The organism is Saccharopolyspora dendranthemae (assembly GCF_007829955.1).
Lineage (GTDB): Bacteria > Actinomycetota > Actinomycetes > Mycobacteriales > Pseudonocardiaceae > Saccharopolyspora > Saccharopolyspora dendranthemae.
In genome coordinates, this window is record NZ_VIWX01000001.1 from 113,196 (window position 1) to 227,384 (window position 114,189).

Annotated in this window: 102 protein-coding genes, 1 tRNA gene and 11 pseudogenes (2 of these 114 running past the window's edge); 68 read left to right on the plus strand and 46 right to left on the minus strand. The window is 68.5% G+C overall.

Annotation, left to right across the window (positions count from 1 at the left end):
- The 3 genes and pseudogenes from FHU35_RS00515 to FHU35_RS00525 all read left to right on the plus strand — a co-directional run.
- On the plus strand, positions 1-1,501 hold the 3' portion of the coding sequence (locus tag FHU35_RS00515) for an ATP-dependent Clp protease ATP-binding subunit (protein WP_145735617.1). It extends 989 nt beyond the left edge of the window; only the last 1,501 of its 2,490 coding nucleotides appear in the window; its start codon lies beyond the left edge, outside the window; it ends in the stop codon at positions 1,499-1,501.
- 198 nt (positions 1,502-1,699) lie between these two features.
- Positions 1,700-1,966: a DUF3040 domain-containing protein gene (locus FHU35_RS00520; RefSeq protein WP_145735619.1), complete on the plus strand. Its 267-nt coding sequence runs from the start codon at positions 1,700-1,702 to the stop codon at positions 1,964-1,966.
- Positions 1,967-2,128: 162 nt separating this feature from the next.
- Positions 2,129-2,998, plus strand: a pseudogene (locus FHU35_RS00525) (NAD(P)-dependent oxidoreductase); the annotation flags it as partial.
- A gap of 1 nt (position 2,999) precedes the next feature.
- On the opposite strand, the gene FHU35_RS00530 reads toward FHU35_RS00525, so the two are convergent.
- The 3 genes from FHU35_RS00530 to FHU35_RS00540 form a co-directional block, all read right to left on the minus strand.
- Positions 3,000-5,189, minus strand: coding sequence for a beta-glucosidase family protein (locus FHU35_RS00530; protein WP_145735623.1), 2,190 nt, complete (start codon positions 5,187-5,189; stop codon positions 3,000-3,002).
- 70 nt (positions 5,190-5,259) lie between these two features.
- Positions 5,260-7,083, minus strand: coding sequence for a bifunctional sugar phosphate isomerase/epimerase/4-hydroxyphenylpyruvate dioxygenase family protein (locus tag FHU35_RS00535; RefSeq protein ID WP_145735625.1), 1,824 nt, complete (start codon positions 7,081-7,083; stop codon positions 5,260-5,262).
- On the minus strand, positions 7,076-7,918 hold the full coding sequence (locus FHU35_RS00540; protein WP_145735627.1) for a shikimate dehydrogenase: 843 nt from the start codon (positions 7,916-7,918) through the stop codon (positions 7,076-7,078). Before FHU35_RS00540 ends, FHU35_RS00535 begins: the two co-directional genes overlap by 8 nt.
- 117 nt (positions 7,919-8,035) lie before the next feature.
- Here FHU35_RS00540 and FHU35_RS00545 point away from each other — a divergent pair, with 117 nt between their 5' ends.
- From FHU35_RS00545 to FHU35_RS00565, 5 genes and pseudogenes are all read left to right on the plus strand, one after another.
- On the plus strand, positions 8,036-8,686 hold the full coding sequence (locus FHU35_RS00545; protein WP_145735629.1) for a TetR/AcrR family transcriptional regulator: 651 nt from the start codon (positions 8,036-8,038) through the stop codon (positions 8,684-8,686).
- Between the two features lie 104 nt (positions 8,687-8,790).
- The gene (locus FHU35_RS00550) at positions 8,791-10,107 is read left to right on the plus strand and encodes an MFS transporter (protein ID WP_145735631.1); all 1,317 of its coding nucleotides are present in this window, start codon (positions 8,791-8,793) and stop codon (positions 10,105-10,107) included.
- 225 nt (positions 10,108-10,332) lie between these two features.
- Positions 10,333-11,549, plus strand: a pseudogene (locus FHU35_RS00555) (IS3 family transposase).
- A 409-nt stretch (positions 11,550-11,958) separates the two neighbouring features.
- Positions 11,959-12,972, plus strand: coding sequence for an ABC transporter substrate-binding protein (locus tag FHU35_RS00560; protein ID WP_246109984.1), 1,014 nt, complete (start codon positions 11,959-11,961; stop codon positions 12,970-12,972).
- Between the two features lie 11 nt (positions 12,973-12,983).
- Positions 12,984-14,132 carry an LLM class flavin-dependent oxidoreductase gene (locus FHU35_RS00565; protein ID WP_145735633.1) on the plus strand — a complete coding sequence of 383 codons (1,149 nt, stop codon included), beginning with the start codon at positions 12,984-12,986 and terminating at the stop codon, positions 14,130-14,132.
- 54 nt (positions 14,133-14,186) lie between these two features.
- Here FHU35_RS00565 and FHU35_RS30100 read toward each other — a convergent pair whose 3' ends face one another.
- Complete coding sequence (locus FHU35_RS30100) at positions 14,187-14,915, minus strand: hypothetical protein (protein WP_145735635.1); 729 nt, start codon at positions 14,913-14,915, stop codon at positions 14,187-14,189.
- A gap of 617 nt (positions 14,916-15,532) precedes the next feature.
- Between FHU35_RS30100 and FHU35_RS00575 the strand changes: the two genes are divergently transcribed.
- Entirely contained in the window at positions 15,533-16,609 is a 1,077-nt protein-coding gene (locus tag FHU35_RS00575) for a tryptophan dimethylallyltransferase family protein (protein ID WP_145735637.1), read from the plus strand.
- Between the two features lie 101 nt (positions 16,610-16,710).
- On the plus strand, positions 16,711-18,087 hold the full coding sequence (locus FHU35_RS00580) for a tryptophanase (protein WP_145735639.1): 1,377 nt from the start codon (positions 16,711-16,713) through the stop codon (positions 18,085-18,087).
- 46 nt (positions 18,088-18,133) lie between these two features.
- On the opposite strand, the gene FHU35_RS00585 is transcribed toward FHU35_RS00580, so the two are convergent.
- Genes FHU35_RS00585 through FHU35_RS00600 form a run of 4 tightly spaced genes read right to left on the minus strand, consistent with a single transcriptional unit; the run spans position 18,134 to position 21,935 of the window.
- Positions 18,134-18,730, minus strand: coding sequence for a GTP-binding protein (locus tag FHU35_RS00585; protein WP_145737862.1), 597 nt, complete (start codon positions 18,728-18,730; stop codon positions 18,134-18,136).
- Positions 18,731-18,770: 40 nt separating this feature from the next.
- Positions 18,771-19,133, minus strand: a complete 363-nt coding sequence (locus tag FHU35_RS00590) for a DUF742 domain-containing protein (protein ID WP_246109985.1) — start codon at positions 19,131-19,133, stop codon at positions 18,771-18,773.
- A 2-nt stretch (positions 19,134-19,135) separates the two neighbouring features.
- On the minus strand, positions 19,136-19,552 hold the full coding sequence (locus FHU35_RS00595; RefSeq protein ID WP_145735641.1) for a roadblock/LC7 domain-containing protein: 417 nt from the start codon (positions 19,550-19,552) through the stop codon (positions 19,136-19,138).
- A gap of 37 nt (positions 19,553-19,589) precedes the next feature.
- A complete protein-coding gene (locus FHU35_RS00600) occupies positions 19,590-21,935 on the minus strand; it encodes a sensor histidine kinase (RefSeq protein WP_145735643.1) in 2,346 nt (781 codons plus the stop codon).
- A gap of 880 nt (positions 21,936-22,815) precedes the next feature.
- Here FHU35_RS00600 and FHU35_RS00605 point away from each other — a divergent pair.
- Positions 22,816-24,297, plus strand: coding sequence for a catalase (locus FHU35_RS00605; protein ID WP_145735645.1), 1,482 nt, complete (start codon positions 22,816-22,818; stop codon positions 24,295-24,297).
- Between the two features lie 150 nt (positions 24,298-24,447).
- Here FHU35_RS00605 and FHU35_RS00610 read toward each other — a convergent pair whose 3' ends face one another.
- The 4 genes from FHU35_RS00610 to FHU35_RS00625 form a co-directional block, all read right to left on the minus strand.
- Positions 24,448-24,912 carry a LapA family protein gene (locus tag FHU35_RS00610; protein ID WP_145735647.1) on the minus strand — a complete coding sequence of 155 codons (465 nt, stop codon included), beginning with the start codon at positions 24,910-24,912 and terminating at the stop codon, positions 24,448-24,450.
- Positions 24,913-25,025: 113 nt separating this feature from the next.
- Positions 25,026-25,805, minus strand: a complete 780-nt coding sequence (locus tag FHU35_RS00615; RefSeq protein ID WP_145735649.1) for a sugar phosphate isomerase/epimerase family protein — start codon at positions 25,803-25,805, stop codon at positions 25,026-25,028.
- A gap of 25 nt (positions 25,806-25,830) precedes the next feature.
- Positions 25,831-26,751 carry a sugar phosphate isomerase/epimerase family protein gene (locus FHU35_RS00620; RefSeq protein ID WP_145735651.1) on the minus strand — a complete coding sequence of 307 codons (921 nt, stop codon included), beginning with the start codon at positions 26,749-26,751 and terminating at the stop codon, positions 25,831-25,833.
- Positions 26,752-26,753: 2 nt separating this feature from the next.
- Positions 26,754-27,884, minus strand: a complete 1,131-nt coding sequence (locus tag FHU35_RS00625; protein WP_246109986.1) for a Gfo/Idh/MocA family protein — start codon at positions 27,882-27,884, stop codon at positions 26,754-26,756.
- 161 nt (positions 27,885-28,045) lie between these two features.
- On the opposite strand from FHU35_RS00625, the gene FHU35_RS00630 reads away from it, so the two are divergent.
- From FHU35_RS00630 to FHU35_RS00655, 6 genes are all read left to right on the plus strand, one after another.
- Entirely contained in the window at positions 28,046-29,269 is a 1,224-nt protein-coding gene (locus FHU35_RS00630; RefSeq protein ID WP_145735653.1) for an ROK family transcriptional regulator, read from the plus strand.
- A gap of 107 nt (positions 29,270-29,376) precedes the next feature.
- Entirely contained in the window at positions 29,377-30,654 is a 1,278-nt protein-coding gene (locus FHU35_RS00635) for an ABC transporter substrate-binding protein (protein ID WP_145735654.1), read from the plus strand.
- On the plus strand, positions 30,654-31,556 hold the full coding sequence (locus FHU35_RS00640) for a carbohydrate ABC transporter permease (protein WP_145735656.1): 903 nt from the start codon (positions 30,654-30,656) through the stop codon (positions 31,554-31,556). The genes FHU35_RS00635 and FHU35_RS00640 overlap by 1 nt, the downstream gene beginning before the upstream one ends.
- Complete coding sequence (locus tag FHU35_RS00645) at positions 31,553-32,380, plus strand: carbohydrate ABC transporter permease (RefSeq protein ID WP_246109987.1); 828 nt, start codon at positions 31,553-31,555, stop codon at positions 32,378-32,380. Before FHU35_RS00640 ends, FHU35_RS00645 begins: the two co-directional genes overlap by 4 nt.
- Before the next feature lie 29 nt (positions 32,381-32,409).
- The gene (locus FHU35_RS00650) at positions 32,410-33,492 is read left to right on the plus strand and encodes a Gfo/Idh/MocA family protein (RefSeq protein ID WP_145735658.1); all 1,083 of its coding nucleotides are present in this window, start codon (positions 32,410-32,412) and stop codon (positions 33,490-33,492) included.
- Complete coding sequence (locus FHU35_RS00655) at positions 33,489-34,223, plus strand: ThuA domain-containing protein (protein ID WP_145735660.1); 735 nt, start codon at positions 33,489-33,491, stop codon at positions 34,221-34,223. The genes FHU35_RS00650 and FHU35_RS00655 overlap by 4 nt, the downstream gene beginning before the upstream one ends.
- Positions 34,224-34,238: 15 nt before the next feature.
- Here the strand turns inward: FHU35_RS00655 and FHU35_RS00660 are convergent, their stop codons facing one another.
- Positions 34,239-35,159, minus strand: coding sequence for an oxygenase MpaB family protein (locus tag FHU35_RS00660; RefSeq protein ID WP_246109988.1), 921 nt, complete (start codon positions 35,157-35,159; stop codon positions 34,239-34,241).
- 134 nt (positions 35,160-35,293) lie between these two features.
- On the opposite strand from FHU35_RS00660, the gene FHU35_RS00665 reads away from it, so the two are divergent.
- The 6 genes from FHU35_RS00665 to FHU35_RS00690 all read left to right on the plus strand — a co-directional run bounded on the left by FHU35_RS00665 (position 35,294) and on the right by FHU35_RS00690 (position 39,218).
- Positions 35,294-35,518 carry a hypothetical protein gene (locus FHU35_RS00665; protein ID WP_145735664.1) on the plus strand — a complete coding sequence of 75 codons (225 nt, stop codon included), beginning with the start codon at positions 35,294-35,296 and terminating at the stop codon, positions 35,516-35,518.
- 66 nt (positions 35,519-35,584) lie between these two features.
- A complete protein-coding gene (locus FHU35_RS00670; RefSeq protein WP_145735666.1) occupies positions 35,585-35,866 on the plus strand; it encodes a metal-sensitive transcriptional regulator in 282 nt (93 codons plus the stop codon).
- A gap of 11 nt (positions 35,867-35,877) precedes the next feature.
- A complete protein-coding gene (locus FHU35_RS00675) occupies positions 35,878-36,222 on the plus strand; it encodes a hypothetical protein (RefSeq protein ID WP_145735669.1) in 345 nt (114 codons plus the stop codon).
- 66 nt (positions 36,223-36,288) lie between these two features.
- Positions 36,289-36,867 carry a DUF305 domain-containing protein gene (locus FHU35_RS00680; RefSeq protein ID WP_145735672.1) on the plus strand — a complete coding sequence of 193 codons (579 nt, stop codon included), beginning with the start codon at positions 36,289-36,291 and terminating at the stop codon, positions 36,865-36,867.
- 215 nt (positions 36,868-37,082) lie between these two features.
- A complete protein-coding gene (locus tag FHU35_RS00685; RefSeq protein WP_145735673.1) occupies positions 37,083-38,348 on the plus strand; it encodes a Bcr/CflA family efflux MFS transporter in 1,266 nt (421 codons plus the stop codon).
- Positions 38,349-38,420: 72 nt separating this feature from the next.
- A complete protein-coding gene (locus FHU35_RS00690; protein WP_145735675.1) occupies positions 38,421-39,218 on the plus strand; it encodes an SAM-dependent methyltransferase in 798 nt (265 codons plus the stop codon).
- Here FHU35_RS00690 and FHU35_RS00695 read toward each other — a convergent pair.
- From FHU35_RS00695 to FHU35_RS00705, 3 genes are all read right to left on the minus strand, one after another.
- Positions 39,213-39,485 carry a GlsB/YeaQ/YmgE family stress response membrane protein gene (locus tag FHU35_RS00695; RefSeq protein WP_145735677.1) on the minus strand — a complete coding sequence of 91 codons (273 nt, stop codon included), beginning with the start codon at positions 39,483-39,485 and terminating at the stop codon, positions 39,213-39,215. The two genes, FHU35_RS00690 and FHU35_RS00695, sit on opposite strands and share 6 nt — an antisense overlap.
- A gap of 80 nt (positions 39,486-39,565) precedes the next feature.
- Positions 39,566-40,450: an SAM-dependent methyltransferase gene (locus FHU35_RS00700; RefSeq protein ID WP_246109989.1), complete on the minus strand. Its 885-nt coding sequence runs from the start codon at positions 40,448-40,450 to the stop codon at positions 39,566-39,568.
- A 91-nt stretch (positions 40,451-40,541) separates the two neighbouring features.
- Positions 40,542-41,429: a class I SAM-dependent methyltransferase gene (locus tag FHU35_RS00705; RefSeq protein ID WP_246109990.1), complete on the minus strand. Its 888-nt coding sequence runs from the start codon at positions 41,427-41,429 to the stop codon at positions 40,542-40,544.
- Positions 41,430-41,813: 384 nt separating this feature from the next.
- Between FHU35_RS00705 and FHU35_RS00710 the strand changes: the two genes are divergently transcribed.
- On the plus strand, positions 41,814-42,116 hold the full coding sequence (locus tag FHU35_RS00710) for a hypothetical protein (protein WP_145735681.1): 303 nt from the start codon (positions 41,814-41,816) through the stop codon (positions 42,114-42,116).
- A gap of 110 nt (positions 42,117-42,226) precedes the next feature.
- Positions 42,227-43,660 (plus strand): DUF4153 domain-containing protein, encoded by a 1,434-nt coding sequence (locus FHU35_RS00715; RefSeq protein WP_246109991.1) that lies wholly within the window; start codon positions 42,227-42,229, stop codon positions 43,658-43,660.
- Between the two features lie 70 nt (positions 43,661-43,730).
- Here the strand turns inward: FHU35_RS00715 and FHU35_RS29755 are convergent, their stop codons facing one another.
- The gene (locus tag FHU35_RS29755) at positions 43,731-43,985 is read right to left on the minus strand and encodes an SHOCT domain-containing protein (RefSeq protein ID WP_246109992.1); all 255 of its coding nucleotides are present in this window, start codon (positions 43,983-43,985) and stop codon (positions 43,731-43,733) included.
- Between the two features lie 287 nt (positions 43,986-44,272).
- Between FHU35_RS29755 and FHU35_RS00725 the strand changes: the two genes are divergently transcribed.
- Entirely contained in the window at positions 44,273-45,169 is an 897-nt protein-coding gene (locus FHU35_RS00725; protein ID WP_145737869.1) for an acyl-CoA desaturase, read from the plus strand.
- A gap of 48 nt (positions 45,170-45,217) precedes the next feature.
- Here the strand turns inward: FHU35_RS00725 and FHU35_RS00730 are convergent, their stop codons facing one another.
- The 5 genes from FHU35_RS00730 to FHU35_RS00750 form a co-directional block, all read right to left on the minus strand.
- A complete protein-coding gene (locus tag FHU35_RS00730; protein WP_145735683.1) occupies positions 45,218-45,568 on the minus strand; it encodes a TraR/DksA family transcriptional regulator in 351 nt (116 codons plus the stop codon).
- 26 nt (positions 45,569-45,594) lie between these two features.
- A complete protein-coding gene (locus FHU35_RS00735) occupies positions 45,595-46,596 on the minus strand; it encodes a TerC family protein (RefSeq protein WP_145735685.1) in 1,002 nt (333 codons plus the stop codon).
- 275 nt (positions 46,597-46,871) lie between these two features.
- Positions 46,872-47,216, minus strand: coding sequence for a hypothetical protein (locus tag FHU35_RS29760; protein ID WP_246109993.1), 345 nt, complete (start codon positions 47,214-47,216; stop codon positions 46,872-46,874).
- 262 nt (positions 47,217-47,478) lie between these two features.
- Positions 47,479-48,135 (minus strand): TIGR04282 family arsenosugar biosynthesis glycosyltransferase, encoded by a 657-nt coding sequence (locus FHU35_RS00745; protein WP_145735687.1) that lies wholly within the window; start codon positions 48,133-48,135, stop codon positions 47,479-47,481.
- Positions 48,132-48,791: a glycosyltransferase family 2 protein gene (locus FHU35_RS00750; RefSeq protein WP_145735689.1), complete on the minus strand. Its 660-nt coding sequence runs from the start codon at positions 48,789-48,791 to the stop codon at positions 48,132-48,134. The genes FHU35_RS00745 and FHU35_RS00750 overlap by 4 nt, the downstream gene beginning before the upstream one ends.
- Before the next feature lie 134 nt (positions 48,792-48,925).
- Between FHU35_RS00750 and FHU35_RS00755 the strand changes: the two genes are divergently transcribed.
- Genes FHU35_RS00755 through FHU35_RS00765 form a run of 3 tightly spaced genes read left to right on the plus strand, consistent with a single transcriptional unit; the run spans position 48,926 to position 51,983 of the window.
- Complete coding sequence (locus tag FHU35_RS00755) at positions 48,926-50,251, plus strand: hypothetical protein (RefSeq protein WP_145735692.1); 1,326 nt, start codon at positions 48,926-48,928, stop codon at positions 50,249-50,251.
- A 5-nt stretch (positions 50,252-50,256) separates the two neighbouring features.
- On the plus strand, positions 50,257-50,955 hold the full coding sequence (locus FHU35_RS00760; protein WP_145735694.1) for a response regulator transcription factor: 699 nt from the start codon (positions 50,257-50,259) through the stop codon (positions 50,953-50,955).
- The gene (locus FHU35_RS00765) at positions 50,955-51,983 is read left to right on the plus strand and encodes a sensor histidine kinase (protein WP_145735696.1); all 1,029 of its coding nucleotides are present in this window, start codon (positions 50,955-50,957) and stop codon (positions 51,981-51,983) included. Before FHU35_RS00760 ends, FHU35_RS00765 begins: the two co-directional genes overlap by 1 nt.
- On the opposite strand, the gene FHU35_RS00770 is transcribed toward FHU35_RS00765, so the two are convergent.
- On the minus strand, positions 51,957-53,009 hold the full coding sequence (locus FHU35_RS00770; RefSeq protein WP_145735698.1) for an NAD-dependent epimerase/dehydratase family protein: 1,053 nt from the start codon (positions 53,007-53,009) through the stop codon (positions 51,957-51,959). The two genes, FHU35_RS00765 and FHU35_RS00770, sit on opposite strands and share 27 nt — an antisense overlap.
- 136 nt (positions 53,010-53,145) lie before the next feature.
- Here FHU35_RS00770 and FHU35_RS00775 point away from each other — a divergent pair, with 136 nt between their 5' ends.
- From FHU35_RS00775 to FHU35_RS00785, 3 genes are all read left to right on the plus strand, one after another.
- Positions 53,146-54,654: a molybdopterin-dependent oxidoreductase gene (locus FHU35_RS00775; RefSeq protein ID WP_145735700.1), complete on the plus strand. Its 1,509-nt coding sequence runs from the start codon at positions 53,146-53,148 to the stop codon at positions 54,652-54,654.
- A gap of 78 nt (positions 54,655-54,732) precedes the next feature.
- Complete coding sequence (locus tag FHU35_RS00780) at positions 54,733-55,605, plus strand: AAA family ATPase (RefSeq protein ID WP_145735702.1); 873 nt, start codon at positions 54,733-54,735, stop codon at positions 55,603-55,605.
- Positions 55,602-56,948 carry a vWA domain-containing protein gene (locus FHU35_RS00785; RefSeq protein ID WP_145735704.1) on the plus strand — a complete coding sequence of 449 codons (1,347 nt, stop codon included), beginning with the start codon at positions 55,602-55,604 and terminating at the stop codon, positions 56,946-56,948. The genes FHU35_RS00780 and FHU35_RS00785 overlap by 4 nt, the downstream gene beginning before the upstream one ends.
- On the opposite strand, the gene FHU35_RS00790 is transcribed toward FHU35_RS00785, so the two are convergent.
- Positions 56,949-57,728: an alpha/beta fold hydrolase gene (locus tag FHU35_RS00790; protein ID WP_145735706.1), complete on the minus strand. Its 780-nt coding sequence runs from the start codon at positions 57,726-57,728 to the stop codon at positions 56,949-56,951.
- A 335-nt stretch (positions 57,729-58,063) separates the two neighbouring features.
- On the opposite strand from FHU35_RS00790, the gene lnt reads away from it, so the two are divergent.
- Both lnt and FHU35_RS00800 read left to right on the plus strand, forming a co-directional pair.
- Positions 58,064-59,620 carry an apolipoprotein N-acyltransferase gene (gene lnt / locus FHU35_RS00795; protein ID WP_246109994.1) on the plus strand — a complete coding sequence of 519 codons (1,557 nt, stop codon included), beginning with the start codon at positions 58,064-58,066 and terminating at the stop codon, positions 59,618-59,620.
- 51 nt (positions 59,621-59,671) lie between these two features.
- Positions 59,672-60,445, plus strand: coding sequence for a polyprenol monophosphomannose synthase (locus tag FHU35_RS00800; protein ID WP_246109995.1), 774 nt, complete (start codon positions 59,672-59,674; stop codon positions 60,443-60,445).
- Positions 60,446-60,597: 152 nt separating this feature from the next.
- Here the strand turns inward: FHU35_RS00800 and FHU35_RS00805 are convergent, their stop codons facing one another.
- The 3 genes from FHU35_RS00805 to FHU35_RS00815 form a co-directional block, all read right to left on the minus strand.
- Complete coding sequence (locus FHU35_RS00805; RefSeq protein ID WP_145735711.1) at positions 60,598-60,936, minus strand: RNA polymerase-binding protein RbpA; 339 nt, start codon at positions 60,934-60,936, stop codon at positions 60,598-60,600.
- Between the two features lie 477 nt (positions 60,937-61,413).
- Positions 61,414-62,820, minus strand: coding sequence for an MFS transporter (locus FHU35_RS00810; protein WP_145735713.1), 1,407 nt, complete (start codon positions 62,818-62,820; stop codon positions 61,414-61,416).
- 105 nt (positions 62,821-62,925) lie between these two features.
- Positions 62,926-63,741, minus strand: a complete 816-nt coding sequence (locus tag FHU35_RS00815) for a glycerophosphodiester phosphodiesterase family protein (protein ID WP_246110146.1) — start codon at positions 63,739-63,741, stop codon at positions 62,926-62,928.
- 101 nt (positions 63,742-63,842) lie between these two features.
- Between FHU35_RS00815 and FHU35_RS00820 the strand changes: the two genes are divergently transcribed.
- Entirely contained in the window at positions 63,843-64,196 is a 354-nt protein-coding gene (locus FHU35_RS00820) for a hypothetical protein (protein ID WP_246109996.1), read from the plus strand.
- A gap of 119 nt (positions 64,197-64,315) precedes the next feature.
- On the plus strand, positions 64,316-64,948 hold the full coding sequence (locus FHU35_RS00825; protein ID WP_246109997.1) for a VOC family protein: 633 nt from the start codon (positions 64,316-64,318) through the stop codon (positions 64,946-64,948).
- A 211-nt stretch (positions 64,949-65,159) separates the two neighbouring features.
- Here the strand turns inward: FHU35_RS00825 and FHU35_RS00830 are convergent, their stop codons facing one another.
- A complete protein-coding gene (locus FHU35_RS00830) occupies positions 65,160-66,119 on the minus strand; it encodes a tyrosine-type recombinase/integrase (RefSeq protein WP_145735718.1) in 960 nt (319 codons plus the stop codon).
- 58 nt (positions 66,120-66,177) lie between these two features.
- Positions 66,178-67,530: a M20/M25/M40 family metallo-hydrolase gene (locus FHU35_RS00835; protein WP_145735720.1), complete on the minus strand. Its 1,353-nt coding sequence runs from the start codon at positions 67,528-67,530 to the stop codon at positions 66,178-66,180.
- Positions 67,531-67,650: 120 nt separating this feature from the next.
- Here FHU35_RS00835 and FHU35_RS00840 point away from each other — a divergent pair.
- Positions 67,651-67,736: transfer RNA gene (locus tag FHU35_RS00840), tRNA-Leu, on the plus strand.
- Here FHU35_RS00840 and FHU35_RS00845 read toward each other — a convergent pair.
- The 6 genes from FHU35_RS00845 to FHU35_RS00870 form a co-directional block, all read right to left on the minus strand.
- Complete coding sequence (locus FHU35_RS00845; RefSeq protein ID WP_145735722.1) at positions 67,718-69,484, minus strand: recombinase family protein; 1,767 nt, start codon at positions 69,482-69,484, stop codon at positions 67,718-67,720. The genes FHU35_RS00840 and FHU35_RS00845 overlap by 19 nt on opposite strands.
- A 151-nt stretch (positions 69,485-69,635) precedes the next feature.
- Entirely contained in the window at positions 69,636-71,774 is a 2,139-nt protein-coding gene (locus FHU35_RS00850; protein ID WP_145737873.1) for an FtsK/SpoIIIE domain-containing protein, read from the minus strand.
- 11 nt (positions 71,775-71,785) lie between these two features.
- A complete protein-coding gene (locus FHU35_RS00855; RefSeq protein WP_145735724.1) occupies positions 71,786-72,475 on the minus strand; it encodes a hypothetical protein in 690 nt (229 codons plus the stop codon).
- On the minus strand, positions 72,472-72,804 hold the full coding sequence (locus FHU35_RS00860; RefSeq protein WP_145735726.1) for a hypothetical protein: 333 nt from the start codon (positions 72,802-72,804) through the stop codon (positions 72,472-72,474). Before FHU35_RS00860 ends, FHU35_RS00855 begins: the two co-directional genes overlap by 4 nt.
- Positions 72,801-73,151, minus strand: coding sequence for a WhiB family transcriptional regulator (locus FHU35_RS00865; RefSeq protein ID WP_145735728.1), 351 nt, complete (start codon positions 73,149-73,151; stop codon positions 72,801-72,803). The genes FHU35_RS00860 and FHU35_RS00865 overlap by 4 nt, the downstream gene beginning before the upstream one ends.
- Complete coding sequence (locus FHU35_RS00870) at positions 73,151-73,354, minus strand: helix-turn-helix domain-containing protein (RefSeq protein WP_246109998.1); 204 nt, start codon at positions 73,352-73,354, stop codon at positions 73,151-73,153. Before FHU35_RS00870 ends, FHU35_RS00865 begins: the two co-directional genes overlap by 1 nt.
- A 181-nt stretch (positions 73,355-73,535) precedes the next feature.
- Between FHU35_RS00870 and FHU35_RS00875 the strand changes: the two genes are divergently transcribed.
- From FHU35_RS00875 to FHU35_RS00885, 3 genes are read left to right on the plus strand one after another with little or no spacing between them, the layout of a single operon-like run.
- Entirely contained in the window at positions 73,536-73,919 is a 384-nt protein-coding gene (locus tag FHU35_RS00875; RefSeq protein ID WP_145735732.1) for a helix-turn-helix domain-containing protein, read from the plus strand.
- Between the two features lie 6 nt (positions 73,920-73,925).
- Positions 73,926-75,653, plus strand: coding sequence for a helix-turn-helix domain-containing protein (locus FHU35_RS00880; RefSeq protein ID WP_425474086.1), 1,728 nt, complete (start codon positions 73,926-73,928; stop codon positions 75,651-75,653).
- On the plus strand, positions 75,650-76,006 hold the full coding sequence (locus FHU35_RS00885; RefSeq protein ID WP_246109999.1) for a signal peptidase I: 357 nt from the start codon (positions 75,650-75,652) through the stop codon (positions 76,004-76,006). The genes FHU35_RS00880 and FHU35_RS00885 overlap by 4 nt, the downstream gene beginning before the upstream one ends.
- A gap of 584 nt (positions 76,007-76,590) precedes the next feature.
- Here FHU35_RS00885 and FHU35_RS00890 read toward each other — a convergent pair.
- Positions 76,591-77,421, minus strand: coding sequence for a hypothetical protein (locus tag FHU35_RS00890; RefSeq protein WP_145735736.1), 831 nt, complete (start codon positions 77,419-77,421; stop codon positions 76,591-76,593).
- 303 nt (positions 77,422-77,724) lie between these two features.
- On the opposite strand from FHU35_RS00890, the gene FHU35_RS00895 reads away from it, so the two are divergent.
- The 3 genes and pseudogenes from FHU35_RS00895 to FHU35_RS00905 all read left to right on the plus strand — a co-directional run bounded on the left by FHU35_RS00895 (position 77,725) and on the right by FHU35_RS00905 (position 80,844).
- Positions 77,725-77,991, plus strand: coding sequence for a PadR family transcriptional regulator (locus tag FHU35_RS00895; protein WP_222429249.1), 267 nt, complete (start codon positions 77,725-77,727; stop codon positions 77,989-77,991).
- Entirely contained in the window at positions 77,988-78,485 is a 498-nt protein-coding gene (locus FHU35_RS00900) for a hypothetical protein (protein ID WP_145735738.1), read from the plus strand. The genes FHU35_RS00895 and FHU35_RS00900 overlap by 4 nt, the downstream gene beginning before the upstream one ends.
- A gap of 567 nt (positions 78,486-79,052) precedes the next feature.
- Positions 79,053-80,844: pseudogene (locus tag FHU35_RS00905) on the plus strand (IS481 family transposase).
- 478 nt (positions 80,845-81,322) lie between these two features.
- On the opposite strand, the gene FHU35_RS00910 reads toward FHU35_RS00905, so the two are convergent.
- Together FHU35_RS00910 and FHU35_RS29110 are read right to left on the minus strand one after the other, a co-directional pair.
- Complete coding sequence (locus FHU35_RS00910) at positions 81,323-84,130, minus strand: hypothetical protein (protein ID WP_186459199.1); 2,808 nt, start codon at positions 84,128-84,130, stop codon at positions 81,323-81,325.
- A 4-nt stretch (positions 84,131-84,134) separates the two neighbouring features.
- Positions 84,135-84,578 (minus strand): hypothetical protein, encoded by a 444-nt coding sequence (locus tag FHU35_RS29110; protein ID WP_186459200.1) that lies wholly within the window; start codon positions 84,576-84,578, stop codon positions 84,135-84,137.
- Positions 84,579-85,084: 506 nt separating this feature from the next.
- On the opposite strand from FHU35_RS29110, the pseudogene FHU35_RS00915 reads away from it, so the two are divergent.
- The 3 genes and pseudogenes from FHU35_RS00915 to FHU35_RS00925 all read left to right on the plus strand — a co-directional run bounded on the left by FHU35_RS00915 (position 85,085) and on the right by FHU35_RS00925 (position 87,882).
- Positions 85,085-86,410, plus strand: a pseudogene (locus FHU35_RS00915) (ISL3-like element ISPfr2 family transposase).
- Between the two features lie 53 nt (positions 86,411-86,463).
- Complete coding sequence (locus tag FHU35_RS00920; protein ID WP_186459201.1) at positions 86,464-87,492, plus strand: toll/interleukin-1 receptor domain-containing protein; 1,029 nt, start codon at positions 86,464-86,466, stop codon at positions 87,490-87,492.
- Between the two features lie 186 nt (positions 87,493-87,678).
- Positions 87,679-87,882, plus strand: coding sequence for a DUF2637 domain-containing protein (locus tag FHU35_RS00925; protein WP_145735745.1), 204 nt, complete (start codon positions 87,679-87,681; stop codon positions 87,880-87,882).
- An 18-nt stretch (positions 87,883-87,900) separates the two neighbouring features.
- On the opposite strand, the gene FHU35_RS00930 is transcribed toward FHU35_RS00925, so the two are convergent.
- The 3 genes from FHU35_RS00930 to FHU35_RS30345 all read right to left on the minus strand — a co-directional run bounded on the left by FHU35_RS00930 (position 87,901) and on the right by FHU35_RS30345 (position 92,869).
- Entirely contained in the window at positions 87,901-89,478 is a 1,578-nt protein-coding gene (locus tag FHU35_RS00930; RefSeq protein WP_145735747.1) for a transcriptional regulator, read from the minus strand.
- A gap of 1,238 nt (positions 89,479-90,716) precedes the next feature.
- Positions 90,717-91,790 carry a tetratricopeptide repeat protein gene (locus FHU35_RS00935; protein ID WP_145735749.1) on the minus strand — a complete coding sequence of 358 codons (1,074 nt, stop codon included), beginning with the start codon at positions 91,788-91,790 and terminating at the stop codon, positions 90,717-90,719.
- Positions 91,791-91,831: 41 nt separating this feature from the next.
- A complete protein-coding gene (locus tag FHU35_RS30345; RefSeq protein ID WP_145735752.1) occupies positions 91,832-92,869 on the minus strand; it encodes an NB-ARC domain-containing protein in 1,038 nt (345 codons plus the stop codon).
- A 235-nt stretch (positions 92,870-93,104) separates the two neighbouring features.
- Here FHU35_RS30345 and FHU35_RS00945 point away from each other — a divergent pair, with 235 nt between their 5' ends.
- Genes FHU35_RS00945 through FHU35_RS00950 form a run of 4 tightly spaced genes read left to right on the plus strand, consistent with a single transcriptional unit; the run spans position 93,105 to position 94,638 of the window.
- Entirely contained in the window at positions 93,105-93,395 is a 291-nt protein-coding gene (locus tag FHU35_RS00945) for a transposase (RefSeq protein ID WP_145735754.1), read from the plus strand.
- Entirely contained in the window at positions 93,392-93,568 is a 177-nt protein-coding gene (locus FHU35_RS29115; protein ID WP_186459202.1) for a hypothetical protein, read from the plus strand. The genes FHU35_RS00945 and FHU35_RS29115 overlap by 4 nt, the downstream gene beginning before the upstream one ends.
- Positions 93,569-93,580: 12 nt before the next feature.
- Positions 93,581-93,970, plus strand: a complete 390-nt coding sequence (locus FHU35_RS30350; RefSeq protein ID WP_425474087.1) for a hypothetical protein — start codon at positions 93,581-93,583, stop codon at positions 93,968-93,970.
- The gene (locus FHU35_RS00950; RefSeq protein WP_145735756.1) at positions 93,871-94,638 is read left to right on the plus strand and encodes a YqjF family protein; all 768 of its coding nucleotides are present in this window, start codon (positions 93,871-93,873) and stop codon (positions 94,636-94,638) included. The genes FHU35_RS30350 and FHU35_RS00950 overlap by 100 nt, the downstream gene beginning before the upstream one ends.
- A gap of 106 nt (positions 94,639-94,744) precedes the next feature.
- Here the strand turns inward: FHU35_RS00950 and FHU35_RS00955 are convergent.
- Positions 94,745-95,511 (minus strand): annotated as a pseudogene (locus FHU35_RS00955) (aldehyde dehydrogenase family protein).
- A 118-nt stretch (positions 95,512-95,629) separates the two neighbouring features.
- Between FHU35_RS00955 and FHU35_RS00960 the strand changes: the two are divergent.
- The 7 genes and pseudogenes from FHU35_RS00960 (at position 95,630) to FHU35_RS00995 (ending at position 102,416) form a co-directional block, all read left to right on the plus strand.
- On the plus strand, positions 95,630-96,193 hold the full coding sequence (locus tag FHU35_RS00960) for a (2Fe-2S)-binding protein (RefSeq protein WP_281290196.1): 564 nt from the start codon (positions 95,630-95,632) through the stop codon (positions 96,191-96,193).
- Positions 96,190-97,188, plus strand: a complete 999-nt coding sequence (locus tag FHU35_RS00965) for an FAD binding domain-containing protein (protein WP_145735760.1) — start codon at positions 96,190-96,192, stop codon at positions 97,186-97,188. Before FHU35_RS00960 ends, FHU35_RS00965 begins: the two co-directional genes overlap by 4 nt.
- Positions 97,185-99,317 (plus strand): xanthine dehydrogenase family protein molybdopterin-binding subunit, encoded by a 2,133-nt coding sequence (locus FHU35_RS00970; protein ID WP_145735762.1) that lies wholly within the window; start codon positions 97,185-97,187, stop codon positions 99,315-99,317. The genes FHU35_RS00965 and FHU35_RS00970 overlap by 4 nt, the downstream gene beginning before the upstream one ends.
- A gap of 51 nt (positions 99,318-99,368) precedes the next feature.
- Positions 99,369-99,524, plus strand: a complete 156-nt coding sequence (locus tag FHU35_RS29120) for a hypothetical protein (protein WP_186459203.1) — start codon at positions 99,369-99,371, stop codon at positions 99,522-99,524.
- Positions 99,525-100,118: 594 nt separating this feature from the next.
- A pseudogene (locus FHU35_RS29765) lies at positions 100,119-100,807 on the plus strand (transposase); the annotation flags it as partial.
- A gap of 46 nt (positions 100,808-100,853) precedes the next feature.
- Positions 100,854-100,997 (plus strand): annotated as a pseudogene (locus tag FHU35_RS30355) (transposase); the annotation flags it as partial.
- Positions 100,998-102,416: pseudogene (locus tag FHU35_RS00995) on the plus strand (IS30 family transposase).
- Positions 102,417-102,832: 416 nt separating this feature from the next.
- On the opposite strand, the gene FHU35_RS01000 reads toward FHU35_RS00995, so the two are convergent.
- Positions 102,833-103,594, minus strand: coding sequence for an SDR family NAD(P)-dependent oxidoreductase (locus FHU35_RS01000; protein ID WP_145735774.1), 762 nt, complete (start codon positions 103,592-103,594; stop codon positions 102,833-102,835).
- Between the two features lie 158 nt (positions 103,595-103,752).
- On the opposite strand from FHU35_RS01000, the gene FHU35_RS01005 reads away from it, so the two are divergent.
- From FHU35_RS01005 to FHU35_RS01020, 5 genes are all read left to right on the plus strand, one after another.
- Entirely contained in the window at positions 103,753-104,649 is an 897-nt protein-coding gene (locus tag FHU35_RS01005; RefSeq protein ID WP_145735776.1) for a helix-turn-helix transcriptional regulator, read from the plus strand.
- Positions 104,650-104,840: 191 nt separating this feature from the next.
- On the plus strand, positions 104,841-105,002 hold the full coding sequence (locus FHU35_RS30105; RefSeq protein WP_281290222.1) for a Rossmann-fold NAD(P)-binding domain-containing protein: 162 nt from the start codon (positions 104,841-104,843) through the stop codon (positions 105,000-105,002).
- The gene (locus tag FHU35_RS29515; RefSeq protein ID WP_222429253.1) at positions 104,999-105,292 is read left to right on the plus strand and encodes an NAD(P)H-binding protein; all 294 of its coding nucleotides are present in this window, start codon (positions 104,999-105,001) and stop codon (positions 105,290-105,292) included. The genes FHU35_RS30105 and FHU35_RS29515 overlap by 4 nt, the downstream gene beginning before the upstream one ends.
- A gap of 318 nt (positions 105,293-105,610) precedes the next feature.
- Entirely contained in the window at positions 105,611-106,372 is a 762-nt protein-coding gene (locus tag FHU35_RS01015; protein ID WP_145735779.1) for an SDR family NAD(P)-dependent oxidoreductase, read from the plus strand.
- A 125-nt stretch (positions 106,373-106,497) separates the two neighbouring features.
- Positions 106,498-107,331, plus strand: coding sequence for a helix-turn-helix transcriptional regulator (locus FHU35_RS01020; protein ID WP_145735780.1), 834 nt, complete (start codon positions 106,498-106,500; stop codon positions 107,329-107,331).
- Positions 107,332-107,426: 95 nt separating this feature from the next.
- On the opposite strand, the pseudogene FHU35_RS01025 reads toward FHU35_RS01020, so the two are convergent.
- Both FHU35_RS01025 and FHU35_RS01030 read right to left on the minus strand, forming a co-directional pair.
- Positions 107,427-107,711 (minus strand): annotated as a pseudogene (locus tag FHU35_RS01025) (integrase core domain-containing protein); the annotation flags it as partial.
- A gap of 7 nt (positions 107,712-107,718) precedes the next feature.
- Positions 107,719-108,588 (minus strand): annotated as a pseudogene (locus FHU35_RS01030) (IS30 family transposase); the annotation flags it as partial.
- Positions 108,589-108,632: 44 nt separating this feature from the next.
- Here FHU35_RS01030 and FHU35_RS30495 point away from each other — a divergent pair.
- Both FHU35_RS30495 and FHU35_RS30110 read left to right on the plus strand, forming a co-directional pair.
- Positions 108,633-108,845: pseudogene (locus FHU35_RS30495) on the plus strand (TSCPD domain-containing protein); the annotation flags it as partial.
- A gap of 37 nt (positions 108,846-108,882) precedes the next feature.
- Complete coding sequence (locus FHU35_RS30110; RefSeq protein WP_281290197.1) at positions 108,883-109,014, plus strand: hypothetical protein; 132 nt, start codon at positions 108,883-108,885, stop codon at positions 109,012-109,014.
- Between the two features lie 559 nt (positions 109,015-109,573).
- Here FHU35_RS30110 and FHU35_RS01035 read toward each other — a convergent pair.
- Positions 109,574-110,461, minus strand: coding sequence for a helix-turn-helix transcriptional regulator (locus FHU35_RS01035; protein ID WP_186459205.1), 888 nt, complete (start codon positions 110,459-110,461; stop codon positions 109,574-109,576).
- 151 nt (positions 110,462-110,612) lie between these two features.
- On the opposite strand from FHU35_RS01035, the gene FHU35_RS01040 reads away from it, so the two are divergent.
- The 4 genes in view from FHU35_RS01040 to FHU35_RS01055 are tightly spaced (at most 26 nt apart) and all read left to right on the plus strand, a layout consistent with a single transcriptional unit that may run on beyond the window.
- Positions 110,613-111,371: an SDR family NAD(P)-dependent oxidoreductase gene (locus tag FHU35_RS01040; protein WP_145735782.1), complete on the plus strand. Its 759-nt coding sequence runs from the start codon at positions 110,613-110,615 to the stop codon at positions 111,369-111,371.
- Between the two features lie 26 nt (positions 111,372-111,397).
- A complete protein-coding gene (locus FHU35_RS01045) occupies positions 111,398-112,501 on the plus strand; it encodes an NAD(P)-dependent alcohol dehydrogenase (RefSeq protein WP_186459206.1) in 1,104 nt (367 codons plus the stop codon).
- An 11-nt stretch (positions 112,502-112,512) separates the two neighbouring features.
- The gene (locus FHU35_RS01050; protein WP_145735785.1) at positions 112,513-113,562 is read left to right on the plus strand and encodes an NAD(P)-dependent alcohol dehydrogenase; all 1,050 of its coding nucleotides are present in this window, start codon (positions 112,513-112,515) and stop codon (positions 113,560-113,562) included.
- A 12-nt stretch (positions 113,563-113,574) separates the two neighbouring features.
- Positions 113,575-114,189, plus strand: partial view of an SAM-dependent methyltransferase gene (locus FHU35_RS01055; protein WP_145735786.1) — the 5' portion only. Its footprint extends 264 nt past the window's final position; only the first 615 of its 879 coding nucleotides appear in the window; its start codon is at positions 113,575-113,577; the stop codon falls past the right edge of the window.

Below are 114,189 nucleotides of genomic sequence, written 5' to 3' on the forward strand. Positions count from 1 at the left end.
CAAGCCGCGGCTGGCTCGCGGCGAGCTGCACGTCGTGGGTGCCACCACGCTCGACGAGTACCGCAAGAACATCGAGAAGGACCCGGCCCTGGAACGCCGCTTCCAGCCGGTCCAGGTTCCCGAGCCGAGCGTGGCGGACACGATCACGATCCTGCAGGGCTTGCAGGAGCAGTACGAGCAGCACCACAAGGTGTCCTACACCGATGAGGCGGTGCAGGCGGCCGCGAAGCTGTCCGACCAGTACATCAACGACCGGTTCCTGCCCGACAAGGCGATCGACCTGATCGACCAGGCGGGTGCGCGCAAGCGCCTGAACTCCGGGATCTCCGACGACACCGAGTTGCGGGAGCGGGTCGAACGGCTGGAGCAGCAGAAGAACGAGGCGGTCGCCGCCGAGGACTACGAGCGCGCCTCAGCGCTGCGCGACGAGATCACCGCCGCGCAGGGACGTCTGGAACAGGGCGTGTCGGGCGTCGTCGAGGTCGGTCCCGCCGACATCGCCGAGGTCGTCTCGCGGGCGACCGGGGTGCCGGTGTCCCGGCTGACCGCCGAGGAGAAGGTCCGGCTGCAGAGCTTGGAGTCGGAGCTGCACCAACGGGTCGTCGGCCAGGACGACGCCGTGCGGGCGCTGTCCCGCGCGGTCCGGCGCTCCCGCAGCGGTCTGGGCGACCCGAACCGCCCGGTGGGCAGCTTCCTGTTCCTGGGCCCGACCGGCGTCGGCAAGACCGAGCTCGCCAAGGCCCTGGCGGAGTCCCTGTTCGGCGACGAGCAGCGGATGATCCGGTTGGACATGAGCGAGTTCCAGGAGCGCCACACGGCCAGCAGGCTGGTCGGCGCCCCGCCCGGGTACGTCGGGCACGGCGAGGCCGGCGAGCTGACCGAGTCGGTCCGCAGGAACCCCTACTCGGTGGTGCTGCTCGACGAGATCGAGAAGGCGCACCCGGACGTGTTCAACACGTTGCTGCAGGTCCTCGACGACGGACGGCTGACCGACGGTCAGGGCCGCACGGTGGACTTCAGCAACACCGTGCTGATCATGACCAGCAACCTGGCTTCGGAGGTCGTCTCCAGCGCGGGCGGCAAGATCGGCTTCACCGCCGGCAGCCCGACCCAGGACCTGGAGGAGCGGGTCATGCCGAAGCTCAAGGACGCCTTCCGCCCGGAATTCCTCAACCGCATCAACGAGATCGTGGTGTTCAAGCGCCTCGACGGCGAACAGCTGCACACCATCACGCGGGCGCTGCTGTCGACCACCACGAAGCGGCTGGCCGGGCTGGGCATCGACGTCGTCTTCGACGACGACGCGGTGGCCTGGGTGTCCGACCGCGGCTACAAGCCCGAGTTCGGGGCGCGGCCGCTGCGCCGGGCCATCGAGCGCGAGGTCGACGACCGGATCAGCGACCTGCTCCTGGACGGTCAGCTGACCGAGGGCACCCGGCTGCGGGTCGGCACCCGCGACGGTGGTCTGGACTTCCAGGTGGAGTCCCCGGTCGCCGCGTGAGCTGACGAGTCACCAGGAGGCGGGCACCTGCGGGTGCTCGCCTCCTCTCGTGCGCGGACGACCCGACGCGGATTCGCGTTTCACCTGGTCATGGCATTGCGGGTTGCTGGGGTCGTCCCCCGGATTGACCCTTCACAGCACGTTCCCACGTTGCGATACTTGTTCAACCAGGCGGGATTGACCCGGTGGAGGTGAGCGATGCTCCCCAGGGACGAGCAGCGCCGCCTGCGAGAGATCGAGCGACAGCTCGTCGACGACGATCCCAGGCTCGCGCGCAGGCTGAGCCAGACCAGCATGTTCGGCTACGTGCGCGCGAACGTCTCCGCACGGTTGGCGATGGTCGCCTGCGCCGGAGTGCTGTCGATCATGTGCGTGTTCCTCAACGAGGGCGCGGCGGCCCTGACCGCTGCGACGCTGGCCGGGATCCTGCTGATCTCCCGCAACTGGCGGCTCGGCCTCGACTGATCGTCCACTGTGGCCGGAGGATTCCGCGCGGCCCCGCGGATGCGCTGCGCCCGAACGCCTCGCGGCTTCCCGCTTCCCCACACGCCGAGGTGTGTCGGTTTGGTGCGTGCGCGCGCCCACGAGGAGAATCGGTTGCCGGACTGATTCTTCCGCGGTTGGGAGCTCGTGATGACCACTGTCGCCTTCCTGGGCACCGGCACGATGGGTGCGCCGATGGCGCGGAACCTGGTGGCCGCCGGGTTCGACCTGCGGGTGTGGAACCGCACGCGCAGCCGGGCCGATCCGCTGGCCGAGTCCGGCGCCGTCGTCGTCGACTCCCCGGCCGAGGCCGCACGAGGCGCGGACGTGCTGGTGACGATGCTGCTCGACGCGGAGGCCACGCTCGCCGCGGGCCGTGAAGCGGCCGCCGCCCTCGATCCCGGCGCCGTGTGGGTGCAGATGGGCACCATCGGACTACCGGGCATCGAGTCGGTGTGCCGGGCCGCGGCCGACACCGGTGGCGTCGCCGTCGTGGACGCCCCGGTGCTGGGCACGAAGGTCCCGGCGGAGAAGGGCGAGCTGGTGGTGCTGGCGGCCGGTGCTCCGGAGCTGCGAGACCGCGTGCAGCCGGTGTTCGACGCGGTCGGTTCCCGCACCCAGTGGGTCGGCGAGGACCCGGCCCTGGCCGGCGGGTCCAGGCTGAAGCTGGTCGCCAACAACTGGGTCCTCACCCTCACCAACGCCGTGGGCGAATCCATCGCGCTCGCCGAGGACCTTGACGTGGACCCGTCCCAGTTCCTCGCCGCCATCAAGGACACCGCGGTTGATTCCGCCTACGCGCACATGAAGGGCGCCGCGATCATCAGCGGTGAGTACCCACCCGCGTTCACCCTCTCGGCCGCCGCCAAGGACGCCGGGCTCGTGGCCCAGGCGGCCAGCGACGCGGTGCGGCTGGACCTCGCCGAAGCGGTCAGGGCCCGGTTCGCCCGAGCCCTGACCGCCGGACACGCCGACGAGGACATGGCTGCGGTGTACTACGCGTCGAAGCGGTGAATCACCGCGCTCGCCGCGGCGCGTCGACGGTGAACGCACCGCGCAGCCGGACGTCGCGGGACGATTCGCCGACGTGGACCCGGTACTCGCCGGGCGCGACGGACCAGTCCCGCGTCAGCTCGTCCCAGTAGGCCAGGGCGCGGTCGGTGAGGGTGAACTCCACCGACGCCGCGCGTCCCGGTTCGAGGGTGAGCTTCGCGAAGCCCTTGAGCTGCTGCGGAGGCTGCGGCACGTCCTCGCGCGGGGAGGGCAGGCCGAGGTACAGCTGCGGCACCGCGTGGCCCGCGCGCGAGCCGGTGTTGGTGACCACGACGCTCACCCGGTCGCCGCTGATCCGCAGGTCGGAGTAGGCGAAGGAGGTGTAGGACAGGCCGTGGCCGAACGGGAAGGCCGGTTCGATCTCCTGCGCGTCGTAGTGCCGGTACCCGACGAACACGCCTTCGGTGAAGTGCACGTCCAGGCCCTCGCCCGGGTAGCGAGCGGCATCGCCGGCGGTCGGGGTGTCGTCGTCGCTGTCCGGGAAGGTCAGCGGGAGCCGGCCGCCGGGGTCGACGTCGCCGAACAGCACCCTGGCGATCGCGGTTCCCGCGTTGGCGCCCGGGTACCAGGCCTCCAGCAGCGCCCGCGTCCGGTACCGCCACGGGGTGCGCACCGGCCCACCGGTCTCCAGCACCACGACGGTGTTGGCGTTGGCCTCCAGCGCCGCGTCGATGATCGCGTCCTGGTTCGCCAGCGGGTTGCCGAGCGCGGGCGGTGGGAACTGCGCGATGCCCGAGTCCAGGTCGAGGTTCGGCTTGTCCAGGAACTCCGACATCATGTCCGAGGCGATCACCACGACGACGTCGGCGTTGCGAGCCGCTTCCGCCGCGGCCGCCGGGGTCTTGCCCGGTTCGTGGACGACGGTGATGCCTGCCTCCGCGCCGCGCTGCGCGATGCCCTGCAGCGGTGAGATGTAGCTGTAGGGGGTGGTCGAGGACGAACCACCGCCCTGCACGAACTCGTCGGCGGCCTCTCCGATCACCGCGATGGTCTTGCCGCGCAGCGCGCTCGGGTCCAGCGGCAGCAGCCCGTCGTTGCGCAGCAGGGTCATGCCCTGCTCGGCGACGTGCCCGGCGGTCTCGAGGTGAGCCGCCTTGTCGATCTGGCTGTCGTCGTCCGGGTACTCGGCCCGGTCGAAGATGCCGTGCGAGAACATGGTTCGCAGGATGCGGCGGACATGTTCGTCCACATCGGACGTCGCGGCCTGTCCCGAGGCCAGCGTGGCGCGGATCGCGGCGGGCGAGTAGACCAAGGCGGGCCAGGGCTCGAAATCCATGCCGTTGGCCAGCGAGTTGCCGGTCGAGTGCATCGCGGCGTAGTCGGCGATGGTGTAGCCGGTGAAGCCCCACTCGTGCTTGAGCAGGTCGTTGAGCAGCCACTGGTGCTCGCAGGCGTACTGACCGCCGACCCGGTTGTAGGAGCCCATCACCGCCCCGACGCCCGCTTCGCGGACGGCTGCCTCGAACGGCGGGAGGTAGATCTCGCGCAGCGTCCGCTCGTCGAGGACGGCGTTGTAGAGCATCCGCGACCCGACGACGCCCAGCTGCCCTTCCTGGGTGTAGGCGGCGAAGTGCTTGACGCAGACCATGACGCCTTCGGAGTGCGCTCCGGCGGCCCAGCCGACTCCGATGCGCGCGGACAGCAGCGGGTCCTCGCCGAACCCCTCGAAAGCGCGGCCGGACGTGGGAATCCGCAGCACGTCGACGGTCGGGCCGAACACCACGTCATTGCCCTTGCAGCGCACCTCGTTGGCCACCGTGGCGCCGTAGGTCTTGGCCAGCTCGGGATCGAACGAGGCCGCCAACGACGCGCCGGAGGGCATCGAGGTACCGCTGCCCTGCCGGGATCCCACGGGACCGTCGCCGTAGTACACCGGCGGAATCCCGAGCCGATCGACGCCGTGGCCGGTGCCGGTGTGCCCGAATCCGGCGGCACCGGCCAGATCGTCGCCGCCGAGCAGCGAGATCTTCTCGTCCAGGGTCAGCTCGCGCAGCACCATCGCCGCACGCTGGTCGGGCGAGAGCGCGGGATCGCACCACGCGTGGTCTCCGCAGCGCCCCGGCACGGCTGCTGCCGTCCCGGTGGGCAGAGCGGTGGCCAATCCGGCCAGTCCGGCAGCGGTCATGAGCGTCCGGCGGTTCACTGGGTGCATCTGGCGCAGGGCCCCTCTCACTCCGTACGTCGTACGATTTGACCCAGTTTCCGCCAGAACTCGCTGTGGATCATCGTCCAGATGCAGTAGTGATCCGCTGCCTCCGGTGCGCGGCCATCCGCACCGGCGCGTTGACGACTCCGTAACCGGCGTAGTCGCCGACCCGCTGGACGAGTTCGAGGAACACCCGCGAGCCGAAGAGCTCCGTGAACAGGTGCAGGAACTCCCCTCCCGCGTCGCGGTCGTAGAGCACCGCGCATCGCCGCAGCGACGCCAGCAGCTCGGGTTCGAGCCCGAAGCGGGCATCGAGGTCGTCGTAGTAGTTGTCGGGGATGGCCAGCACCGGAGCGCCCGAGGCGCGCAGCTGCTCGGCGGCCGCGAGCACGTCGGTGCAGGAGAAGGCGATGTGCTGCGGGTCGCGGACGGCCGGTGCCCACTCCCCGCGCCGCACCAGGGTTCCGTTGAGCGCGATGCGGACCGAGCGGCCGGAGTCCACCATCCCGCGGTTGCGGACCATGCCGAACGGGGCCGCGTACTCGGTGATCTCCTCCGGTTCCAGGCCGAGCACCGACCGGCAGAACAGCGCGGCCTCGTCGAAGTGGTCGAACGGCTGGGTCAGCGACACGTGGTCGATGCCGGTGATTCCCAGACCTCCACCCGGTGCCCGGGTGTCGCGGAAGTCGGAGAGCCACCCCTCGGGTGCGGAGGTGTCGCAGAAGAACACCCCGGTGCCGTCCGGTGCGGCGACCGATGCCAGGCCCGCCTCCTGCGGGTCGTGCTCGCGCGGCAGGATCGGCGAGCTCATCGCCACGGCCCGGCGGGCGGAGCGCTGCGGATCGGAGCTCTCGACCGCCAGCGCACCGATCTCGGCGGTGTCCGCGGTCGAGGAAGTCGTGTTGATCAGCACTCGCGCGCCGCCCTGCTCCCAGCGTCGGACGGATTTGCTGCGGTGCTCGCCGGTCTCGGTGAACCCGAGCGCGTCCAGCGCCGCCGCCAGCCCCGTGGCATTCGCGGGGTCGGCCACGAGCTCGGCGAACGCGTACCCGTCGAGCTCCGGAGCGGGTTCGGCGACCGGGACGCCGAGCTGCTCCTCCAGCAGTCGCAGCGAGCGCATCGCGTCCACCGCAGCGGGTTTCGGATCGGCCTGCCGGAACACGTCGTTGAACACCTCCAGCGACAGCGGCCCGGTGTAGCCGGCGTCGAGGACGTTGCCGGCGAAGGCCTTCAGGTCGAACGAGCCCTGTCCCGGGAACAGCCGGTGGTGCCTGCTCCACTGCAGCACGTCCATGTCGAGCTTCGGCGCGTCGGCAAGCTGCAGGTAGAACAGCTTGTCGCCGGGAATGGTGCGGATCAGCGCAGGGTCTCCGCCGCGGGAGAGCACGTGGAAGGAGTCCAGGCACAGCCCCAGCGCCGGGTGGTCGGCGCGGCGCACGATCCGCCACGAGTGCTCGTAGGTGTTGACGAAACGACCCCAGGCCAACGCCTCGTAGGCCACTCGCACGCCCCGGTCCTGCGCGCGCTCGGCCAGCGTCCGCAGCTGCTCGGCGGCCAGCTCGTCGTCGTCGACGGCGTCCGGTGACACCGTCGAGCACACCAGGACCATGTCCGCGCCCAGCTGCTCCATGACGTCGAACTTGCGCTCGGCGCGGCGCAGGTTGTCGCGCAACCGCGCGGGCGGGACGGCCTCGAAGTCCCGGAACGGCTGGTACAGCTCGACCGACAGCCCCAGATCCCGGCAGCGAGCACCGATGGCGGAGGGCGAGGCCGCCGAGGCGATCAGGTCGTTCTCGAAGATCTCCACACCGTCGAAACCGGCTGCGGCAGCGGCGGCGAGCTTGTCCTCCAGGGTCCCCGACAGGCAGACCGTGGCGATGGACCGTCGTGGCTCAGACATGCGCTCCCTCCAGTTCGGCGAAGTGCCGCACCATGCGTTCGGCGTTCGGTTCCAGCCCGGTGAACAGGCGCAACGATCCGGCCGCCTGGAACACCGCCATGCCACCGCCGTCGAGCACCCGGCAGCCGCGTTCGCGCGCGGCGAGGACGAGCCCCGTCTCCAGCGGGCGGTAGACGACGTCGGCGACCCACAACTCGGCCCGCAGCTGGTCGGCGGGCACCGGGAGTCCGGGATGCGCGGCCATCCCGGTCGGCGTCGCGTGCACCAGACCGTGCGCCTTCGCCAGCTCGTCGGCCAGCCCGCCTCCGACGACCGCGTGCGACGGCAGGGAGTCGGCGAGCGCGGCAGCCCGCTCGGCGTCCCTGTCGAGGATGCGCACCTCCCCGGCGCCCAGCCCCAGCAGCGCGTGCGCCACCGCAGCTCCGGCACCGCCCGCCCCGAGCAGCAGCACCCGCTCAAGCGAGGCGTCGGGCAGGCCGCGCCGGAAGCTGCGGGCGAACCCGGAGTGGTCGGTGTTGTGACCGATCGCGCGATGCCCGTCGAAGACCACCGTGTTCACCGCGCCGAGCGCGGCCGCGTCCTCGTCGACCTCGTCGAGCCGTTCCAACACGAGCTGCTTGCAGGGGTGGGTGATGTTCAGGCCCCGGTATCCCTCGGCGCGGGCTCGGGCCAGCACCTCGCCGACGGCCGCCGGCGGCTCGCCCAGCTCGTCCAGATCCCACCGCAGGTAGCGGTAGTCGAGGCCGAGTTCGGCGGCCTCCCGCTCGTGCAGCGCCGGGCTCAGGGACGGGCCGATGCCCGCGCCGATGAGGCCCACCAGGTAGCCGTCGTGCACTCCGCACTCCCCAATAAGTAACGAACTAGCTAGTTAATAGTACGCACACGACCTCCCCGACCGGAAGGCTTCGTCGACTAGAGTGGCGCTGAAGTGCAACAACCGCAGGGGAGCATCGTGGCCGCACCGACGTCCGACACCGGAGCGATCAAGCAGCGCGACGCCGACCGGACGCGCGCCGAGATCCTGCGAGTGGCCACCGAGGAGTTCGCCGACAAGGGCTACGCCGGAGCCCGGGTGGACGAGATCGCCGCGCGCACCAGCACCACCAAGCGGATGATCTACTACTACTTCTCCAGCAAGGACAAGCTCTACCTCGCGGCGCTGGAGAACGCCTACTCGGTGATCCGCGGCCTGGAGAACGAGGTCGACGTCGATCAGCTCGAACCTGCGGAGGCGATCCGCAGGCTGGCCGAGCTGACCTTCGACCACCACGAGTCGCACCCGGACTTCCTGCGACTGGTCAGCATCGAGAACATCCACCGCGCCGAGCACCTGGCCAAGTCCGAGCTGCTGCCCGGACTGGCCGGACCCGCGGTGGAGGTGCTCGACGGAGTGCTGCGACGCGGACGCGAGAGCGGCCGGTTCCGCGACGACGTCGACGCGCTGGACGTGCACATGATGATCAGCTCGTTCTGCGTCTTCCGCACCGCCAACCGCTACACGTTCCAGGCGATCTTCGAGCGCGACCTGCTCGACCCGGAACGCCGCGACCACTACCGGCGGATGCTCGGCGACATGGTGCTCGACTTCTTGTCACGCAGGTGAAATCGGGCCTTGACACACGTTCACGGGCGCTTCACAGTCTTTGGAACTAACTAGATGGTTCATAAGTCACCGCGCAACGGTGCACGGACTCGCTGGAGCTGAAAGTGACCGACGGCCCGAGAGCCACCCGGGGCAAACCGCGCAAGGCGGCCATCGCCGCGTGGATCGGAAGCGCGCTCGAATACTACGACTTCTTCATCTACGGCACCGCCGCCGCGCTGGTGTTCAAGAAGATCTTCTTCCCGACCTCCGACCCCACGACCGGCACGCTGCTCGCGCTGGCGTCCTTCGGCGTCGGCTACCTGGCGCGGCCGATCGGCGCGTTCGTCCTCGGCCACATCGGTGACGCCTTCGGCCGCAAGCGGGTCCTGGTCTCCACCGTCCTGCTGATGGGGATCTCCACGGTCCTGGTCGGCTGCCTGCCCACCTACGACCAGATCGGCGTGGCCGCACCCGCCCTGCTGGTGGCGTTGCGCCTTCTGCAAGGCTTCTCGGCAGCCGGCGAGCAGGCCGGCGCCAACTCGATGTCGCTGGAACACGCCCCCGAGCACCGGCGCGCCTACTACACGAGCTTCACGCTCAGCGGCACCCAGGCCGGCCAGATCCTGGCCACCGCGGTGTTCCTCCCGGTGGCCGCGCTCCCGGAGGAGCACCTGCTCAGCTGGGGCTGGCGAGTGCCGTTCTGGCTCAGCGCGGTCGTCGTGATCGTGGGGCTGGTCATCCGCAGCAAGCTCGACGAGACACCGGTGTTCGTCGACGAGGTCGCCCACGCCGAGCAGGAGAGGACTCCCCTCGTCCCGCTGTTCCGCGAGCAGTGGGCGGACGTCCTCCGCGTCGTCGTGGCCTCGGTGATCTCCGCGGTGAGCACCCTGTTCACCGTCTACGCGCTGAGCTACGCGGTGAACACCGCGGGCTTGGCGGAAACCCCGATCCTGTGGGTGGGCGTGCTGGCCAACGTCGTTGCGCTGGCGGCGATCCCGCTGTGGGCCGCGCTGTCGGACCGGATCGGCCGCAAACCCGTGTTCATCGGGGGCTCGGCGGGGTGCGCGGTGTTGATGTTCGGTTACCTGTGGTCGCTGTCGATCGGCAGCTGGGCGCTGATCTTCACCTTCGGAATCCTGCTCTTCGGCGTCGTCTACAGCGCCACGAACGGGATCTGGCCGGCGTTCTACGGCGAGATGTTCCCGGCGAAGGTGCGGTTGTCGGGCATGGCCGTGGGAACCCAGATCGGTTTCGCGCTGGCCGGCTTCTCCCCCAGCATCGCCGCGGCGATCGGCGGCGGGCGGGAAGGCTGGATCTACGTCGCCCTGTTCACCGCGGGTCTCTGCGCTCTCAACATCATCGCGGTCGCCTCCGCTCGCGAAACCCACACCACCGCAACGCCGAACCTGGGCCTGCCCAGAACTCCGGCCGCGGCCTGAGGAACGGCTCCAGGGGCTGATGCGCGCGGCGGTGCGCTGAGTTCCACACCAGAGGCAACGACCACCGCGCGCATGAAGAACGACCCCCGGAACACCTCATCGGGTGAAAGTTGCAGGAGTGAGCCAGTTTTAGTCCAAACCGAGCCATGATCATGTCCTGGGGTTCCCCCGTGGGTCTGGACACCCTGATTCTGGGCCTGCGGGTCTGGGGAGGAGTGTCTTTTGGTGACGCGGAGGAAGTCGAAGTTTCGGGAGGAGTTCAAGCGGGACGCGGTGGCGTTGGTGGCTGATTCGGGGCGCAGTGTGAATCACGTGGCCCGGGAGCTGGGACTCAACGCCGAGACGTTGCGGGTGTGGGTTAGAAAGGCCCGCATGGACACCGAGGAGCCCGATACGGGCCAGGAGCCGGGCGTGGTGCAACCCAGCGAGGCAGCGAAGGATGTGGAGCTCGCTGAGCTGCGGAAACGGGTGGCCGAGCTGGAAGAGGAACGCGAGATTCTGCGCACGGCAGCCGCGTATTTCGCCAAGGAGATGGGTCGATGACCCTCCGCTACCGGTTCATCTCCGCCCATTCCGGCCGGTGGGCCATCCAGCGGATCTGCACTGTCCTGGGACTCTGGCGGTCGGGCTATTATGCCTGGTTGAAGGCTGAATCGGCCCGGCAATCCAAGGTCGGTGAGGATGAGGCCTTGGTGGCGGAGATCCGCGAGATCCACCACCAACACCACGGCGCTTACGGGGCGCCGAGGATCACGATGGAACTGCGCTCGCGGGGCCGGCTGGTCAACCACAAACGGGTGGAACGGTTGATGGCCGAGCACGGCATCGTGGGCCGTCACCAGCGGAAATACCAGCGCACCACCCGGCCCGACGCTCAAGCGGCCCCGGCACCGGATTTGGTGGGCCGGGAATTCACCGCCACCCGGCTGGATGAGAAGTGGTGCGGCGACATCACTTACCTGCCGTTGGGGCGCGGGTATCTGTATTTGGCCACGGTGATCGACATGTCCTCGCGCAGGCTCGTGGGCTGGTCACTGGCCGATCACATGACCGCCGGGCTGGTCTGCGACGCACTCGAATCCGCCATCGCTACCCGAGGTGGGCGGGTCGACGGGGTGGTGTTCCACAGCGACCGCGGCCGGCAATACACCAGCGCCGAATTCGGACATCTCTGCGACCAACACGGCATCCAACGGTCGATGGGCAGGGTCGGATCCAGCTACGACAACGCCCTGGCCGAATCGTTCTTCGCGACCCTCAAACGCGAACTACTCGCCCCCGGCCGATCGTTCTGGCGCACCGAAACCCAAGCACGACAAGACATATTCCGGTGGATCGCCTACTACAACCACCACCGCAGACACTCCGCCCTCGGCCACCACAGCCCCATCCACCACGAACAACACACCACGACCACTACAGTCGATCTACACGCCGCATAAAAACCCGGTGTCCACCCCCACGGGGGAACCCCAGTCCGAAATGTCGGCTCAGTTTGGACTAAAACTGGGTTTCGGCCCTGCCTCGGGCGGCGGCAGGTCGATCCCGGCTGGTGGGACCGCGACCGGTTTCGTTGACCTGCCGGGTGGGGGCTGCGAGCATCCCTCTCGTGTTCACCCGGAACGCCTCCTCCTGGCGCCTGCACGTCGATCTGCGACGGCAGGCCAGCTCCATCTGTCCGGCTCAGTAGAGCCCTTGAGGCCCCCTGCGCGCTTCCCGCTGAGAAGCGCGCGAGATCAGCCCCTCCCCCGCCTGGTCAGCTCCGCATTGGACTGACCGGCTCCTCGCGCACGCCCGGTGACGTCGTCTCCCGGGCCGATGCGTCATGCCTCGCAGATGGAGTGAAACACCTTGCGCCGTCGTGATTTCCTGTCCTTGGCCGCTGCCGGTTCGGCAGTCGGCCTGCTCACCGCGTGCTCCGGAGGCCGTGCTGGTGACGCGGAGTCGGCACCCGTGCCGCCACCCGTCGCACCCGAGCAGCTCTCCGGGGTGACGCTGCGCGTCGGCGACCAGAAGGGAGCGTCCCAGTCGCTGCTGCGCTCCGCCGGGCTGGACGACTTCCCCTACGAGGTCGAGTGGGCGACCTTCACCTCCGGCCCGCCGCTGCTGGAAGCGCTGTCGGCCGACGCCATCGACATCGGCGGCACGGGCAACACTCCCCCGCTGTTCGCCGCAGCGGCCGGTGCCGACATCAAGATCGTGGCCGCCTCGCAGGGCAACGTGGAGAGCGACGCCCTGGTCGTGCTACCGAATTCCCCGCTCCAGTCGCGAGAGCAGCTCCGCGGGCGCAAGATCGCCGTCTCCAAGGGCAGCTCCGCGCACGGCCAGATCCTGCAGACCCTGGCCGCGGTCGGCCTCACGCCCGACGACGTCGAGCTCGTCTTCCTGCAGCCCGCCGACGCGCTCGGCGCGTTCAAGCAGGGCGCGGTCGACGCGTGGGCGATCTGGGACCCCTACTTCGCTCAGATCCAGCTCGAATCCGGTGCGCGCCCGATCGCCGACGGGCGCGGTGGCGGCGCCAACGGCTACAGCTTCCAGGTCGCAGGTACGGCTGCGCTGGCCGACGCGAAGCGCAACAGCGCGATCGCGGACTACCTCACCCGGCTGGCCAGGGCCAACCGGTTCGCCGACACCAACCGCGAGAAGCGCGCCCAAGCCTGGTCGCAGGACACCGGGCTGCGCATCGAGGTCACCCGCAAGGCCACCGACCTGGGACCGGACGTGCCGGTCGCGCTCGACGAGAAGGTGATCCGCTCGGAGCAGGAGCTCGCCGACGCCTTCGTCGCGGCGAAGGAGATCCCTCGCCGGTTCGGCTTCGCCGAATTCGTCGACAACCGGTTCGCGACCCAGCTCGCCACCGCCTAGGGGAAGACCTCATGTCCAACATCACCACCCACTGGTTCCTGCCCACCCACGGCGACGGCCGGTCCGTCGTGGACCGTCCGCACACCACGCCGACCGGAGCCGACACACCGCGCAGACCCGACATCGACTACCTCGCCCAGGTCGCGCAGGCCGTGGAGCACCTCGGGTTCACCGGCATGCTCACGCCCACGGGAAGCTGGTGCCAGGACGCCTGGATCACCACGGCAGCCCTGCTGGCGCGCACCAGCCGGGTCAAGTTCCTGGTCGCGTTCCGGCCAGGCTCGCTGTCGCCGACCCTGGCCGCGCAGCTCGCGAGCACCTACCAGAAGGTCTCCGGGGGACGACTGCTGCTCAACATCGTCACCGGGGGTGAGTCGACCGAGCAGCAGCGCTACGGCGACTGGCTCGACCACGACGAGCGCTACGCGCGCACCGACGAGTTCCTGGCGGTGCTGCGCGGGATCTTCGCCGGCGAGCCGTTCGACTTCGACGGCGAGCACTACAGCGTGCGAGGGGCGACGTCGTTCGAAGCGCCTGAGCCCGCGCCGCCGCTGTACTTCGGCGGCTCGTCGGACGCCGCGCTGCCGGTGGCCGCCCGGCGAGCCGACGTGCACCTGACCTGGGGCGAACCGCCCGAGGCCGTGGGCCGGAAGGTGCGACGGCTGCGAGAGCTGGCGGCCGAGGAGGGACGACAGCTCCGCTTCGGCCTGCGCGCCCACGTCATCACCCGCGACACCAGCGCGGAGGCCTGGGGCACCGCGCAGCGCTTCCTGGAGCAGATGGATCCGGCCGACGTCGCGGCCTCGCAGGCCAAGATCACCAAGACCGAAGCCGTCGGCCAGCAGAAGATGGCCGCCCTGCACGGCGGGGTCCTCCCCTCGCGCGCACGCGACCTGGAGGTCCACCCCGGGCTGTGGGCCGGTGTCGGGTTGCTGCGCGGCGGGGCCGGAACGGCGTTGGTGGGCAGCCACTCCGAGGTCGCCGACCTGATCGAGGAGTACCACGCGGTGGGCATCGACGAGTTCGTGCTCTCGGGCTACCCGCACCTGGAGGAGGCGTACTGGTTCGGCGAGGGCGTGCACCCCGAGCTCGCCCGCCGGGGCCTGCGCGAGACCACCGCCCCGGGTGCCGCTCGCGACCTGGAGCCCGCACCGCACTGACCGCGCACGCGAACCGGCCCCCGGTGGAGTCCACCGGGGGCCGGTTCGCGTGCGTCAGTAGCGGTTGCCGCCAGGGGCCGGGCGCTGCGGTGGGCGACCACCGGGAGCGCCGGGGCGACCCGGACCCGGGGGCTGGGCTCCCGGGCGGCCCGCACCGGGTGGCGGCCCGGGAGGCGGGTTGCCCTGCGGAGGGCGTCCCTGGTTGGGGGCGCCGGGACGGCCCTGGCCGGGCGCTGCCGGACGGCCGCCCTGGTTCGGCGGGTTGCCCTGCGGAGGGCGTCCCTGGTTCGGGGCGCCGGGACGGCCACCTCCGGGCGGCGGACCGGCGGGGCGACCCTGCCCCGGAGGACGTCCCTGGGCGGGGCCACCGGGACGGGCCTGGTTGGTTCCGGCAGGCCGTGCCCCGGGACGACCGGCGGGCGGCTGAGCGCCGCGCTCCGGTCGAGAAGTCTCGGACCGGGAAAGCCCCCGGTCGAAGTCGCCGTCGAAGTCCCGATCCACGTCGAAGTCGCGGTCGAAGTCGTCCTCGTCCCGCCGCCTGCGGCGCGGCATCCGCATCGGCGCCCGGGCCGATCCGCTGCGACTGTTGATCCACAGGTCGAAGCCGAAGATCGCCAGGGCCGCGATCAGGAACATCAGCCCGAGCAGCGGCACCCGCAGGACCAGCGCCGTCACGAGCGCGAGTACCAGCATCACGATGATCGGTACCCACGCGAACGGGTCGATCCGGTTCAGGATCGCTGAGACCCCGCCGGAATCGTCGCGGTCCGCGTCACGTGCCATCGAGACTCTCCAACTTCACTCTGCGCCCGGCCGCGGAAGTGTACCGGAGAACGACCTCCGGACCCGCGCCCGTCACCCGCCTCTGCGGGCCTGATCACGCCTGTTGTACGCCATCACCGACCGGCCAGGCGGACCTGGACGCTTCAGCGCCCCCTCGACCGGACGCGGCTTCCGGCGCTTCCGACGCCCCTCGCCAACGCCGACCGGGCGGGCCTTCTCAAGATCATACTCGCGCGGCCGTTTCCCTTTGTTCACACCGGGTCCTCCTCGGCACGGCAATGCGAAGGTCGGCGACCGAACGGGCGCTGCGCTCCACGTTCGGCGGCAGCCACGGATCCGAGGAGTTGCGGTGGGCAGAATTACACAGTCCACAGTGAATTCTTTGCCAGAGTTCCGGCCTGGTGGGAACAGTGTGTTGATCACTGTTCGGCATCGGTTCCACCGGGACGTGTTCGCGCAGTTCACATCCCCTGCAAGGGGTTTCAGCCCGCGGCGGTCGTGACCTCGGAGCGCTTCGCGGCGCTGGTTGCTCAAGATCGCGCATACTATTGTGTCCGCTCGTAACTTTCCGGCGAAAGCACGAGCCGGAGTCCCCAGTAACATTGATCGGGGCTGCGATGAGCACTGCCGACACGACCCTCGGCGAGCTGACGAGAAAGCAGTTGCAGAACCTCTGCCGAGTCGTGGGAATGGACCAGGCCGAACCCGTCCGATTGCTCGGCGAGGTGATGGGAGCGGTGCACGACCGGCCGTTGGCGCAGCCACCGCTGTGGCCCTCGAACATCGCCGACGACGCCACCCCGGTCGAGTTCTCCGTGCAGGTCACCGGCTCGGGACGCCCGAGCCTGCGGATCCTCGCCGAGACGCTGCCCGCCGACCCGGGCCCCGTCGCCAACCTGCGCGCGGCCAAGGACCTGGTGGCACGTCTGGCCGAGCGCTACGACCTGCCGCTGGACCGATTGCGCGCCGTCGAGGACCTGTTCAGCCCGCAGGACCCGCAGGGCAGGTTCTCCTGGTGGTTCTCGTTCATCTTCGACGCCACAGGTCGTCCCGCGTTCAAGGTGTACTTCAACCCGGACGTGCGCGGCGCTGATCGCGCTCCGCAGGTCGTCGAGGAGGCGTTTCGCAGGCTCGGGCTCGATCACGCCTACGAAGGCGTCCGCGAGCACGCGCTGTGCCGTGAAGCCGACCGGATGACGTTCTTCGCCCTGGACCTGGACCACAGCCCGCAGTCGCGGGTCAAGCTCTACATATCCCAGCACGACGCCGGCATCGACGCCGTCGAGCGGGCCGCCTCCGCGGTGCCCGGCATCGACCGCTACCAGGTCGGCGACTTCTGCCGGCTGCTCGCACCCGGAACCGAGCGCTTCCCCGGCCGACCGCTGGTGTCCAGCTACTCCTTCGTCGAGGGGGATCGCGAGAAGCCCAGCAACTACAGCATCTACCTGCCGCTGCGCGACTACGTCCCGGACGACTCGGTGGCCCGCGACAGGGTTCGCGACCACCTGCGGGACCGGCTGATCGATCCGGCGCTGCTCGACGAGGTCATCGACGCGATCACCGACCGGGACCTCGCCGCTCGCCCCGGACTGCTCGCGCACGTCTCGCTGCGGATGAGCCCGGATGAGACGGGCACCACCCTCTACGTCTCCTCGGAGGCCTACGGCGGCAACCCACCCCGCACCGCGGTCTGAGCCCTCCGGCGACCGAAAGCCGCGTTGCGGCGCGGATCGCCTGCGCTCGCCGCGCGCGACCGCTCCGGAACCACCTGGACAACCTCGAAAGGCACCATCCCATGCCGCACCTGCGTCCCTACGTCTCCGCCGTCGTGCGCCCGATCCCGATCACCACCCGCGAGCAGCGGGTCGAGGCGCTGGACGCGGCAGGCCACAACCCGTTCAACCTGCCCGCCGACCAGGTGAGCATCGACCTGCTGTCGGATTCCGGCACCGGCGCGGTCTCCGTCCAGCAGCAGGCGTGGGCGCAGCTCGGCGACGAGCGCTACGCCGGTGCCGAGTCGTACTACCGCTACCGGGAGGCGTTGCAGGAAGTCGTCCCGTACCGGCACCTGCTGCCCGTGCACCAGGGCCGGGCCGCCGAACGGGTCCTGTTCTCCGCGCTGCTCGACCGGGGCCGGATCAGCCTGAGCAACACGCACTTCGACACCACCCGAGCCAACGTGGAGCGGCTGGGCGCCGAAGCGCGCGACCTGCCCGCCCAGGAGCTCTTCGACCTCGATAGCGATCACCCGTTCAAGGGCAACATCGACGTCGCCGCGGTCCGCGAGGTCCTGGACGGGCCGGACGGTCCGCGCGTCGGGCAGATCCTGGTCACCATCACCAACAACGGCGGCGGCGGGCAACCGGTGTCGATGGCCAACCTCCACGAGATCAGCGCGCTCGCGCACGAGCGCGGCGTCCCGCTGATCCTCGACGCCGCGCGGTTCGCCGAGAACGCGTGGCTGGTCATCCGCCGAGAACCCGGTTACCGCACCAGCACTCCCCTGGAGGTCGCGCGGGAAGCGTTCGCGCTCGCCGACGGTGCCGTGGCCAGCCTGAAGAAGGACGGCCTGGCACCGGAGGGTGCGTTCATCGGGGTCAACGACGACGAGCTGGCCGACCGGTGCGAGCTCGACGTGATCGCGACCGAGGGATTCCGCACCTACGGCGGGCTCACCGGCTCGACGCTGGAACAGCTCGCGCAGGGCCTGCGCGAAGTCGTCACGCCCGAATACCTCGCCGATCGCGAGCACGAGGCCGCCTACCTGGCCGAACGTGCGCACCAGGCGGGTGTGGACACGATCCGCCCGTCCGGGCTGCACGGCGTCTACCTCAACGCCGGGCGACTGCTCCCGCACCTCACCCCGGCGCAGTTCCCGGGGCACGCGCTGGCCTGCGCGCTCTACCGCGAGGGCGGGATCCGCTGCGCCGAACTGGGGTCGCTGTACCTGGGCACGCTCGACGAGGACGGGGCGCTCACCTCACCCGCGCCGTTCGAGCTGGTTCGGCTCGCCCTGCCGCGGCGGGTTTACGACCACAGCCACCTGGAATACGTCGGCGAGGTGCTCGCCGGGATCGCGAAGGCACCGGAAGCGGTGCCCGGCTACCGGATGACGGAGAACCCGCCGATCCTGCGGCACTTCCGCTGCCGGACCGCACCGCTGACCAGCTGAACCGGCTCTCGCCGGGTGCCCACGCCCGGGCACCCGGCGAGAACGCTCAGGTCAGTTCCGACGGCGTCCGGTCGATGGCATGGCGGGCGAGCGTGACCAGCGCGTTCTTGCACAGCGCACGGTCACGTGCGTCGCAGATGACGATGGGGACCTCGGGCGGGATCACCAGCGCGTCGCGCACTTCCTCCGGCTCGTACTGGTAGCCGTCGTCGAAGATGTTGACCGCCACCACGAACGGGATCCCGCGCCGCTCGAAGAAGTCCACCGAGGCGAACGCCTCCTGGAGCTTGCGCGTGTCCACCAGCACCACGGCGCCGACCGCGCCGAGGGCGAGGTCGTTCCACAACGGCCAGAACCGGTTCTGGCCGGGCGCGCCGAACAGGTACAGCACCACCTCGTCGGAGATGGTGATGCGCCCGAAGTCCAGCGCGACCGTCGTGGTCTCCTTGCGGTCGACACCGCTGAGGTCGTCGACCCCCTCGCTGGCGACGGTCATCTCCTCTTCGGTCGTCAGCGGCGGGATCTCGCTCACCGCACCGACCAGCGTCGTCTTGCCGACGCCGAAACCGCCTGCCACGACGAGTTTCACGGGTATCGGCGCGGGATTGTCGCCGTCTTCCCCGTCGCCCCGGCCGGACTGCACCGGAACGGACTGATCGGACCGGGCTTTCGCCTCAGCCACCCTAGAGTCTGCAAAGCCCACGGTACACCTGCTCCAAGATATCTCGGCTGACTTCAGAACGAGGCGTCCGCACGAAGACGGCACCGTGATCGAGCAGGTCACCGCACAGGACCCGGACGACGCCCATCGGCTGCTCCAGCGCTACCGCGAGCTCCGCGAGCGACACCGGGCGGTGGCACGCCTCGAGGATCGCGCGGTGCTCGGGCGTGAGTTCCAGCCTCGGTGTCTCCGGCCTCGGCGCGACGGTGACCACCTGGGTCGCCGTGTCGAGCCGCTGCTTGTGCTTGCCAGGTGTCCGGCCGCGCGTGATCGTGTACGGCCGGACCATCGGACCGGCTTCATCGTCGTACCACGCCTCGTCCACCGTCAGGTCCTCTCTGCCGCCACACCGCGCAGCTCGCGCGGCGCCGCCGACAGGAACGACCCGACCCGTGTGATCAATCGGCCCATCTCGTAGGCCACCAGCTCGATGTCGGTGTCCGCGGCCGACAGCACCGCCAGGCAAGCACCGCTACCGGCCGCCGAGACGAACAGGAACCCGTGCTCCATCTCGACGTGGGTCTGCGCGACCTGCCCGCGTCCGAAGTCCTTGCTCACGCCCTTGCCGATGCTGCGCATGCTCGACGCCGCGGCGGCGAGCTTGTCACCGGCGTCCCGGTCCAGTCCCGCGGACTTGGCGATGACCAGGCCGTCGTTGGACAGCACGACGGCGTGGTCGGCTCCGTGCACGCCCTGCACGAAGTCGTCCAGCAGCCAACTCAGTTTCGAAGCTGTCTCGGTCATGCCCACCTCACACGCGCCTGCTTGTCGTTTGCTCTGCTCATGAGCCGCCGTCGTCGGTTGCGTCGAAGCCTCCCCGGAACGCGCGGCGGAATCCGGCCAGCTTGCTCGGTGAGGCGACCACCCCCTGGTCCTCGGCATCGGGATCGTCCTTGAGCCCGTCGGCCAGGTGCGTCTGCGGCACCCGCTTGGGCAGTGCGGGTCGATTCCCGTTGCCGCGCTTGGCCTCCGGCTCGCGGTCCGGCTCGGTTGCGGACTCCGGGCCGGGCGACTCCGCTGCCGGCCACTCGTAGCCCGGCGGGCTGGCAGTGCTGCCGGGAGCGGTCGACTGGTCGGTCATGCTGCCATTCCAGCTCAACTCGCGCTGCTGCGGCACCCACGTTCGTTCGGTATCAGCACCGTTGACCGACTGAGACTCCTGACCGCTGCGCTCCTCCAGGCTCCCCTCGATCTCGCGGCGCCGGTCCAGGGCGCTGACCGGCACCTGCACGGTGTCCCCATCGCCGCCGGTACCGGATTCGAGGATCAGGTCGGGCAGCAGCACGGTGGCGCGGGTCCCGCCGTAGGCGGAGACGCCGAACTCGACCGAGATCTCACGGCGCGAGGCCAGCCGGGCGGCGGTGAACAGGCCCAGCTGCTCGGCCTTGTTGTTCTCCAGCACGAGCCGGTCGAACTCCGGCGGCTCGTGCATCATCTCGTTGGCACGCTGCCGGATCTCGGGGTCCATGCCCAGCCCCTGATCGGCGATCTCGATGGCGATCCCGCGGGCGACCTCGCTGGCCATCACGTGCACCTGGGTGCTCGGCGGGGAGAACGCGGTGGCGTTGTCGATCAGCTCGGAGATCAGGTGGATCGAGTCGCCCACCGCGGCACCGTGCAGCATCACGTCCGGTACGTGGCCGATGACCACGCGCGAGTACTGGTCGATCTCGGACACCGCCGAGCGCATCACGTCCATCAGCGCGACCGGTCGGCTCCACCGCCGTCCGGGCTGCTGATCGCCGAGCACCAGCAGGTTCTCCACCGTGCGGCGGGCGCGGGTGGTGGCGTTGTCCAGGTCGAAGAGCTTGGCCAGCTGCTGGGAGCTCTCCTCGTTGCGCTCCAGCTGGTCGATCGTGGTGTGCATACCGCGCAGCAGCCGCTGGATGCGGTGGGCCATGCCGACGAACACCACTCGGGCGCCCTGCCTCGCCCGCGTCTCGCCGACGGCGGCCTGCACCGCTTCCTGCTGGAAGAGCTGGATCGCGTGGGCCACCTCGCCGACCTCGTCGTCGCCGTAGTGGCCCAGCTCGGCCATCTCGGCGTCGACCTCGACCGCATCGCCCTCGCGGAGCCGGCTGACCACGTCCGGCAACCGTTCGGCCATCGCCAGCGACTCGGTGCGCAGTCCCTGCAACCGGGTGAGCAGGGCGTCGTCGACGACCGTGCGGTAGACGCGGCGGGCGAAGAAGAACGAGCCGACCGATACCGCCAGCGCCACCAGGCTGCCGATCAGCACCGTCCACAGCGTGCTGGTCGCGCGTGCCACGGCACCGCTGGCAACGTGGTCGCTCTGGGTGCGCACGAGGTTGGACATCTCGGCACCGATGTCGTTGGTCATCCGGCGCCAGTCCTCGACCCGCAGCTGCGGGCGGTTCCCCGGGCCGAACGCGCCGTGCTGGATGAGCTGGTCCTCGGCCGCCACCAGCTGCTTCCAGTCCGGGTTGGCGACCATCGCCCGGTAGCGCTGGCGCACCTCCGGCAGCATCGTGGTCATGTTCGCCTCGACCGCGGCGTGGTGGCCGATGATGTGACCGGTCAGCTGGCGGTGCTGGGCCGGGGTCAGCTCGCCGCTGGTCAGGACGGTGCCGACCATCGACGATTCGCGGGAGAGCGTGTCCGAGGCGCGGAACAGGCCGACCGCGGCCAGCGAGCCCTGGCGGGCCTCGGGGTCCGGGGTGATGCGCGACTGGATGTCGAAGAGCCTGGTCGCGGTGTCGAACATGTCGTCGTAGAAGGCGTTGAGCTCGTCGACGGAGGCCTGCCGGGCGGTGACGCGCTCGCGCAGGTCGGGCAGCCGCTTGAAGTAGGCGTTGAGCTCGTTCATCGGCTCGATGACGTCGGCGGGCGCCGACTCCAGCACGGGGGCGGCCTTCGCGTTGAGCTCGGCGAGCGCGCTGTCGGTGGCGCGCTGCTGCCCGCGCAGCTCATCGGTTCCGGAACCGGGCTGGCTGATGACCTCGAGGCTGCGCAGACGTTCGCGCTGGACCTGGTCCAGGGCGTTGACCGCAGGCAACGACATCGACTGCACGCCGGAGGCGATCTGCCGGGCGAAGAAGGCGTCGAAGGCGAACAGCGAGCAGCCCACCGCCCACAGCACCGCGACGACGACCCACGGGACGAACACCGCCCACGTCAGTCGCGACCGGATCGAGGGCCCACCGGGGCGTCGCCCTCCGGGTTTCGGCGAGGATGGGGAGTCGTCGTCTGGGGTCGTCACTTCCACGTTCTTTCCATCGATGGTCTTTCACCCACGCCGAGGAGCGGCCCGGCGGCCCGACATCACGTGCCCTCGATACGCCAGGCACCATATCGGATGATCTTCACTCAATAGTGGAGGCTGGCGGGTATTCCCCACCACAGCTGGACGAGCGAGAGAACCCGGGATTTTTCACAGTGAACTGTGATCGCGGGCGCGGACGTGGGGCGCGGACCCAGCCGACGAAATCGAATTCACCCGAATGGATGCCAGCCCTTCGCCAGCCGGAAATTCCCTTGAATTCGACACCATTCGCTCGGACGCCGGGTCGGCGATCTCGCCCGCGCGACTCCCCTGCCGTCCGTGCGATCGTGGCCAGGACGGCGGTGATCCCGGACGAGAACGTCCGCGCCGAAATGCGATCGACTCGCGGAACGACGAAATCCGCTGGCGGTGCGCTCATTTCGACACCGCACCGCCGGAGCGAGCACGACGGGAAGTTCCGGCCCCAGAGCCCGGCCCGCACTGAACACCTCCCCCGGGCGCCGGAGCCGCAGGGTCGACACCGTGCGCTTGAACTTGAATGAATCCAGATTCTTGATAGCGTGGCCCTGTGCCGTCGAGCACGTGGAGGACCTCGGGAAACGGTCGCGCGCAGGTCTGCGCGCGGCAGGCCCGCTCGTCACAGCGAGTGGCCACCGAGCGCCTGCCGCTGCGAAGCAGCTCACCGAAGCCGACGATGTCACGCGGCCCCTGAGCGGCCGGGCACAGAGGGCCCACGTCGAACTGTTCCCCAGGAGGACGATCGATGACCACCGATCCCACCACGGACCACACCTCCGCGAAGCCGTCGACCACCGAGTCCGGCGCCCCGCGGGAGAGCGATGCCCACTCGCTGAGCATCGGCCCGAACGGCCCGCTGCTGCTGCACGACGTCGCGCTCGTCGAGAAGCTCGCCCGCTTCGACCGCGAGCGGATCCCGGAGCGGAGCCCGCACGCGAAGGGCTCCGGCGCGTTCGGCGAGCTCGAGATCACCGAGGACGTGTCGCGGTACACCAAGGCGAAGCTGTTCCAAAAGGGGACCAAGACCCCGATGCTCGCTCGGTTCTCCACCGTGGCCGGCGAGTTGGGTTCGCCCGACACCTGGCGGGACGTCCGCGGTTTCGCGTTGAAGTTCTACACGCAGGACGGCAACTTCGACATCGTCGGCAACAACACGCCGGTCTTCTTCGTCCGCGACCCCATGAAGTTCGCGGACTTCATCCACTCGCAGAAGCGCACACCCGACTCGGGCCTGCGCGACAACAACATGCAGTGGGACTTCTGGTCGCTCTCCCCGGAGAGCGCTCACCAGGTCAGCTACCTCATGGGCGATCGCGGGCTGCCGCGGACGTGGCGCCACATGAACGGCTACTCCTCGCACACCTACATGTGGATCAACGAGGACGGCGAGAAGTTCTGGGTCAAGTACCACTTCCTCACCGAGCAGGGCATGGAGTTCCTCACCAACGAGGAAGCCGGTGAGCTGGCGGGCAAGGACGCCGATTTCCACCGCCGCGATCTGTTCGACTCGATCAAGAGGGGCGATCACCCGTCCTGGCGCCTCGAGGTGCAGATCATGCCCTACGAGGACGCGAAGACCTACCGCTTCAACCCCTTCGACCTCACGAAGGTCTGGCCGAAGAAGGACTACCCGCGCATCCCGGTCGGTCGCTTCACCCTGAACCACAACCCCACCAACCACTTCGCGGAAGTCGAGCAGGCGGCGTTCAGCCCAGCCAACACGGTTCCGGGCACCGGCGTGTCCCCGGACAAGATGCTGCTGGGCCGCATCTTCTCGTATCCCGACGCGCATCGGAACCGGTTGGGCACCAACTTCAACCAGCTCCCGGTGAACCGCCCGGTCGTGCCCACCAACTCCTACGACAAGGAGGGCGCGATGCAGTACTTCCACTCCGGTGACGCACCGGTGTATGCGCCGAACTCCTACGGGCGCTCCTACCAGGACGAGCAGGGGCCGGTGGACAACGGCTGGGAGTCCGACGGGCAGCTCGTGCGGACGGCCTACTCGCTGCACTCCGAGGACGACGACTTCGGCCAGGCCCACACGCTCGTGCGCGAGGTCTACTCCGAGCAGGAGCGGGAGCGGCTCGTGCAGACCGTCACGGGCGCACTGCTCGGCGGGGTCGTCGAGCCGGTCCTCTCCCACGTGTTCCAGTACTGGAAGAACATCGACCAAGAGGTCGGCGAGAACATCGAGAAGGCGTACTACGCCCAGGTCAACGAGTGACGACCCGGTAGGGACAAGCCGTGAACAGGCTTGGAGTTCATGTCAGGTTGCGGCGGTAGCCGCCTTGCCAGCGTGGGAGGTGACGGGGGAAGTCTTCATGAAAACTTCCCCCACCTCCCACACCGGAACGCGAACCGAGTGGGACAGGCTCTAGGCCTGCTTGCGCGCCTTCTTGACCGCGCGGCGCATCTGAATCATGCGCGCGGTGCCCGCGAGCCACACCAGCACACCACCGACGATCGCGGCGAACAGCAGCGCGAGACCGATCGGCAGGCTGAACTCCAGGCCCAGGAAGTGCACGGTGGCGGGCGTGAAGTTCTGCGCGATGAAGATCAGCAGGAAGACCAGCACGACGCCCGCGATGGCCAGCGCCGTCCACAGCACACCGGTGCGGCTCTGCGGGGCCAGCTCGTGCTTGCCCGCGCCGGACCGCTCGACCGGCTCGCGCGTGTCACCGGCCTTCTCGACGGCACCCGCGTCACCGGAGCCCGCGTCCGTCCCCGCCGCGTCCTGGGCGGTCCCGTTCCCGGAGTGAGTGTCCTCGGCCGTCGAGTCCACCGCGGCCGACTCGCGCTCCGCCCCGCTTCCAGCGTCCTTCGACCCGTTCTCAGACATGCCGACATCATCAACCCCAACCCTGCGGTCACCCCACCACACACACCGCCTCGTCACCGGTTCGATATCTCCGGCATCGCAGGGCGAGCTGCCCGGGCGGGTGCTTTCGCTGGTCAGGCGAAGGTGGAGGCGTGCGAGCGCAGAACCTCGGTGTTGGCCGCGAGGAGTGCGAAGGGGTCGTGCTCGGTGGTGTCGATCTCGGCGACGTGCCACGGGGTTCGCTCGGTGGCCGCGAGCAGGGATGGCAGGTCGACCGCGCCGGTCCCGAGCGGTGTTTGCGGTGCTTCCCGGGTGGCAGGCCCGTCCTTGAGGTGCACCGAGACCACCCGGTCGCCCAGCGACGCCAGCACCTCGACGGGATCGGCTCCCGCCGCCTGCGCCCAGTAGACGTCGAGCTCGGCGACGACGTCCTGGTAAGTCCGCTGCCAGAACCGGTCGTGGGCGGGACCGCTGGGGAGCTCCGCCCACTCGAACCAGTGGTTGTGGTAGCCGAGCGCCAGACCGTCCGGCACGTCGGCCGCGGCTTGGCCCAGCGCGTCGGCGAAGGCGTCGAGGGAGGCGGTGCCGGTGAAGGTGTCCTCGCCGAATCCCGGAACCTGCCGCGGGTGCGGGATGAATGCGGTGTCGACGCCGAGTTCGGCGCATTCCTCTGCCAGTTCGGCCGCGCTCGGCAGCGCGGCGTGGGTCGCCGAGACCGCGAGGCCCGCGGCGTCGAGGTCGGCCCGCAGAGCGCGGGTCGAGGCCAGCCGCTCCGGCTGGGTCTTCGTCAACGCGCCCAGCCCGAACGGTTCGACGTAGCGGAAGCCGATCTCGGCCAGGCGGGCGAGGGTTCCGGGCTGGTCGGCGGCCAGCTGGTCGCGGACGCTGTAGAGCTGAACGGACAGTGTCGGCAATGACCTGTTCCTTCCAGGAGGTGGATCAACCCACGATCAACGGCCGGAGGGTGCGCTGCGCGATGCGCAGGCCCTGGGCGATGCGTTCGTCGTCGCCGCCCCAGACGGGGTCCTCGTGCTCGACGGAGAGCGTGCCGGTGAAGCCGTGCTCGTAGAGCCGGTCGACGACCTTCGGCCAGTCGACCTGCCCCAGGCCGGGCACCCGGTAGCGCCACCAGCCCATGTCCCAGGGATTTCCGCCCTTGTCGACCTTGCCGAAGAAGCCGTAGCGGTTGCGCGCGGCAGGGTCGAGCTCGACGTCCTTGGCCTGCGCGTGCACGATCCGGTCGATGTAGGGCGCGATGGTCTCGACCGGGTCGATCCCGATCCAGGTGAGGTGCGAGGGGTCCCAGTTGAGGTAGAAGCCCAACGAGAACATCCACTCCCACAGCTCCGGCGAGTAGGCCAGGTTGCCGGGATAGCCGTCGGGGTGCCAGCCCTCCATGACGCAGTTCTCGATGATCAGCTTCACACCCCGCTCGCCCGCGTAGTCCACGAGCTCCGGCAGCACCCGCTGCCCTTCGGCGAGGTTGTCGGCCACCGACTTGGTCCAGTCCCGGCCGATGAAGGTGCCCACGTAGGGCACCCCGAGCGCCTGCGCGGCGTCGATGGAGCGCTTGAGGTGGGTCCGGATCTCCTCGCGGCGCGCGGGATCGGGGTGGAGGTTGTTCTCGTAGTAGGCGAACGCCGACAGCTGCAGCCCGTAGCGCTGGAAGAGGTCGGTGGTCTCGTCGACCTGCCGGGGACCGAAATCGGCGACGGGGAGGTGCGCGGCCTCGAAGTCCCTGCCGCCCGTGGTCGGCCACACCGCGACCTCGAGCGCCTCGTAGCCGTTGATCTTGGCCCAGCCGGCGACCTGTTCCAGCGTCCACTGCGGCAGGCACGCCGTGAGCATTCCGAGTCGCATCATCACACCTTCGTCCAGGAGCTGTTTCCGGAAGCCCGCACGACCGCGTCGACCAGCCTGGCCGAGCGGAGTCCGTCGGTGAAAGTGGGCAGTCCTTCGGGATCTCCGCCGTCGATGGCGGCGTAGGTGTCGGCGACGAACGCGTCGAAGCAGTCGGCGTAGCCCTGCGCGTGCCCGGCGGGCAGTCGCGAGAGCCTGCGGTGCTCGGCGGATCCGGTCCCGATGTCGCGCACCAGGACTCGGTTCTCCCCGGATCCGCCGAGCCAGACCTGCTCGGGGTTCTCCTGGTCGAAAACAGCGCTGCCGCCAGAACCGTCGAGCTCGAACCACAGCCGGTTCTTCCGCCCGGCGGCGACCTGCGAGATCGTGGCCGTGGCGAGCACACCGGTTCCGGTGCGCAGCAGCAGCGCGGCGGTGTCCTCGGTGCGCACCTCGACGCGTTCGCCGCCCTCGGCGCCGGGGCCGCTGAAGCTGGCGCCACCCGCGGCAGGCCGGGTGGGCACGGCGATGGAGAACTCGGCGAAGACGTCGGTGAAGGTCTCCCCCGACACCCATTGCACGAGGTCGCACCAGTGCGACCCGATGTCGGCGAACGCGCGCGAGACCCCGCCCTGCTCTGGGTCGACCCGCCAGCCCGAGGCGTTCGGGTCGAGCATCCAGTCCTGCAGGTAGCTGCCGTGCAGCAGGTGCCAGTCGCCGAACTCGCCCGCCTGCCGACGGGCCCGGATCTCGCGGACCAGCGGGTGGTAGCGGTAGACGAAGGGCACGGTGGCGACGAGCCCGCTGGAGGCCGCGGCGGCGGCCATCCGCTCGGCCTCGTCCAGCGAGATCCCCAGCGGTTTCTCGCAGATGACGTGCTTGCCCGCGGCGAGGGCGGCCTCGGCGAACGGGGCGTGGGTGGCGTTGGGGGTGCAGATGTGCACCACGTCAACGCGGTCGTCGGCGAGGACTTCCTCGAAGGTCGCGAAGGCCAAGACGTTCCACTCCCCCGCCTTCTCCAGCGAGCGCTGCGGCGTGGATGCCAGCACGCCGACGATCTCGGCGCCGGCGAGCATCGCGGAACGCCGGTGCACCTCGCCGATCATCCCGGCTCCCACGATCGCCGCGCCGCGCCTGGGCTCACCAGGACTCACGCGCCTACCTCCCTCTGTCGGTCGTCGAGGACAACTCCGGGTGTCTCACGCCCGATTTTCGTCACCACTCACGCTAGGACCCCGCTTTTAAGCCGACAAGTACTGCGATTTATTTTCTTCTCGGTCATAATTCAGCGGTAAATCGGTCCGAGGGAGCGATCATGGCGTGGGATCCGGTCCGGCTGACGGTGCCGAGGACGTCGGGCAGAGCCGATGGCGACCTGGTCCTCAGCGTCCTGACCAGGCTCATCGCCTCCGGGACCGCGGAGAGCCGCGCCGAGCTGGTCAAGCGCACCGGCCTGGCCCGCTCCACCGTCAACAGCCACCTGGACGCCCTGATCTCGGCCGGAGTCCTGGCCGAACGCGGCGCGCTCAGCGGCGGCGGCCGGGGGCGTCCCGCCCACCGGCTGGCCCTCGCCCCGCGCGCCGGTGTCGTGCTGGCCGCCGACGTCGGCGCGCACAGCTCCCGGCTGGCCGTCGCCGATCTCGGGCAGGACCTGCTCGCCGAGCAGCAGGTGACGCTGGACATCACGGTCGGACCGGAGAAGGCCCTCGACGTGCTCACCGAGCACCTGCGCGCGCTGCTGAGCAGCACCGGGCTCTCCGGCGACGAGGTCAAGGCGCTGGTCATGGGACTTCCCGGCCCGGTCGACCCGCGCATGGGAATGCCGGTGCGGCCGCCGATCATGCCCGGGTGGGACGGGTTCCCGGTCGGCGACACGATGGCCGAGAAGTTCGACTGCACCACGTCCGTCGACAACGACGTCAACCTGATGGCGCTGGGCGAAGCCCGCGCGTTGCCCGCCGAGGAATCCCCGCTGCTGTTCCTCAAGATCGGGACCGGCATCGGTGGCGGCATCGTCTCGGCGACCGGCGAGCTGCACCGCGGTTCCGACGGCGCAGCCGGCGACATCGGGCACATCCGGGTGCCCGGCGCCGACGACGTGATCTGCCAGTGCGGCAACGTCGGCTGCGTGGAAGCGGTGGCCTCGGCCGAGGCGGTGCTGCGCGGCCTGCGCACCGAAGCCGGCGGGCCGGAGACCACAGCGGATCTCGCCCAGCTGCTGCGCGACGGTGATGCTCTCGCGACCCGCCGGATCCGCGCCGCCGCGGCGACCATCGGCGAAGTGGTCGCGATGCTGGTGCACTTCTACAACCCGAAGCGGATCGTGCTCGGCGGCCTGATCACCTCGGTCGGTGACGACGTGCTGGCCGGCATCCGCAGCGTCGTCTACCGCCGCGCGCTGCCGCTGGCGACCCGGCACCTCTCGCTGGCCAACAGCGCGCTGGGCCGCTCCGCCGGTGTGGCCGGTGCGGTGGTGGCGGGGATCGAGAACGTGCTGTCCCCGGAGGGGATGCGCGGACTGATGCGGGAGATGCCTTGACACCCCGTGTGCGGGTCGCAACCATGTGATCGTCTCACGCCGCCGTTCGACCGGTGTCCGGGTGAATCCCGTTGCCACCGCCGACGAACCGCGAAGCGGAGACAGCCATGCCCTCACCCCCGCATCGGGCCGCGCTCGCCGTGGTGGCGCTGGTCCTCAGCGGCTGCACGAGCGCTCCTCCCACCGGACCACCGGGCGAGCACGCGCCGCAGGTCCCCGTCGTCGACCCCGCGTCGGCCGCCGGTGCGCGCGGCGAGGTCACGATCTGCGGGGTTCGCGACACCGGTGTCTTCGAGACCTTGACCCGCGAGTTCAACGAGCGCGGCGGCAGGCTCAGCGCGCGCTACGTCGAGATCGGCCAGGACACCGACTCCACCCGCGCCCAGGCGTTGCAGCGCCTGGAGGGCGGTTCGTCGGAGTGCGACATCTACCTGACCGACGTGACCTGGACCGGCGAATGGGCCACGCAGGGCTGGCTGAAGGACCACAGCAGGCTCACCGAGCAGCACCGCGATGAGCTCATGCCGTCCACAGTGGAGACGGTGCGCTACGACGGCCGCGACTGGGCCGTGCCGTTCTACACCAACGCGGGCCTGCTGTTCTACCGCCACGATCGCGTGCCCCCGCCCACGACCTGGCGCGAGGTCTACGCCCGAGCGGCCCAGGACCGGTCCCAGCGGGTCGAGATGCAGGCCAAGCGCTACGAGGGCCTGACGGCGAACTTCCTCGAACTCCTCTACTCCGCGGGCGGATCGGTGATCGACGACTCCGGCAGGGTCACCGTCGACTCGCCGCAGACCCGCGAGGTGCTGCGATTGATGGCCCAGGGCATGGAGTCCGGTGCGATCGACCGCGCGTGCCTGACCTACGACGAGGACTACGCCCGCCGCGCCTACGAGTCCGGCGCGGCGGGCTACCTGCGGCAGTGGCCCAGCGCGCACGAGCTGATCAGCCAGACCGAGGCCGGCCCGGCCACCAAGGCGGTGGCGCTGCCCGCCTTCGAGGAGGGCAGCGAACCTGCCGCCGTGCTGGGCGGCTGGAACCTCGCCATCGCGGCGAAGTCCGAGAACCCCGGTGCGGCAGTGGCTCTCATCGACTTCGCAACCAGCGGGGAGTTCCAGAAGCAGATGGTCCTGAACACCGCCCAGGCCCCGGTGTTCGCCTCGCTCTACGACGACCCCGAGGTCCGCGCGAAGCTGCCGTTCCTCCCGCAGCTCAAGGAGTCGCTGCTCAATGCCCGCCCGCGGCCGCGCTCACCGGTCTACGCGCAGGTGTCGCGCGCGATCTACGACAACGCCTACGCCGTGATCTCCGGGCAGACCGACGTCGAGTCGGGCGTGCGGGAGATGGCCGAGGACGTCGAAACCGCGCAGGAGACCTTCTGATGAGCGGAGTCGACGCCCAGCAGAGGCGCACCGCAGTGTGGATGGTCTCGCCCGCGCTCGCGATCATGTTCCTGGTGGCCGCTGTGCCGATCGGCTACGCGATCTGGTTGTCCCTGAACGTCTACAGCGTCCGGCGTGCGGGGCTGTCCCAGTTCGTCGGCTTGACCCACTACTGGAACGCGCTGATCTCCGAGGAGTGGTGGCGCGCGTTCGGCCAGACCTTCCTCTTCGCCTTCTCCTCGGTGGCCCTCGAGGTCGTCCTCGGCGTGGCGATGGCGCTGCTGCTGAACATGGCCTTCCGGGGACGCGGACTGCTGCGGTCGGTGCTGCTGGTCCCCTACGCCGTGCTGACGGTCGTCTCGGCGATCACCTGGCAGGCCATGTTCGAGTCCAACCTCGGTCTCGTCACGGGCCTGCTGCGCGCCCTCGGCCTGCCCGGCGGCGAGCAGGTGTGGCTGGCCGAACCCGGCTACGCGATGGCCGTGATCATCGCGGCCGACGTGTGGAAGACCGCTCCGTTCGTCGCGCTGCTCGTGCTGGCCGGTCTGCAGGTCATCCCGGGCGAGGTCTACGAAGCCGCCGACCTCGACGGGGCGAGCCGGTGGCAGACCTTCTGGCGGGTCACGCTGCCGCTGCTGCGCCCGGCGATCGCCCTGGCGGCGATCTTCCGCTTGCTGGACGCGCTGCGGATCTTCGACCTCCCGTTCGTGCTGACCAAGGGCTCCAACGGGACCGAGACGATGTCCATGATCGCCTACCAGGAACTGCGCGAGGGTCGGCTGATCGGCCAGGGGTCGGCGCTGTCGATCCTCACCTTCATCACCGTCATGGCGGTGTCGCTGGTCTACATCCGCTTCGCGGGCGGCAACATCCGCGACGTCGCCGAGGAGGACGCCCGGTGAAGCAGACGAGACCGCGACCGTGGGCCTTCGCGTTCGCCCTGGTGGTGATGCTGACGTCGCTGGTGCCGTTCTACTGGTTGATCAACACCTCGCTGAAGACGGGCGCCGAGCTGTCCTCCGGTTCGCTGCTCCCCGGTTCGCCGTCGCTGCGCAACTACCTGGAGGTCGTGAAGGACGAGGACTTCCTGACCGCGCTGGGCAATTCGCTCGTCGTCGGCGTGGTGACCACCTCGCTGGCGCTGCTGCTGGCCTCCTTCGCCGCCTACGCGCTCGCGCGGCTGAAGCTGCCGCGCAAGGGGCTCATCCTCGGGCTGGTGCTGTCGGTGACCACGTTCCCGGTGATCGCCATCGCCGCGCCGATGTTCACGATCTGGAGCGACATCGGGCTCTACGACACGCTGGCCGGGCTGATCATCCCGAAGCTGACCTTCGCGCTGCCGATGGCCATCTTCGTGCTCACCTCGTTCTTCCGCGAAATCCCCTTCGAGCTGGAGGAATCCGCGCTCATCGACGGGGCGAGCCCGTTCACCGCGTTCCGCAGGGTGATCCTGCCGCTGGCCGTTCCCGGCATCGCCACCACGGCGATCCTGGTGTTCATCTCGGTGTGGAACGAATTCCTGCTCGCGGTCACGCTCACCTCGACCCCCGAGGCCCGGACCGTTCCGGTCGCGATCGCGTACTTCTCCGGGACCAGCGATTTCGACCACCCGATCGGCACCATCAGCGCGGCTTCGGTGCTCGTCACCCTGCCGCTGCTGGTGCTCGTGCTGATGTTCCAGAAGCGCATCGTGGCCGGTCTGACCGCCGGCGCGATCAAGGGCTGAACCCACCGCAGATCGAAGGAGTCCCTGACATGAGTGACCCCACGTTCCGGGTCGGAGTCGTCGGCGTCGGCTGGGCAGGCCAGCAGCACCTGGCCGCCTACGAGGCGCTGCCCCACGTCGAGATCGTGGCGATCGCCGGGCAGGAGGCCGACACGCTGGCCTCGCTCGGCGAGCGCTACGGCGCGCCGCACCTGTTCGCGAACTGGGAGCAGCTCATCGAGCTGCCCGAGCTCGACGCGGTGAGCATCGCGGTGCCCAACTTCCTGCACGCGCCGATCGCCGTCGCCGCGCTCAAGCGCGGACTGCACGTGCTCAGCGAGAAGCCCCTGGCCCGCAACGGGATCGAGGGCAGGCAGATGGTCGAGGCGGCGCGCACGGCCGGACGCGTGCTCGACGTGGCGTTCAACCACCGGCTGCGCGGGGACATCCAGACCCTCGGCGGGATCATCCGCGAGGGCGAGCTGGGAACCCCCTACTACGCCAAGGCGTCCTGGATGCGGCGGCGCGGAATCCCCAAGATCGGCAGCTGGTTCACCAACCGCGAGATGGCGGGCGGCGGTCCGCTGGCCGACATCGGCGTGCACGTGCTGGACTACGCGCTGTTCCTGCTCGGCGAGCCGAAGGTCGAGTCGGTCAGCGCGGTCACCTACGCCGAACTGGGCACGCGCGACATCGGCGGCATGAAATGGGAGACCGCGCAGGCCAAGGGCGGTTTCGAGGTCGAGGACTTCGCCTCGGCGTTCATCCGCCTCCAGGGCGGCGGGACCCTGGTGCTGGAGACCTCGTGGGCGGCCTTCCGCGATCCGGTCGACCTCATCGACTTCAGCGTGCTGGGAACCGAGGGCGGAGCCGAGCTCCGCGCGGTGGGCGCGACCAAGGCGCAGGTCGGTGATCTGCACGTGTACCGGGACGTGGACGGCGAGATCGCCGACTACCAGCCCACCGCCGAACCCGGGCGCGCGCACGCCGCCGTGGTGGAGAACTTCGTGCGGGTGCTGGGAAACCCGCAGGAGTGGGCGGACAACGACGGGTCCCAGGCGCTGCGCCGGGCGGAGGTCATCGACGCCTGCTACCTCTCGGCCGCCGAGAAGCGGGAGGTGGCGGTCGCATGAGCGGGCTGCGCGTCACCGTCTGGAACGAGGGCGTCCACGAGGCCGAGAACGACCCGCCGGTGATGGCCGAGATCTACCCGGAGGGCATCCACGGCGCCCTCGCCGAGGGCATCCGCAGCGAGCTGCCGACGGCCGCGGTGCGCACCGCGTTGCTGGCGGATCCCGAGCACGGGCTCACCGAGGAGGTGCTGGCCGACACCGACGTGCTGCTGTGGTGGGGCCACCTCGCGCACGGCGAGGTCGACGCGGCGGTGGTCGACCGCGTGCAGCGGCACGTCCTCGGCGGCATGGGACTGCTGGTGCTGCACTCCGGGCACTTCTCCCAGATCTTCCAGCGCCTGCTGGGCACGACCTGCTCGCTGGGCTGGCGCGACGGCGCCGAGCAGGAGCTGGTGTGGACGGTGGCCCCGCACCACCCGATCGCTCAAGGCGTGCCGAACCCGCTGGTCATCCCCGAGCAGGAGACCTACAGCGAGTTCTTCGACATCCCCGCGCCGGACGAGCTGATCTTCCTCTCCTCCTTCGACGGCGGCGAGGTGTTCCGGTCGGGCGTGACGTTCTTCCGCGGCCACGGACGGATCTTCTACTTCAGCCCCGGCGACCAGCGCTACCCCGTCTACCACCAGCCCGAGATCCGCGAGATCATCGCCAACGGCATCCGCTGGACGGCCCAACCGGACCGCCCCCGCACACCACCGGAGGTCGCCAAGCTCGACCGCCACTGGCGCTGACCAGGGGAAACCAGGTCAGGTGACGTTGGCCGGGAAGTAGTGCTTGGGGTCGCCGCGCTTGTCCAGCGGTGGGTAGTTGCGGGGCGGCGTCTCCACCAGCGGGGCGTCGGCCGGCAGGCGGCCCTGCGCGCGGTTCCAGGCAGCCCTGGCACGCGGGTGGTAGCGGAACCGGAACGGCACCAGGCTCCACGCGGCGGCGAAGACCCGGCCGACGACGGTGAGCAGGAGCTCGTCGCGCCGGGTCCAGCGCAGGCCGAGCTTCTCCCGGATCGGCGGGTCGTAGCAGCCGGTGGTGAGCCAGTGCATGAGCCGGATCGTCGGCGGGCGCAGGAGACGCCACACCGGATCCGGCAGCCAGCGCAGCAGCGGTGGCGTGCCGATGCGGGAGACGTCGCGGACGTCGACGGTCGCCTTGTTGACCTCCAGCACGTCCCGGCACATGTGGTCCCAGTAGCGCTGGAAGCTCGGCCAGTCCGGCGGGACCGGGCGCATGCTCATCCCGTAGAGCCGGTACCACTGGACGCCCTCGGCGTAGACCTGCGCCTTCTCCGCCTCGGTCATCGGTGTGCCGAGCCGTTCGGCGATCAGGATCGGCATCACCAGGAACGTCGAGTGCGCCCAGAAGAACGTCTCCGGGTTCAGCGCGTGGTACGGCCTGCCCTGCTTGTCGACGCCCTTGATGTCGTTGTGGAAGCCGCGCACCAGCCGCGCGGTCTCCGCAGCGCGCGGACCGTCGTAGACGACGCCGCCGATCGGGTACAGCGACCGGTAGAGCCGTTCCCAGCGCTCGTCGAAGAACTCGGAGTGATCCTCCACCCCGGCGCCGAGCTGAGGGTGCATGTTCTGCATCGACCCGGCCCACAGAGCCAGCATGAGGCCCCGCCAATCACCGAAGTAGCGCCACATCAGCGAATCCGGACCCAGCGGCTCGGGCATGTGACGCTCCATTCGATGTGAGGACACCCGTCATCAAAAGTAAGCAGGCCAACACGCACCGTCAATGGCGCACGCCAGGACGAACGCGGCCGACGTCCCGCCTAGACTCGGGGACCGGAGGTGGTCCGGCCGTGATGAACAAGAGCCGACTCGGCATCCTGCTGGTGCGCACGCTGCTGTTCTTCGCCGTGGCGGTGGTGCTCGGCGTGCTCAACGGCTGGCCCTCGTACGCGATCATCGCGGTGGCGCTGACCGGTGGCGCCGCGCTCGTGCAGTTCGGCGGGTGGCTCTGGATGCGCCGCGCCGAGCAGCAGCAGCCCGCGACGGAGCGACCGCAGGTGCGCAGCGAATTCCTCTGAGCTGGCCTCAGCTACCCCCCTGGGGTATAAAGGTGGCGGGTCCACCGGCCCAGGGGAGGTCAATCGATGCACGGCTACGCCCACAACAAGGACGACTACGCCAAGCGACTGCGTCGCATCGAAGGTCAGGTGCGCGGCCTCGCGCGCATGATCGACGACGACGAGTACTGCATCGACGTGCTCACCCAGGTCTCGGCCACCACCAAGGCGCTGCAGGCGGTCGCGTTGGGCCTGCTCGACGAGCACCTCAAGCACTGCGTCTCCGAGGCGATGTCCGAGGGTGGCGAGCAGGCCGAGGCCAAGATCCGCGAGGCCAGCGACGCGATCGCGCGCTTGGTCAAGTCCTGACCGGCCGGACCGTGCCCACCGGAGCGCTCCGCTGGACCCTGCTGCTGGTCCTGACCCTGGGCGTCCTGCTGATGCACCACGTCCCGGCCCAGCACGACTCGCACCACGCCCAGCACGCCGTCGCCGCCCACGCGCAGGTCGACGCCCCGGACTCCGCGCCTGACGGGCACGGCGCGCTGCACCTGTGCCTGGCGATCGCCGCGAGCTTCCTCGCGCTGGTCGCTCCGAAGCTGCGGCTCGTCATCGGCACACCGGGCGAGATGTCGCTCCCGCGACTCCGGCGCACACTGGAGCGGGCGCGACCTCCGGACCCATTACCTCGGCGGCTCGCCGCGCTCTGCGTACTCCGGCGCTGATCGGCGCTTCCCACCGGCACTGCCGGCCACGCCCGATCCAGCACACCGACCACGAGGTATTTCGCGATGAAGCACGCCCGCACGGGCGCCGCCGCGCTCGGCGCCGCCCTGTCACTGTCGTTCCTGGCCGCCTGCGGCCAGCCTGAGAACCCCGCTCCGCCCGCTCCCCCGGCGCAGTCCGCCCCCGTCCACAACGACGTCGACGTGATGTTCGCGCAGGGGATGGTCCCGCACCACCAGCAGGCGCTAGAGATGTCCCGGATGGCCCTCCAGCAGGCGGAGTCCCAGCAGGTCAAGGACCTGGCCGCCCGCATCGAGGCAGCCCAGGCGCCGGAGATCGACCAGCTCAACGGCTGGTTGCGGGAGTGGGGCGCCCAGCAGTCCGAGCACGGCGGACACGGCGGTCACGCCACCGGCGGCATGATGTCCTCCGACGAGATGGCCGGTCTCGGCCGGGCGAAGGGCACCGAGTTCGATCAGAAGTTCCTGATGCTGATGATCAAGCACCACGAGGGCGCGGTGACCATGGCCCGGACCGAGGTCGAGAAGGGCCGCTTCCCCGACACCCAGCAGATGGCTCGGGAGATCATGATCAGCCAGCAGTCCGAGATCGACTCGATGCGCACCATGCTCACCCAGCACTGAGCGAATCGCCGCCCGGGCCGCACGCGCCCGGGCGGCACGCCTCGAATTCATCTGAATTCACGCAATCGTCACCGTTCCCGGGAATACGCGTCCACAGAGGACGATCAGGTCTTCCGGTGTAACCCGCATCACGCCGAATTGCGGATTTCCGCGGAACAAACGCGCCTTCCACCACGCTCCAGCTCAGGTACCGGACGTCCATTCGGAAGGAAGCGATGGAAGACGTTGCTGTGCGTTCCCCGGCGGTGCCGACCCGGACGACCGATGTCCGCGCCGACGAACCGACCGGGCCGAGGAGACTGCGCATCATCGCGGTGCTCGGGGCGCTGATCGCCCTCGGCCCGCTCACCATCGACATGTACTTGCCCGCGCTGCCGTCCATCGGCGCGGATCTGGGGGCTCCCGACTCGACCGTCCAGCTCACCCTCACCGGTACGCTGCTGGGGCTCGGACTGGGCCAGCTGCTGATCGGCCCGCTCTCCGACGTCGTCGGCCGCCGCACACCGCTCATCGCCGGCACCGCGCTGCACGTCCTCGCCTCGCTCGCCTGCCTGATCGCGCCGAACATCGCGGCGCTCGGCGCGCTGCGCGTCGTGCAGGGCGTCGGCGCGGCGGCGGCGATGGTGGTCGCGATGGCCGTGGTCCGCGACCTGTGGTCCGGGCGCGCCGCCGCCACCGCCCTGTCCAGGCTGATCCTGGTCATGGGCATCGCACCGATCCTGGCACCGACCTTGGGTGGCGCGGTGCTGCTGTCGACCTCGTGGCGCGGCGTCTTCGGCGTGCTGGCCGCCCTCGGGGCGGCGCTGCTGGTGCTGGCCGCGTTCGCGCTGCCGGAGTCGCTGCCGCCGCAGCGCCGCCGGCAACCGCACTTCGCGCCGGTCCTGCGGACCTACGGCACGTTGCTCACCGACCGCGAGTTCGTCCTGCTGCTGATCGTGGCCGCGCTGGCGATGACGGCGCTGTTCTCCTACGTCTCGGGGTCGTCGTTCGTGCTGCAGCAGCAGTACGGGCTCGACCAGCAGACGTTCGGCCTGGTCTTCGGAGCGGGCGCGGTCGCGCTCATCGGCGCCTCGCAGCTCAACGTCGTGCTGCTCAACCGCTTCACCACGATGCGGATCGTGGTGAGCTCCCTGGCGGTGGCCACCGCGGCCGGGCTGGTGATGATCGCGCTCACCACCACCGGAACCGGTGGCCTGGTCGGATTCCTCGTGCCGCTGTGGGTGGTCCTGGGTGCGATGGGCTTCGTGATGCCCAACGCCCCGGCGCTCGCGCTGGGCCTGCACGGTGAAGCCGCGGGCACGGCGGCGGCGCTGCTGGGGGCCTGCCAGTTCGGGCTCGGCGCGCTGATCGCACCGCTGGTCGGCGTGCTGGGCAACGACGGCCCGGCGATGGCGGTCATCATGACCGCGGGTGCGGCGGTCGCGCTCGTCGCGCTGGCGGCGATGGTACGGCTCAGCAATCGAACCGTGCCCGCCGCTTAACCCCTGCGAGGGCTGACCAGGATTTAGCATCACGGCTGGGCGGTCCCCCCGCCCAGCCGTGAGGAGGTCGCGATGCCCGAGCCGGACGAGATCGAGCTGAACAAGCCCAACGCCGCTCGGGTCTACGACTACTACCTCGGCGGCAACCACAACTTCGCCGTGGACCGCGAGATGGGCGACGAGGCCATCGCGATGTGGCCGGAGCTGCCGCAGATCATGCAGGCCAACCGGGCTTTTCTGCGGCGCTCGGTGCACTACTGCGTCGAGCGGGGGATCCGTCAGTTCCTCGACCTGGGCTCGGGGATACCGACGGTCGGCAACGTGCACGAGGTGGCGCAGCTGGCCGCACCGGGCAGCCGGGTGGTCTACGTGGACACCGACCCGGTCGCCGTGGCCTACAGCAAGACGTTGCTGGCCGACAATCCCGATGCCGACATCCTGCGCGCGGACGCCCGCGACCCTCAGGAAGTGCTGGAATCCGACGAGGTCGCGGCGCTGCTCGACCTGGACCAGCCGGTGGCGGTGATGATGGTGGCGCTGCTGCACTTCGTCGGCGACGACTCCGCACCGCGGCGCGTCGTCGCCCGCTACCGGGACGCGTTGGCACCGGGCAGCTTCCTGTGCCTCTCGCACGCCACCGGCGAGGGGCGCCCGGATGTCGCCGACGAACACGCCGACCTCTACCAGCAGCGGACGACAACTCCGATGACGTTCCGCTCCCGAGCTGAGATCGGCGAGTTCTTCGAGGGTTTCGAACTGGTCGAACCGGGCTTGGTGTTCATGCCGCAGTGGCGACCGGTCTCGCCCTCCGATGTCGGCGACAACCCGGAGCGCTTCACCGCGCTCGTGGGCGTCGGCCGGAAACTATGAGCGGCTACGACGCTTGCGGCCGGTGACCGCGTTGTAGATCACCAGCACGATGATCGCGCCGATCACCGAGCCGATCCACCCCGCCGGCTGGAAGCCCCGCAGGCCGACCGTGAACAGGCCGAACACGAATCCACCCACGACGGATCCCACGACGCCGAGGACGATCGTCATCAGCAGGCCGATGTCGTCCTTGCCCGGCACGATGGCGCGGGCCAGGAAGCCCGCGATCAGACCGAAGACGATCCAACCGACAATTGTCAAAAACACCGAGCTCACCCGTTTCGGTCGCGGACAATGCGAATTCCCAGACTACTCCGATCATGCCCGCGCGGTCTCGGTGATCGTTTTCACCCGCGTTTCACTGCCATTACGAATTGGCTTACGTCGAGCATCGGAGCAGCTCCCGGGCCCGGATTCCGGCCGAGTCGAGAAGCCGCGTCCTCGCTGAACTCGATCTCGCTCACCCAATTCAGCGTCGCCAGGGATTCGGCGACGGGCAGTTCTCCGTCGTGGTGCAGAACGGTGTCGAGGTCCATGCCCTGCTTCGCCCCGAAGGAGGCGATCTGCGGGTCGGCGGCGATCTTCCGGGTTCCGCGGAACTCCTCCACTGCCAGGCGACTTCCGGGGGCGGACAGCTCGGTGACCGACTCCAGCAGCCGGCGCTGCGCCTCGCCGGGGAGGTACGGCAGCAGCCCTTCGGCCAGCCAGACCGTGGGAGCGGTGACGTCCAGGCCGGCGGCGATCAGCGCCGCAGGCCAATCATCCCTCAGATCGACACCCACCAACCGGTGCTCGCAACCCGGCTCGGCACCGGCCTCGGCGAGGGTGATCTGCTTGAACTGCAGCACTTTGGGCTGGTCGAGCTCGAACAACGCGGTCCCCGCGGGCCAGTCGAGCCGGTAGGCGCGCGCGTCGAGCCCGGCGGCCAGGATCACGCACTGCCGCGGACCGGATCCGCTCGCCGCGGTCAGGAAGTCGTCGAAGACCCGGGAGCGGACGCCCAGGTAGTGGTCGACGCGCTCGGCCCAGCGCGGACCGTCCTCCGGGATCGCCGCCAGCGCTTCGGGCGTGGTCGGAAAACCCACGCCCTGATCGGCCGCGGCCACCAGCGTTGCGGCGTAGGGGTCGTCGATGAGCCGGTCATGCCTGCAGGTCTCGATCGCGCGCATCGCGGCGACCGCGAGCGCGGTCAGACCGACGCCGCTCACGACCCCCCAGTCCTGTTCCACCACGTGCGAGATCGTAAGTCGGGAGATCCGCGCGGGTCCATCAACACGACCCGGAAGGACCTGCCGAGCAGGCCCTTCCGGGGTCGCGCTCACCTCATGCGGTCTTGCGGGCCACCACGAAGCGGCCTGCGTCAGCCATCTGGCCGAACATGCCGTTGAGATCGCGGCCGTAGCGCAGCGCCTTGTCCTCGGCGCCTTCGGACTCGACCTCCCAGCCGAAGCCGCGCAGCACGTCGGGAGATTCCGGGCGATCGTCGGAGTGCAGGAGCTCCCGCATGTCGATGCCCCACTCCTGCCCGAACTCCGCGAGGTTCTCGTCCTCGAACAGCCGGGTGACGTTCTGGAAGTCCTCCACGGCCAACCGGCTCCCGGACGCCGAGAGCTTGTCGATGCCGGCCAGCAGCTGCTGCTCGGCCTCCGGCGGCAGGTAGGGCAGCAGCCCCTCCGCCAGCCACGCGGTGGGCGCCTCGGGGTCGAAGCCCGCGGAGATCAGCGCCGAGGCCCAGTCCTCGCGCAGGTCGATCGGCACCGGCCGGTGAGCGCACTTCGGCGCGGCATCAAGACCGTCGAGCACGGTCTGCTTGAACTCCAGGACCTTGGGCTGGTCGATCTCGAACACGGTCGTGCCCTTGGCCCAGTCCAGGCGGTGGGCCCGCGCGTCCAGGCCGGAGGCCAGGATGACCGCCTGCCGGATGCCGGCCTCGCCCGCTTCGGTGAAGAAGTCGTCGAAGCAGCGCGACCGCACGCCCATGTAGTCCTCCATCTGGGCCTGCGCCCAGATGGAGTCGGCCGGCAGCTGCGCGACCTCCTCCGGGGAGGTCGGCATCGGCGCCGGTGCGTCGGCGGCCTTGACGAACGCGGCGGCGAACGGGTCCGACATCAGGCGGTCCTCGCGGTGCGTCTCCAGCGCACGCGCCGCAGCCACGCCCAGCGCGGTCAGCCCGACGCTGGTCACGATGTCCCATTGCTGGCCAGTTGTCACGCTTGCACCTCCCGGCCCCCGCGCAGTCCCCCGGGGCCTCATCGGTTCAGGTCATTCGGCCGAACGCGCTGAGCAGAATTCGGCACTGACCGTGACCGTAACAAACTAGTTGCGTGCAGCAACTAAGTGTGCGTTAGGGCACATCGCAGAGCGGACGAACCGCTGAAAGCCTGCGCATCCAGGCGAAATGCGCACACAGGGCCGATCCGCGGCCAGCACTCCACCTCAACCGAGAGCCTCTGCGATGAGCGGACGCAGGCGCTCAGAAATGGTGAATGGACGAGTCGCGCTCGACGCACCGTTGCACCGAACCAACAAGATCCACCCGTGTGGGTGATCAACGACCGCGAAAATTGTGCCGTTCAGCGCATAGACTTCCGGGCCGTGACTGCACTACCGCACAGCTCGACCGAGGCGGCCCTTCGCGACGCGGTGGACACAGCCCTCATCGACCTGCTGACGAAGCCGAACAACCCGGCCGACCGCGCTCGCCAGGAGCTCACGCGCGCCATCGTGTTGCTCGACGAACACCCGCAGATCGCCGTCTCCCCCGACGCGGCGACCGCGGTGCGCAGCGCTGCTCAGCACCTGGCGCACGGCGAACGCGCCGATGCGCGCACCGCGCTGGTCACCGCGCGCGGCAGGCTGTCGGCTCCGGGGTCCCGGCAGGCCGCCCGCAACAACTGATCCCGGGAGATCATCTCGCTGCCATAACGGTCCAGCCGTCCAAGCCCGGCGCGGGCAACCGCGCCGGGCTTGGCGCGTCTTCAGGCGAAGCACGGTTCGCTTGGAGGATCATGTCCGACCACACCACCGCCCCACCGGTCGTCTCGCAGTACCAGGCCCCGGCCCCACCCCTGTTCGACTCGTTCTGGCCCAGGCCCGAGTCCGGCGCGACCCGCGCACTGCTCGCGGCGCTGATCAGCGGGGCCGCCGCTGCGGTGTTCATCCCCCTGGACGGCCCCGGGATCGGCTGGACCCTGTTCGGGGCGCTGGCCGCGGTCGCACTGCTGTTCGCCGTCCGCGACGCGCGGATCGGCAGGTTGCTGTGGGCGGCCGCCGGGCTGCTCCTGCTGTCCGTGTGCGCGCTGCGCAGCGCCGAGTGGCTGTCGGCGTTGTGCGTGCTCACCTCGGCGGTGGCCGCGGCGCTGGCGGTCAGCGGTGCCCGCGCGGTGCGGGAACTGGTCCTGATGACCGTCGCGGTGCCGGTGGCGGCCTGCCGGGCGCTGCCGTGGACCGCCCGGGGCATGCGCGGCCGGGTCCGCGGCAGCCGGGCGCTGCGGATGGGCTTCTCCGGGCTGGTGGCCCTGCTGTTGCTGCTGGTCTTCGGGGCGTTGTTCGCCGGCGCCGATGAGAACTTCGCGCGGATCGCCGACGCCGTCGTCCCCGAGCTGGACTTCGAGACCTTCTTCCGCGCGACGTTCGTGTTCGTGCCCTTCACACTGCTGGCGCTCGGCGCCGCGTTCACCGCCCTGCGTCCGCCCCGCCTGGATCCGGCCGGCGGCGAGCGCCGCACGCTGCGCGGACCGGAGTGGGCAGTGCCGATCGGCGTGCTGGTCGCCCTCTTCGCGCTGTTCATCGTCGTGCAGGCGACGTCGTTGTTCGGCGGCCCCGAGCACGTGCACGACAGCGCGGGACTGACGTTCTCCGCCTCCGCGCGAAGCGGGTTCTGGCAGCTGACGCTGGTGACGATCCTGACCCTGCCGGTCATCGCCGCCGCCGCGCGCTGGGCGCCCCGGCGCAGCGCGGCCGAGCGGAACCTGCTGCGGGGGCTGGTCGGTGCGCTGGTCGTGCTGACGCTGGTCATCGTCGGTTCGGCACTGGCCAGGATGTGGTCGTACCAGGACGCCTACGGGTACACGGTGCTGCGCCTGCTGGTGATGACCTGCGAGATCTGGCTGGGCATCGTCTACGCGATGATCATCGCCGCAGGAGTGCGGCTGCGCGCGCACTGGCTGCCCACGGCGATCCTCGGGACCGCTGTGGGGGCGTTGCTCGTCCTGGCGGCGGTCAACCCCGAGGGCGTGGTCGCCGGAGCCAACGTCACCCGGTTCGAGCAGACCGGCAAGATCGATCCCGAGTACCTGGCAACGCTCTCCGCCGACGCCTTGCCCTCGATCGACCGACTTCCCGCGGACCTCGGGCAGTCGGTGGTCCTCGACATCAACGCCAACGCGGGCGAGCTCTCGTGGCGCTCGTGGAACCTCACCGACGCGCTCAACCGCCCCTGAGACCGGTACCGGGCGCGGACGCACCTGGGGTGCGCGGCTTCTCCGAGAAGTCGCGCACCCCGAGCGCCTCCTAGCCCAGTTCGCTCAGCCGCTCCCGGTATTCCTCACCGCTGAGCTCGCCCCGCGCGTAGCGCTCCGCGAGGATCGTCCGCGCGCTCGCGGTCGGCGAGTTCCGCCGCGTCCTGCGCAGGATCGCGTAGATCGCCGTGACGATCAGCGACGCGATCAGCACCATCCAGATCAGGCCGAAGATCCAGAACGGTCCTCCGCCGTGCCCACCGGGTCCGTGCCCGGGGCCCCACTGCATCAGCAATTCGGTCACCATCACTGCTCACCTTCTTCGTCGGTGAGTCCAGGATCGGTGCCGGGGGAGCTCGGGACGTCGGGTCACGAGCGACACCTCCGCTACCGCCTGCGACGTAGTCGGGGACGGGATCGGTGCGCACGCAGCGCACCCGAGCGTGGAAAACCTCGGCCGTTCACCCCTGGTTGCCGCGTCGTTTCTTGCGATCACCAGCGCATCCGGGGTTTGGTGGGCGAGACGGTTTTGTCGCGTCACTAGGCGAGGAGCTCGAGTTGGACGCAGCTGAGATCGCAGGTCCCAAACCCATCATGGCCGGGCGCAGGCCGTGGGGCCCGCAACTGTCTGTGTACTTTTTCATCCTCGGGCCCTTCTTCGCCCTGGTCGCAGCCGTGCCGCTGGCGTGGGGATGGGGCCTGAACTGGTGGGACCTCGCCCTGGCCGCGGGCTGGTACCTGCTGACCATCCTCGGTGTGACGGTCGGCTACCACCGCTACTTCACCCACGGGGCCTTCCGCGCGAAGCGCTGGCTGCGCATCACCCTCGCCGTGGTGGCGAGCATGGCCGTGCAGGGACCGATCATGCACTGGGTCTCCGACCACCGCAGGCACCACGCCTTCGCCGACAGGGAGGGCGACCCGCACTCGCCGTGGGCGTTCGGCACCTCGCCGGCCGCGCTGGTCCGCGGGTTCTGGCACGCCCACATGGGTTGGGTGTTCGAACGCGACCTCACCAACCAGGAGCGCTTCGTCCCCGACCTGCTGGCCGATTCGGACATGCGCCTGGTCCACAAGCTGTTCGGCCCGCTGACGGTCGCGACCTTCCTGCTGCCCGGCCTGATGGGGTGGCTGATCACCGGAACCGCGTGGGGCGCGGTGACCGCGTTCTTCTGGGCAGGGCTGGTCCGGGTGGCCTTCCTGCACCACGTGACCTGGTCGGTGAACTCGATCTGCCACCTCGTCGGGGAACGGCCGTTCAAGAGCCGGGACAAGGCCGCCAACTTCTGGCCGCTGGCGATCCTGAGCATGGGCGAGTCCTGGCACAACCTGCACCACGCGGACCCGACCTGCGCACGTCACGGCGTCCAGCGCGGCCAGGTCGACATCTCCGCCCGGGTCATCTGGCTGTTCGAGAAGGCCGGCTGGGCGCACCACGTCCGCTGGCCCACCCCGACCCGCCTGTCCCGCCTCGCCGTCGGCGAGGACTGATCTCGGGAGTTCCGCGGGCCGGTGCGCTGGTGAGGTAGCGGAACCTCGTCAGCGCCGGGCGGACGTGCAGCGGATGCAGAGCTCGGCGGCCGGGAGCGCTTCGAGGCGCTCCTTGGTGATGCGCTTCCCGCAGCGCTTGCACTGGCCGTAGGTGCCGTCCTCGACGCGGTGAGCGGCCTCGTCGAGGGCTTCGAGCTCGGCCTTGGCGTCGGCCAGCAGGCCCTGCGTCTGGGCGCGCTCGTAGGCGATGGTGACGCCTTCGGGGTCGTGCTCGTCGTCGTTGGTGGTCCAGGTGGTGGACTCGACGATGGACGTGAGGTGCTTCTGCAGCGACTCGATTCGGTGCTGCACCTCGGTCTTCTGGTCGGCCAGGAGCTTCTCCGGCGACTTGCGCGCCATGCTCGGTCAACGCCGTCCGGCTGGGTTTATTCCGGTTCGGCGCCGGCGGGCACCGGTTCGGGGGCCGGTTCCTGCCGCTTGGCGCGGGACCGGGCCAGGCTCGCGACCGTGGTCACCGCCAGCGTGACCACGATGAAGCCGAGCGAGGCTGCGATGCCGATGTTCGGGACCGCGAAGTGGATCTCCTCCACGTGCGATCCGTGCAGCGCCTCGATGATCAGCTTGAGGCCGATGAAGCCGAGGATGACCGCCAGCCCGTAGCTGAGGTAGATCAGCCGGTCCAGCAGCCCGCCGATGACGAAGTACAGCTGCCGGAGCCCCATCAGCGCGAAGGCGTTCGCGGTGAAGATGATGAAGCCGTCCTTGGTCAGCCCGAAGATGGCCGGCATCGAGTCGAGCGCGAAGATCACGTTGGCCAGCCCGAGCGCCGCCACGACCAGCAGCAGCGGGGTGAACATCCGCTTGCCGTCGACGCGGGTGACCATCTTGCCGCCGTCGTAGGTGTCGGTCGTGGGCACGAACTTCTGCAGCGCGCGGATCATCCCGCTGCCCTCGTCGTCGGGCTCGTCGCCACCGGCGTCGCGAGCGACCTTGATCGCGGTGTAGATCAGGAACGCGCCGAACAGGTAGAACACCCAGTTGAACGCGCTGAGCACCGCCACGCCCGCCGCGATGCACGCCGCGCGCAGCACGAGCGAGATCAGGATGCCGATGTAGAGCACCCGGTGCTGGTGCTCGCGGGGCACCGCGAAGCGCGACATGATGATCACGAAGACGAACAGGTTGTCCACCGACAGGCTGTACTCGGTGACGTACCCGGCGAAGAACTCCGCGCCGCTGGTGGAACCGGCGAAGACGAACAGCAGCCCGCCGAAGATCACCGCGAGCGCGACGTAAAAGGCCACCCACAGGCTCGCCTCCTTGACGCCGACCGCGTGCGGTCGCCGCCCCACCACCAGCAGGTCTGCCGCGATCAGGCCGAGCAGCGCGACGAGCGTCACCGCCCACACCCACACCGGGAAGTTCATCCGCGTCCCCTCACACCGACAGCTGCACGCCCTGCCCCGGATCCGGACAAGTGCATGCAGAATACTGTATGGAAAACCGGACCCCGGGCGATCGTTGCGACAATCCCGGCGAATTCGGGCGGAAGAACACGCACATTGGTGCGGAAATCACAGCCGGGCGGGCACTTTTGGGGCACTAAGTCCGATTCATCCTCACCGGGGCCGTTATCCCGATCGTCCACACTGGACTCATGATCCCATGCGGGCCGGAATCCTCGTGCTCCGGTCACCCCGGGTCAAGGGGTCGTGGTCAGGACCGCGAACCAGCGCCCGTCGATCTCGACCAGCCGCCTGCCGAACCCGGCGGCCAGCGCGGAGATCGCGTCGGCACCGACCCTCGCCCAGCGGAACGCTCGTCCCCGTCCACCCGCACCGACGACCGTTCCGCTGCCGCGCCAGACGCCGGTACCCGGCGGTTCCACCTCGACCCAGGCCGCTCCCCCGGGCCGCAGGAGACCCCGCACCCGGCCGAGCAGAGCGGCCGGGTCGCCGCCGATGCCGATGTTGCCGTCCAGCAGCAGCACCTCACGCCACCCCCGCTCGCCCGGCAGCGGGCCGAACACGTCGCGGTGCAGCGCCATCGCTCCGGCGCGAGGGTCATCTCGACCGCCAGCGGCGAGCTGTCGATGCCCAGGCACATCACGCCGGTTCCGGTCAGCGCCGCCGCGAGCCTGCCCGGGCCGCAGCCGATGTCGAGCACCGGGCCCCGGCACGCGGCCAGCACGTGGCGGTCGGCGGAGTCGGGCTGGGCGATCCAGCGGTGGCCGGGCAGTCGGCGGATGCCGCCGTCGCTGGTCTCCAAGGTCGCCGCGGCACCGCTGAGAGCCGCGTCGAACTCACCGCTCACCGAGGGCACCCGGCCACCGCCGCGGCGAAACGGCCGCGCGGCACCAGCTCGGCCACCGCGCGGGCGTCGGGCATGGTGTCGACGTCGGTGAGTTCGGGCAGCTCGACGACGCGCAGGCCGGCCCCGCGCAGCGCGTTGAGCGTCCGCCTGCCGGTGTCCGGCCGGGACGTCGGGATGTCGGCGAGCAGCGCCGCGGCACGGGGATCGCGGAAGCCGATGGCCCACCAGCCCCCGTCGGTGGCGGGTCCGTAGACCGCATCGGTCGCGGCCAGCCTCCCGCAGGCGTCCCCGAGCAGCGCCGCGGTGACCTGCGGGGTGTCCATCCCGATCTGCAGCACCGGTGCCCCCGGCCGAGCAGCGGCGGTGTCGGCGTGCGCGAGTGCCAGCCGCTGCGGGAAGCCGTCACCGCGTTGCGGTAGCACGCGGCCCGCCGCGAGCGCGTCGCGCAGTTCAGGAGCCCGGGCGGCGAGGTCGACATCTCCGGTGAGGGCGACCACCGCGCGGGCCGCGGGCGTCGCACGCACGGCATCGAGCGTGTCCAGCAGGCTCGCCGCGGCGATCCCGGCGGCCTGCTCCGGCGTGGCCGGCGGGCACAACCGGGTCTTGGCGAGCCCGGCGACCGGCGCCTTGGCGACCACCAGCAGCGCGGTCATCGCAGCACCCGCGCCATGTCGCGGACGGCCCGCAGCGTGCCCCGCACGGATCCGGAGACCTTCGAGCGGGTTCCCGCTGCGCGGGGCCGGTACTCGACGTCGATCTCCACGATCCGCCAGCCCGCTCCACCGGCCCTGCTCAGCAGTTCGAGGGGATAGCCGAAGGCGCGGTCGGCGACACCGAGCTCCAGGAGGTCTGCTCGGCGAACGGCTCGCAGCGGAGCGATGTCGTGAACCGGCACCCCGCGTCGGCGCAGCAGGGCGGCGATCAACGCGTTGCCCGCCCGCGCGTGCAACGGCCAGGCACCGGGCGCGGCCGGGACCCGCCTGCCGACGGCCAGATCCGCCCCGCGACGCACCTGCTCGACCAGCTCCGGCAGCACCGCCGGGTCCAAGGAGCCGTCGCAGTCGGCGAAGCACACGATCTCGGAGCGCGCGGATTCGAGGCCGGTGTGCACGGCGGCGCCGTAGCCGCGGCGCGGTTCGGCGAGCACAGTCGCACCGCGGGCTTCAGCGATGTCGGGCGATCCGTCGCGAGATCCGTTGTCCACCACCAGCGCCCGGTATCCAGGAGGCAACGCCGCGAGCACTCCGGGCAGAGCGGCGGCTTCGTCGAGGCAGGGCAGCACCACGTCCACTTCGTCCACGAGGATCATGCAAGCGCACAGTGGACGCACCGAAAAGAGCTGCGGCGCTTACCGAATCCTTACGCCGGAAGAGTTGTTACGAGGTTCTGACGGATCGCCGCGATCCGTTGGCGGCCGGTGGGCGCGCGACTACCTTCGCGGCGGTGCCCACCCTGCCCCGACGCGCCGAGCCGATCGCGTTCGCCACCGCCGCGCTGATCATCGCCGGCACGGCGGTCGCCGGTCACCTCCTCAACCGAGCCGGTGTCCCGCTGCACGCCGACGGCGCCCCGCTCTTCGGCTTCTGGCATCCCCACGTCGGCCCTGGAACGCCGCTGGCGATCGGTCTGGCGATCGCGGTGGTCGCGTGGGGCCCGCCGCTGGCGGCACGGCTGCCGTGGCGAGGCCTGCTCGCGGCCGGCTACGCGGCGGCGCTGGGCTGGACGGTGTCGCTGGCACTGGTGGACGGGTGGCGCGCGGGAATCACCGAGCGGCTCACCGACTGGACCGAGTACCTCCACGACGTGCCCCGCGTGCACGACATCCCGATGATGCTCGGCGAGTTCACCCACCACGTGCTCGCCGGTCAGCCCGGGTCCTGGACGGTGCACGTCTCGGGACACCCACCGGGCGCCCTGCTGGTCTACACGTGGCTGGACCGGCTCGGGCTCGGCGGCGGCACCTGGGCGTCGGTGGTGACATTGCTGGTGGCCTCGACGACCGCGGTCGCGATCCCGGTGACCGTCAGGGCGCTGCGCGACGAGCGCGCGGCGCGCGCTGTGGTTCCCTTCGTGGCGCTGTTCCCCGGTGCGGTGTGGATGGGCGTCTCGGCCGATGGGCTGTTCGCCGGTGTCACCACGGCCGGCATCGCGCTGCTGGCCCTGCGCCGCGCGGTGCCCGCTCTGCTCGGCGGGCTGCTGCTGGGCTTCGCGCTGTTCCTCAGCTACGGACTCGCGCTCGTCGCCGTGCCCGCGCTCGCCGTGGTGCTGGCCCGCCGGTCGTGGAAGACCGTCCTGATCGCCGCGCTCGGCGCGCTGATCGTCGTGGGTGCCTTCGCCGCGGCCGGGTTCTGGTGGGTCGACGGCTACCACCTCGTGGTCCAGCGCTACCACCAGGGCGCATTCGCCCAGCGGCCCTACACCTACTGGGTGTTGGGCAACATCGGCGCCTTCCTCCTGTCCGCAGGCCCGCTCGCCGCGATCGCGCTGACCGCCGCGATCTCACCGCGGGCCACCGCCTCGGACCGGTCGAGCGCTGCGGTGGCAGGTGTCGACGCGCTGCGGATGCTGGTGATCGCCGCAGCGGTGGCGGTGCTGGCCGCGGACCTGTCGGGTTTGAGCAAGGCCGAGGTCGAACGGATCTGGTTGCCCTTCGGGGTGTGGTTCGCTGTGGGAGGTGCCCTGCTGCCCGCCGGTTCGCGGCGCTGGTGGTTGGGCGCGCAGGCGGTGACCGCGCTCGCGGTCAACCACGCGATGGCGACGAGCTGGTGATCAGGATGCGGGAACAGGCCGGGCGCGTGCTCGTCGTCGACGACGACCACGCGGTGCGCGACGTCGTCCGCCGCTACCTGGAGCGGGCCGGTTACCAGGTCGATCTGGCCGGTGACGGTGAGACCGCCCTGCGCAGCAACGCCGAGCTCAGGCCGGACCTCATCGTGCTGGACCTCATGCTGCCGGGCATCGGCGGCTTGGAGGTGTGCCGCGAGGTGCGCGCGAGCCGACCGGTTCCGGTGGTCATGCTGACCGCGCTGGGCGAGGAATCCGACCGGGTCGCGGGACTGGAGCTGGGAGCCGACGACTACGTCGTGAAGCCCTTCAGCCCGCGAGAGCTGGTGCTGCGCGTGACCTCGGTGCTGCGACGCGCCACCCACGCCCCGCCCGCGATGCAGGAGTCCGTCGTGGACGGCTCCCTGGTGCTCGATCCGGACGCCCGCCGCTGCACCCTCGACGGCGTGGAGCTGGCGCTGACCACCCGCGAGTTCGACCTGCTCGCGCACCTGATGCGCAACCCCCGCAGAGCGTTCACCCGTGCCGAGCTGCTGGAAACCGTGTGGGGCTGGAACTTCGGCGACCAGTCCACCGTGACCGTCCACATGCGACGGTTGCGCGAGAAGATCGAGCCGAGACCCGAACGCCCCCACCGGATCAGCACCGTGTGGGGCGTCGGCTACCGCTACGACCCCGAGGCCGGCTGATGGACCTGCTCACCGAGCTCACCCACGTCGCGCCGTACGCGATCGGCCTGTCGCTGCCGGTGGCGCTGATCGGCGCCGGGCTCCTCTACCTGCTCCGGCACCGGTCGCTGGTCACCGCGCTGACGGTGCTGGTGCTGGTGCCCCTCGTGGCGACCATGGCCGGCGTCCTCGGGATCACCGGGTTCATGTTCGGCCCGCTGCTGACCACCGTGGTCGTCATCTGCACCGCGGTCGGGGTGATCACCGTCCCGGTCGCGGTCGTGCTGGGGCGCAACATCGCGCGCCGCAGCGTGTGGGAACGCGAGGCCCGCGCCCGCGAACGCGCCGCCGAGGCCTCCCGCCGCGAGCTGGTGGCCTGGATCAGCCACGATCTGCGCACCCCGCTGGCCGGGATCCGCGCGATGGCCGAGGCGCTGGCCGACGGCGTGGTCGACGAGCCCCGCGAGATCTGCTCCTACGCGGGCCGGATCCAGGGCGAGACCGAACGGCTGTCGAGCATGGTGGACGACCTCTTCGAGCTCTCCCGGATCACCGCCGGCGCGCTGCACCTGGAGTTCGCCGCGGTACCGCTGCACGACGTCGTCAACGAGGCCGTCGCCGCCGAGCACTCGCGCGCGCAGCGGCGCGGCGTGCGGCTGGCCACCGGGACCGAGGAGTGGCCGGTGGTGACCGGCAGCGACCCGGAGCTCGCGCGGGTGGTGCGCAACCTGCTGTCCAACGCCATCCGGCACACCCCGGCGCGCGGGTCGGTGGTGCTCACCGCGGGACGCGACGGCCGCCAGGCGTGGCTGCGGGTCGACGACGGGTGCGGCGGCATCGACGCCGCCGAGCTGGAGCGGGTGTTCGACGTCGCTTACCGAGGTGATCACGCGCGCGGGGACAACGAGCACGAACCGGCCGGGGCCGGGCTGGGGCTGGCGATCGCCCGCGGCCTGGTGCAGGCCCACCACGGGGAGCTCAGCGCCCGCAACCACGGCCCCGGGTGCCGGTTCGAGGTCCGGCTACCGCTCGCCGACGGCTTCGCGTAGCGGGGCGTCGGCGAACTCCCGCACCCCGTCGGCGAACGCGACCGAGGCGCGGAACCCGAGGACTCGGTCGGCCTTCGCCGGGTCGGCGACGATGTGCCGGACGTCGTTGGGCCGCGCACCACCGACCACCTCCGGTGCCGGACCACCGCAGGCCAGCGACAGCTCCCGGGCGAGGTCCCCGATCGTGCGGGGTCGTCCGGAGCAGATGTTGACCGCGTCCAGCTCTCCCGGCGGCGCCTGCGTTCCCACCGCGGCGAGGTTGGCGGCGGCGACGTCCCGGACGTGCACGAAATCGCGCCGCTGACCACCGTCCTCCAGCACGGTCGGGGCCTCGCCCCGCTCCAGGGCGGAGCGGAACAGCGAGGCCACACCCGCGTACGGGGTGCCGCTGGGCATCCGCGGGCCGTAGACGTTGTGGTAGCGCAACGCCCTCACGTCTCCCCCGGTCTGCCGGGCCCAGGCCGCAGCGAGGTGTTCCTGCGCGAGCTTGGTCGCCGCGTAGGTGCTGCGCGGGTCGAGCACGGCGTCCTCGGGCACCGACTCGGATTCCAGGGGTTCGCCGCAGCGCGGGCACGGCGGCTCGAACCTGCCTGCGCCGATGTCCTCGGCACGACGCTGGCCGGGCCGGACCAGGCCGTGCTCGGCGCAGCGGTAGCGACCTTCGCCGTAGACCACCATCGAGGACGCCAGCACCAGCCGCCGCACCCCGGCCTCGTGCATCGCGGCGAGCAGCACCGCGGTCCCGAGGTCGTTGTGCGCGGCGAAAGCGGGCATGTCGGAGGGATCGACGCCGTGCCCGACCATCGCCGCTTGGTGGCAGACCAGGTCCACGCCGCGCAGCAGCTCGCGCACCAGCTCCGCGTCCCGCACGTCGCCGCGCACCAGCGGGTGCCGGGTCTCGGGCTCGACGCCGTGCGCCTGAGGCAGCAGCGCGTCGAGCGCGACGGTCTCGTGGCCGTGGGCGGTGAGGGTGTCGGCGATGGCCGAACCGATGAATCCGGCAGCGCCGGTCAGCAGAATGCGCACGCCCCGACGCTAGGTCCGACACGATCTGGACCAGTCCGAGCAGACCGCGATGTCATCCTTCCGCAAGAACTTTCAGCTCTCTTACGCACAGCTCCCGGCACTGGCCCCCGGCGGTGAAGCGAGCTCGAATGGACCCATGACTTCGCTCTCCCACGGCCGTGCGGTCGTGATCGGACTCCTCGCGGCCGGTTCGGCGCTGGCGGCCGGGCACCTGGTGGCCGGCTTCGGCGATCCGCGCACCTCGCCCCCGGTCGCCGTCGGCGGCGCCTTCATCGACCTGGTGCCACCCGGCGTCAAGGAGTTCGCGGTCGCGGTCTTCGGCACCGCCGACAAGCTCGCGCTGATCGTCGGGATGGCACTGGTCATCGCCGCGCTGGGCGCGCTGGCAGGGCTGGTCTCGCGGCGCTCGGTGCTGCCCGGCGCTCTGGTGATCGGCGCGTTCGGGCTGGTCGGGGTGGTGGCGGCGCTGAGCCGTCCTGAGGGAGGTGTGGCGCCCGCGCTGGTCTCGATGATCGTCGGGGTCGGCGTGTTCGCCGTGCTGCACCACCTCGGACGGGGTCCGGCGGCTCCCAGCGCCGAGATCGAGCGTCGTCGTTTCCTGGCCACCTCGGGCCTGGTCGTGGTCGGAGCCGGGTTGGCGGGGATCACCGGCAGCTCGCTGTCGAAGGGATCCGGGGTGGCCACCTCGCAGCGAGCCGTGGCCGCCCGGTTGCCGAAGGTGCCCGCACCACCGATCCCCGCCGGCGCGGACTTCGTCGCCGACGGCACGCCGAGCTTCATCACCCCCAACAGCGGCTTCTACCGGATCGACACCGCCCTGGTCGTTCCGCAGCTGCGCGCCGAGGACTGGCGGCTGCGCCTGCACGGGATGGTCGATCGCGAGCTGGACCTGTCGTTCACCGACCTGATCAACCGGAGGCTGGAGTCGCGCACCATCACGCTGGCGTGCGTGTCCAACGAGGTCGGCGGCAACCTGATCTCGACCGCCAACTTCGTCGGCGTCCCGGTCCGGGACCTGCTGCTGGAGGCGGGCGTCCGGCCGGGAGCGCAGCAGCTGCTGACCACCAGCACCGACGGCTACAGCGCGGGCACCCCCGTCGACGTGCTGCTGGAACCGGACCGGGGCGCGCTGCTGGCCTTCGAGATGAACGGCGAACCGCTGCCCGCACGTCACGGGTTCCCGGTCCGCATGGTCGTTCCCGGTCTCTACGGCTACGTCTCGGCGACGAAGTGGCTGGTCGACGCCGAGGTCACCACTTTCGACCGGCCGGCCTACTGGCAGCAGCGCGGCTGGTCCCAGCAAGGCCCGATCAAGACCCAGTCGCGCATCGACCGGCCGCAGCGAGCCGCCCAGATCCCGGCCGGCCCGGTCACCGTCGCCGGCATCGCGTGGGCGCAGCACACCGGCATCGACGCCGTGCAGGTGCGCGTCGACGGCGGCCCCTGGCAGTCCGCCGAACTGGCCACCGAGGTCGGCCGCGACACCTGGCGCATGTGGCGGGCCACGCTCGAACTGCCCACCGGCGACCACGTCGTGCAGTGCCGCGCCATCGACCGCGACGGGGTCCCGCAGATCGAAGCGCGCCAAGGCGTCGTGCCCGACGGCGCGACGGGCCTGCACGAGACGACGTTCCGGTGCGCGTGACCGGCATCACTTCCGTTGGACATGGGCGCTCGAGCTGAGCAACCGTTCAGTGCGGAACTCGTGTGAGGGGAGCGTGCGGTGGCCGACGGCGGGACGGGCATTTTCAAGTCGGTGGACGACGTCGTCGAGAAGCTGGCCGAGACCGGCTACCTGGCTTCCACGGCCGTGGCCACGACCGTGTTCCTCGCCGACAAGCTCGGGAAACCGCTGCTGGTCGAAGGTCCCGCGGGCGTCGGCAAGACCGAGCTGGCCAAAGCGGTCGCGACCGTCGCCGACGCGCGACTGGTGCGGCTGCAGTGCTACGAGGGCATCGACGAGGCGCGGGCGCTCTACGAGTGGAACCACGCCAAGCAGCTGCTGCGCATCACCGCGGGCCGGGACGAGACCTGGGACGAGGCCCGCACCGACATCTTCAGCGAGGAGTTCCTGCTCGCGAGGCCGCTGCTGACGGCGATCAGCGGCGAGGAGCCGACGGTGCTGCTCATCGACGAGACCGACAAGGCCGACGTCGAGGTCGAAGGGCTGCTGCTGGAGGTGCTCAGCGACTTCCAGGTGACGGTTCCCGAGCTCGGCACCGTCAGCGCGTCGCAGCGCCCGTTCGTGGTGCTGACCTCCAACGCCACCCGCGAGCTGTCCGAGGCGCTGCGGCGCCGCTGCCTGTTCCTGCACATCGACTTCCCCGACGCCGAACTCGAGCAGCGCATCGTGTCGCTCAAGGTCCCGGGCCTCGACGAGGCGCTGGCCGGATCGGTCGTGGAGGTGGTGGGCGCGCTGCGCGGGATGCAGCTGCGCAAGTCCCCGTCGGTGGCCGAGACGATCGATTGGGCCCGCACGCTGCTCGCCCTCGGCGCGGACACCCTCGACGAGGACGTGGTCCGCGACAGCCTCGGCGTGATCCTCAAGCACCAGGAGGACGTCCGCCGGGCCGCTGAGAAGCTGGTCGTGCCATGACCTTACCGTCCCGGCTCGTCGGGTTCGCCGGAGCGTTGCGGGAGCAGGGCCTTCGCATCGGACCGGGCGAAACCGTCGACGCGGCAGCGGCTCTGGAAGTGCTCGGGATGTCCGACCGGGAACGCCTCCGCGAGGGACTGGCCGCCGCTCTGCTGCGCGCCGACGGGCAGCGCACGGTCTTCGACGCCGCGTTCGACCTCTACTTCCCGAACGGCGTCGGCACACCGGAGAGCGCCCGCAACGACGAGGACGCCGATCTCGACCAGCGATTGGTGCAAGCCCTGGCCGGGGACGACTCGGGGGCGTTGACGCAGCTGGCCGGGGAGGCGGTGGACGCGCTCGGCGGCTTCGGGAGCGCGGAGGGCCCGCAGGGCTGGTCGGCGCACCAAACCCTGGAACGCCTGCAGCCGCAGACGCTGCTCGCCCGAGTCCTCGCGGCGATGCGCGGTGAGTCGGAGGAGGACTTCACCGACCGCCTCGACCGCGACGAGATCCGCCGCCGCATCGACGGTTTCCGCGATCGCGTCCGCACCGAAGCGCGCCGGCGTTCCGCCGAGCTGCGCGGCACCGACCACGTCGCCAAGCACGCCATCGCGCCCAGCGCCGACCAGGTCGACTTCCTCAACGCCGGGCGGGATCAGCTGGCCGAGCTCCGCCGCGCCGTGCAGCCGCTGGCCCGCAAGCTCGCGACCCGCATGACCGCCCGCCGTCGCCGCGCGAGCCGCGGCAGCATCGACCTGCGCCGCACGCTGCGCCGCTCGCTGTCCACCGGCGGGGTTCCGCTGCACCCGGCGCACGCCCACCGCCGTCCGGCCAGACCCGAGATCGTGCTGCTGTGCGACGTCTCGGGGTCGGTCGCCGGGTTCGCCAACTTCACGATGTTGCTGGTGCAGGCCCTGCGCGATCAGTTCAGCAAGGTCCGGGTGTTCGCGTTCGTCAACCGCACCGACGAAGTGACGCGGATGATCGAGCCCGGTGCGGCCGATCCCGCCGAGCTCGGCCGCCGGATCCTCACCGAGGCCACCGTCACCGGCTGGCACGACAGCAGCGACTACGGCAACGCGCTGGCCGAGTTCGCCGAGCACCACCTCGACGCGATCGGCCCGCGCACCTCGGTGCTGATCCTCGGTGACGCCCGCACCAACGGCTGGAACCCCAACCTCGACGCGCTGCACGACATCAAGGAGCGCGCCCGGCGGGTCTTCTGGCTCAACCCCGAACCCGAGAGCCGGTGGTCCACGGGCGATTCCGCGGCCCACGCCTACGCGCAGGTCGCCGAGATGCACGAGTGCCGCAACACCCAGCGGCTGACCCACCTGGTCTCGACGCTCATCCCGGTCTGATCACACCGCGGTCGACTCCCGCACGTGGCCGGTGAGGAAGCGTTCGAGGGTGGTGGCCAGCGCGATCGGGGTCTCGTCGATCGCGTAGTGCCCGGCGTTGGGCAGGACTTCGAGCTCGCAGCGCGGATACCACTGCTGGAAGGTGGCTTTCATGGCCTCCTCACCCAGCGCCGGGTCGTTCTCGCCGACGATCACCTTGACCGGCACCGGGTTTCCCTCGATCTCGGTGTGGAAGTCGGCCTTCGCCCAGGCGTGGAGGTAGTCGGCGACGGCACCCGGGTCGGCGTGCTGCCGGGAGTGCTCGACCATCGCGTCCAGCCAGACCTCGGTGAGCCGGTTGCCGGTGGTCAGGTCGATGATGGCGCGGCGGTTGCCGAGGTCGTCGGCGGCACCGGAGAACAACGCCCACGCCTGGTCGTCGAAGGGCACGCCCGAGGCCGGAACCGGCGAGATGCCGACCAGCGCGTCGACCCGGTGCGACGCGTCGGCCAGGACCCGCTGCGCGACCGCACCGCCCATCGAGTGGCCCACCAGCGAGAAGGTGTCCAGCCCGAGCCCGTCCGCGAGCGCGACCACGTCGCCCGCGGCCTCGGCCAGGGTGTGCTCGCCCGGCTCGTCGATGCGCGCACCGTAGCCGCGGTAGTCGGGGAAGACGTAGCGGAACCGGCTCGTGTCCAGGTGCGGGTGCAGAACCCGCCAGGACGCGGCCGAGCCGAACCAGCCGTGCAGGGCGATGACCGCGTGCTCGCCGTCGCCGATCTCCTCGTGTCCGACGCTCATCGGTGTCCTTCCGTTCGATCGCCGACGCGGTGCGCCGTGCCTGCGGGTGAGGGGAGGTCGAGCGCTCCGGTTCTCCACCGCGGCGGGCGGGCTGCTCGTCGGGTTCCAGCGGCGCGAGTCCTCCCACCCCTGAGGTGGACTTTCGCGTCGCTGCGGCGATCACCGGGCGGGTCGCAGCGTAAGCGGGGTCACACTCCGTGGTCAATCGCCTGCTCAGGGCCTGTGTGCGGGACGGGACCCGCTCAGCGCGTACATTTGGGCGGAGGCGTGCCTGGGCACGCGGACATCGTTGGTGGTCCCGGGCGGGGCCGAGAAGCACCGAGAAGGTTGGTCGGGTGGTAGTCCCCACGGCTCCTGCGCAGGACGTCGCGCAGCCGGATCGCCGCACTCCTGGACGACGGGCCGCTTGGGCGTTGCGCCTGGTCGCGGTGATCGCCGCCGGATTCGCCCTCTACGCGGGCTCACCGCCGCGCGAGGCGTGGTGGGTCGCTCCCCTGGCGTTCGCCGTCCTGGCCGGCGTCGTGAGCCGCCGCAGGGCTCGCGCGGGCTTCGGCTACGGCCTGGTGTTCGGCTTCGCGTTCCTGCTCCCGCTGCTGGGCTGGCTGCAGGACTTCCTCGGCGCCGACTTCGGACCGTGGCCCTGGCTGGGCGTGGCCGCCGTGGAGGGGTTGTTCATCGGCCTCGCCGGAGCCGGGATGGCGCTGGTCAGCAGGCTTCCCGCAGCTCCGGTGTGGATGGCGGCGGTGTTCGTCACCGCCGAGTCCGTGCGCTCGGCGTTCCCGTTCGGCGGTTTCCCGTGGGGGCGGCTGGCCTTCACCCAGGACACCGGCCCGCTGCTGTCGCTGGCCGCGATCGGCGGGGCGACGCTGATCTCCTTCGCGGTCGCCCTGGTCGGCGGCGGTCTTGCCGAACTGGTCCGCGCCCCCCGGCGCTGGGTGGTCCCGGTGGTGGCGATCGCCGTGCCGCTGCTGGGCGGGCTCGCCTGCTGGCCGCTGGTGGGCACCGATGCCAACGCGGGAACCGCGCGCGTGGCCATCGTGCAGGGCAACGCGCCCAACCTCGGTCTCGGCCTGCTCTACGAGGACGACGTGCTGCACGACAACCACGTCCGCGCCGCTGAGAAGCTCGTCGAGGACGTGCGCACCGGGCGCGTCGCCAAGCCCGACTTCGTGCTGCTGCCCGAGCAGGTGGGCAGCTGGGGCCCGGCGCGCAGCGACCCGGAGCTCTCGGCGATCGCCTCGCGGCTCGGCGTTCCGCTGATCGTCGGCGGACTCGGGCAGGATCGCGACGGCCGGCTCCACAACCAGGTCGTGCGCTGGGACCCCAACACCGGCTTCGGCGACCGGTACATCAAGCAGCACCTGGTCCCGTTCGCCGAGACGATCCCGATGCGCGAGGTCGCCCGGCTGGTCAGCCCGTTCGTCGACCGCTTCCAGTCGGACATGATCGCCGGGGACGACCCCGGCGTGATCGACGTCGCGGGTCTGAAGCTGGGCGTGGGCATCTGCTACGACGTCGCCTACGACGACGTCTTCGGCCCGGCCGCCGCCGACGGCGCCACGCTGCTGGCAGTGCCGACCAACAACGCCTGGTACGGGCATTCGGAGATGAGCTACCAGCAGCTGGCGATGTCCCGGCTGCGCGCGGTGGAGACGGGCCGCGCGGTGGTGGTGGGAGCCACCAGCGGGGTCAGCGCCGTGGTGGCGCCGGACGGTTCGGTGTCCGAGCGGACCGAGCTGTTCACCGAGCAGAACCTGATCGCGGAAGTGCCCCTGCGGGCGAACCGCACGCTCGCCACCGAGCTCGGTTCGGTCCCGATGTGGACTCTGGTGGTGCTGGGGGTGGGCGCGGTCGCGGCCGCCGGGTGGCGGTCGCGGAAGTCCCGCGCCTGATCGACGGAACGAGCGCACGGCCGGCCCGGGTGGCCGGCTAGGAGGATGTGCATGGTGAGGCAAGCCCCGGCCGAGAAGGTGCTGGTGGTGATCCCGACCTACAACGAGCGGGACAACCTGGAGCCGATCGTGCGGCGGCTGTTCGACGCGCTGCCCGAGGCGAACGTCCTGGTGGTCGACGACGGCAGCCCGGACGGGACCGGTGAGGTCGCCGACCGGCTGGCCGTCTCCGACGATCGGCTGCACGTCCTGCACCGCACCGAGAAGGCCGGTCTGGGGGCCGCCTACGTCGCGGGGTTCGAGTGGGCGCTGGCCCGCGACTACACGGCGATCATGGAGATGGACGCCGACGGTTCGCACGCCCCGGAGGACCTGCCGCGGCTGGTCGGGATGCTCGGCGACAACGGCACCGGAGCGGACGTGGTGCTGGGGTCGCGCTACGTCACCGGTGGCCGGACGGTGAACTGGCCCTGGTACCGGGAGTTCCTGTCCCGCGGCGCGAACGTCTACTCGAAGCTGGCGCTGGGCGTGCCGATCAACGACATCACCTCCGGTTACCGCGTCTACCGCAGGGAGGTCCTGGAGACGGTCCAGCTGCACAACATCGCTTCGCAGGGCTACTGCTTCCAGGTCGACCTGGCGCTGCGCGCGGTGGTGGCGGGATTCGTGGTGGTCGAAGCGCCGATCACCTTCGTGGAGCGCGAGCTCGGCGCCTCCAAGATGGACGCCGACATCGTCAGAGAAGCCCTGGTCCGGGTGACGAAGTGGGGCCTGCGCCGCAGAGCGGAACAAGCAGCGGGAACGGTGCGAGGCCTCCTGCCCTGACCTCAGGCGAGCACCGGAGGTGTCTCCTCAGTTCCCCGAGCGAGCAAGCGGCACCGCCACGCAGCAGGACCACCGGGCACTTGCCGGTAGGAGCCCAGGCACACGTAAGCGCCCGAGCAGAGCCCGGGCGCTTGCCATGTGATTAGAACGAACTACCGCCCGCGACGGGTGCGCAGCAGCTCCAGTCGCTCATTGAGCAGTTCTTCCAGTTCCGGGATCGTGCGCCGCTCGAGCAGCATGTCCCAGTGGGTGCGCGGTGGCTTGACCTTCTTCTGCTCCGGCTCGTTGCCGTCGATGATCTTGGACTCGTTGCCGTGCAGGCGGCATTCCCAAGTCGGCGGGACCTCGGCGTCGTCGGAGAAGGGCACCTCGAACTCGTGGCTCTTGGGGCAGGCATAGCGCACCGTCCGGCGCGGTGCGAGGTCGTGGTTACGGTCGGTCTCGTAGCTGACAGCTCCGAGCCGGCTGCCACGCAGAACGCGGTCGGCCATGACGGTTCCTTTCCCTTCGGCCCGGGCAGGAGGCCCGAGCGTTTGTGCTCACCGTGTGCAACGACGGAGTACCCGTCGTCTGTTCCCGGTGTCGTGTTGCTGATCGCCGTCGGTGACATTGTTCACCGGTCAACAACGGCTGTCCTCCTAGAGACGCGGCTGAGCCGCGTTCGTGACGCGTTCTCCCGTAGCAATCTATAGGTGGGTTCGAACGGGTGATAGTGCCAGATGCTGGGTCACCATCACCAAGCAGGACCCGGGATTGTTAGTCATTGTGGGATGCAGATCACGACCCGTACGGCCGATCTCTGATCCGCTGTGTGACTGCTCGTAGTGCCATGCTCCTCCCCGTGACCACGACGCAGCGTACTGGCATATTCCGAATGCGCGGATTCCCCAGCATCCCTAGATCACCAGCATGGAGCAATGCCCGCTCGCTCGCGAGGCGAACACGCCTGACTACTCTGCGCGCACGACCTAGAGCAGTTCCGGTGGCCGGTTGCCCACCGCCTCGATCGCCCGTCGGACCGGCACCAACGCGACCAGCACCAGCCCGACGGCGAAGAAGATCACCAGCGAGATGATGGCCAGCCGGAAGGACCCGGTCGCCTGACCGACCCCGGCGAACACCAGCGGTCCCAGCCACGACGTCGAGCGCTCCCCCACCTCGTAGAGCGAGAAGTACTCGGCCTCGCGGCCTGCCGGGACCATCTGGCTGAACAACGAACGAGAGAGCGCGTTGGTGCCGCCCAGCACCATTCCGATTCCCACGGCCAGCCCGTAGAACTGCATCTCCTGGCCTGCCTGCACGAAGTAGGCCGCCACCAGCACCAGCAGCCAGGTCGCGAGGCTGACGAGGATGGTCTTCTTCGCACCGATGCGGCGAGCCAGCACGCCGTGCAGCACCCCGCCGACGAACGCGATGAACTGGACGATCAACAGGGTCACGATCAGCGAGTCCTGCGGCAGCTTGAGCTCCAGGCTGCCGTACTGGGCGGAGACCTGGGAGACGGTCGAGATCCCGTCGGTGTAGATCCAGTAGGAACCCAGGAACGCCAGCGTGAGCGGGAAGTGCTTGGCCTCGCGCAGCGTGGTGAACAGCTGCTTGAAGCCGGCGGTGACCGCCGCGGCCCCCTTCTCACCGCGCTCGGGTGCGTGGTGCCTGCGCAACGCCGTCAGCGGCAGCAGCGTGAACGCCGCCCACCAGATGCCCGAGGAGAAGAAGATCAGCCGCACCGCCGCGGATTCCGACAGGCCGACGGCGTCGTGGCCGAGGTAGATGACCAGGTGCAGCGCCAGCGCCGTGCCTCCGCCGAGGTAGCCGATCGCCCAGCCGCGGGTGGAGACGTTGTCGCGCTCGTCGGCGTCGGCGATCTCCGGGAGGAACGAGTAGTACACGACGATCGAGGCGCCGAAGCAGATGTTGCCGATGATGAACAGCACCACGCCCAGCTGCCAGTTCTGCCCGGCGACCAGCGCCAGCAGGCCGGTGGTGATCGCACCGCCGAAGGCGAAGATCGCCAGCATCATCCGCTTGCTCTGGGTGCGGTCGGCGATCGCACCGGTGATCGGCAGCACCAGTACCTGCACGACCGTGGCCACCGACAGCAGATATCCCCACAGCGATCCGGCCGGGAATGCGAGGCCGAGGATCGAGATGTCGCAGTTGACCAGGGAGTTGTCACCCGCGCAGGCGTTCAGCCCGTTGCGCGCGACATCGGCCTTGGCCGCGTCGGTGGCCACCGAGGTCAGGTACAGCGAGAGGAAGACCGTCGTCACCGATGTCGGGAAGACCGAGTTCGCCCAGTCGTACCAGCACCACCCGCGCTGTTCCCGGCGACGCTGCGCGGCCCCCGATGCCGCTTCGCTGTCCATCACGCTCATTCCGTTCGGTCCTCCGCGGAGTGGATCACTCGATTGGAGGCACCCTACTGGCTAGACGATCGTCGGCGAGACGCACTCGTGCACGTTCGGCGGAACTTCTTCCGGTTAGCCCGGCGCGAGTTCGCCCTCGGGCTCCCGCAGCAAGTCGTTCAGCAGGTCAGGGCGGTCGGTGACCAGCCCGTCCACGCCCAGTTCCAGCAACCGCCGCATCTCCGAGGGCTCGTCGACGGTCCACACGTGAACCTCCACGCCCCACCGGTGCGCCGAAGCCACGAACCGCTCGTCGACGACCTCCAACCCCTTGTGCCGCGTCGGCACCTGCACGGCGGCTCCCCGGATCGGCCTGCGGCCACCTCGCCGGGCCCCGGTCGACGGCAGCCGCGACAGGAGCGGAAGGCGGGACCACGCCCAGAGAGCGGCGACGCCGCGTTGCCCCGCGGAGGTCAGGAGCCTGGGGCCGCCGACCTTGCGCAGCAGGTCCAGGCGCCGGTCGTCGAAGGAGGCGAGGCACACCCGGTCCCAGGCGTTGTGCCTGCCCAGGGTCCGCAGTACCGGGCCAGCGGCGCTGTCGGCCTTGACGTCGACGTTGAACAGCAGGTCGGGGAACTCCTCCAGCGCGGCGTCGAGGCTCGCGACCTGCTCGCGCCCGCCGATCCGCGCCCGGGACACCTCCGAGAACGGCAGGCGCGCGATGGCACCGGCCCGATCGGTTGTGCGCTCCAGCGAAGCGTCGTGGTGCACGACGACCACGCCGTCACCGGTCGCGTGCACGTCGGTCTCGACGTAGCGGTAGCCCTCATCGGCGGCCGCCCGGAAGGCGCTCAGCGAGTTCTCCATCTCGGCCAGCTCGCCCAGGTGCCAGCCGCGATGCGCGAAGGCGCGCGGCCACGGCCCGTCCAGGAAGGGGTGCGTCACGTCCAACACTGTGCCCCACGCGCATGACGGCTCGGTGTCCGGCCGGTGACGTCGGAGTCGGCGTGGCGACACCACCAAGATCACCGGCATTGACTAACGTGATCAGCGTGGAGAACTCCGTCGAGCCCACCCGGCGTGCTCGCCAGGTGCGCCACTGCGCTTGGTGCGGCAGGCGCGTCCCCGATTCCGGACGCCAAGGCAGGCCGCGTCTGTACTGCGCACAGGCTTGCCGGCAGCGCGCCTACGAGCGCAGGACGGCGGTGCAGCGCGGTGGGCTTCCCGAGGATTCGGTGGTGCTCTCGGCCGCCGAGCTCGCCGACCTGCAGGACCGGCTCTTCCAGCTGCGCTGCGCGGCCGAGGACGTGGTGACCGCCGTCGACGACAGTGCCGACCAGGCCGAGCTGCGCAAGCTCGCCTCCCAGGTCGTGAACGTCGCCGCCGAGCTCGAGCGCCTTCGCTGAACGACCCAGCACCACCCGGCCGGCCCGGTGCTGCTCCCCCTAGCCTGGGGCGAACGGAGCATTGTGCCTGCCTGCGCGGGTGGCAAGATGAATTGATCCCCGGTGGCGAGGAAACGACGGTGCCCGCACGTCCCGAGGTCCGCGGCTTGCGCCGCGTCGACCTGCTCAGTCCCGATCCGATGGCTGCTGCCATCTTCTACCGGGTCGTGCTCGACTGGTCGCCGGTGGCGGTCCAGGCCGGCGTGGACTGCTGGGTGGGAAACCGGCGCTGCGCCTTCATCCGCACGCCTCGCGCCGATGAAACCACCGGTTTCCGCCTGGTGTTCGCCGGCGCCCCGATGGACTGCTCGCTGACCGGCCCGGACAACGCGCTCGTCCAGGTCACCAAGGGGCGGGCTCAGCACGGTCCGCAAGCACCGGAGCCGCGGCCGGGCGAGCCCTGCTGGGCCGAGCTGGCGACCACCGATCCGGACCGCGCCGACGCGTTCTGGACCGACACGCTGGGCTGGACCGTGAACGGCGCGACCTACCTCTCCGCCGGACGCGCGATCGCCGGACGCACCGAGGCGACCGCCGGCCTGGGCTGGCTGTGCTACTTCGCGGTGACCGACCTCGACGAGGTCGCCGGGCACGCGGCCGAACGCGGCGGCGAGGTCCAGCGCGTCGACCACCCCGCGCTGGGCAAGACGATGCTGCTGACCGACGAGTCCGGAACCCGCATCGGCCTCGCCGAGACCCGTTCCTGGGGCTAGGCACTACGACCAGGTCGTGTTGTGGAGCGGCGGTAGCCGTTGCTTCAGGTGTGGGACTCAGCTCGCACCGCCGCGGGTTCTGAGGTGGTTCTCCTGTGAGGACGCGTCGACGTGGTGTATTGGACATACATGAGTCGGCGCGCCCGGAGCAGGAGGGCCGCCTCAGAACCCGCTACCCGCACCGCCGAGCAACGTGCTCCCACAACAGCTGTCAGCCGAGCTCGCCGAGCACGCGCAGCGTCCGGTTGGCCTTCACCGAGAGCCGCTGCTCGCGCGCCGTGACGTCGATGTAGGTCTGGCTGGAGTTCATCGACGAGTGCCCGAGCAGCTTGGCGATCTCGGCGGCGCTGGCACCGTCCTCGGCGAGCCGGGTGGCGAAGGTGTGCCGCAGCGCGTGCACCATCGCGCCGGGCTGGACCCGGTCGGACACCCCGGCGGCCTGCAACGAGCGCCGCACCAGGTATTGCAGGCCCCCGCGCTGGAGCTTCTCGCCGCGGTGATCGACGAACAGCGGCTCGGAGCCGGGCAGCCGGTTGCCGAAGCGCTGCTTGCGGGTGTGCAGGTAGGTCTGGATGAGCCCGTCGAGGCTGTCCTCGATCGGGATGGACCGGCTCTTGCCGCCCTTGCCCTGCACGTGCAACCGCCGGTCGCCGCTGCGGCCCGCGAGCGACGCCGCGGTCAGCTCCAACAGCTCCGCCGAACGCACCCCGGTGCACAGCAACGTCGCCAGGATCGCCAAATCCCTTTCCGGCCAGGGGTTTCGGGCCTTGCGGACGCCGGAGGCGACCTGCCGCAGCAGGCGTTCCGGGGTCTCCTCCCCCTGCAGCGGTTTCGGCGCCGCAGGCGCGTTGCGGGGCTTGGGCACGATCTGCATCGGGTTGCCCGACACCGCGCCCTCGATCACGCCGAACCCGAAGAGCCCGTTCCACGTCGACCAGGCCCGCGTCACGGTCGCGGCCGAACGCCGCGCAGCGAACCGCGCGAACGCCGATCGGAGGACGGAGGCGTCCAGGTCGTCGACCGGGATCCGTTCGGCCGGTGTGCCGGTGAGCTCGACCAGCTCACCGGCCACCGATTCGAGGTCGCGGCGGTAGGCGCGCAACGAGTTGGCCGCGAGCTTACGAGCCTGCACGTGCTCCAGGTAGCTCTCCACCAAGCGCGCCAGGTTCACGCAGCACCTCCCGAGACGGTGATCATCTGCGGGAGAGACAACCAGACGGCACCGACAGTCAGCTGTTGCGGATGAAACGGTCCAGCACGCGCACGCCGAACTTCAGCGCGTCGACCGGAACACGCTCGTCCACGCCGTGGAACAGCGCGGAGAAGTCCAGGTCGGCGGGCAGCTGCAGCGGCGCGAAGCCGTAGCAGTTCATGCCGAGCCGCGCGAAGGACTTCGCGTCGGTGCCACCGGACATCATGTAGGGCAGCGCCTTGGCGCCCGGGTCCTCGGCGAGCAGCGAGGCCTGCATCTGCTCGACGAGCCGGCCCTCGAACTTCGTCTCCACCGGAGGCAGCCCGACCCACTCGCGCTCGACGTCGGGTCCCAGCAGCTCGGCCAGCTCCCGGTCGAAGGCCTCCTCGCGGCCGGGAAGGATCCGGCAGTCCACGGCGGCTTCGGCGACCGACGGGATGACGTTGTGCTTGTAACCGGCGGTGAGCATCGTCGGGTTGGCCGTGTCGCGCAGCGTCGCCCCGATGATCCGCGAGATGTTGCCGAGCTTGGCCACCGACCCCTCGAGGTCCTCCTCGGGGAAGTCCCAGCCGGTGATCTCGGTGACGCCGTCCAGGAACTCCTGCACGCTGTCGCTCATGATCAGCGGGAAGCGGTGGTTGCCGAGCTTCGCGACCGCCTCGGACAGCTGCGTGACCGCGTTGTCGTGGTGCACCATCGAACCGTGCCCCGCACGCGCCCGCACGCGCAGCTTGAGCCAGCGGATGCCCTTCTCCGCGGTTTGCACCAGGTAGGCGCGGACACCGTCGGAGAGCGTCAGGGAATAGCCGCCGACCTCGCTGATGGCTTCGGTGCAGCCCTCGAACAACTCCGGGCGGTGGTCCACCAACCACTGGGCTCCCTGGAACCCGCCCGCCTCCTCGTCGGAGACGAACGCGAAGACGATGTCGCGCGGCGGGACGATGCCGTCACGCTTGTAGCGACGGGCGATGGCCAGGCTCATGGCCAGCATGTCCTTCATGTCCACGGCCCCGCGCCCCCACACGTAGCCGTCCTGCACGGCCCCGGAGAAGGGGTGCACGGACCACTCGGCCGGATCCGCGGGCACCACGTCGAGGTGCCCGTGCACCAGCAACCCGCCCCGGGACGGGTCGGCCCCGGGCAACCGCGCCACCACGTTCGCCCGGCCCACCTGATCGCCGGCTTCGACGTAGGTCACCTCGTACCCGACCTCGCCGAGCTTCTCGGCCACGTACTCGGCCGCGGCCCGCTCAGGCACCAGCGTCGCGGCGTCGCCCGTGTTCGTGCTGTCGATGCGGATCAGATCACTGGCCAGCTGGACGACCTCGTCCTGAGCCAGAGCCAACCCCGCGTCCTGATCACTACCGGAGATCCCCTTGTGCTCGCTCACCAGGCATTTCTATCATCCACTGGGCCAACAGGGGGGTCCCTGCGAGGCTTAGATGACCATGAGCTAATCTATTAACACAACACAGCGGGAACGCCCCGGAAACGGCGGCAGACCCGAGATGTCCGAGTGGCGGAATGGCAGACGCGCTAGCTTGAGGTGCTAGTGCCCTACTAATGGGCGTGGGGGTTCAAGTCCCCCCTCGGACACGCACACTATTCACCCGGTTCGCCGGGTGAATTTTTATTTCGGCAGCTCTCGCACCCGGCTCGTAGCGGACCTGCAGGTCAACGGACTCGTAGAGGGTAGCCAGCCGCTCGGGCTTGGCACCCGACAGGGCTGCGCCGACGTCGCCGAGAGAATCGACCATCGCGTAGACCTCGGCATCGGAGAGCGCTCCGCCCGTCGTCGGTTTGTTCTCCAGTTCGGCACGAGCGGCAGCGCGTTCCGCCTGGGCCGTGTTGATCACATCGGTCAGTGCGGCGGGGTCCACTCCGGCACCGATCGCGTCCTGGAACCGGCGCAGCCGAGCCTCGGCGTCAGCCAATCGCGCCTTGGCCGCCTCGTGCGACACCGACAAGTCCCCGGGCGACTCTTGGGACTCGACCAGCGCCGCCACGGTCTGATCGATCCGATCCGGTGCGAACAGACCACCGAGCCACCCGTTGACCGACTCCCTGAGCAGATCCTCGCGCAGGTACACCGCTGGCGGGTGCTCGGCTAAAACTGGCGATCCAGGGGCGAGAGTCCGGGCCGGACACCGGTAGTACATGCCATGAGCCCGCGGACTGCCTTCCATCTTCCGACCGCACACGGCGCATCGGACCCGACCTCGAAACAAGTACGTCCGCTTCGTCGGGCGCCCGCTGCGTTCGAGCTTGCGGGCGGTCCGCAGCTTGCCCGCACCTTTCGAACGACGCAGCAGCTGAGCCTGGGTGAAGTCCTCGACGCTCACGATCTGCGGATGCGCGGGCTTGCGGGAGCGCACGACCGACTCGCTGCCTGCTCGGCGGAAGCGGATCACGTACCCGGCGGCCACGTCGTCGGAATCGATGAGCTGCTCCTGCCTGGTCCAGCGTCCGAAGAAGGCGTAGCCGGTGTAGCGAGGGTTCTCGAGGATCGACCGGACCGTGCTGCCCTGCCACCCGTCAGCCAGCCGGTGCCGGTTCTGCTCAGGCCGACGAGCCGAGGGGCACGGGATGCCGTCGCGGTTCAGCCCGTTGGCGATCGCACGGTCTCCCCTGCCACTGAGGTACTCGGCGAAGATCCGGCGCACGACATCGACGACTTCCTCATCGATGGCCAGCACCTTCAGCCGGTACCCGTCCGCAGCCCGCGATGGGTTCGGGTGCGGGCCGGCATCCACGACCTTGTAGCCGTACGGTGCCCGGCCGCCCTGGTGACGACCTTCGTTGAGCACCTGAGCGTCCATGGCCGCCCGCACGCGGGCTTGCACGTGCTGGCGCTCCGACTCGCTCATGCCGCCGAGCACGTTCATCAACATCTTGTGCGACGGGTTGCGCTCGTCGAACTTGCCGCCGAGCTCGGGTACCCACAGCTCGACTCCGTGGGCGGCGAACTTCGGGGCGATCAGCGAGAACTGGTTGCCGAACCAGCATCGCGTCCCCTCGCCCACCACCACCGCGTTCCACCCGCGGTTCGGATCCTTCAAAGCTGCTAACAGCCGCTGGGCTTCCCGACGTCGCTCCCACGGCACCGACCGCGACTGCCCGATGTCGAAGTACTCGGTCGCAATCATGCCGCCCAGCGGCTCGACGAACTTGCTGGCGTTCCCGAGCTGCCATCCCAGCGACGTCTCCGGGTCCTGGTTGTCCTCGGTCGAGCAGCGCCCGTAGAACGCCACAGGGCCGATCCCTTCCTCAACCGGCTCGACCGCGTCGACACCGAGCAAATCATCGAGCGTCGACCACGGGTCTCCGCTGATTTCAACAGTCATGTGATTCCTTCTCCAGGAGGCCCATCTAGAGCCTCGACCTCAGTGAGCTCGATCAGTATTGCTAGCAGTATGCGGCTCGTTTCTGTGTTTAGTACAGGCAACTCGCCTGGCGCTCGCACCGTGACGGGCTCTGTATCGCGATCGTCAGCCGTCATTGCTGATCAGCCTCTGACTCGCCCGGCGAGCTGATTTCATCAGCGACCCGGCCGACGGCGGCTCGGATGTCGGCGGTGAAGTAACCGCGCACGCGCCGAAGCTCACCGGATTCGTCCGGGATCCGGTGTCTGGTGGGCCGGCACTCGAGCTGGCCCATCTGCTTGGCGAAGGTGCCGGGGTCGACTTCCAGTGCTTCGGTCAGTTCGGCGCTCGGCACGAACTCGCGCTGGTCGAGCTCATCTCCGAGGTGGTCAACCACGGAGGCGAGCGGCTCAGGGAGCTCGACGGTTGTGCGATCGTGCGCGCCTTGCCCGGTACCCAGCGCCTTGACGACGGCCGCCGTATCGATCGCACGTGGCCTGTCATCACCGGCCGCGTGACCGCTCAGCGTGCCTGAGGCTTCTCGCAGCGCCCGACCGCGCTCGCAGATCGATCGCCACTCGGTGTTGTCCATGTAGAAGGTCCGGACCGTCACCGCGACCGCGTCGCCGCCGGACTCGGCTTCACCGTCGGGCCTGAGGATCCCAACTCCCTTGTGACTGGGCAGCAGTGTCGAGGAGTCGAAGCCTCGGGTGTTCATCTGCTCGCCGAGGACGATGTTGGAGTCGCGCCAATCCATCACCCGAAGCGCGAAGCGCGAACCCAGCACGGCACGCAGCCGGGAGGGGATGGTGTTGGAGTCCGGTCGTTGCGTCGCCAGGATGACCACGATGCCGACAGCCGGTCCCTTCCGGGCGAGGTAGGTCAGCAGGTCAGCGATGTAGGCGCCGAGCGTGGTCTTCTTGCCCCCGATCTCCTCCTTGGTCGGGTTCTCCAGGTAGACCTGGACCTCGTCGATGATCACGGCGGTGAGGGGCATGCCCAGTTCGCGATCTCGCGAGATGGTCGGCGTGATCTTCGATTCCGGGCAGATCTCGTCGTCCAACGTGGACATTCGCAAGAAACGCGCTTGCACCTCGGCAACCAGCTCGACCAAGTGGTCGCGAACCGCTTCCGCTTGTTCCTGATCATCACCGCAGACGTAGCGGTGGGCGACGGCTTCTGCTGCCTGCCAGTCCTTTCCACCTTTCCCGTCGAAGACGTACAGCTGCGTGAACGGATCGAGGATCAGCCCCGCTGCAGGCAGCCGACTGGCGCAGGTCTTGCCCTGACGAGGAATCGATCCGACGATCAGCGACGTCCACACCAGGTACAGATCGACCCGCCGACTGCGCGCGTCCCTCCCGAACGGAATGGCCCGCCAGGCGTCCCAGCACTCCATGTCCAACAGCGGGAACCGCAACGCGGGCCCGGAGTACGGATCCTCGTCAGCCACCCACAGGAACACCCTGCCGGCATGGCCGCCTCTCCCCCGGACGCGCTCGACGATCAACTGCAGCTCGTCCACCGCCAGGGCTGAAGCGAGAGCATCGCGGCGCTTGAGGACGTCGACAGCTTTGCGCGTCGCGGGGAGGTCAACGGTGACGGCCCACCCGGAGCCGTCGTGGGCTGCGCGCTCGACGAGGCGGAGCGACTCGTCCTTCCCGATGAGCTTCGCGTCCCGGAACGCGTCGACGAGGATCTGCGGATCCATGGTCCAGGTCAGCGTCCGCGGTCCGGCGAGCACGGGCTTGCGCCCGGGTGCGCCGTCCTTTCGCCGTCCGTACACGGCCAACACGACCGCGCAGAGCCCGGCAGAAGCCCACATCGCGTGTCCGCCGTACACCGCGTACCCGACCGCGAGCACGGCGCCGGCGGCCAGCGTGACCGCACCGGTTACCTTCCAGCGGAACAGGGTGAGTTCGCGGATCTCCACGAACTTGTCCGCGAGCTTCTCGGACTGCTCGGCGGCCTCGCGGTAGTCGTGAACGCGGACCCACTGCCGCCAACCGCGGATCGCGGCCACGAGACCCCGTCCGACGGACCGGACGAACCGCCAAGGCGATCGGATCACGAACGACAAACCGTCCACGAGCGCGTGCTTGGCGGCTTGGCGTGACTTCAGCGCGGCAGGTACGCGCGGTGAACGCAGCCACCAGTTCATGAACCGCTGCTTGCGGTTGAGCTGCGGTTCGGGCTCCGGGACGTCGTCGATGAGTTCGGCGTCGAAGATGTGGCGTTCTACCTCTCGCGGCTCCGCCGGAGCAGGCGTCATGTTCTCCTTCGTCACTGCTCCACCTCCGCGGTCAACGCAGCGGCGAGCCGTGACGACAGTCCGCGCGAACACCCGGTGACCTCGCGGATCCAAGCCGGCGTGACCGTCGTGTCCGGACACCAAGCCTCTCGGGCCCGGGCGAGGTACTCGTCGAACGAGGTGCGCCGCTTCGGGTCTTGTGAACGAGGGACAACCGGCTCCAGCACCGGCTCGTCGTCACCGTTCACGGACGCCGCGCGGACAGCCGCCGTGAGCTTGTCCCGGAGGTCGGTCACCGCCTCGGCAGCGACGAAGACAACCAGTGGCGGCACGGAATGCAGGACCACCATGTCGGCGCTTCTGGCCGCGTAAGCACCCCAGGTGTTCATGACGTACGTGGCCGCGAGCGTGAACCACTTCGCGCCACGAACCCAGCCACCCGTGCGGATCCCGTACCGGGCCGTGACTTGCTCGGCCCGCAGGATCGCCAGCAGCACCAGCGACACCATCGGGTCGAGCAGCCACGCGGCCAGCCACGTCAGCGACCAAACCGGAGCACCGTTCGCGGCGAAGCTCTGGACGTTGGTCATGGTGAACGCCAGGCCGAGCAGGATTCCGCTCCAGCACAACCGGTCGACCTGCTTGCGCACCAGTTCAACGGCTTCGAAGTCGGGGCGGGTGATCGGCCGACGCCGCTCACCCGCGGTCTGCGGCGCACTCATCGACGCCGCCCCTTCTTCTGCTGCGGCACGTCTGCAGCGGTCACAGTCAGCGCTCTGGTCAACGTGTACGACGCGAACAGGGCGGGGACTGCGAGCACCGCGAGCAGCAACCCTTCGTCACCGGGGTGCTTGATCACGATCCACTGCACACCGACGATCGCCGCAGCCGTGACCAGCACTCGCCCGGTCAACGACATCAGGCGGACGCTCGTCCGAGCGGCGTCGCTGGCTCGCCGCGTGGCCTTCGCACTAGCCCGCCACACCAAAACCAGCGTGAACAGCCCACCGAGCACGGCCAGGACTTCCAGAGGAGTCAGTTGGAGCGTCATCGCGCAACACCCCTCTCGGCACGCTCGCCGCGGCGAAGCCAATGCGGGTGCAGCTCCCGGCGGTCGTCCGCGGACAGCCCACCCCAGACACCGACGGTGTCGGCACCTCCGGTGCGGAGTTCCAGCTCGAGGCATTCGTCGGCGACTGGGCAGCCTTCGCACATCGCAGCGGCGAGTTCGCGGTCGGTTAGCTGCTGGTCCAGCCAGTCGGGTTGGTCGGCAGGGAACTCCGCCATGCAGAGCCCGTTGCCGCGAACGCAGGCGCCGAGCAGCGCTGTCGATGCCCAGCGCAATCGGTCGAGCCGCCAAGCGATTCCGATGAGCCAGAGGTTGTTGTAGGAGGTCATCACTTCCGACCTCCGTCCTGTGCCACCGCAGCACCGGCCAGGAGGCGGGTCAGCTCGCTCTCGGGGATGACGAGTCGTCCGTTCCGGGGTTCGGCCCGCAGCTCGCCGACGCGGACGGCACGAGAGATGGCGGACGGGTGGAGGTTGAGGATCCAGGCGGCTCGGCGGACGGAGCAGAAGTCGCGGCGCCCGTTTTTCGGCATGGAGGTACCCATTTGAGAAAGCCCTTCAAAAGAATTGGAAGCTGATTTCAGCTTTAAACTGCTGATTTCAGCTCTTGCTAAGCATGAGAATTCCGGGCCGCGGCTTTTCAGGCGCGGTCATGTCACGAAATGCGTCACGGAACGGCTAACCTCGGCGCGAAGGCGGAGCGCGGAGGAATAGGTGTCGGAAGACTGGGCGGCGGTCGCCAGGGCCATCAACGAGCGCGTGAACGAGCTCGGCTGGCGACAGCGGGAGCTCGCGGAGCGCTCGAACGTCTCGCAGGCGATTGTCCGCGAGATCCAGCACCACGTGGTGGAGCGCAAGCGCAGCGCCCGCACTCTGGAGTCGCTGTCCATAGCGCTCGGCTGGCACCCGCAACACCTGCTTTTCCTGCTGCAGGGCCGAAAGCCGCCCGAGACCGACGAACCGATCTCGGACACCGCGGACACGGTCTGGTCCCGCTTGGACTCGCTCGAGCAACGCATGGCTGAGATCACCGAGCGGCTCGACGACCTCAAGGGCGACCTCGCGACGGTCATCGAGCACGTCCGCAAGAACCGTTAGCGCCGGGTGGTTCGGCTTGCTGATGGCTTCGTTTTCCATGCCTTTAATTCCAGGCCGAATCAGCCGGGAAACCGATGCGCGAAAACCCCTCAGCCAGTGCTCAACCGATGCTCAACCAGTGCACAAACCCACCGCGGAGGGCCGAACGCGATGAACTTGGTGTCCAGTTGGACGGGGCGGACCGCCTGCGCGCTTCAAGCCGCGATGCGGATGAGCAACGACGAGTTCGCAGCCCACCTGGGAATCGGCTTGCGCACGGTTGCCGGCTGGCACGAGAAGCCGAACCGCCGACCGCAGTCGGAGATGCAGCGCACCCTGGACACGGCTCTGGCGCGAGAACACGAAGCGATCAAGGCCCGGTTCGCGGAGCTGGTGAAGGACAGCGCAGCCCCGGCCGAGCCGGTGGTCGACGAAGCCGCCGCGAACGACGCCGAGAAGCGGCTCAGCGACGACCCCGACATCGGGGCGGCTCTTGAATGGCTGGACGTGCACGCGGCGTGGTCGCCCGGGACCGCACGCAGGGAGGTCGCCTCGCGACTTGCACAGCTCGACGTGAACGACCTCGAGGCCAGGGCGAGCCGACGAGCACGCGTTGATCAGCGCACCCTCGCCGATGTCCTCAGCAGGTACTACGGCCCCACGAGCGGAGACCACGGCAGGTATGCGGCGAAGTACGACGATGCCCACGCCGAGACAAGTGTGCTGACCTGCGCGGACTGGCTCGATCTGGCATGCCCACTGTTCGCGGCGCACGACCGGCTCAAGGTCACGAGCTCGGCGCCCGATGTGTTCGCCGAGCTCGACACCGACGCAGCAGGCCGAGCAGCACAGCGCCTAGCGGAAACCCTGGCCATGGGCACGCGTCTGGTCGACAAACCGCTCTACCGCCTGCTCGACACCTCCCCCACGCCGGACGCGATCAACGGCCGGGTGGGGACATCGCGCTTCGTCGAGTACGCGGTGACCATGGACCTGCTCGAAGGCGAGCTGGTCGACGCCACCGCCACGGACGCAACGTCAGCGCACGAGTCATTACCGCTGCGCGACCAGTACTTGCCGGACGTCGCCTCCGTCATCGATGTGGGCAACCGGCTCTGCGCCGGCGGGCCGCTCGCCCTGTTCGCGATCGCCCGGCCCGCCAGTCCGTTCCGCGGCGAGGCCGACTACGTGCTCCTCGTGCAGGAACGATCGGGCAACGTGCTCAACGCAGCACGCCGCCTAGCGGTCATTCCGAAGGGCTTCCACCAGCCGATGACCGATCTGCGCGTCGACGCCCAGATCGGCGCGACGCTGCGCCGCGAGGTCGAGGAGGAGCTCTTCGGCCGAGACGAGATCGACAACACGACGAACGATCAACGCTCCGCCGACCCGATGCATCCCAGCCGCGTGTCAGAGCCCATGCGGTGGCTGATGGAGGACCCGAGTCGACTCCGCTTGGAGTGCACCGGCTTCGGACTGAACCTCCTGAGCGGCAACTTCGAGTTCGCGAGCCTGATCGTCATCGAGGACGAGGAGTTCTGGGAGCGCTACGGCGGCCGAGTCGAAGCGAACTGGGAAACGGCAGGCCTGCACCAGTACTCAAGCCGCGACGGCGAGCTGATTTCCGAGCTCATCGCTGATGTAGCGTGGAGCAACGAAGGGCTCTTCGCCCTGCTGCAAGGGCTTCGACGGCTCGCCCAGATCGGCGGCGAGCGGGTGAGTCTGCCGTCGATCGAATGGAAGGTTCAGAAGTGAGCCGCAACTGGCACCACGGAAACGCTGCAGAAGACGGCAGCAAAACCCGCGGCTGGCTGCTCGGCCACTTCATCGACCCCACCGAAGGCGGAGTCCGCGCCACCAAGGACCTCGAAGTCAAGTGGGGCACCCACCCCGCTGGCGACAAGCGCCCCGAATGGACCACCGACGAGCGGCGCACCACGATGCTGTTGCTGGTCGACGGCCACTTCCGCCTGCACCTCACCGAAGGCACCGTCGACCTCGCCAAGCAGGGCGACTACGCGGTCTGGGGCCCCGGCATCGACCACTCCTGGGAAGCCCTCACTGACGCCGTAGTCGTCACCGTGCGCTGGCCATCCGCATCGAACTAGCAACTGACGTTGGTGCCTACCGGCCAGGACCCACCCCATAACCTGACGGTTCGTGAGAGGTCACCCCGGACGCTTGCCGTCATCTGCCACCACCTGGAATGTTCACGAGCACAAACGCTGTCAGCAGCCCTCGTTTGCGGCCTTTGACGTTGTTTTGTGTCGATAAAGTGCGGAGATGATCAAGCGCCGCCAGGAGCGACCGCACTCGCCCGAGCCAGCTGGGTGACCACCAGACCCGGCTTGCCGGTGCGACTCGTCAGCTCGAAGGTTACGAGCGCCAACCAGTCGTCGACGCACGTCTGATGCCAAGCTAGCAGGACGCCGGGAACGGGCGCGGTTATGTTGATGCCGCCCACCCGCGCCCGGAACGGCGTGCTGCCAATGCCCCGTTGCGACGACAGTGCCAGCGTCAGGCGGACCTAAATGGGCTGCGGGATTCCGGCCGTCGCCGCGTGCCCTGCCAGTCCCCGCCGCCCTCGTTCGCCACCTGGTGCCTACTTCGTCGTGAAGTTTGGTCGGGTCGGCCAGAGAGGTGCAGCAGCCGAGCGAACGGTGCCCTCGGCCACTGACCTGAGGCTGTCGAGCTAGCGCGCCACTGGCGAACGACTTCGCCCTTTAGCCTTTGGCGGCACATAAATTCTTGCTGCTTCACGACGCGCCTCCAGAGCTTGGCGACCTGCAAGTTCAGGATCGACAAGCTGCAAGCCGCCGTCTCCTCTCCGCTTCCATCGATTCCCCTCGCTATCCGTAAAATACATGGACAGAGTCGAAGAAATCGTTTCGATCGCTTCCGTGGCTTGATCATTCAGATTGCTTCGAGCCTCGAAGAACGGCACCGCAAGCTCAGGAGAGGCGCCGGATTTAATTTCTCCAAATAAGTTCCTCCTTGCGTCACTTCTGCCATAAGTTTTTTCGAAATCCACGCTCATCTCTTGAAATTTATCAGGAAGTCCCCTGAAGAGCTCCTGCGCAAGCTCCTGAATTTCAGGAAATGCAGCACTGTGGTCAATTTCCCTTCGCTCAGGAGAGCGGGTAGGCATAAGCCTCGGATAGCTGGCAATTATTCGTTCGTCAGAACCCGCAGCCTCGGCAGTCACGAGAACTTGGTAGATGGGTAGATCGCTGGCATTAATGTAGAAAAATGAGCACCTTCGCCCGAGGCTCAACGGCCAGGGGTCGACGACTATAGGACGCGCGTCGATCAGATCATCACACGGCTCCACCCATCCCGTAACTTGGCGTGATTGCCAGCGTAAGTCGTGTTTTTGAGCGAGCACCAACTGGCCAGCTTGTTTTTGGTACGCACAAAACGCAAAATAGGCCGCAGTTGTCGCCACCAGAACTGAACACGACGAGACCGCGAAACTAGCAACGTCTGTCCATTTCACGGCAGCTTCAGATGCCAATGCGAGCATGTCGTGATCCTAGATCATGCTACTGAACCGCAAGGCCGTTTCGATGTTCTCGCTCGCTTTCATGTGTAGGGAAGATACCTACCTTACCCACATAGACCTAACGAAACCCCTGACCAGGCCTTTGATCTGTGGGCGATCTGACCGCGGGTGTCGGCAGCTCGCGACCATGATGCTTACTTTTTCCTGCCTCTGATTCCTACCTCGATCGCCATTGCCGCCCACCTACACATGTCTTCGACGACCTATGTAGAGTACTGGGCCCTGCGAAGGACACACGCGCTCGTCCAAGTGGCGATGGCGCTGATGACCGACCCAGCTGACCATCATTGGGGCTACGACACCGCCAAGCGCGCGGGAGTCCGCTCCGGCGTGCTGTACCCGATGCTGACGAGAATGCTCGACGAGGGTTGGCTCACTGACGGTTGGGAGGACCCAGCCGAGATCAAGGAGAAGCGTCCTCCCCGTCGGTACTACGAGCTGACGGACAAGGGACGCACCGAGCTTGGGGCGCTCCTAGCCGACGCGCAGACCGATGTCCGATTCGGCAAGCTCATGGAGGGGTTCGCGTGATCGCAGACATCGTTACGAACCTGACCTCCTTCTCCCTGCCTGGACTACTCACGGTCGTGGGCGTTTTCGGCTTCGCTCCCGGACTCTGCATGCGATTGATCGCGCTGATGTACCCACGCACGCACCCGCGTCGACGCGAGCTGCACGCTGAGATGAAGATCGTGCCGCGGATTGAACGGCCTTTCTGGGTTGCTGAGCAACTCGAAGAGGGCTTGTCTGAAGGACTCAGGTTGCGCCAACGAGCCGCGAAGAAGAGGAAGCAGGCAAAGAACGGGCCAGACCCCTACACCAACACGAGCGTGCGCGTGGCGAGGTTCGGGCGGGTAATCAGGGAGCTGCACCTGTCGGAAGACGAAGAAGAGCTGCTGCGGATACTGCGGCGCCACGGGGTTGATGACGCCCCAGAAGCCCTGGCCTTGAAGATCAAGCGGGATGGCCTAGACAACACCTGGCGAGAGGTCTCCTGGCAGCTCCGCGAGCGGGAGCGTTACTAACGCCCGCAGAAGGGAAGGCCTCTGTCCTCACCCCGTCGACCTGGCGAAGCCCTCATCAGTCCGTGTCAAGGGGGCAACCGGCGACGTCAGCGGGACATGCCAGCATAAAGCTTGCCCCCTTGACGCGGGCTGATAGCCCTTGTGGAGGTCGATGGGGTGAGGACAGAGCAGCCACGACCGGACCGCAGCCGATGCCTGTCCCCCACACCCTGTTCGCCTGCCCGTCCGGCGAGGACATCGCTTTGTGCCTGAGAGTGGACGCTTCTTCTGGCGGAGTCGGGCCCGCCTGCCTTCCGATCTGGTCGGCGCGCGGGGTGCCGGGGTGCCGGAGGCGGGCCCCGGCGGGGCCCCGCTGCACCGACCTCGGAAACCGCAGGCAGGCGGGCCCGCAGGGCCGCCCTTGATGAAGAAAGGAAACTCTGAACACCGAGGTCAGCGCGTTTATGTGCTACTTCGCTTGATGGGTGACACGCGGTGTTCATTTGATGGGTAACACTGCCGCCCCCGGTTTGACTTCGGCGCGATGGTTGTTCGTCGCGTGGGGGGCCGGGGCCGATGCTCGTGGAGTTGAGCGTTGTGGAGCAGCGTTATCACGCGGTCATGGAGGTCCTGTCGGCTGGAGCGCAGGTCACCGAGGTCGCGGAACGGTATGGCGTGTCGCGGAAGACGGTGCATGCCTGGATTCGCCGCTATCGGGATGAGGGCTTGGCCGGTCTGGAGGATCGGTCGCATCGGCCGCGTGGGCATCCGTGGCAGCTGGATGCCGAGATCGAGGCGCGGGTGTGTGAGTTGCGGCGGGAGCATCCGCGGTGGGGTCCGCGCCGGTTGGTCTTCGAGCTTGAGCGGGCCGGGGTGGAGTCGGTGCCGTCGTTGTCGACGATCTATCGGGTGCTCAAGCGCCATGACCTGGCGGAGGGGGCGTCGCGGAAGCGGAGGCGGGAGAACTTTCGGCGCTGGGAGCGCGGCGAGCCGATGCAGTTGTGGCAGATGGACATCATGGGCTCGGTGATGCTGGTCGACGGCACCGGGTGCAAGCTGATCTCCGGTATCGATGATCACTCGCGGTTCTGCGTCATCGCAGCCGTGGTGCCTCGGGCGACGGCGTGGGCGGTGTGCCGGGCGCTGGTGGCGGCGCTGGAGACCTACGGGGTGCCAGAGGAGATCCTGACCGACAACGGCAAACAGTTCACCGGGAAATACGGGCGTCCGCGCCCGTCGGAGGTGCTGTTCGACCGGATCTCCCGGAACAACGGGATCACGCATCTGCTGACCAAGATCCGCTCGCCCACCACGACGGGCAAGGTCGAGCGTTGGCACCGCAGCATCCAGGATGAACTGCTCGCCGACGAGGGCCCGTTCGCCGATGTGGAGCATGCCCGGCAGGCGGTGGAGAAATGGCGGCGGGAATACAACACTCAGCGGCCGCATCAGGCGTTGCACATGGCCACCCCGGCCGAGGTCTTCCGACCCGCCTCGGGTGAGAACGGGCTGGTGTTGTGGCGGCCCTCCGGAACTCGACACCACTTCAGTCTCCTCGCCGGATGTGGTGGTCGAGGAGGATCCGCCGGAGCCTGTCGAGCCCACGGCCGGGTCGGGTGCGGTGGTGGTCGAACGGGTCGTGCCCGCCAGCGGGAATCTGTGGTTGCGGGGCCAGCAATTCTGGTTCGGGCCTCAGCGGGCGCGTCAGCGGGTCCGGATTTGGATCGACACCACCACCGCGCACGTCAGCCTCGACGGCTGGCACTACAAGACCCTGCCCTCGCGGTTATCCAGCCTGGATCTCGACAAACTCCGAGCCGCCGGGGCCCCTACGGCCGGGCCACCACCGCCGCGTCCCGACACACGTGAACTCATCTCGGGCGACCCGGTAGCCATCGACCGGGTCGTGACCGCATCGGGCACAGTCTCGGTCGCACGCCGATCGCTGTCGGTCGGTCAGCAGTGGGCCGGACGCCACGTCACCCTGAGGTTGGAAAACGATCTGGCCCAGGTGATCATCGACGGCACGATCGTGCGGACGTTATCGCTGAACCTCTCCCCGTCCCAACGTCTTCGGCTACAAGGAGCGCGCCCGGCGGGGCCGGCACCCGAGCCCGACCGGCGTCCGGCCCGCATCCAGCGCCAGGTCTCCGCACGCGGCAGCACGCAGGTCACCGGCCAGACCGTGCAGATCGGCTACCGCTACGCCGGGCGTGTGGTCACCATCGAGGTCGACGAAACCGTGCTACGCGTGTTCGACGACGCCGACGAGGCAATCACCACCGTGCCTCGCACGACCACCGCCCCGGTCGTCCGGCACAAGGCGTACGGTCACCGCGTCGAAAGCACGATCAGTCAGGAAGTGTCACCCCTCAACTGACCACAAACCGACACCCATCATCAGAAACTAGGCAAGTGGCCTGGAGGCCCAGGTATGGCCTGGGGAAGTCGCCGGGGCGACAGGGGCAGGTGTTGATCCGGGGCGGTGTTGTGGGTTGGGGCTAGCGATGCTGGTTGTCGGCTGAGTGGTCGAGGATGGCCTTCGCGAATGCCACGGCTTCGGCTTGTGCCCAGTGGTCGAGCTCTCCTCGTGAGGCGGCGCTTGCGAGAGCGCCTAGGAGGCTTGCTGAGCGGTAGCGGGTATGCGGGATGACGGGCCCTTCGTCACCTACCGCGCAAAGCCCTGCACCGCCTCTCGGGCAACTGATCCGGACCCGGTGCCGATGCCCCCCGACTCGCAGCAACGGGTCCCGCGCACCGACCCGGCCCCCGCGTCCGTCCCGGTGCGCGGTCCTGCACCTGATCGCGGCGCAGTGGGATTTCGACAGCTCAGCGCGGTTCGAAAGCAGCCGGTGCGGTTACGGATCTGGGCATGCGGGAGTCGTCGGTAGCCCCTGGAGATACGACGAACGTTCCTCCGGGGTGAAGTTCCGCTGGTTCAAGGCGCTGCAAATCCGGGCCTTGATTCCAGCCTCGTCGGGAAGCGAAGCGTCCCACAGCCGTGCGGTCCGGTCGTTGCTCGCGGTGGCGATGGTGCTGCCGTCCGGGCTGAAGGTCACCGAGTTCACCGAGGCGGTGTGGCCGGTGAGCGTTCGCCGCGCTCGTCCTGATTCGGCATCCCACAACCGTGCAGTCTGGTCGTTGCTCGCGGTGGCGATGGTTTCGCCGTCCGGGCTGAAGGCCACCGAGTTCACCCGGCTGGTGTGGCCGGTGAGCGTCTGCAGGGGCTGTCCTGATTCGGCGTCCCACAGCCGGGCGGTTCCGTCATCGCTGGCGGTGGCGATCGCATCCCCATCCGGACTGAACACCACCGAGTTCACCGATTCGGCGTGACCGGGGAGCGTCTGCAGGGGCTGCCCTGATTCCGCATCCCACGACCGGGCCGTTCGGTCGCCGCCTGCGGTGGCGACCGTTCTGCCGTCCGGGCTGAAGGTCACCGAGTTCACCCAGCCGGTGTGGCCGGTGAGCGTCCGCAGGGGGTGTCCCGACTCCGCATCCCACAGCCGCGCGGTCTTGTCGTCGCTCGCGGTGGCGATGGTGCTGCCGTCCGGGCTGAAGGCGACCGAGAGCACCGAGCCGGTGTGGCCAACGAGTGTTCGTCGCGTTCGCCCTGATCCGGCATCCCGCAATCGCACGATCTTGTCGTCGCTCGCGGTGGCGACGGTTCTCCCATCCAGGCTGAACACGGCCGAATCCACAGAGCCGGTGCCGTCGGTGAGCGCTCGTAGCGGTTGCCCGGACGCCGCATCCCACATCTGCACGGTCAGGCCGCCGTTCGCGGTGGCGACGGCTTTCCCGTCGGGGCTAAAGACGACTGAACCCACTGAGCCGGTCTGGCCGGTGAACGTTCGCCGGGGTTGCCCGGAATCCCACAGTCGCGCGGTCCCGTCGTCGCTCGCGGTGGCGACGGTTCTGCCGTCCGGGCTGAACGCGACCGAATCAACCTGGGCGGTGTGACCGGCGAGCGTGCGTCGCTGGCCTCCTGATTTCGCATTCCACAACCGCGCGGAACCATCGCGGCTCGCGGTTGCGACCGTTTCGCCATCGGGACTGAACGCCACGGACAGCACCCAGTCGGTGTGGCCGGTGAGCGTTTCGCGCGGTTGCCCGGAGGACGCCTCCCACAGCCGTGCGGTTCCGTCATCGCTCGCGGTCGCGACCGTTCCGCTATCCGGGCTGAACAGCACCGAGAGCACCGAGCCGGTGTGTCCGGTGAGGGTTTCGCGCGGTTGCCCGGAGGACGCCTCCCACAGCCGTGCGGTTCCGTCGTAGCCCGCGGTCGCCACCGTCCTGCCGTCCGGGCTGAACGCCACCGAGGACACCCGGCCGGTGTGGCCGGTGAGGATGTGCAGGGGCCGTCCTGATCCGACTTCCCACAGGCGCGCGGTTCCGTCTCCGCCTGCGGTGGCGATGGTTTCGCCGTTCGGGCTGAACGCCAGTGAGCTCACCGGGCCGGTGTGTCCGGTGAGGGTGTGCAGGGGTCGTCCGGAGGACGCTTCCCACAGCTGTGCGGTTCCGTCGCTGTCCGCGATGGCCACTGTTCTGCCATCCGGGCTGAACACCACTTCGCTCGAGCCGCGGCCGTCGGCGAGCGTCCGCCGGTGGCCTCCCGATTTCGTCTCCTGCAGTTGCACGGCCCTGCTGGTCGCGATGGCGATGGTTTCGCCGTTCGGGCTGAACGCCAGCGAGCTCACCGGGCCGGTGTGTTCGGCGAGGGTGTGCAGGAGTTGTCCTGATTCCGCTTCCCGCAGTTGCACGATCCCGCCGTCGCTCGCGGTGGCGACGGTTCGCCCGTCCGGGCTGAACACCAGCGAGGACACCGGGTTCGTGGGGTCGCTCAGTTGTTTTCTCAGGAGCAGGGAATCTGCGCTGTAGAGGCTGGTGGTGGCCTCGGTGGAGGGGTGCGTGTTGTGCGCTTGCACCGCCAGCAGGGAGGCCAGATCAGGATCTGCATCGAACAACGCGTTGGAGTTGGCGGCCAGTTGCCGGGACTGGGCGGTTTTCGTTTGCACGTAGGCCAGGCCAGCGGCGACCAGGGCCGAGATGAGCAGGACGGTGAGCGTCGCCGTTCCGATCCGTGCTGCACGCATGATTTTGCGGTGCTGGCGGATGTGCTCACCGATCAACTGGTCCTTGTCCACTCCGCGCAGCGGCGCCGCGAGGTCGGCGATTCCTTCGCGGAAGCGGGGGTCGTCCCGGTTGACGCGCTCGGTCTTGTTCAACCGGCGCAGATCCACCCATCTCGGCTCGCCGTGCAGCCGATCACGCAGCACGTCGGGCAGCGAGTCGGTCGACGACCAGTCGATGTTGCCGCGCTCGTCGAAGGCGAGCGTGCCATCGGTCAGCGCGATCAGGAACGTTTCGGGGGAGCATTCGCGCATCCAGAAGTCGGTCTCCTGCGCGACCCACTTCGACTTCGCGGCCTCGGGCGAGGCCATCAGGATGAACCACCGCGACGACCTCATCGCGCGTTCGATGGCCGGCCACAGGCCGGGGTTCGCGCCCATGACGGCCTCGTCCCGGAACACGCGCAGCGCCCGCGGTCGGTACCACGGTTTGGCGAACCGCTGCAGCTCGTTCTGCACCGCGGGTGCCAGCATTCCGTCAAGCGCGTGGCTGTACGACAGGAACGCGTCGAACTGCGGTTCCTGGATCTCGCCCCTCATGCGATCAATGGTGGCAGCGTCGGTTCGACGCCACTGCGAAACCGCGCGACCCGCGAGTGCTGATGCAGGATCGGCACAAGTCGCCGCTCTGGTACCGAGCGCGCCCGTTCGGACGCGTGTCCCGTGGTTCGAACGGACGGTTGCAGACTCGGCAATGCTCGTCGGGGTCGATCGCGGCGGGCAAGCCGATGATGAGTGTTCCGATGTTGCCCGCATAGCCATCGGCGGTCTCGTAGAGGCTCAGGGCATCGGCCCACGCGCAACGGATCGCATCGGCCTCATGCAGCAGGGACACGGTGACGTAGCCGGTCGCAGTGGTGTCGGTCGCGTCGTGCTTGATGTGCCAGCACAGCGGTCGTAGCCGCCGCTCGGTGGCGATCGAGATCAACTCGGCGGTGATCGGATCAATGTCGCGTTCCAGCAGCACCCGTTCACCGTAGCTGGTCAAGCCTGGATTCCCGCCCCTCCGGAAATTCGGGTGATGTGGGCAACAGTCTTCCATAGCTCGTTGCGCCCAAGCGACCAGAAGTGGGCCGGTCGCCGGGTCACCCTGCGTCTCGAAAACGACCTGGCGCAGGTGATCATCGACGAGGCGATCGTGCGCACGCTGCCGCTGAATCTCTCGCCCTCCCAACGCCTTCGGCTGCAACGAGCCCGCCCGGCCGGGCAGCACCCGAGATTGACCGTCGTCCGGCTCGGGTCCAGCGGAAGGTCTCCGCGCGCGGCACCACCCAGGTCACCGGCCAGTCCGTGCAGGCCGGCTACCGCTATGCCGGACGCGTGGTCACCATCGAGGTCGACGAAACCGTGCTACGCGTGTTCGACGACGCCGACGAGGCAATCAGGCTCTTCCCAGATGAGGGTGTAGGTCGGCCGGGCGCGTCGGTCCGCAGATAGACGTCGAGGTCTCCCGACGATGGAGGTTCCTACGCCATCCATCCGAAAGACCTCGACGTGTCCGACGCTACCCCGCCGGCCGGCTTCGGCCGCCCTGACCTGACCGCCTTCGCTCGACTCGACGGCCTCGGTCTGAGCGTGACCGGGCAACGACTTGAACCGGATCGTGCGGTCCTCGCGTGCCGCGTGGTGGAACCAGATCAGTGGTGCCGACGGTGCGGCAGCGAAGGCGCTGCTCGTGACACCGTGATCCGGCGGTTGGCCCACGAGCCGCTGGGCTGGCGACCGACCGTGCTGGAAGTTGTAGTGCGCCGCTACCGCTGTGCCGACTGCGGACACGTGTAGCGCCAAGACACCAGCGCCGCGGCGGAGCCACGCGCGAAGCTCTCGCGCACCGGGTTGCGGTGGGCGCTGGAAGGGATCGTGGTCGCACACCTCACCGTCGCCCGTGTCGCCGAGGGACTCGGGGTCGCGTGGGACACCGCCAACAACGCGGTCCTGGCCGAAGGCAATCGGCTGCTGATCAACGACCCCACGCGGTTCGAGGGCGTGAAGGTCATTGGCGTCGATGAGCACGTCTGGCGCCACACCAGGCGTGGCGACAAGTACGTCACCGTGATCATCGACCTCACCCCGGTCCGCGATGGCGCCGGCCCAGCAAGGCTGCTGGACATGGTCGAGGGCCGGTCGAAAGCGGCGTTCAAGACCTGGCTCGCCGACCGCGACGACGCCTTCCGTGACGCGGTCGAGGTGGTCGCGATGGACGGCTTCACCGGGTTCAAGACCGCCGCTGCGGAGGAGATCCCGGACGCGGTCACGGTGATGGATCCCTTCCACGTCGTGCGCCTGGCCGGTGACGCCCTCGACAGGTGTCGGCGCCGGGTCCAACTCGCGATCCACGGGCACCGTGGGTTCAGGGACGACCCGCTCTACAAGTCGCGGCGCACGCTGCACACCGGCGCGGACCTGCTTACCGACAAGCAGAGCGACAGGCTACGCGCGCTGTTCGTTGATGACGCTCACGTCGAGGTCGAGGCGACCTGGGGTGTCTACCAGCGCATGATCGCCGCCTATCGCCACGAGGACCGGCAACGTGGCCGCGAGCTCATGGAGAAGCTGATCACCGACCTCAGCGCCGGCGTCCCCAAGGTGCTCACCGAGCTCACCACCCTGGGCCGGACCCTGAAGAAGCGAGCCGCCGACGTGCTCGCCTACTTCGAACGACCCGGCACCAGCAACGGGCCGACCGAGGCGCTCAACGGACGGCTCGAACACCTGCGCGGCTCCGCACTCGGGTTCCGCAACCTGACCAACTACATCGCCCGAAGCCTGCTCGAGACCGGCGGCTTCAGACCCCAACTCCTACACCCCCGATTGGGATGAGCCACTTTCCCTTGGGGCTCAGGTGGCGCTTATGTGCCCTTATGCTCGCCATCATGGGCTCAGAGTGGGACTTCTTCATCAGCCACGCCAGTGAGGACAAGCGGCAAGTGGCTGGGCCACTGGCGCATTACCTGCGGTCGGTCGGCTTCTCGGTGTGGTACGACGATTTCAGTCTCCGCGTGGGTGACTCTGTACTCCGCGAAATCGACCGTGGACTGGGGGCGTCTCACTTCGGGGTAGTCGTGCTCAGCGACTCATTCTTCGCCAAGGAGTGGACATATCGCGAGCTCGCAGGTCTGGTCACTACGGCCACGGCCGATCAGCGGCGGGTCCTGCCTGTCTGGCACAACGTTGATGCCGCAGCCATCGCTTCGTATTCACCGATGTTGGCCGATGTCAAGGGGGTGCACACAAGCCGCGGGCTGCACGTTGTGGCTGAGGAGCTCGTACGCGCGTCGTTCCCGGACCGAGTAGCCGACCTACCGCTCTCCAACAGGTCGAAGGAGCGACCGGACGACCTGAACACGGCCCAGGAGACGCTGCGGTCAGTACTGGATGCAGGCGGCCGCCGGGAGGAAATCCTAATCGTCCTCTCTGCGTACCAGATCCTCCTAACTTTGTTTGGTCGATACACCGCTGCGGTGATTCCCACCGCCGGGTTCGCCGACTGTTTGCCATCCGATTTCGTCCTGTTCGAGCAGCACGGAATCACCGGGCCCATCCAGATCACCTTCGTCGTTCTCGGACCGACGGGGCCCGGTGGCGCGGACTTCCTGGCGGCCACCGATCGAGCATTCGGTGAGGAAGTTACCTTCAATAAGTACCCCAAGAACAACTACCTGCCAGGGAGACGAGTAGGCGAATTCCCCAGAGTGCAGTCAGTGGCTCAGGGCATCGCCGACCGACTGAAGTCGAACAACATCCACGCCAGAGACCCAAGGGTGTGGAACTTCTCAGTGCTCTTGGTCCACGGCAGGCGCGGTGTTCAAGACTCTGCGCCAACCTGCCGGACACGGTTGAACTTCGAGACTGCGTCATACGACCGACTAATTGATCCTACGGATCCTCCGTTCTGGGGCTGAATCAGTTTGGTGTTGCGAGCGACAGCCTCGAGGTCACGTCGGACGGGCCCTGGTGTAGTTCCAACCTTCAGATACTTCAAGTTGCGGCTCTACCAGCGGAACCGCGAAACTTCCGCAGGCCTTCGTCTTTGAGGTGGCTTTCATGTCCTCGCGGAACGCCGTGACGACCTGGATACGAGGAACCAGGTGGCGGCGGTGATGGGCTGGGCCGCGAGCTTCGCAGGACTGCACGAATTCGGCGTGATCTCCATGACCGGCTTCGGCTGCTGGACCACGTGGCTCGTGCCGGCCACCTTCGACGACACCACCTTCGCAGGTGGCAGGCTGAGGCCGCACATCACCTGGCGAACCACAGTCCACCGCGCATACGGAATCAATCCCCGAGATTGACTTTCGGGAAGGGCATCATCACCCGGCATTACTCTCGCGTAGACTCCGGATCCCCTGCAAGAACGCGAATAGTCCCTCATTGCTCCAGGACTCGTTAGTGACCAGATCGCTTACGAGTACGTGGTCAAGACTTGAGTACAAGCGAAGCCCGGAGGTTTCCCAGTTCGCCTCGATTTCCCCTCCGTAGCGGGTCCAGAACTCGTCGTCCTCGATCACCAGAAGGCAAGCGAACTCGTAGTTGCCGCTTACGAGATTCAGGCCGAAACCCGTGCACTCCATGCGTATTCGGGACTCGTCCGCCATCAGCCAGCGCATCGGCTCCGACATCCGTCCGGGATGCAGTGGGGCCGCGGCACAGGCTCCGCCCACGGTGTTGTCGACGTCTTGCCTGCCGAAAAGCTCCTCCTCCAGCTCCCGCATAAGCGTCGAGGCTAACTGAGCGTCCGCGTGGAGGTCGGTCATGGGCTGATGGAAGCCTTTCGGGATCACCGAGAGCCTCTGCGCAGCGTTGAGTACGTGGCTTGACCGCTGTTGCACCACGAGAGCAAAGTCCTTCTCACCACGATATGGGTCTGATGGACGTGCGATGGCGCAGAGCGCGAGCACTCCCCCGGCACACAGTCGCCCAGTGAAGTCGAGCACGGAGTAGAGGTTCGGCAGATAGTGGTCCCGCATCGGCAGTTGGTCTGGCGTGCTGGCGGCAAGAGTATCTATCAGCTCGTTCTCGAGAAGATCCATGGAGACCGCGTACTCGATGAACGGCACCGTCCCGACCTCAGCTGAGATTGCTTCTGGCCCGACATGCAGGTTCAACAGCCGGTAGAGGGGCATGTTCGCTAGCCGAACCCCCTGGGCGGTGGCTTCGGCAAGCCGGTCAATCGCTCGGTCGGACGCGAGAACATCCTGGGCAACGGGTGAGTCAGTACACAGGGCGACTCTGTCTTTCCCCGCACCGAGCTGACATCCGAGGTCGAGCCATCGGTCGCAGGTCAGAATGCTCGTGCCGATCTCGGAATCCCCGCAAGCCACATTGTAGAAGTGGTACCCCGACTCCGGGGCCCCGTAGTAGTCCGCTACTGCTCGAGCGATCTCGCTTCGGCCGACCTTGCGGCGCCGCGCGGGTCTGTCGAGTACTTCATCCGCCGTCAAGGAAGCGAGACGGGACGTCACCTTCCGTCGTGTAGTTTCAGGCGCCCACCCACTTCGGGTATCGAGCCAAGCAAAGGACTGCGCCGTACCCACCCGCGTGTCTGGTGTTTGAACTGCTGGAGTCTTCTCCCGCCGAGCACCCCACGGCGCTGCTCTGAGTTTGTGGAACGGTTGCCACGGCCTGTCGACGTCCTCGCGCTCGATATCAGCCCCTGGCGGACCCAGCAGAACGTCGATACCCACGCCGAAGATGGATTCGAGCAATCTCACCGTAGCCGGCCGAGGTCGTCCGACTGGCTGTCCGCTCGGCGCCTTGCCGGCAACGAGGCGCTGCAGATGGCGGACGCTCAACGTGCCTGGCTCGTTTCGTTCGCACGCGAATGTCTCGGCCCACTCCGTGAACTCCTGCAGCGTCTGCCGCCGCTCCCAGATCTTCTGCTCGAGCACCGTGCGCGCCTTCTGCATTGCAACCCCTTCCCCGCAGCCGCTCCCGTTATGTCGCGAGCACGTCGCCTTCGCGTCATTCCGCTGACCGCGAGCTGATGTCAGCATGATTTCAGTCTGACATGGACCGCTCACAAACGGTCACGAAATCCCTCCGGCGGCGTTGCGCAATCACTCCCCGACCGCCGCCGGATGCCGGCCGCGGCCAGGCCCACCTCCAGGCCTGGCCGCGGCCACCCTCGAACGGAGATCCCGAGTGAACCCTTCAACAGAGCAGGTCGTCTGGTTTCAATACCGCCCAGGCGTAGTGGTCGAGTCCCTTCGCGTTGCCCACTGCGCCGCACCGAGCAGCACCAACACCGCTGTTCAGTCCTGGTGCCGCCTGGAGTTCGATCCGGCAAGCCTCGAGCTGGCGGCGAGTCCCGGTGAGCCAGCGACTTCCGAAAAGGGACCCGGTTGCGCACCGTGCTCCGCATGCCTTCTGCAGCTCACCGCTGCGACAGAGACCGGCAGCATCCCCACTACGCAAGCCGCAAAGGCGTCCCATGACAACAAGCTCGCCGTGATACTCAGGAAGGCGCAGTGGCTGCTCGATGACGCCGCGTACTACCTCCCACGAGGCAACTACAACCAGCGAGAACGCGATTCACTCGCCGCCACGCTCGACCAACTCGCCGGGTTGATTCGCGAACAAGCTCCGGCACCCGCAGACGCCGGCGAGCACCCAAGAACCCAGTCCCAGCTGTGACCACCGAAACGAGCCGTGGCCAGCGCGGATATAGAACCGCCCAGACAGGCGACCTCACCCCGGATTTGCCGACACAGCGCCTGCCCCGCATCGGCGCCCCAGGCCGCAGGGAGCTCTGGGCATCCACCCGTCCTCCGCTCGACGTCCTGCGCGCTGTGTTGGAAGACCTCAGACGGCTCTAACCACTCCAACGGAACAACCCTCGGAGCTGAAGAACATGCAGGCTGCCATCTGCCAAGGCTGCGGCGAGCCGCTACCGCCGCCGTCCCCGCGCGGCCGGCCCGCCCGCTACCACGGACCGGCCTGTCGGCAGCGAGCACACCGAGCCCGGCGACGGGCTCACGTCATCGACCGGGACTGGGCTGCGCTCGATGACGTCGACATGGCAATCGCCGACGTACGCAGACTGATGGCCACCGGCCGGGATCCGCGGTCGGCGTTGGCACGTTTGCTGACTGCTGCGCTCAACATGGCCAACCTCCGCGGGATCCTCCTATCGGTCGAACCGCCCGCCCCCGCGAGCACCGAGCGCTCCTAGACGATTCGCGATTCGGTCGACCTCAGCAGAACGCCCCTGCTCTCGATAGATCGCGACCGCACGCCTCCAGCACGACTCGGCCTTTGCCGGATCCCCGTCTTCGTGCACGGTGCCTAGGTGGTCGAGCGCGTTGGCTTGTCCAGACGTGTCGCCCAGTTCCTCGTACAGGCCCAGTGCGAACTCCAGGTTTTCAGCAGCCTCTTGAGATTTCGCGCTGAGCCAAGCGACATAGCCGAGGCTGAGGCCGGCGCGAGCTTCACCACTGCGGTTGCCGGTCCGACGGGGCCAGGCGAGGGCGTCCTCGCAAATCTGCTGCGCAAGTCCGTGGTCGCCGAGCTTGGCCGTGTACCAGCCGACGTCGTTCAGAGCGTGGGCGCCGCTTACCTCGACGCCGCGTTCCTCGTACAGGTGCAAGGCGTGCGTTGCGTGCTCGAGGGCCATGGCGTCGTTTCCCTGCCGTCCCCAAGCATCGGCAATCGCCCGGTGGGTATGCGCCTGTCCGAGCTCATCTCCGTCGCGCTCCGCCCCCGCCAGTCCTTCACGCAGGTGCGTAAGAGCGTCCTCGTAGAGCTCAAGCTGCGTGCATGCTCGCCCCAGGTGCCGGTAGGAACGCGTGCGCAGTTCGGAGTTGTCGAGGTGATGCGACGCGCGGGCGCCAGCTTTCCAGGCTGACAGGTTGTCGTGAAAGTGCCCTTGCCGGAGCTGGAAGGTTGTCATCGCCCACGCCAGCTGCCATACCTGAGCGTGCCAATCGTTCTCAACGGCGAGATTCTGAACGGCGATGAGGTTGGCGCGTTCCGCCTCGAACCACGCCCACGCTTCCTCTCCACCACCGAGTTTCAGAGGTTGGCACCCGTACGGCAGGTCGGACAAGTCGATCGATGCGTGGAGTGGTGCGATGAGCAAGTCAGCAGCGTGCGCCGTGTGCGCCGAGTGCTCGACGAGCCGACGTCTCGCACCGTCGATCTCGTCAGTCGGCAGATCTTGGCGTGCCCGTTGACCGGCGTAGAGACGAACGAGGTCGTGCATCCGATACCGTCCGCCGGCTTCCCTGCTAGCCATGGAGACGCTCACGAGCGCCTGCAGGTTGGATCGTGTGACGGCCGTGGGTATGCCGCTGAGGCTTGCCGCGGCAGCGAGGCTGATATCAGCGCCCGGAGCCAGTCCATGAGTCCGAACAGACGCGCCTGCTGGTCATCGACCGCCTGATATGACCACGACAACACCGCTTCTAGGCAAACCGTTGGCTCTCCTGCGTCGAAGGCTTCAAGGCGCGAAGACCTGTCGCGAAGCTCTGCTGCCAACTCCGCGAGAGGAATCTGAGGATCGAGCACAGCACGACCAGCAACGATGCTCAAAGCAAGTGGGAGACCTGCACAGTAGCGAATGAGCTCCGCTACCGCGTCTGCCTCGGTTTCCAAGCGTGCATGCCCGAGGCGACGCGCGAGGAGTGAGCGAGAGTCCGCCTCTCCCAGGGTGTCAACCGCGAGGGGCCGAGCACTGTGCCGGGTCACCAAACCGACCAGCCGATCACGACTGGTCACCAGGACTGTGCAGCTCGACGCCCCTGGCAGCAATGGCACGACCTGAGCGCTGTCCCTCGCGTTGTCGAGCACCACGAGGATGCGGCGGTTTGCGACAAGGCTCCGGTACAACGCCAGCTGCGCGTTCAGGTCAGGTGGGACGTCCTGCGGCGGAACTCCAAGGGCGTCGAGGAACCCTCGCACCGCCTCACGAGGCGATAGCGGCTCGTCGATCGGATCAAAACCTCGTAGATTGACGAACAACTGCCCGTCTGGGAATCGCTCTGCGTTCTGGTGAGCCCAGTGCAGTGCGAGCCAGGTCTTCCCGATGCCCCCAACTCCGCCAATGGCTGAGATTACGACGGTCGGCGCCAGATGCGCCTCCGCGTCAAGCGCACCGGTGAGAGCGGCGAACTCATCTTCCCGGCCGGCGAAGCCACCTGGAGGTTCAGGCAACCCGCGAGGCACGGCCACAGGACGCCGGGCAGGCTCGTGGAAGTGAACGTCCCCGTTCACCTCGCCGGCCTGCAGCAGTGATCCGACGACAGCCGCACCCACCTCGTTGTGCACGTTGCGCCCAGGCATGAACGATCAGTCTGCCTCAACTAGTCCACGCACGGCGCGTGGGTCCTGGCGTAAACGATGCCCCACAAATTCGGACGTTAGGGCGGCACGTTACGTGCGTACACAACTATGAACCTCGCTTCTTCGCAGTCCGCAGCAGGGGGGCTGCCCAGGGTTCGGTTGACACGCTGGCCTGCCCCAGGGTTTCTTACCCGTTTCGATGTGAAGATCGGGCCTTGTTGAAAGGCTGCGATCTATGACGTATCCACCGGAGTTCCGCTTCCGGGCCGTCGCGCTCGTTCGGGCTGGGAAACCGATCACCACGGCCGCCACGGAGCTCGGCATTAGCGCCGGGGCCCTGCACAACCGGGTCCGGCAGGACCAGATCGACCGCGACGAGCGCTCCGGGACCACCACCCATGAAAATGCCGAGCGGACGAAGGCCAACAAGCGTATCCGGCAACTCGAGGCTGAAGTCGAGATCCTCCGCAAGGCGGCGAGATTGCTCGGGGACGACCGCCCCGACCCAAAAGGGTTCACCCGGTGATCGATTCCCTCGTCGACGCCGGACACCCGGTCAAGGTCTGCTGCCGCCTACTCGGAGTTAGCAGCCCCGGCTATTACCAGTACAAGGCCCGGACGATGTCGCCGACGAAGATGCGCCGCCAGTGGCTGACCGGCTTGATCCGCGAGGTCCGCGACGCCTCACGACAGACCTAGGGGTCCCGCCGCGTGCACGCCGAACTGACACGCGGCATGGGCGTCGTGGTCAGCGAGAACTTGGTCGCCGAACTGATGCGGATCGCCGGCATCGCCGGGTTGCCCGGTCCTGTCAAGGTCAAGCGGTTGAAAGGTGTTGCAACAGCACACGATCTCACCATCGGAAATTCCCGTTCTATAACGAGCGTTATATGCACTGGAGCTGGCCTGCGCAAGCGGGCGCGCGGCCGGCGAGGACGCCGGCCGCGCAGAGATCGGGCTCGCTCGGTGGACATCGACCCGGGTACCTCACACTGGACGGCATGCACGGCGACCTCGAACCCCACGGCAGCCAGCCCATCTCGGACATCGCGCCACCGCTGCCCCGACCGCACCTGCTCCGCCAGCAGTGGCGGGACGTGAGCTTTCTGCACTGGGCCGTCAGCCCCGAGTCGGTCGCCCCCCACCTGCCACCGGGGACACGACCCGACCTCTACGAGGGACGCGCCTACGTGGGCCTGATCCCCTTCCGGATGGTCGACACCGGAGCGGCGCGAGGACCGGCGGTGCCGTGGCTCGGGACGTTCCCCGAGACCAACGTACGGCTGTATTCGGTCGACGACGCCGGTCGGCGCGGCGTGGTGTTCTGCAGTCTCGACGCCGCCCGTGCCGTGCCGGTCGTAGTCGGGCGGCTCGCCTTCGGCCTGCCGTACGTGTGGACACGAATGAATCATCGGGTGGATCACCACTGGACACGGGCGGTGCACACCTACTCGGCTCACCGCCGGGGCCCGCACCGGACGGTCTCCAGCAGGCTGACCGTCCGGGTCGATGACGAGCGGATCGGCGGGGCAATGGAGTCGTTCCTGACCGCCCGGTGGGGCTTTCACGTCGCCCATCTGGGACGAACCTGGTTCCTGCCGAACCATCATGAACCTTGGCCCTTGCGCTCCGCCACCGTGCACGAGATGCAGGACGACTTCCTCGCGGCTGCCGGCTTCCCCGAGGCGGAGGGTCGCGAGCCGGACCACGTCGCCCACGCCGCTGCAGTGACGACGCGGTTCGGACGTCCCGAGCCGGTAGCAGGATGACCGGTCACCTCCGTGCATCCGAGCCCGGCCGACCACGGACGATCCGGCTCCGACGGGGGATGCACCCGCTGGGCCGGGCCCTCACCGTCAGGGCGCGGTTCAGCGCTCAGAGCGCGATCACGACGGATTTGGTCTCGAGGTACTGCTGCAGCACCTCGTCGCCCTTCTCCCGGCCCCATCCGCTCTGCTTGTAGCCGCCGAACGGCAGCTCGGCTCCGAACACGTGATACGTGTTCACGTGCACCGTCCCGGCCTTCAGCCGCTTCGCCAGCGTGTGCGCCGCGGACACGTCCCGGTCCATACCCCAGCAGCCAGGCCGTACACCGTGTCGTTGGCCTGGCGAGCAAGGTCATCGAGGTCGCTGAACGGCAATGCCGCGACGACAGGGCCGAAGATCTCCTCGCGCACCACCGGGTGGTCGGGATCCGGGTCTGCGATAACGGTAGGCTCGACGAAGTACCCGGGCCGTTCCAGCACGCTGCCGCCCGCGACGGCTCGACCACCGCCGGCGCGGTTGTTCTCCAGGTAACGGCCGACCCGGTCGCGCTGCTCGGCGGACACCAGCGGCCCCATCTGCGTTCCCGGGTCCATCCCGTACCCCACGTTGATCGACCGGGCCTGCTCGGCAATGCCGTCCACCACCCGGTCGAACTGGGACTCGTGCACGTAGAGCCGACTGCCGGCCGAGCACACCTCGCCCTGGTTGTAGAAGATCCCCAGCGAAGCGCCCGCGATCGCCGCGTCGATGTCGGCGTCGGCGTCGGCGTCGGCGTCGGCGTCGGCGTCGGCGTCGGCGTCGGCCAGGACGATGTTGGGCGACTTGCCTCCCAATTCCAACGAGACCCGCTTGAGATTGCCCGCTGCGGCTCGCACGATCGACTTCCCGACCTCGGTTCGCTGAATCGCTGTTTCTAAGCTAGAAATAGCATCACCGGCGCTCGTGTGCGCTCGTATGTGGTCGAACGTTCCCTACACAACAGAGAGGAATGTCGTGTCCACCACGCCGGAAGTCAGGTCGACAGCTACCACCCTCACCCTGAGGATCAACGGCGAGGAGCACGAGATGCGCCTCGACAACCGCACGTCGCTGCTCGACGCCCTGCGCGAGCGTCTCGGACTGACCGGCACCAAAAAGGGCTGCGACCACGGTCAGTGCGGGGCCTGCACCGTCCTGGTCGACGGCTACCGCGCCGTTTCCTGCCTACAGTTCGCAGTGGCCGCCGAGGGCCGCGACATCTACACGATCGAAGGGCTGGCGGACGGGGACACCCTGCACTCCGTGCAGCGGGCATTCCTCGACCACGACGGGCTGCAGTGCGGATACTGCACCCCGGGCCAGATCTGCTCGGCCGTCGGCGCGCTCGAGGAGGCAGACCGCGGCTGGCCGAGCGTCGTCTCCGACGACGTCGCCGCCGGAGTACCGTCCGCGGCGGCGCTGACCCGGGCCGAGATCTCCGAACGGTTGAGCGGCAACCTGTGCCGTTGCGGGACGCATCGTGGCATCGTGGACGCGGTCCTCGATGCAGCGGGCGCCGGCGAGGAGACCGCGCGATGAGGGCCTTCACCTATGAACGCGCCGCCAACCCGGCCGCGGCACAGCGCCTCGCCACCACGCAGGAGGAGGCCGTCTTCCTCGCCGGCGGCACGAACCTCACTGATCTGATGCGGCTCGGCGTCGCACGGCCGGCGGCCCTCGTGGACATCTCGGACCTGCCCTACGACGGGATCGAGCACCGCGCAGACGGCTCGACCCTTCTCGGCGCGCTGAGCCGCAACGCGGAGGTCGCAGGCGATCGAGTGGTCCGCGAGCGCTATCCCGTGCTGAGCCGGGCGATCCTTGCGGGCGCCTCCGGCCAGCTGCGAACGATGGCCACCACGGGTGGAAACCTGCTGCAGCGCACGCGGTGCCCGTACTTCCAGGACGTCTCCAAGCCATGCAACAAGCGGGAGCCCGGCACAGGCTGCCCGGCGAGCCGAGGTCTCGCTGCGCGAGACCTCGGAATCATCGGCGTCTCGGACGCGTGCATCGCACACCATCCCTCGGACATGGCGGTCGCGATGGTTGCGCTCGACGCCGTCGTCCACATCCGGACCGTCGACGGTGCCGCACGCAGCGTTTCGCTGGAGGAGTTCCACCTGCTCCCTGGGAACACACCCGAGAAGGAGACGGTGCTCGCGCCCGGCGAGCTGGTCACCGATGTCGAGCTGCCCCCGCCGCCGCCCGGCTCGTCGAACTACCGCAAGGTGCGCGACCGCGCCTCCTACGCGTTCGCGCTGGTCTCCACCGCCGTGTCGCTCGCACTCGACGACACAGGTTCCGTTGCAGCAGTGCGGATCGGGCTCGGCGGCCTCGCTCCCCGCCCGTGGCGCGCCCGGACCGCGGAGCAGGCCCTGCTCGGCGCCCGGTTCGACGAGGAGGCCGCCAAGTCGGCCATGCGGGCCGAGCTCGCGACGGCCCGCACCACCGAGCACAACGCTTTCAAGGTTGATCTGACCGTCGACGTCGTCACAAGCGAACTGCTCTCGCTCGCCGCGGAGGAGTCCCGATGACCAGCACACCGACCGATGTCCGGCGCCGCTCCGACACAGCATCGACGGTCGGCACCTCCGTCGAGCGCGTCGACGGCCTTTCGAAAGTCACCGGCGAGGCCCGGTACAGCTACGAGATCCCCAGCAAGGGCGTCCGTTACGGCTGGATCGTCGGGTCCACCATCGCGTCCGGGCGCATCACCGCCATTGACGACAGCGCCACGCTCGCCGATCCCGAGGTGCTGGCAGTCATCGACCACCGCAGCGCGCCCCGCCTGCGCGCCGTGGGCGACACGGAGCTGGAGATCCTGCAGTCGGATGCGGTTCGTTTCCACGGCCAGGTGATCGCCATCGTCGTGGCGACCAGTCCCGAGGCCGCCCGCGAGGGCGCCGAACAGCTGCAGGTGTCATACGAGCAGCGGCCGCACTCGGTGGTGCTCGATCCGGACGGGCCGACTGTCTACACACCCGAGTGGGTCAACGGGCTCAACGAGCGAGCGGTCACGGAGTTCGGCGAGATCGACAAGGAGCTGTCCGAGGCTGCCGTCTCGATCGACTCGGCGTACACCACTCCCCCGCACCACACCTCGCCGATGGAACCGCACGCCACGATGGCCCGCTGGGACGGCGACGACCTGCTGCTGCACAACTCGGACCAGGCCCCGTACGTCACCACGACGATCCTCGCCCCGCTGCTCGGCCTCGCGCCGGAGCACATCCGGGTCGTCACCGAGCACATCGGCGGAGGGTTCGGGTCGAAGTTCACCCCGCGGGCCGTACCGGTCGCGGCGACCCTGGCGGCGAAGGTCGTCGGCGCACCAGTCAAGATCGCGCTGACCCGGCAGCAGATGTTCTCGCTCGCCTGTCACCGCACCGAGACCCAGCAGCGCGTCCAGCTGGGCGCCGATATCGACGGCCGGCTACGGGCGCTGGTGCACACCGCGTCGCAGTACACCTCGCAATCCTTCGAGTTCGTCGAGAACACCGCCACCAGCAGCAGGATGTTGTACAGCGCGGTCGCCCGGCGGACCCATCACACCGTCGGCAGGCTCGACGTGCCGACCCCGGGCCCAGTGCGCACTCCCGGCCACGCGGTAGGCCTTTTCGCGCTGGAGACCGCGATGGACGAACTCGCGCTGGCACTGGAACTGGACCCCGTCGAACTGCGCCTGCGCAACATCCCGGAGCGGGACCCGGACACCGGCGAGGCCTGGAGCAGCCATGGGCTGGCCGAGTGCCTGCGACTCGGAGCCCGGACCTTCGGCTGGGGTGACCGGGATCCCCGGATCGGCACCCGGCGCCGCGGCCGGTGGCTGCTCGGGACCGGCATGGCATCGTCCACGCACCCGGACTACACGTTCCCCGCCGTCGCCACCGTGCGCGTGGAGGAGGACGGCTCGGTGGTGGCGAAGGTGGCGGGAGCCGACATCGGCACCGGTGCGCGCACGGCACTGACCCAGCTCACCGCGGAGGAGTTCGGCCTGCCGCTCTCCCAGGTCACCGTGCTCCTGGGCGACAGTACCTATGGCGAAGCCCCGCCCGCCGGCGGGTCCGCGGGCACCTCGTCCTGGACCTGGCCGATCATTACCGCGGCGCGCGAGCTCACGGCCCAGCTCGACAGGGCGCACGGCGTGGTCCCGCGCGGTGGCCTCGAGGTCACCGCCAACTCAGCGGATGCGCTCGCGAAGCGCACCACGCTGTCTCGGCACACCTTCGGTGCCCAATTCGCCGAGGTGGCGGTGGACATCGACTCCGGCGAAGTGCGTGTCGAGCGGCTCCACGGCACCTTCGCCGCCGGACGGATCATCAACACCCGCACGACGCGATCGCAGTTCATGGGTGGGATGATCATGGGGGTCGGTATGGCGCTCCACGAGGCAGGCCACCTCGACCCCGAGTTCGGTGACTTCGTCAACCACGATCTCGCCAGCTACCACGTGCCTGCCCACGCCGACGTGCGGGACGTCTGGGCCGACTGGATCGACGAGGTCGACGAGGGGCTCAACCCAGCAGGCGTCAAGGGCGTCGGCGAGGTCGGCATCACCGGCACCGCCGCGGCCATCGGCAACGCCGTCCACCACGCCACCGGCGTGCGGCTGCGCAACCTGCCGTTCACGATCGAGGGCGTCAGGGCCGGCCTCACGGCCTGATCGGGCACCCACGGCACCGCATCGGGCACCGTCACCACCGAGGGGCCGAGCATGACCGATCACGTCACCGTCGACCGGCTTACCGGCGAGGACGACGGCCTCGCCGTCGTCCGGCTGGACGGAACCGTACAAGGCGGGCTGGATCAAGCGCGTCATCCCGACTATCGGCCATATACCGGTCCGCATGATCACAAGCGGTGTCGTTGACCGCGCCGTCCACGACTGGATCGCCGATGGCTGCAGCATGTCGACGATCAAGAACACATTTGCCGTGCTCGTACGCGTGATGGAGCAAGCGCTCCGTGACGGCCATCGTCGACCGGAACCCGGCTCGCGTGGTGGGGTGGCAGTCCGAGTTCCGTAAAGCGGAGGACGAGCCAGAAGACCCCCGCGCCTCGCACTACCCGACTGGCAGACGCTGACCAGGCTCGCGGATGCGTTGGTCGAGCGCTCTCACGAGCAGTACACGGGCTGGGGCGATGTTGTCCGGTTCGCCGCTTGCACCGCTGCGCGCATCGGGGAAGTGTCGGGATGCCGTGTAGCCGATATCGACACAGGCACATGGACTTGGAAGGTGCGACGCCAGACGACGACCGGACCAGGTGGACTGGTCGACAAGGGGACGAAGGGCAAGCGAGCAAGAACCGTACCGCTCATCCCGGAGATCCGTGATCTGGTGATCCATCGCCTCACCACGCTGGACGGGAAACCAGACGCCCGTCTGTTCACTGGCCCCAAAGGCGGTCTGACCTGCCCCAGGGTTTCTTACCCGTTTCGGTGTGAAGATCGGGCCTTGCTGAAAGACCGTATCCACCGGAGTTCCGTTTTCGGGCCGTCGCACTCGTTCGTGCTGGGAAGCCGATCACTGTCGTTGCCACGGAGCTGGACATCAGCGCCGGAGCCCTGCACAACTGGGTCCGGCAAGACCAGATCGACCGCGGCGAGCGCCCCGGGACCACCACCCGTGAGAATGCCGAGCTGGCGAAGGCCAACAAGCGCATCCGGCAGCTCGAGGCTGAAGTCGAGATCCTCCGCAAGGCCGCGAAATCTCTCGGGGAAGACCGTCCCGACCCATAAGGATTCACCCGGCGATCGATTGCCTCGTCGATGCCGGACACCCGGTCAAGGTCTGCTGCCGCGTGCTCGGGGTCAGCAGCCCCGGCTACTACCAGTTCAAGAACCGCCCGATGTCGCCGACGACGATGCGCCGCCAGTGGCTGACCGGCTTGATCCGGGAGGTCCACGAGGCCTCACGCAACACCTACGGGTCCCGTCGTGTGCACGCCGAACTGACACGCGGTATGGGCATCGCGGTCAGTGTGAACTTGGTCGGCGAACTGATGCGGCTCGCCGGGGTCGCCGGCCTTCCAGGTCCGGTCAAGGTCAAGCGGTTGAAAGGCAGTGCCACAGCGGACGATCTCGTCCATCGGAAGTTCCATCGGCTCTCGCCCAATGAGTTGTGGGTCACCGATATTTCCGAACATCCCACCCCTTGGATTCCAGCAGTCGTCGCAACACCTACTGGAAGTGGTGGCGATGGCTGGTTCGAAGTACAGCAAGGAACGGAAGGAGCGGTTCCTCGATCTCGTGGATCGGGGCGGGACCGTTCGTGCGACGGCGAATGCGGCCGGAGTACATGAGGATGCGGCTTACACCTGGCTTCGCCAGGCTGGGCTGACGATGCAGCGGGCGACGCCGCGGAAGTACTCGAAGGCGGACAAGGAGGAGTTCTTCCGGCGGCTGGCGAAGAATCCGAACGTGTCGGCGGTGGCGCGGGAGCTGGGTTTCACGCGGGTCACCTGCTATGCGTGGGCGCGCAAGGCCGGGATTCGTACCAGCGAGGCGCGTAAGGTCAATCCTCGCCGAGAAGAGTTCCTGCGACTTCGTGCGGAGGGCTTGACCCGGGCTGAGGCTCGGGCACGCGTCGGTGCCGATGCGCGATCCGCAACGGACTGGGACAAGGGCATCACGGTCATCAACCGGGGCCGCATCTACCCCGATGGCCATGTGGTGCGCTACCCGGAGTCCAAAATGGATGACGTGATCCCCGAGCGCAGAATGCGCGCCATAGGCGGCAGCATCGATCTGAACGAGGTCGAAAAGCTCATCCGCCCCCGCTATCTGAGCTTGCTCGAACGCGAGCAGATCAAGGATCTGCGTTGATCCGGGATGTCGATCCGGCAGATCGCCACCGAGCTGCGACGCTCTCCCTCGACCATCAGTCGCGAGCTGCGACGCAATACCGTCTCCACGCGCGGCTACCTGCCCCAAACTGCGCATCGGCTGTCGGTGCAGCGGCGGGCGCGTCCACGGCCGGCGAAGCTGGTGGCCAAAGCCAAGCTGCGGGCGTACGTGCAAGCGAAGCTGGGGAAGAAGTGGTCGCCGCAGCAAATCAGCAACCGACTGGTCAAGGATTTCCCGGTCACGCCGGAGATGCGCGTGAGCACGGAGACGATCTACCAAGCGATCTACGTTCACGCCCACGGTGAGCTCAGGCGCGAGGTTGGCAAGCAGTTGCGACGCGGGCGGGTATCCCGCAAACCGCGCAGGAAGCCAGGCGCCCGCCGTCCGCGATTTGTCGAGCCGATGAAGTCCATCAGCCAGCGGCCCGCGGCCGCCGACGCTCGAGCCGTACCGGGCCACTGGGAGGGTGATCTGATCATCGGTGCGGCAGGAGGGTCAGCTATCGCGACGTTGGTCGAGCGATCCAGCCGCTACGTGATGCTCGCGCACCTCGGTCGCGAACGAAGCGCCGAGGCCGTGCGTGACAGCCTGATCACCACCCTCAGCCAGCTGCCCAAGTCGCTGCGAGGAACCCTGACCTGGGACCAGGGTGCCGAGATGGCCGAACACCGCGCGTTGACCACGGCCACCGACATCGACGTCTACTTCGCCGACCCCGGCGCACCCTGGCAGCGCGGCAGCAACGAGAACACCAACGGCCTCCTGCGCCAGTACTTCCCCCGCGGGACTGACCTTGCGTCGTACAACCCCGACGCGCTGAAAGCCGTCGCCGAGGAACTCAACGGCCGCCCCCGAAAGACACTCGACTGGGACACGCTCGCCGAATGCCTGGCTGCTTTACTGGACACCGCGTAGATCAACCGTTGCGACGACTGCCGGAACCCAAGCACGAGAAGGAAAAGTCTACTGTTGTGCGGTGATGGACACGTTCAGCCGCAAGATCGTCGGCTGGTCGATCGACAACTGCCAGGACACCATGAGGGCGGACCCCGGGCCTCACGCTGCCGGAAGGCGCAGCGTCGTTGAGACGGACTCGATTCCCGTCGGGGGGCGCGGGGGCCGACCTGGTCTCGTTCGGTCGTGCCCGGCTGGCAACCCCGACCTGATCGACAGGATGCACCGCGGGGTTCCCTACAACGAGGCAGATCCTGCGACCTTCTACGGCGGAAGTGTCGAGGGCTGCACCGACTGCGCTCCGCTCGCCGTCTAGTGAACCCCTGCCGTCGAGACCGGCCCGCCATCGACATCCCTGACGCGGTGCCCGGCCGTGGTCAGGGCTGCTGGTCCGTGGGGCGGATGACGATTTCGTTGACCGCTACCCTGCGTGGGTTGGTGACGATGTAGCCGATCGCGTCGGCGATGTCCTCGGCGTGCAGCCCCTCAACCTTCCCGAACGCGCCGGTGAAGTCGGCACCGGAGTTGTCCTTCTGGTCGAACAGCTCGGTCTCGGTGCGACCGGGCTCGATCACGGAGAAGCGCAGGTTGCGGGTGGTGTACTCCTGCCGCCAGGCCTCGGTCGCGCCGGTCACGGCGAACTTCGTCGCGTTGTACAGGGCCATGGTCGGGGCGGCGAACCGGCCGGCGACCGAGGAGATGTTCACGACGTCGGCCACCGACCGCGGGCTGTTCTTCGCGGCGGCGAGCAGGTGCGGGAGCGCGGCCTTGGTGACGTACATCAAGCCGCGCAGGTTGATGTCGACCATCCGGTCCCACTCGGTGAGCGGTGCCTCGTCGGAGGCGCCGTTGAGCATGACCCCGGCGGCGTTGACCAGGGTATCCAACCGCCCGAGCTCGGTGACGGTGCGCTCGACGGCGGTGGTCGCGGCGTCGGCGTCGGTCAGGTCGGCGGCGATGACCAGTGCAGTGCCCCCGGCGGCACGCACCTCGGTGGCGAGCTGGTCGAGCCGGTCGGCGCGTCGGGCGACGAGGGCGACGGCGGCGCCCGCTCCGGCGAGGCGTCGGGCGGTGGCGCGTCCGATGCCGCTGGACGCTCCGGAGATCAGGGCGACGGTTCCGGTCAGGTTCTCAGTCATGGTGTTGTTCCTTGCTCGGTTGCGATGTGTCGGCTGCTGACGAGATCCATGTCAGCCCGGCACTCTCGGCGGAATCAGATGGTGCGCACCTCTGGAACTGGTATTGGCAGTACGCGCTAAGCCCTACATCGCCTGGCCACCGCGCGCAGAACGGAGGCATGACGACGTCGAGCGGGCTGCGCGAGTTCCTGACATCGCGCCGCGCACAGATCGATCCGGAATCGGTGGGGCTGCCGCCGTCGGCCATCCCACGCTGGGGCCGTGGCCTGCGACGCGAGGAGGTGGCCGCGCTGGCCGGGGTCAGCGTGGACTACTACGCCCGGCTGGAGCAGGGCCGCATCGGCAACGTCTCCGACCAAGTCCTCACAGCCATCGAGGACGCGCTCCGACTTGACCCTCTGGAGCGTCAGCACCTGCGCAGCCTCGTGAGCCCGCAGCCGGCGCGGACGCGCCCGCGCCGGCCCGAGAAGCCGCAGGTCCGAGCCGGAATGCGCGCCCTGGTCCAGGCGATGGATCCGCTTCCCGCGCCACTCCAGGGCCCGCGTATGGAGGTCCTAGCCTGGAACCGAGCCGCCTCGATCCTGCTCACCGACTTCGGAGCGATGCCCGCCCGCGACCGGAACATTGCTCGGTGGCTGTTCCTCGATTCCTCCAACCGCACCCGGTACCCCGACTGGGAAGAGGTCGCTGCGCCGACGGTCGCCGCACTACGTGCGGCACATAATCCGGGCCGCCCAGACGAGGCGCTGGAGAAGCTGGTCGGAGGGCTCTCGGTGACCTCGGAGGAATTCGCGCGCTACTGGGCCGACTACCGCCTGTTCAAGCACGCCCACGGCACCAAGCGCATCTTCCACCCCACCGTCGGGGTGATGACGCTGAACTACGAGACCCTCCACATCGCCGACTCCGACGGCCAGTTCCTCTCGACCTACACCGCCGACGTCGGCTCGCCTGCCGCTGAGAAGCTCAGCATCCTCATGAGCTGGGGCACCTCATTCACCGAGGAGGACCAAGTGGAGAGCGAGGCCGGACAGAGGCAATCGGAGGTCGATTGACTGCGATGCTTCGCTGGCCGGACGCGCACCGAGCACGAGCGACCGAGAACGGGCAGCCCGCTAGGTCGCGCCGCCTGCCCCTGAGACGACTCGAATGGACTGATCATGAACATCTTCCAGATCGGTGCAGCGGGCGGGATCGGACGACCCTCACAGCATTGCTGACGGCCCGTGGCGACCGAGTGACGAGCATGCACCGCGACCCGCAGCAGGCCGAGACGATCGCGGCGAACAGGGCAACACCGGTCGCCGGCGACCTGATCGCCGACAGCGTCGAGGAACTCGCGGGAAAGCTGGTGGGCCACGACGCGGTGGTGTTCTCAGCCGGCGCGCCCGGCACCGGCCGGACATGACCACGCTCATCGATGGCGAGGGGCTCGTGAAGGCGGCTGCGGCCCGGGCCGGTATCTCGCGGTTCGTGCTCGTGTCGGTATTCCCCGACGCGGCACGTGGGGGTGAGCTCGGTGAAGGCTTCGAGCACTACATGCGGGTCAAGAAGTCCGCGGACGTGCACCTGTCCCACACCGACCTCGACTGGGTCTTCGTGCGCCCCCGCACTCTGCGTGACGAGCCGGGCGACGGTTCGGTGTCGGGTCCGCTGGCCTCGCGATCGAGTACGGCGAGGTGCGCCGCGACAACGTAGCCGCCTTCATCGACGCTGTGCTGCACGAGCCCACGCTCAGCCGCGTGATCGTCGAGCTCACCGACGGCGAGTCGTCGGCAGGGGACGCTGTGAATGCAGCGGATCTGGTCGTGGCGGTTCGGCAGATCAGTCGACACGACGTCAGCGCAGGACTGGCAGGCGTTCGACGAGAACAGGGGAGGGGGATTTTTTGTCCCCGGATGGATTGTGCCTTCACCCCCTGCAGCCCCGGGTGAAGCATCGACGGCAGCAGGTTCCCGCGAACAACTCCCCTGCAGAGGGAGGGATCCTACGGCAGGACAAGAGGAGAGACCATCCATGAGTAGCAGTGCCATCTGTCTGATCACCGGCGGAAGCCGTGGCCTGGGAAGAGCCACGGCGCTCAAGCTCGCCGAGTCCGGCGTCGATGTGATCATCACCTACCGGTCGGGCAAGGACGAGGCCACGTCCGTCGTGGAAGCCGTCGAAGCGCTCGGCCGCAGAGCAGTCGCCCTGCATCTGGAGACGACCGACTTCGGCGCGTTCGCCGCGTTCGCCGCGTCCGTCCGCCGGGAGCTTGAGACCCGATGGGGCCGTGACACGTTCGATTTCCTGGTCAACAATGCCGGTAGCACCATTCGTACGCCGGTCGGCGAGACCACGGAAGAGGCGTTCGACCTCATGGTAAACGTGCACCTGAAGGGCACCTTCTTCCTTACTCAAGCGCTGCTGCCGTTGCTCGCCGACGGGGGCCGGATCGTCAACGTGTCCACTGCGCTGACCCGGATCGTCAATGAGACGGTGTCGGTCTACGCCGCCGTCAAGAGCGCGGTCGACACCTACAGCCTCTACTTGGCGAAGGAACTGGGCTCTCGCCGCATCAGTGTCAACACCGTCGCGCCAGGACCAGTGGCCACGGACTTCGGTGGCGGGGCGATCCGCGACAACGCAGAGTTCCGTGAGGTGATTGCCGGCCAGGCCGCGTTGGGACGGGTCGGCGAGCCCGAGGACATAGCAGGCGCGATCGTGGCGCTACTGCAGCCCGGAAGCGGCTGGATCACGGCCCAACGCATCGAGGTATCGGGCGGCATGCGTCTTTGAGGCCCTGTGACGACCTCGGATGGTCCGCAGTCTGCGGCTGCGGACCATCCTGGCCGGCCTGCGGACGCCGTTGATGCTTGAGTTGGCCGAGCGCCCGCGAGATGGGCTGGTGGATACTTGAGCGCGTGGATCGAAAGCAATTCGCTGATTTCCTGCGGAGCCGCCGCGAGGCGATCCAGCCCGGGGACGTAGGCCTGTTCCACGGCGGGCCTCGTCGACGAACACCCGGGCTGCGCCGCGAAGAGGTCGCCGCACTCAGCGAGATGTCGACCGACTACTATGCCCGGCTCGAACAGGGCCGCGGCCCGGTGCCATCCGAGACGGTACTTGGCGCCATCGCCCGTAGCCTGCGGCTCTCACCGCGAGAGCGTGATCACCTCTTCTTCCTGGCGGGCCGGCAGGCACCCGCCCACGAACCCTTAGAGAACAGCAGCTCGACTGGCCTGTCGCGTCTCCTGGACTTGCTTCAAGGCAGCCCCGCCCAGATCGTCACCCCGAGCGGGGAAACCCTCGCACAGACCCCGCTCTCCCTCGAACTCTTCGGTGACGAGAGCGTCTATGAGGGCCTGGAGCGCAGTCTGATGTACCGGTGGTTCACTCGTCCCGAGACCCGCCGCATCTACCCGGAGCGCGACCACGCTCTGCACAGCAGGTCGTTCACGTCCCAGCTGCGCACGGCCTGCATCCAGGAGGGCACAGGGTCTTTCCCGGAGCGCGTCGTCACCTCTCTGCTCAACCTGAGCCAAGAGTTCGTCACGCTGTGGGGCATGCACGAAATCGACGTGCGCCACGAGGGTTACAGGAAGCGGGTGCGGCATCCGGGGGTGGGACTTGTCGACCTCGAATGTCAGCTCCTGTTCAGTGCAGGCCAGACGCACGGTCTGCTGGTCTTCACCGCGGCACCCGGGACAAACGGGCAGCACCAGTTGCGAGAACTAGCGGGTGCCGTCGGCGCCTAGGTTCTGTCCTGTAAGTCATCGGAGCCAGAGGATGATAGCGGCGATGGTGAGTTGGGGCTGCCCAGACTTTGATTGACACTCGGGTTTGCGTGGTGTCAGGCCGCTGAAGCGGCGGTGTAAATGGTCTCAAACTCGACTGGGGTGAGTTTGCCGACGCGGCGTTGGCGTCGCCGGCGGTGGTACTTGGTTTCGATCCAGGACACGATCGCCAGCCGGAGTTCCTCCCTGGTTTTCCACCGTTGGGTGTTGAGAACGTTCTTTTGCGGCAAGGAAAAGAACGATTCCATGGCGGCGTTGTCGCCGCAGGCGCCAACCCTGCCCATCGAGCCGGACAACTCGTGCTGGCGAAGCAGGCGCCGGAACTTCGTCGAGCGAAACTGCTTGGGTTCAACCGGTTGTCGCAACACCGGCTTGTTGGAGCGACTAGCTGATGGTTGAGGGCTTCGGCGGGTGTTTCCAGCCGAGTGTTTTGCGTGGCCTGCTATTGAGAGTGGCAGCGACGGCGTCGAGTTCATCGCGGTTCCAGCGGGATAGGTCGGCACCTTTGGGAAAGTACTGGCGCAGCAGGCCATTGGTGTTCTCGTTGGTGCCGCGTTGCCAGGGGCTGTTCGGGTCGGCGAAGTAGACCTGGATGCCGGTGTCGATGCGTAGCTGGGCGTGCTGGGCCATTTCCTTGCCGCGATCCCAGGTCAACGATCGGCGTAGCTGTTCGGGCAGGGTGGCGATGGTCGAGGCGATCGCGTCTCGAACAGACTCGGCGCCGCGGCCCGCCAGGGCGGGTCCGTTTTTCACACGCGGTTCGGTGCCGTGGCCGTCCATGCGGGGCAGGTGCAACAGCGTCGTGAACCTGGTGGTCCGCTCGACCAGCGTGCCGATCGCGGAGCTGTCCAGGCCGATGATCAGGTCTCCCTCCCAGTGCCCGGGAACCGCACGGTCTGCGGCCTCGGCGGGTCGCCGGCTGATCATCACCTCGGGTGTGACCATCCCGTCGCCGCGTTTCCTGGCGCGGGAACGGGGAACTCGTAGCGCTCGGCCGGTGCGCAGGCAGGCGACCAGTTCACGGTTGAGCGCCCCGCGGCTCTGGACGTACAGTGCCTGGTAGGTCGCTTCGTGCGAGATGCGCATGGACTCATCATCCGGGAAGTCCGCCTTCAGCCGGTGGGGGATCTGCTCTGGGCTCCAGGCATTGGCCCATTGCCTGTCCTGGCGTCGTGGCTTGTTCCGGCCTTTCCATGGGGCTGTCCCCGGCCCCGGCACCGGTGTCTGTCGTACGACAGCGTCTTCCCCGGACGAGGCCGGGCATGACCACGGATGTCTCGATCGGCGGTACGGATTTCAAGCTGTTCGTCTCCGCCGATGCCGATGGCCGGCCTGTGGATGTCCACATCGCACACTCCAAGCACGGGAGCTTCGGACACGGAATGTTGGAGGCATTTGGTGAGCTGCTCACCGAGGCGCTGCATTACGGGATGCCGCTCGAGGAAGTCGTGGCCAGGTTCGTGAACACGCGGTTCGAGCCGCAGGGATGGCGACGACAGCGGCATCCAATTCGTGACCAGCCCGATCGACTACCTGGCGAGGTTCCTTGCCCTGGAGTTCCTGCCCCACCACCGGTGCGTGGCGCTCGGCGTGCTCACCACCGACGGGGCTCTTAACCACGAGATCGCAGTTCATCTGGGGTGAGATCGTCCCGGATAGCTGGCGTAGTGCACGTATTCCAAACGTGTCGTATTCGGGGGCTTGAGGAACATCCGTGTCAGATCGTGCGCTAAGGGTTCCGGCGAAGTCCCGCTACGTTGACTGTGATCGGTGTTGAGGCCTTCCGTGATGGCGCGGACAGGGAGCTGGTACCGGGACAAGCGCAGGCCGCACGACCGGCTCGGGTTCCCGATTTCGCTGACCGGCGTCCGCTACCTCGGGCGGGGCACGCCGATCCCGGGGGGTGGGGCATCCGCAGCCCGGTTCAGCGGCAGCTGGAGCACACCGCCGGTCATCGGCACCATCGGCACCACCCGGAACACCTGCGACGCCCTCACCATGCTCGAGCCCGGCAATGGACTGCTGACCGGACTAAGCGCGGACACGCCGGTGACGCGATGTTGTAGCAAGTCACTGTGGGACGGTTCGATCAATCCGGCCTCAGGGAAGCGGTACCTGGATCATCGGTACCGTTCGTCTGGACCAAGACCGCCAATCACATCCTGGCGAAGGCCAGCCATCCAACAACTGCAAACCCGCGATACTAGTCTTGCTGGGTCGTCTCCTGCCGCGCCCGCTCCGAGTCCAAGGGGGTCTCGGCCCAGCTCAGCAGGATGCGGAGTTTCTCATCGGAGGGCGAGCCGACCTCGGCGGTGTAGGTGGAGATGAACTGGCCCCCCGACTCGGGGATGTCGAGTGTCTCGTAGTTGAGGGTGATCTCGCCGACCGTATCGTGAAAGATCTTCTTCTTCCCGTTTGAGTGTTTGAAAAGCCGGTAATCGGCCCAGTACGCCGCAAAGTCTTCCGAACCGAGTGTCAGTTCGCCGACGAGCTGTTCAAGCGCGTCGTCGGCGACGCGGGGATTGTAGGCTGCGCGCAGCGCTGCGACGGTCGGTGCGGCGACCTCTTCCCACTCGGGGTAGCGGGTATGGGCTTCTGGGTCTAGGAACAGCCAGCGGGCGATGTTGCGGTCGCCGAAGGATTTGGCGCCGAAGTCGGTGAGCAGGATGGTTGCCGAGCGGTTCCAGGCCAGAACGTCCATGCGCGGGTTCTGCAAGATCGTCGGTATTGGGTCCATCGCTTCGATCAGTGCGCGCACGCTGTGGCGTACTTTCGGTTTGGCCGCGCGCTTGTTGCGGACCTTGCCCGGTTTTGGTGCGCCGACGAGCGATCGGAAGTGTTCTCGTTCCAGTGGCTCCAGCCGCAGGGCGTTCTCGATCGCGCTCAGCACGTCATCGGAGATGTTGCCGATGCGTCCTTGTTCAAGTCGGGCGTAGTAGTCGACGCTCACCCCGGCCAACGTGGCGACCTCTTCGCGCCGGAGCCCGGGGCTCCGGCGCGCGACCGGCGAAGGTGGCAGGCCGACCGACGCGGGGTCGATCTGCGCGCGCCGAGAGGTCAGGAACTCGCGCAGCGATGTCGGGGTGTTCATGACTGCATTGTCTACCCGGAACGGACCGCCCGGCAGCCTTAGCAGGTACTGCGGGTACCAGGTACAGCGGTGCGTGCTTGCTCGTTCCCCTCGCGGGTTTCCGGTGCTGACATGAGGACAGGTCGAACGAACACACGACGAGGGGGAAGACATGGCCGAGAATCTCAAGGGCACCGTCGCGCTGGTCACCGGCGCTTCCAGCGGGATCGGGCGGGCGACGGCAACCCGACTGGCCGGCATGGGCGCCTCGGTGACGCTGGTAGCGCGCCGCGCCGACCGGCTGGAAGAACTCGCCGGAGAGCTGCGTGCGGAGGGCAATCCCGCACTTGTGATCGCCGCCGACCTGACGAACGCGGACGAAGCTGCCGCTGCGGTGGAGCGGACGGTCTCGGAGCTGGGCCGGCTGGACACGCTGGTCAACGCGGCCGGTGTGATGCTCAACGGTCCGTCGGAGTCGTCCCCCCTGCGGGAGTGGGACCAGATGGTCGACGTCAACCTGCGGGGTCTGATGTACGTCACCAAGGCGGCGCTGCCGCACCTGCTGACGGCGGCGCAGGACAGCTCGCGCTCGGTGGCCGACGTGGTCAACATTTCCTCGGTGGCGGGCCGTTTCGCCGCCCCGACCGTGGCGCTCTACAACGCCACGAAGTTCGCCGTCACCGGCGCCACCGATGCGTGGCGGCAGGAGTACACCGCGCGCAATGTGCGGTTCTCGGTAATCGAACCGGGGCGCACGGAGAGCGAGTTGTTTTCCCAGAAGGAGAACTCCGAAGCTGACTTCACGGCAGCCTTCGGAAAGGTCGAGGCGCTGCACGCCGAGGATATTGCCGACGCGGTCGGCTACATCGTCACCAACCCACGCCGGGTCGCGATCAACGAAATCGTCGTTCGCCCCACCGACCAGCCGTGAGGGCGACAATGATGAAGGACGCCGCGATGGCGCGCATCACGGGTGCCGTGATGCGCGCACCGCAGGAGCTCGGCTTAGAGCCGCTTGACCTGGCACCGCTGCGGCACGACGAGGTCTTGGTTCGCGTCCTGTCGGCTGGCATCTGCGGGACGGACCTAGAAATCCTGGACGGACACCTCGATCTGCTGCCGACGCCGGTGGTGCTCGGACACGAAGGAGCCGGTGTCGTCGAGAAAGTCGGCGCCGGTGTCACCGGTATTTCCGCGGGCGACGCCGTGCTGATGACCGTCGCTTCGTGCGGGAGGTGCGCGGCCTGCGTGACCGGGCGCCCCGGCTATTGCGAGCAGCATGACCCGATGAACTTCTCCGGAGGTCGTGCCGACGGCAGCACTGCCTACACCGATGCGAATGGCTTCGCGGTGCACAGTCATTTCTTCTACCAGTCGTCCTGGGCGGATTACGCGGTCGCGCACGTCAGCAACGTTTTTCCTATTCCGAAAGGTGCCGACCCGTCAGTGTTGGGACCGTTCGGCTGTGGAGTATTGACCGGTGCCGGCGCCGTGCTGAACGTGCTCGACGTACAGGCCGGCAGCTCGGTCGCGGTGTTCGGGATGGGCGCTGTCGGACTATCAGCGATCATGGCCGCAAAGGTCGCCGGTGCCGCGACGATCATCGCCATCGCGCGCAAACCGACTCAGCTCGCGCGCGCGGCCGAGGCCGGCGCCACGCATCTGGTCGACACCAACGAGATCAAGGACCTCGGTGCAGCGATCCAGTCCATTACCGGCAAGCCCGGAGTTGGCTACAGCGTCGAGGCGACCGGCGCCCCCTCGGTGATGAGGACATCGGTCGACGTACTGGCGGAAACCGGTCATGTGGCGTTAACCGGCGTCGCAGCGGGACAGACGCTCGAGCTAGATCCGTGGAACATCATCCGTGGCCGGACCATCCACGGCACGACGCTCGGCGACGCCCCGCCGGGAATCCTGCTGCCCCGAATAGTGGATCTCCATCTCCAGGGCCGGTTCCCGATCGACAAGATCGAGACACACTACCCACTGTCCGATATGGATTGGGCGATCGCCGACGCCCGTTCCGGCAAGACGGCGAAGGCCGTCCTCCACCCCTGAAAAGGAAGACAATGACCACTCTGACCGACGCCTACGCTGCAATGGAACGCGGTAGCCGTGTCACGAGTATTCGGATCCCGCGGCGCGACCCCGGGCCCGCGGACGTCAGGATCGACGTCGCCTATGCCGGGGTGTGTCACTCCGATCCACTGCAGATCGACGGCGCCTGGGGTGCGGGCATCTTCCCGATGGTTCCCGGTCACGAGTCCTCCGGCATCGTCACCGAGGTTGGAGCTGAGGTCACCAGGTTCCGGGTCGGCGATCGCGTCGGCATCGGGAACTTCGTCGACAGCTGTCGCGAGTGCGACCTGTGTCACAAAGGTCTGGAGCACTATTGCCGGAAGCTGATCGTCACCTACAACGGCCACGATAAGGCTGGTGACCCGACCTACGGAGGCTACTCGCGCTCCATCGTGGTCGACGAGAAATACTTGGCCCGGATCCCAGAAGGGCTGGATCTCGCTAGTGCCGCGCCCCTGATGTGCGCGGGCATCACCGTTTATTCGCCGATGCGGCAGCACGGCGTCGGGCCGGGAACCAAACTCGGTGTCGTCGGTATGGGCGGGCTCGGGCACCTCGCGGTGAAGTTCGCGCACGCGCTCGGTGCCGAGGTGACCGTACTCAGTCAGGGGAACAGCAAGAAGGACGACGCGCTCGCCTTCGGTGCCAGCGACTTTCGTACCACCAGCGATCCGTCCACCTTCACCGACCTCGCGGAGCACTTCGACATCATCATCTGCACGGTGTCGGCGGCCCTGAACTTCGACCAGCTGCTGTCCCTGGTCCGGTTCGGCGGCACCTTCGTCAACCTCGGCGCACCCGACGGCCCGGTGTCACTCGGCATGTCCTCCTTGATCCGGAGCAGGATCTCATTCACGTCGTCGGCGATCGGGAGCATCGCGCAGACCGAGGAGATGCTGGACTACTGCGTCCGGCATGACATCACCGCAGAAGTCGAGACGATTTCCGCGGAGGGCATCAACCATGCCCTCGACACCTTGCGCCACAAGAGCGGCAGCGGGGTCCGCTACCGCTACGTCATCGACGCCAGCACGATCTGAGGAGGAAAACACGTGACCGGCGCACCCGAAGGGGTCGGCGCGACCGCCTTGCTGACCGCGTACGCACGAGCACAGGAGCCTGAACGCGACAGTCGGCTGTTCACCGACCCGTGGGCACAGCTGTTTGTGACCACGGCGGTCGGCGATGACGAGGGCATATTGCCCCGGATCGGGATGGCCCGGCCGACCGATCCGTGCGAACTGTGGGAGACCTTCCGCGACTACTTTGTCGGCCGAACTCCTTTCTACGACAAAGGAATTCTCGAACAGGTGCAGACCGGAACTCGCCAGATCGTCATCCTGGCGGCCGGTATGGACAGTCGGGCATTCCGCCTCGACCTCCCGTCCGACACGGTGTTGTACGAAGTGGACACGGCACCGGTTCTCGACTTCAAGAACGCCGCACTGGACGGGCAGCATGCGGAAGCCATCTGTCAGCGGATTCCAGTGGCAGCTGATCTGCGGGAACCGTGGATCGAATTGCTGACCAATGCGGGCCTCGACACCGATGAACCCATCGTGTGGGTCGCCGAAGGGCTCCTCATGTACCTCACGCCGGAACAGAGCCACCGGCTTCTAGGCACAATCACCGAGAACTCGGTCCCCGGTTCCCTGGTTCTGACGGAA

What these genes read in the sequence shown, in the direction of transcription:
- FHU35_RS00520 (WP_145735619.1), top strand. Translation starts at nt 1,700, where the DNA reads ATGCTCCCCAGGGACGAGCAGCGCCGCCTGCGAGAGATCGAGCGACAG.
- FHU35_RS00530 (WP_145735623.1), bottom strand. Translation starts at nt 5,189, where the DNA reads ATGCACCCAGTGAACCGCCGGACGCTCATGACCGCTGCCGGACTGGCC.
- FHU35_RS00535 (WP_145735625.1), bottom strand. Translation starts at nt 7,083, where the DNA reads ATGTCTGAGCCACGACGGTCCATCGCCACGGTCTGCCTGTCGGGGACC.
- FHU35_RS00565 (WP_145735633.1), top strand. Translation starts at nt 12,984, where the DNA reads ATGTCCAACATCACCACCCACTGGTTCCTGCCCACCCACGGCGACGGC.
- FHU35_RS30100 (WP_145735635.1), bottom strand. Translation starts at nt 14,915, where the DNA reads ATGGCACGTGACGCGGACCGCGACGATTCCGGCGGGGTCTCAGCGATC.
- FHU35_RS00575 (WP_145735637.1), top strand. Translation starts at nt 15,533, where the DNA reads ATGAGCACTGCCGACACGACCCTCGGCGAGCTGACGAGAAAGCAGTTG.
- FHU35_RS00580 (WP_145735639.1), top strand. Translation starts at nt 16,711, where the DNA reads ATGCCGCACCTGCGTCCCTACGTCTCCGCCGTCGTGCGCCCGATCCCG.
- FHU35_RS00595 (WP_145735641.1), bottom strand. Translation starts at nt 19,552, where the DNA reads ATGACCGAGACAGCTTCGAAACTGAGTTGGCTGCTGGACGACTTCGTG.
- FHU35_RS00605 (WP_145735645.1), top strand. Translation starts at nt 22,816, where the DNA reads ATGACCACCGATCCCACCACGGACCACACCTCCGCGAAGCCGTCGACC.
- FHU35_RS00610 (WP_145735647.1), bottom strand. Translation starts at nt 24,912, where the DNA reads ATGTCTGAGAACGGGTCGAAGGACGCTGGAAGCGGGGCGGAGCGCGAG.
- FHU35_RS00620 (WP_145735651.1), bottom strand. Translation starts at nt 26,751, where the DNA reads ATGCGACTCGGAATGCTCACGGCGTGCCTGCCGCAGTGGACGCTGGAA.
- FHU35_RS00630 (WP_145735653.1), top strand. Translation starts at nt 28,046, where the DNA reads ATGGCGTGGGATCCGGTCCGGCTGACGGTGCCGAGGACGTCGGGCAGA.
- FHU35_RS00635 (WP_145735654.1), top strand. Translation starts at nt 29,377, where the DNA reads ATGCCCTCACCCCCGCATCGGGCCGCGCTCGCCGTGGTGGCGCTGGTC.
- FHU35_RS00640 (WP_145735656.1), top strand. Translation starts at nt 30,654, where the DNA reads ATGAGCGGAGTCGACGCCCAGCAGAGGCGCACCGCAGTGTGGATGGTC.
- FHU35_RS00650 (WP_145735658.1), top strand. Translation starts at nt 32,410, where the DNA reads ATGAGTGACCCCACGTTCCGGGTCGGAGTCGTCGGCGTCGGCTGGGCA.
- FHU35_RS00655 (WP_145735660.1), top strand. Translation starts at nt 33,489, where the DNA reads ATGAGCGGGCTGCGCGTCACCGTCTGGAACGAGGGCGTCCACGAGGCC.
- FHU35_RS00660 (WP_246109988.1), bottom strand. Translation starts at nt 35,159, where the DNA reads ATGCCCGAGCCGCTGGGTCCGGATTCGCTGATGTGGCGCTACTTCGGT.
- FHU35_RS00665 (WP_145735664.1), top strand. Translation starts at nt 35,294, where the DNA reads ATGAACAAGAGCCGACTCGGCATCCTGCTGGTGCGCACGCTGCTGTTC.
- FHU35_RS00670 (WP_145735666.1), top strand. Translation starts at nt 35,585, where the DNA reads ATGCACGGCTACGCCCACAACAAGGACGACTACGCCAAGCGACTGCGT.
- FHU35_RS00680 (WP_145735672.1), top strand. Translation starts at nt 36,289, where the DNA reads ATGAAGCACGCCCGCACGGGCGCCGCCGCGCTCGGCGCCGCCCTGTCA.
- FHU35_RS00685 (WP_145735673.1), top strand. Translation starts at nt 37,083, where the DNA reads ATGGAAGACGTTGCTGTGCGTTCCCCGGCGGTGCCGACCCGGACGACC.
- FHU35_RS00690 (WP_145735675.1), top strand. Translation starts at nt 38,421, where the DNA reads ATGCCCGAGCCGGACGAGATCGAGCTGAACAAGCCCAACGCCGCTCGG.
- FHU35_RS00715 (WP_246109991.1), top strand. Translation starts at nt 42,227, where the DNA reads ATGTCCGACCACACCACCGCCCCACCGGTCGTCTCGCAGTACCAGGCC.
- FHU35_RS29755 (WP_246109992.1), bottom strand. Translation starts at nt 43,985, where the DNA reads ATGGTGACCGAATTGCTGATGCAGTGGGGCCCCGGGCACGGACCCGGT.
- FHU35_RS00725 (WP_145737869.1), top strand. Translation starts at nt 44,273, where the DNA reads ATGGCCGGGCGCAGGCCGTGGGGCCCGCAACTGTCTGTGTACTTTTTC.
- FHU35_RS00730 (WP_145735683.1), bottom strand. Translation starts at nt 45,568, where the DNA reads ATGGCGCGCAAGTCGCCGGAGAAGCTCCTGGCCGACCAGAAGACCGAG.
- FHU35_RS00735 (WP_145735685.1), bottom strand. Translation starts at nt 46,596, where the DNA reads ATGAACTTCCCGGTGTGGGTGTGGGCGGTGACGCTCGTCGCGCTGCTC.
- FHU35_RS29760 (WP_246109993.1), bottom strand. Translation starts at nt 47,216, where the DNA reads ATGGCGCTGCACCGCGACGTGTTCGGCCCGCTGCCGGGCGAGCGGGGG.
- FHU35_RS00745 (WP_145735687.1), bottom strand. Translation starts at nt 48,135, where the DNA reads ATGACCGCGCTGCTGGTGGTCGCCAAGGCGCCGGTCGCCGGGCTCGCC.
- FHU35_RS00750 (WP_145735689.1), bottom strand. Translation starts at nt 48,791, where the DNA reads ATGATCCTCGTGGACGAAGTGGACGTGGTGCTGCCCTGCCTCGACGAA.
- FHU35_RS00760 (WP_145735694.1), top strand. Translation starts at nt 50,257, where the DNA reads ATGCGGGAACAGGCCGGGCGCGTGCTCGTCGTCGACGACGACCACGCG.
- FHU35_RS00765 (WP_145735696.1), top strand. Translation starts at nt 50,955, where the DNA reads ATGGACCTGCTCACCGAGCTCACCCACGTCGCGCCGTACGCGATCGGC.
- FHU35_RS00775 (WP_145735700.1), top strand. Translation starts at nt 53,146, where the DNA reads ATGACTTCGCTCTCCCACGGCCGTGCGGTCGTGATCGGACTCCTCGCG.
- FHU35_RS00785 (WP_145735704.1), top strand. Translation starts at nt 55,602, where the DNA reads ATGACCTTACCGTCCCGGCTCGTCGGGTTCGCCGGAGCGTTGCGGGAG.
- FHU35_RS00790 (WP_145735706.1), bottom strand. Translation starts at nt 57,728, where the DNA reads ATGAGCGTCGGACACGAGGAGATCGGCGACGGCGAGCACGCGGTCATC.
- FHU35_RS00800 (WP_246109995.1), top strand. Translation starts at nt 59,672, where the DNA reads ATGGTGAGGCAAGCCCCGGCCGAGAAGGTGCTGGTGGTGATCCCGACC.
- FHU35_RS00805 (WP_145735711.1), bottom strand. Translation starts at nt 60,936, where the DNA reads ATGGCCGACCGCGTTCTGCGTGGCAGCCGGCTCGGAGCTGTCAGCTAC.
- FHU35_RS00810 (WP_145735713.1), bottom strand. Translation starts at nt 62,820, where the DNA reads ATGAGCGTGATGGACAGCGAAGCGGCATCGGGGGCCGCGCAGCGTCGC.
- FHU35_RS00845 (WP_145735722.1), bottom strand. Translation starts at nt 69,484, where the DNA reads ATGACTGTTGAAATCAGCGGAGACCCGTGGTCGACGCTCGATGATTTG.
- FHU35_RS00850 (WP_145737873.1), bottom strand. Translation starts at nt 71,774, where the DNA reads ATGACGCCTGCTCCGGCGGAGCCGCGAGAGGTAGAACGCCACATCTTC.
- FHU35_RS00855 (WP_145735724.1), bottom strand. Translation starts at nt 72,475, where the DNA reads ATGAGTGCGCCGCAGACCGCGGGTGAGCGGCGTCGGCCGATCACCCGC.
- FHU35_RS00860 (WP_145735726.1), bottom strand. Translation starts at nt 72,804, where the DNA reads ATGACGCTCCAACTGACTCCTCTGGAAGTCCTGGCCGTGCTCGGTGGG.
- FHU35_RS00865 (WP_145735728.1), bottom strand. Translation starts at nt 73,151, where the DNA reads ATGACCTCCTACAACAACCTCTGGCTCATCGGAATCGCTTGGCGGCTC.
- FHU35_RS00870 (WP_246109998.1), bottom strand. Translation starts at nt 73,354, where the DNA reads ATGCCGAAAAACGGGCGCCGCGACTTCTGCTCCGTCCGCCGAGCCGCC.
- FHU35_RS00890 (WP_145735736.1), bottom strand. Translation starts at nt 77,421, where the DNA reads ATGCTCGCATTGGCATCTGAAGCTGCCGTGAAATGGACAGACGTTGCT.
- FHU35_RS00895 (WP_222429249.1), top strand. Translation starts at nt 77,725, where the DNA reads ATGACCGACCCAGCTGACCATCATTGGGGCTACGACACCGCCAAGCGC.
- FHU35_RS00910 (WP_186459199.1), bottom strand. Translation starts at nt 84,130, where the DNA reads ATGAGGGGCGAGATCCAGGAACCGCAGTTCGACGCGTTCCTGTCGTAC.
- FHU35_RS00920 (WP_186459201.1), top strand. Translation starts at nt 86,464, where the DNA reads ATGGGCTCAGAGTGGGACTTCTTCATCAGCCACGCCAGTGAGGACAAG.
- FHU35_RS00935 (WP_145735749.1), bottom strand. Translation starts at nt 91,790, where the DNA reads ATGCACGACCTCGTTCGTCTCTACGCCGGTCAACGGGCACGCCAAGAT.
- FHU35_RS30345 (WP_145735752.1), bottom strand. Translation starts at nt 92,869, where the DNA reads ATGCCTGGGCGCAACGTGCACAACGAGGTGGGTGCGGCTGTCGTCGGA.
- FHU35_RS00945 (WP_145735754.1), top strand. Translation starts at nt 93,105, where the DNA reads ATGACGTATCCACCGGAGTTCCGCTTCCGGGCCGTCGCGCTCGTTCGG.
- FHU35_RS00950 (WP_145735756.1), top strand. Translation starts at nt 93,871, where the DNA reads ATGCACGGCGACCTCGAACCCCACGGCAGCCAGCCCATCTCGGACATC.
- FHU35_RS00965 (WP_145735760.1), top strand. Translation starts at nt 96,190, where the DNA reads ATGAGGGCCTTCACCTATGAACGCGCCGCCAACCCGGCCGCGGCACAG.
- FHU35_RS00970 (WP_145735762.1), top strand. Translation starts at nt 97,185, where the DNA reads ATGACCAGCACACCGACCGATGTCCGGCGCCGCTCCGACACAGCATCG.
- FHU35_RS29120 (WP_186459203.1), top strand. Translation starts at nt 99,369, where the DNA reads ATGACCGATCACGTCACCGTCGACCGGCTTACCGGCGAGGACGACGGC.
- FHU35_RS01000 (WP_145735774.1), bottom strand. Translation starts at nt 103,594, where the DNA reads ATGACTGAGAACCTGACCGGAACCGTCGCCCTGATCTCCGGAGCGTCC.
- FHU35_RS01005 (WP_145735776.1), top strand. Translation starts at nt 103,753, where the DNA reads ATGACGACGTCGAGCGGGCTGCGCGAGTTCCTGACATCGCGCCGCGCA.
- FHU35_RS30105 (WP_281290222.1), top strand. Translation starts at nt 104,841, where the DNA reads ATGCACCGCGACCCGCAGCAGGCCGAGACGATCGCGGCGAACAGGGCA.
- FHU35_RS29515 (WP_222429253.1), top strand. Translation starts at nt 104,999, where the DNA reads ATGACCACGCTCATCGATGGCGAGGGGCTCGTGAAGGCGGCTGCGGCC.
- FHU35_RS01015 (WP_145735779.1), top strand. Translation starts at nt 105,611, where the DNA reads ATGAGTAGCAGTGCCATCTGTCTGATCACCGGCGGAAGCCGTGGCCTG.
- FHU35_RS01035 (WP_186459205.1), bottom strand. Translation starts at nt 110,461, where the DNA reads ATGAACACCCCGACATCGCTGCGCGAGTTCCTGACCTCTCGGCGCGCG.
- FHU35_RS01040 (WP_145735782.1), top strand. Translation starts at nt 110,613, where the DNA reads ATGGCCGAGAATCTCAAGGGCACCGTCGCGCTGGTCACCGGCGCTTCC.
- FHU35_RS01045 (WP_186459206.1), top strand. Translation starts at nt 111,398, where the DNA reads ATGGCGCGCATCACGGGTGCCGTGATGCGCGCACCGCAGGAGCTCGGC.
- FHU35_RS01050 (WP_145735785.1), top strand. Translation starts at nt 112,513, where the DNA reads ATGACCACTCTGACCGACGCCTACGCTGCAATGGAACGCGGTAGCCGT.